This is a genomic window from Bacillus sp. Root920, assembly GCF_001429445.1.
GTDB classification, from domain to species: Bacteria; Bacillota; Bacilli; order Bacillales; family Bacillaceae; genus Bacillus; species Bacillus safensis.
In genome coordinates, this window is record NZ_LMJV01000001.1 from 1310515 (window position 1) to 1425857 (window position 115343).

At 41.5% G+C, this 115343-nt stretch carries 124 protein-coding genes, 1 tRNA gene, 3 riboswitches and 1 other annotated feature (2 of these 129 only partly in view); of the genes, 83 read left to right on the plus strand and 42 right to left on the minus strand.

Going from position 1 to position 115343, the window contains the following annotated elements; translation table 11 throughout:
* From ASE42_RS06285 to ASE42_RS06320, 8 genes are all read right to left on the minus strand, one after another.
* Nucleotides 1-5, minus strand: partial view of a spore germination protein gene (locus ASE42_RS06285; protein WP_003211468.1) — the beginning only. Its footprint begins 214 nt before the window's first position; only the first 5 of its 219 coding nucleotides appear in the window; its start codon is at nt 3-5; its stop codon lies beyond the left edge, outside the window.
* Between the two features lie 22 nt (nt 6-27).
* Nucleotides 28-459 carry a spore germination protein GerPE gene (locus tag ASE42_RS06290; RefSeq protein WP_024425504.1) on the minus strand — a complete coding sequence of 144 codons (432 nt, stop codon included), beginning with the start codon at nt 457-459 and terminating at the stop codon, nt 28-30.
* Complete coding sequence (locus ASE42_RS06295) at nt 459-635, minus strand: germination protein GerPD (protein WP_003210893.1); 177 nt, start codon at nt 633-635, stop codon at nt 459-461. The genes ASE42_RS06290 and ASE42_RS06295 overlap by 1 nt, the downstream gene beginning before the upstream one ends.
* The gene (locus tag ASE42_RS06300) at nt 632-1246 is read right to left on the minus strand and encodes a spore germination protein GerPC (protein WP_056766099.1); all 615 of its coding nucleotides are present in this window, start codon (nt 1244-1246) and stop codon (nt 632-634) included. Before ASE42_RS06300 ends, ASE42_RS06295 begins: the two co-directional genes overlap by 4 nt.
* 30 nt (nt 1247-1276) lie before the next feature.
* Nucleotides 1277-1510 carry a spore germination protein GerPB gene (locus ASE42_RS06305; protein WP_003210877.1) on the minus strand — a complete coding sequence of 78 codons (234 nt, stop codon included), beginning with the start codon at nt 1508-1510 and terminating at the stop codon, nt 1277-1279.
* A 14-nt stretch (nt 1511-1524) separates the two neighbouring features.
* Complete coding sequence (locus ASE42_RS06310) at nt 1525-1746, minus strand: spore germination protein (RefSeq protein ID WP_024425506.1); 222 nt, start codon at nt 1744-1746, stop codon at nt 1525-1527.
* A 125-nt stretch (nt 1747-1871) separates the two neighbouring features.
* Nucleotides 1872-2033, minus strand: a complete 162-nt coding sequence (locus ASE42_RS06315; protein WP_034621810.1) for an aspartyl-phosphate phosphatase Spo0E family protein — start codon at nt 2031-2033, stop codon at nt 1872-1874.
* Between the two features lie 122 nt (nt 2034-2155).
* Entirely contained in the window at nt 2156-3250 is a 1095-nt protein-coding gene (locus ASE42_RS06320) for a CotH kinase family protein (protein WP_056766101.1), read from the minus strand.
* A gap of 206 nt (nt 3251-3456) precedes the next feature.
* On the opposite strand from ASE42_RS06320, the gene cotG reads away from it, so the two are divergent.
* From cotG to ASE42_RS06340, 3 genes are all read left to right on the plus strand, one after another.
* Nucleotides 3457-4092 carry a spore coat protein CotG gene (gene cotG / locus ASE42_RS19485; protein ID WP_080652925.1) on the plus strand — a complete coding sequence of 212 codons (636 nt, stop codon included), beginning with the start codon at nt 3457-3459 and terminating at the stop codon, nt 4090-4092.
* A gap of 126 nt (nt 4093-4218) precedes the next feature.
* Nucleotides 4219-5124, plus strand: a complete 906-nt coding sequence (locus ASE42_RS06335) for a fumarylacetoacetate hydrolase family protein (protein WP_056766104.1) — start codon at nt 4219-4221, stop codon at nt 5122-5124.
* 92 nt (nt 5125-5216) lie between these two features.
* On the plus strand, nt 5217-5585 hold the full coding sequence (locus tag ASE42_RS06340) for a YisL family protein (RefSeq protein ID WP_024426524.1): 369 nt from the start codon (nt 5217-5219) through the stop codon (nt 5583-5585).
* Nucleotides 5586-5623: 38 nt separating this feature from the next.
* On the opposite strand, the gene ASE42_RS06345 is transcribed toward ASE42_RS06340, so the two are convergent.
* The gene (locus ASE42_RS06345; protein WP_024426523.1) at nt 5624-6151 is read right to left on the minus strand and encodes a DUF2777 family protein; all 528 of its coding nucleotides are present in this window, start codon (nt 6149-6151) and stop codon (nt 5624-5626) included.
* Between the two features lie 154 nt (nt 6152-6305).
* On the opposite strand from ASE42_RS06345, the gene asnB reads away from it, so the two are divergent.
* The 4 genes from asnB to ASE42_RS06365 all read left to right on the plus strand — a co-directional run bounded on the left by asnB (nt 6306) and on the right by ASE42_RS06365 (nt 12116).
* A complete protein-coding gene (gene asnB / locus ASE42_RS06350) occupies nt 6306-8147 on the plus strand; it encodes an asparagine synthase (glutamine-hydrolyzing) (RefSeq protein WP_024426522.1) in 1842 nt (613 codons plus the stop codon).
* A 147-nt stretch (nt 8148-8294) separates the two neighbouring features.
* Nucleotides 8295-9812 carry a phytoene desaturase family protein gene (locus tag ASE42_RS06355; RefSeq protein ID WP_056766105.1) on the plus strand — a complete coding sequence of 506 codons (1518 nt, stop codon included), beginning with the start codon at nt 8295-8297 and terminating at the stop codon, nt 9810-9812.
* A complete protein-coding gene (locus ASE42_RS06360) occupies nt 9809-11284 on the plus strand; it encodes a phytoene desaturase family protein (protein ID WP_056766107.1) in 1476 nt (491 codons plus the stop codon). The genes ASE42_RS06355 and ASE42_RS06360 overlap by 4 nt, the downstream gene beginning before the upstream one ends.
* The gene (locus tag ASE42_RS06365; RefSeq protein WP_056766108.1) at nt 11277-12116 is read left to right on the plus strand and encodes a phytoene/squalene synthase family protein; all 840 of its coding nucleotides are present in this window, start codon (nt 11277-11279) and stop codon (nt 12114-12116) included. The genes ASE42_RS06360 and ASE42_RS06365 overlap by 8 nt, the downstream gene beginning before the upstream one ends.
* Before the next feature lie 24 nt (nt 12117-12140).
* Here the strand turns inward: ASE42_RS06365 and ASE42_RS06370 are convergent, their stop codons facing one another.
* Complete coding sequence (locus tag ASE42_RS06370) at nt 12141-13517, minus strand: MATE family efflux transporter (RefSeq protein ID WP_056766110.1); 1377 nt, start codon at nt 13515-13517, stop codon at nt 12141-12143.
* A 113-nt stretch (nt 13518-13630) separates the two neighbouring features.
* Here ASE42_RS06370 and ASE42_RS06375 point away from each other — a divergent pair, with 113 nt between their 5' ends.
* The 4 genes from ASE42_RS06375 to ASE42_RS06390 all read left to right on the plus strand — a co-directional run bounded on the left by ASE42_RS06375 (nt 13631) and on the right by ASE42_RS06390 (nt 15697).
* Nucleotides 13631-14497 carry a helix-turn-helix transcriptional regulator gene (locus ASE42_RS06375; RefSeq protein WP_025093375.1) on the plus strand — a complete coding sequence of 289 codons (867 nt, stop codon included), beginning with the start codon at nt 13631-13633 and terminating at the stop codon, nt 14495-14497.
* 14 nt (nt 14498-14511) lie between these two features.
* Entirely contained in the window at nt 14512-15069 is a 558-nt protein-coding gene (locus ASE42_RS06380) for a GNAT family N-acetyltransferase (RefSeq protein WP_034621799.1), read from the plus strand.
* Between the two features lie 63 nt (nt 15070-15132).
* Nucleotides 15133-15408 (plus strand): hypothetical protein, encoded by a 276-nt coding sequence (locus ASE42_RS06385; protein ID WP_056766112.1) that lies wholly within the window; start codon nt 15133-15135, stop codon nt 15406-15408.
* A gap of 31 nt (nt 15409-15439) precedes the next feature.
* Nucleotides 15440-15697: a hypothetical protein gene (locus tag ASE42_RS06390; protein WP_029707533.1), complete on the plus strand. Its 258-nt coding sequence runs from the start codon at nt 15440-15442 to the stop codon at nt 15695-15697.
* Here the strand turns inward: ASE42_RS06390 and ASE42_RS06395 are convergent.
* Nucleotides 15692-16228 (minus strand): serine O-acetyltransferase, encoded by a 537-nt coding sequence (locus ASE42_RS06395; RefSeq protein ID WP_056766114.1) that lies wholly within the window; start codon nt 16226-16228, stop codon nt 15692-15694. The two genes, ASE42_RS06390 and ASE42_RS06395, sit on opposite strands and share 6 nt — an antisense overlap.
* A 384-nt stretch (nt 16229-16612) precedes the next feature.
* On the opposite strand from ASE42_RS06395, the gene ASE42_RS06400 reads away from it, so the two are divergent.
* From ASE42_RS06400 to ASE42_RS06425, 6 genes are read left to right on the plus strand one after another with little or no spacing between them, the layout of a single operon-like run.
* Nucleotides 16613-17959, plus strand: coding sequence for an aspartate aminotransferase family protein (locus tag ASE42_RS06400; RefSeq protein ID WP_024425084.1), 1347 nt, complete (start codon nt 16613-16615; stop codon nt 17957-17959).
* Nucleotides 17946-19433, plus strand: coding sequence for a pyridoxal phosphate-dependent decarboxylase family protein (locus ASE42_RS06405; RefSeq protein ID WP_056766115.1), 1488 nt, complete (start codon nt 17946-17948; stop codon nt 19431-19433). The genes ASE42_RS06400 and ASE42_RS06405 overlap by 14 nt, the downstream gene beginning before the upstream one ends.
* Nucleotides 19430-21211 carry an IucA/IucC family protein gene (locus tag ASE42_RS06410; RefSeq protein WP_056766117.1) on the plus strand — a complete coding sequence of 594 codons (1782 nt, stop codon included), beginning with the start codon at nt 19430-19432 and terminating at the stop codon, nt 21209-21211. Before ASE42_RS06405 ends, ASE42_RS06410 begins: the two co-directional genes overlap by 4 nt.
* Complete coding sequence (locus ASE42_RS06415; protein ID WP_024426511.1) at nt 21208-21762, plus strand: GNAT family N-acetyltransferase; 555 nt, start codon at nt 21208-21210, stop codon at nt 21760-21762. The genes ASE42_RS06410 and ASE42_RS06415 overlap by 4 nt, the downstream gene beginning before the upstream one ends.
* Nucleotides 21737-23086, plus strand: coding sequence for a lysine N(6)-hydroxylase/L-ornithine N(5)-oxygenase family protein (locus tag ASE42_RS06420; RefSeq protein WP_056766119.1), 1350 nt, complete (start codon nt 21737-21739; stop codon nt 23084-23086). The genes ASE42_RS06415 and ASE42_RS06420 overlap by 26 nt, the downstream gene beginning before the upstream one ends.
* 13 nt (nt 23087-23099) lie before the next feature.
* Nucleotides 23100-24914, plus strand: a complete 1815-nt coding sequence (locus tag ASE42_RS06425) for an IucA/IucC family protein (protein ID WP_056766121.1) — start codon at nt 23100-23102, stop codon at nt 24912-24914.
* Between the two features lie 43 nt (nt 24915-24957).
* On the opposite strand, the gene ASE42_RS06430 is transcribed toward ASE42_RS06425, so the two are convergent.
* The 4 genes from ASE42_RS06430 to ASE42_RS06445 all read right to left on the minus strand — a co-directional run bounded on the left by ASE42_RS06430 (nt 24958) and on the right by ASE42_RS06445 (nt 31974).
* Nucleotides 24958-25815 carry a GNAT family N-acetyltransferase gene (locus tag ASE42_RS06430; RefSeq protein ID WP_056766123.1) on the minus strand — a complete coding sequence of 286 codons (858 nt, stop codon included), beginning with the start codon at nt 25813-25815 and terminating at the stop codon, nt 24958-24960.
* Between the two features lie 135 nt (nt 25816-25950).
* A complete protein-coding gene (gene metH / locus ASE42_RS06435; protein WP_056766124.1) occupies nt 25951-29379 on the minus strand; it encodes a methionine synthase in 3429 nt (1142 codons plus the stop codon).
* Entirely contained in the window at nt 29363-31204 is a 1842-nt protein-coding gene (locus ASE42_RS06440; RefSeq protein ID WP_034621789.1) for a bifunctional homocysteine S-methyltransferase/methylenetetrahydrofolate reductase, read from the minus strand. Before ASE42_RS06440 ends, metH begins: the two co-directional genes overlap by 17 nt.
* 78 nt (nt 31205-31282) lie before the next feature.
* A riboswitch (SAM riboswitch) is annotated at nt 31283-31401 on the minus strand.
* Nucleotides 31402-31482: 81 nt separating this feature from the next.
* Complete coding sequence (locus ASE42_RS06445; RefSeq protein WP_012009527.1) at nt 31483-31974, minus strand: YajQ family cyclic di-GMP-binding protein; 492 nt, start codon at nt 31972-31974, stop codon at nt 31483-31485.
* A gap of 237 nt (nt 31975-32211) precedes the next feature.
* Between ASE42_RS06445 and ASE42_RS06450 the strand changes: the two genes are divergently transcribed.
* The 3 genes from ASE42_RS06450 to ASE42_RS06460 all read left to right on the plus strand — a co-directional run bounded on the left by ASE42_RS06450 (nt 32212) and on the right by ASE42_RS06460 (nt 35902).
* Complete coding sequence (locus ASE42_RS06450; RefSeq protein ID WP_056766126.1) at nt 32212-33060, plus strand: S1 RNA-binding domain-containing protein; 849 nt, start codon at nt 32212-32214, stop codon at nt 33058-33060.
* 218 nt (nt 33061-33278) lie between these two features.
* Nucleotides 33279-34256 carry a BMP family lipoprotein gene (locus ASE42_RS06455; protein WP_056766130.1) on the plus strand — a complete coding sequence of 326 codons (978 nt, stop codon included), beginning with the start codon at nt 33279-33281 and terminating at the stop codon, nt 34254-34256.
* Nucleotides 34253-35902, plus strand: coding sequence for a methyl-accepting chemotaxis protein (locus tag ASE42_RS06460; RefSeq protein WP_056766132.1), 1650 nt, complete (start codon nt 34253-34255; stop codon nt 35900-35902). The genes ASE42_RS06455 and ASE42_RS06460 overlap by 4 nt, the downstream gene beginning before the upstream one ends.
* Before the next feature lie 47 nt (nt 35903-35949).
* Here ASE42_RS06460 and ASE42_RS06465 read toward each other — a convergent pair whose 3' ends face one another.
* On the minus strand, nt 35950-36801 hold the full coding sequence (locus ASE42_RS06465) for a DegV family protein (RefSeq protein WP_056766134.1): 852 nt from the start codon (nt 36799-36801) through the stop codon (nt 35950-35952).
* 140 nt (nt 36802-36941) lie between these two features.
* On the opposite strand from ASE42_RS06465, the gene ASE42_RS06470 reads away from it, so the two are divergent.
* Nucleotides 36942-37784 carry a YitT family protein gene (locus ASE42_RS06470; RefSeq protein ID WP_056766136.1) on the plus strand — a complete coding sequence of 281 codons (843 nt, stop codon included), beginning with the start codon at nt 36942-36944 and terminating at the stop codon, nt 37782-37784.
* A gap of 14 nt (nt 37785-37798) precedes the next feature.
* Nucleotides 37799-38254: a BsuPI-related putative proteinase inhibitor gene (locus tag ASE42_RS06475; protein ID WP_048238454.1), complete on the plus strand. Its 456-nt coding sequence runs from the start codon at nt 37799-37801 to the stop codon at nt 38252-38254.
* Between the two features lie 51 nt (nt 38255-38305).
* On the opposite strand, the gene ASE42_RS06480 is transcribed toward ASE42_RS06475, so the two are convergent.
* The 3 genes from ASE42_RS06480 to ASE42_RS06490 all read right to left on the minus strand — a co-directional run bounded on the left by ASE42_RS06480 (nt 38306) and on the right by ASE42_RS06490 (nt 39544).
* A complete protein-coding gene (locus ASE42_RS06480) occupies nt 38306-38497 on the minus strand; it encodes a DUF3813 domain-containing protein (protein WP_024425070.1) in 192 nt (63 codons plus the stop codon).
* The gene (locus ASE42_RS06485) at nt 38494-38643 is read right to left on the minus strand and encodes a hypothetical protein (RefSeq protein WP_024425069.1); all 150 of its coding nucleotides are present in this window, start codon (nt 38641-38643) and stop codon (nt 38494-38496) included. Before ASE42_RS06485 ends, ASE42_RS06480 begins: the two co-directional genes overlap by 4 nt.
* 88 nt (nt 38644-38731) lie before the next feature.
* Entirely contained in the window at nt 38732-39544 is an 813-nt protein-coding gene (locus tag ASE42_RS06490) for a Cof-type HAD-IIB family hydrolase (RefSeq protein ID WP_048238455.1), read from the minus strand.
* 137 nt (nt 39545-39681) lie between these two features.
* On the opposite strand from ASE42_RS06490, the gene ASE42_RS06495 reads away from it, so the two are divergent.
* The 13 genes from ASE42_RS06495 to ASE42_RS06555 all read left to right on the plus strand — a co-directional run bounded on the left by ASE42_RS06495 (nt 39682) and on the right by ASE42_RS06555 (nt 54154).
* Nucleotides 39682-40467, plus strand: a complete 786-nt coding sequence (locus ASE42_RS06495) for an alpha/beta fold hydrolase (protein ID WP_024425067.1) — start codon at nt 39682-39684, stop codon at nt 40465-40467.
* Nucleotides 40468-40513: 46 nt separating this feature from the next.
* On the plus strand, nt 40514-40822 hold the full coding sequence (locus ASE42_RS06500) for a metal-sulfur cluster assembly factor (protein WP_024425066.1): 309 nt from the start codon (nt 40514-40516) through the stop codon (nt 40820-40822).
* Nucleotides 40823-40943: 121 nt separating this feature from the next.
* The gene (locus tag ASE42_RS06505; protein WP_056766137.1) at nt 40944-42389 is read left to right on the plus strand and encodes an FAD-binding oxidoreductase; all 1446 of its coding nucleotides are present in this window, start codon (nt 40944-40946) and stop codon (nt 42387-42389) included.
* Nucleotides 42386-42934 (plus strand): MFS transporter, encoded by a 549-nt coding sequence (locus ASE42_RS06510; RefSeq protein WP_056766139.1) that lies wholly within the window; start codon nt 42386-42388, stop codon nt 42932-42934. Before ASE42_RS06505 ends, ASE42_RS06510 begins: the two co-directional genes overlap by 4 nt.
* Nucleotides 42935-43071: 137 nt before the next feature.
* A complete protein-coding gene (gene argC / locus ASE42_RS06515) occupies nt 43072-44109 on the plus strand; it encodes an N-acetyl-gamma-glutamyl-phosphate reductase (protein WP_025093394.1) in 1038 nt (345 codons plus the stop codon).
* Between the two features lie 22 nt (nt 44110-44131).
* A complete protein-coding gene (gene argJ, locus ASE42_RS06520; protein WP_056766141.1) occupies nt 44132-45352 on the plus strand; it encodes a bifunctional ornithine acetyltransferase/N-acetylglutamate synthase in 1221 nt (406 codons plus the stop codon).
* 14 nt (nt 45353-45366) lie between these two features.
* Entirely contained in the window at nt 45367-46143 is a 777-nt protein-coding gene (argB, locus tag ASE42_RS06525) for an acetylglutamate kinase (protein WP_025093396.1), read from the plus strand.
* The gene (locus ASE42_RS06530; protein WP_056766142.1) at nt 46140-47291 is read left to right on the plus strand and encodes an acetylornithine transaminase; all 1152 of its coding nucleotides are present in this window, start codon (nt 46140-46142) and stop codon (nt 47289-47291) included. The genes argB and ASE42_RS06530 overlap by 4 nt, the downstream gene beginning before the upstream one ends.
* A gap of 70 nt (nt 47292-47361) precedes the next feature.
* Entirely contained in the window at nt 47362-48423 is a 1062-nt protein-coding gene (locus ASE42_RS06535) for a carbamoyl phosphate synthase small subunit (RefSeq protein WP_024425061.1), read from the plus strand.
* On the plus strand, nt 48416-51496 hold the full coding sequence (locus ASE42_RS06540; protein WP_056766143.1) for a carbamoyl phosphate synthase large subunit: 3081 nt from the start codon (nt 48416-48418) through the stop codon (nt 51494-51496). The genes ASE42_RS06535 and ASE42_RS06540 overlap by 8 nt, the downstream gene beginning before the upstream one ends.
* Nucleotides 51493-52443 (plus strand): ornithine carbamoyltransferase, encoded by a 951-nt coding sequence (gene argF, locus ASE42_RS06545; protein ID WP_056766145.1) that lies wholly within the window; start codon nt 51493-51495, stop codon nt 52441-52443. Before ASE42_RS06540 ends, argF begins: the two co-directional genes overlap by 4 nt.
* Nucleotides 52444-52545: 102 nt before the next feature.
* The gene (locus ASE42_RS06550) at nt 52546-52725 is read left to right on the plus strand and encodes a YjzC family protein (protein ID WP_056766147.1); all 180 of its coding nucleotides are present in this window, start codon (nt 52546-52548) and stop codon (nt 52723-52725) included.
* A gap of 163 nt (nt 52726-52888) precedes the next feature.
* Nucleotides 52889-54154, plus strand: a complete 1266-nt coding sequence (locus tag ASE42_RS06555; RefSeq protein ID WP_047201781.1) for an MFS transporter — start codon at nt 52889-52891, stop codon at nt 54152-54154.
* Between the two features lie 110 nt (nt 54155-54264).
* On the opposite strand, the gene ASE42_RS06560 is transcribed toward ASE42_RS06555, so the two are convergent.
* Complete coding sequence (locus tag ASE42_RS06560; protein WP_003211779.1) at nt 54265-54459, minus strand: YjzD family protein; 195 nt, start codon at nt 54457-54459, stop codon at nt 54265-54267.
* Nucleotides 54460-54671: 212 nt separating this feature from the next.
* Between ASE42_RS06560 and ASE42_RS06565 the strand changes: the two genes are divergently transcribed.
* The 4 genes from ASE42_RS06565 to ASE42_RS06580 all read left to right on the plus strand — a co-directional run bounded on the left by ASE42_RS06565 (nt 54672) and on the right by ASE42_RS06580 (nt 57325).
* Nucleotides 54672-55412, plus strand: coding sequence for a hypothetical protein (locus ASE42_RS06565; protein ID WP_056766149.1), 741 nt, complete (start codon nt 54672-54674; stop codon nt 55410-55412).
* Nucleotides 55413-55485: 73 nt separating this feature from the next.
* On the plus strand, nt 55486-56061 hold the full coding sequence (locus ASE42_RS06570) for a hypothetical protein (protein WP_056766151.1): 576 nt from the start codon (nt 55486-55488) through the stop codon (nt 56059-56061).
* Between the two features lie 91 nt (nt 56062-56152).
* A complete protein-coding gene (locus ASE42_RS06575) occupies nt 56153-57115 on the plus strand; it encodes a BMP family ABC transporter substrate-binding protein (protein WP_056766152.1) in 963 nt (320 codons plus the stop codon).
* A gap of 12 nt (nt 57116-57127) precedes the next feature.
* Nucleotides 57128-57325, plus strand: a complete 198-nt coding sequence (locus ASE42_RS06580) for a ComZ family protein (protein ID WP_024425054.1) — start codon at nt 57128-57130, stop codon at nt 57323-57325.
* 10 nt (nt 57326-57335) lie between these two features.
* Here the strand turns inward: ASE42_RS06580 and ASE42_RS06585 are convergent, their stop codons facing one another.
* Nucleotides 57336-57569 (minus strand): hypothetical protein, encoded by a 234-nt coding sequence (locus ASE42_RS06585; RefSeq protein ID WP_024426489.1) that lies wholly within the window; start codon nt 57567-57569, stop codon nt 57336-57338.
* Between the two features lie 171 nt (nt 57570-57740).
* On the opposite strand from ASE42_RS06585, the gene ASE42_RS06590 reads away from it, so the two are divergent.
* From ASE42_RS06590 to ASE42_RS06630, 9 genes are all read left to right on the plus strand, one after another.
* A complete protein-coding gene (locus ASE42_RS06590; protein WP_024425052.1) occupies nt 57741-58679 on the plus strand; it encodes a beta-ketoacyl-ACP synthase III in 939 nt (312 codons plus the stop codon).
* 21 nt (nt 58680-58700) lie between these two features.
* Nucleotides 58701-59942, plus strand: a complete 1242-nt coding sequence (gene fabF / locus ASE42_RS06595) for a beta-ketoacyl-ACP synthase II (RefSeq protein ID WP_024425051.1) — start codon at nt 58701-58703, stop codon at nt 59940-59942.
* Between the two features lie 77 nt (nt 59943-60019).
* Nucleotides 60020-60823 carry a DUF2268 domain-containing protein gene (locus ASE42_RS06600; RefSeq protein ID WP_024425050.1) on the plus strand — a complete coding sequence of 268 codons (804 nt, stop codon included), beginning with the start codon at nt 60020-60022 and terminating at the stop codon, nt 60821-60823.
* A gap of 149 nt (nt 60824-60972) precedes the next feature.
* Nucleotides 60973-61953 (plus strand): ABC transporter ATP-binding protein, encoded by a 981-nt coding sequence (locus tag ASE42_RS06605; RefSeq protein WP_025093401.1) that lies wholly within the window; start codon nt 60973-60975, stop codon nt 61951-61953.
* Nucleotides 61950-62972, plus strand: coding sequence for an ABC transporter ATP-binding protein (locus tag ASE42_RS06610; RefSeq protein WP_024426487.1), 1023 nt, complete (start codon nt 61950-61952; stop codon nt 62970-62972). Before ASE42_RS06605 ends, ASE42_RS06610 begins: the two co-directional genes overlap by 4 nt.
* An 80-nt stretch (nt 62973-63052) precedes the next feature.
* On the plus strand, nt 63053-64687 hold the full coding sequence (locus tag ASE42_RS06615; protein WP_056766154.1) for a peptide-binding protein: 1635 nt from the start codon (nt 63053-63055) through the stop codon (nt 64685-64687).
* A gap of 228 nt (nt 64688-64915) precedes the next feature.
* The gene (locus tag ASE42_RS06620) at nt 64916-65866 is read left to right on the plus strand and encodes an ABC transporter permease (RefSeq protein ID WP_024426486.1); all 951 of its coding nucleotides are present in this window, start codon (nt 64916-64918) and stop codon (nt 65864-65866) included.
* 33 nt (nt 65867-65899) lie between these two features.
* Nucleotides 65900-66799, plus strand: a complete 900-nt coding sequence (gene opp4C, locus ASE42_RS06625) for an oligopeptide ABC transporter permease (RefSeq protein ID WP_082580683.1) — start codon at nt 65900-65902, stop codon at nt 66797-66799.
* 155 nt (nt 66800-66954) lie between these two features.
* On the plus strand, nt 66955-67707 hold the full coding sequence (locus tag ASE42_RS06630) for a YjbA family protein (protein ID WP_024426484.1): 753 nt from the start codon (nt 66955-66957) through the stop codon (nt 67705-67707).
* A 35-nt stretch (nt 67708-67742) separates the two neighbouring features.
* Here ASE42_RS06630 and trpS read toward each other — a convergent pair whose 3' ends face one another.
* Nucleotides 67743-68738 (minus strand): tryptophan--tRNA ligase, encoded by a 996-nt coding sequence (gene trpS, locus ASE42_RS06635; protein WP_024425046.1) that lies wholly within the window; start codon nt 68736-68738, stop codon nt 67743-67745.
* 53 nt (nt 68739-68791) lie between these two features.
* Nucleotides 68792-69012 (minus strand) — a binding site (T-box leader).
* A gap of 482 nt (nt 69013-69494) precedes the next feature.
* Here trpS and ASE42_RS06640 point away from each other — a divergent pair.
* The 8 genes from ASE42_RS06640 to spxA all read left to right on the plus strand — a co-directional run bounded on the left by ASE42_RS06640 (nt 69495) and on the right by spxA (nt 76825).
* Nucleotides 69495-71132 carry a peptide ABC transporter substrate-binding protein gene (locus ASE42_RS06640; protein WP_024425045.1) on the plus strand — a complete coding sequence of 546 codons (1638 nt, stop codon included), beginning with the start codon at nt 69495-69497 and terminating at the stop codon, nt 71130-71132.
* A 116-nt stretch (nt 71133-71248) separates the two neighbouring features.
* Entirely contained in the window at nt 71249-72193 is a 945-nt protein-coding gene (locus ASE42_RS06645; protein ID WP_024426481.1) for an ABC transporter permease, read from the plus strand.
* A 3-nt stretch (nt 72194-72196) separates the two neighbouring features.
* On the plus strand, nt 72197-73114 hold the full coding sequence (locus tag ASE42_RS06650; protein WP_056766156.1) for an ABC transporter permease: 918 nt from the start codon (nt 72197-72199) through the stop codon (nt 73112-73114).
* Nucleotides 73115-73126: 12 nt separating this feature from the next.
* Nucleotides 73127-74206 (plus strand): ABC transporter ATP-binding protein, encoded by a 1080-nt coding sequence (locus ASE42_RS06655; RefSeq protein ID WP_025093404.1) that lies wholly within the window; start codon nt 73127-73129, stop codon nt 74204-74206.
* A gap of 1 nt (nt 74207) precedes the next feature.
* Nucleotides 74208-75128, plus strand: coding sequence for an ABC transporter ATP-binding protein (locus tag ASE42_RS06660; RefSeq protein ID WP_024425041.1), 921 nt, complete (start codon nt 74208-74210; stop codon nt 75126-75128).
* A gap of 104 nt (nt 75129-75232) precedes the next feature.
* Complete coding sequence (locus tag ASE42_RS06665) at nt 75233-75520, plus strand: hypothetical protein (RefSeq protein WP_044334753.1); 288 nt, start codon at nt 75233-75235, stop codon at nt 75518-75520.
* Between the two features lie 137 nt (nt 75521-75657).
* Nucleotides 75658-76236: a GNAT family N-acetyltransferase gene (locus ASE42_RS06670; RefSeq protein ID WP_024425040.1), complete on the plus strand. Its 579-nt coding sequence runs from the start codon at nt 75658-75660 to the stop codon at nt 76234-76236.
* Between the two features lie 193 nt (nt 76237-76429).
* Nucleotides 76430-76825, plus strand: coding sequence for a transcriptional regulator SpxA (gene spxA, locus ASE42_RS06675; RefSeq protein WP_003211421.1), 396 nt, complete (start codon nt 76430-76432; stop codon nt 76823-76825).
* A 39-nt stretch (nt 76826-76864) separates the two neighbouring features.
* Here the strand turns inward: spxA and ASE42_RS06680 are convergent, their stop codons facing one another.
* On the minus strand, nt 76865-77530 hold the full coding sequence (locus ASE42_RS06680; protein WP_024426476.1) for a TerC family protein: 666 nt from the start codon (nt 77528-77530) through the stop codon (nt 76865-76867).
* Between the two features lie 264 nt (nt 77531-77794).
* Between ASE42_RS06680 and mecA the strand changes: the two genes are divergently transcribed.
* From mecA to pepF, 4 genes are all read left to right on the plus strand, one after another.
* Nucleotides 77795-78460, plus strand: coding sequence for an adaptor protein MecA (gene mecA, locus ASE42_RS06685; protein WP_024425038.1), 666 nt, complete (start codon nt 77795-77797; stop codon nt 78458-78460).
* A gap of 86 nt (nt 78461-78546) precedes the next feature.
* On the plus strand, nt 78547-80067 hold the full coding sequence (cls, locus tag ASE42_RS06690) for a cardiolipin synthase (protein ID WP_024426475.1): 1521 nt from the start codon (nt 78547-78549) through the stop codon (nt 80065-80067).
* Nucleotides 80068-80229: 162 nt separating this feature from the next.
* Nucleotides 80230-81390 (plus strand): competence protein CoiA, encoded by a 1161-nt coding sequence (locus ASE42_RS06695; protein WP_056766158.1) that lies wholly within the window; start codon nt 80230-80232, stop codon nt 81388-81390.
* A 214-nt stretch (nt 81391-81604) separates the two neighbouring features.
* Nucleotides 81605-83431: an oligoendopeptidase F gene (gene pepF / locus ASE42_RS06700; RefSeq protein WP_281733681.1), complete on the plus strand. Its 1827-nt coding sequence runs from the start codon at nt 81605-81607 to the stop codon at nt 83429-83431.
* 109 nt (nt 83432-83540) lie between these two features.
* Here pepF and ASE42_RS19050 read toward each other — a convergent pair whose 3' ends face one another.
* From ASE42_RS19050 to ASE42_RS06720, 5 genes are all read right to left on the minus strand, one after another.
* On the minus strand, nt 83541-83714 hold the full coding sequence (locus ASE42_RS19050) for a hypothetical protein (RefSeq protein WP_200956587.1): 174 nt from the start codon (nt 83712-83714) through the stop codon (nt 83541-83543).
* Between the two features lie 295 nt (nt 83715-84009).
* On the minus strand, nt 84010-84921 hold the full coding sequence (locus ASE42_RS06705) for a ClpXP adapter SpxH family protein (RefSeq protein WP_024425033.1): 912 nt from the start codon (nt 84919-84921) through the stop codon (nt 84010-84012).
* Nucleotides 84918-85316: a thiol management oxidoreductase gene (locus tag ASE42_RS06710; protein ID WP_008355333.1), complete on the minus strand. Its 399-nt coding sequence runs from the start codon at nt 85314-85316 to the stop codon at nt 84918-84920. The genes ASE42_RS06705 and ASE42_RS06710 overlap by 4 nt, the downstream gene beginning before the upstream one ends.
* A gap of 275 nt (nt 85317-85591) precedes the next feature.
* A complete protein-coding gene (locus tag ASE42_RS06715) occupies nt 85592-86359 on the minus strand; it encodes a lytic transglycosylase domain-containing protein (protein ID WP_056766161.1) in 768 nt (255 codons plus the stop codon).
* Nucleotides 86360-86380: 21 nt separating this feature from the next.
* Entirely contained in the window at nt 86381-86959 is a 579-nt protein-coding gene (locus ASE42_RS06720; RefSeq protein ID WP_034621763.1) for a CYTH domain-containing protein, read from the minus strand.
* Nucleotides 86960-87196: 237 nt separating this feature from the next.
* Between ASE42_RS06720 and ASE42_RS06725 the strand changes: the two genes are divergently transcribed.
* The 4 genes from ASE42_RS06725 (at nt 87197) to ASE42_RS06740 (ending at nt 90000) form a co-directional block, all read left to right on the plus strand.
* Nucleotides 87197-87562, plus strand: coding sequence for a hypothetical protein (locus tag ASE42_RS06725; RefSeq protein WP_024425029.1), 366 nt, complete (start codon nt 87197-87199; stop codon nt 87560-87562).
* A 33-nt stretch (nt 87563-87595) separates the two neighbouring features.
* Nucleotides 87596-88225: a GTP pyrophosphokinase family protein gene (locus tag ASE42_RS06730; RefSeq protein ID WP_024425028.1), complete on the plus strand. Its 630-nt coding sequence runs from the start codon at nt 87596-87598 to the stop codon at nt 88223-88225.
* 63 nt (nt 88226-88288) lie between these two features.
* On the plus strand, nt 88289-89089 hold the full coding sequence (locus ASE42_RS06735; RefSeq protein ID WP_003211364.1) for an NAD kinase: 801 nt from the start codon (nt 88289-88291) through the stop codon (nt 89087-89089).
* Nucleotides 89090-89097: 8 nt separating this feature from the next.
* Nucleotides 89098-90000: an RluA family pseudouridine synthase gene (locus ASE42_RS06740; protein ID WP_025093412.1), complete on the plus strand. Its 903-nt coding sequence runs from the start codon at nt 89098-89100 to the stop codon at nt 89998-90000.
* Nucleotides 90001-90041: 41 nt separating this feature from the next.
* Here ASE42_RS06740 and prpE read toward each other — a convergent pair whose 3' ends face one another.
* On the minus strand, nt 90042-90785 hold the full coding sequence (gene prpE / locus ASE42_RS06745) for a bis(5'-nucleosyl)-tetraphosphatase PrpE (protein ID WP_056766163.1): 744 nt from the start codon (nt 90783-90785) through the stop codon (nt 90042-90044).
* Between the two features lie 161 nt (nt 90786-90946).
* On the opposite strand from prpE, the gene ASE42_RS06750 reads away from it, so the two are divergent.
* The 10 genes from ASE42_RS06750 to ASE42_RS06795 all read left to right on the plus strand — a co-directional run bounded on the left by ASE42_RS06750 (nt 90947) and on the right by ASE42_RS06795 (nt 99967).
* Nucleotides 90947-92788 carry a monovalent cation:proton antiporter family protein gene (locus ASE42_RS06750; RefSeq protein ID WP_056766165.1) on the plus strand — a complete coding sequence of 614 codons (1842 nt, stop codon included), beginning with the start codon at nt 90947-90949 and terminating at the stop codon, nt 92786-92788.
* A 59-nt stretch (nt 92789-92847) separates the two neighbouring features.
* Nucleotides 92848-92957: riboswitch (TPP riboswitch) on the plus strand.
* A 78-nt stretch (nt 92958-93035) separates the two neighbouring features.
* A complete protein-coding gene (tenA, locus tag ASE42_RS06755) occupies nt 93036-93746 on the plus strand; it encodes a thiaminase II (RefSeq protein WP_024425024.1) in 711 nt (236 codons plus the stop codon).
* Nucleotides 93721-94338: a thiazole tautomerase TenI gene (gene tenI, locus ASE42_RS06760; RefSeq protein ID WP_025093426.1), complete on the plus strand. Its 618-nt coding sequence runs from the start codon at nt 93721-93723 to the stop codon at nt 94336-94338. Before tenA ends, tenI begins: the two co-directional genes overlap by 26 nt.
* Nucleotides 94322-95434, plus strand: coding sequence for a glycine oxidase ThiO (gene thiO, locus ASE42_RS06765; RefSeq protein WP_056766167.1), 1113 nt, complete (start codon nt 94322-94324; stop codon nt 95432-95434). Before tenI ends, thiO begins: the two co-directional genes overlap by 17 nt.
* The gene (gene thiS / locus ASE42_RS06770) at nt 95431-95634 is read left to right on the plus strand and encodes a sulfur carrier protein ThiS (RefSeq protein WP_024426466.1); all 204 of its coding nucleotides are present in this window, start codon (nt 95431-95433) and stop codon (nt 95632-95634) included. The genes thiO and thiS overlap by 4 nt, the downstream gene beginning before the upstream one ends.
* Nucleotides 95635-95638: 4 nt before the next feature.
* On the plus strand, nt 95639-96406 hold the full coding sequence (locus tag ASE42_RS06775; RefSeq protein ID WP_056766169.1) for a thiazole synthase: 768 nt from the start codon (nt 95639-95641) through the stop codon (nt 96404-96406).
* Nucleotides 96403-97416 (plus strand): thiazole biosynthesis adenylyltransferase ThiF, encoded by a 1014-nt coding sequence (locus ASE42_RS06780; protein ID WP_056766171.1) that lies wholly within the window; start codon nt 96403-96405, stop codon nt 97414-97416. Before ASE42_RS06775 ends, ASE42_RS06780 begins: the two co-directional genes overlap by 4 nt.
* Nucleotides 97417-97432: 16 nt before the next feature.
* Nucleotides 97433-98236, plus strand: a complete 804-nt coding sequence (thiD, locus tag ASE42_RS06785; RefSeq protein WP_056766173.1) for a bifunctional hydroxymethylpyrimidine kinase/phosphomethylpyrimidine kinase — start codon at nt 97433-97435, stop codon at nt 98234-98236.
* Nucleotides 98237-98389: 153 nt separating this feature from the next.
* Entirely contained in the window at nt 98390-99166 is a 777-nt protein-coding gene (fabI, locus tag ASE42_RS06790; RefSeq protein WP_024425017.1) for an enoyl-ACP reductase FabI, read from the plus strand.
* Between the two features lie 114 nt (nt 99167-99280).
* Entirely contained in the window at nt 99281-99967 is a 687-nt protein-coding gene (locus tag ASE42_RS06795) for a CotO family spore coat protein (RefSeq protein WP_056766175.1), read from the plus strand.
* Between the two features lie 34 nt (nt 99968-100001).
* Here ASE42_RS06795 and ASE42_RS06800 read toward each other — a convergent pair whose 3' ends face one another.
* The 5 genes from ASE42_RS06800 to ASE42_RS06820 form a co-directional block, all read right to left on the minus strand.
* On the minus strand, nt 100002-100445 hold the full coding sequence (locus tag ASE42_RS06800; protein ID WP_024425015.1) for a CotY/CotZ family spore coat protein: 444 nt from the start codon (nt 100443-100445) through the stop codon (nt 100002-100004).
* Nucleotides 100446-100648: 203 nt separating this feature from the next.
* On the minus strand, nt 100649-101140 hold the full coding sequence (locus tag ASE42_RS06805) for a CotY/CotZ family spore coat protein (RefSeq protein WP_003211658.1): 492 nt from the start codon (nt 101138-101140) through the stop codon (nt 100649-100651).
* Between the two features lie 146 nt (nt 101141-101286).
* On the minus strand, nt 101287-101781 hold the full coding sequence (locus tag ASE42_RS06810) for a spore coat protein (protein ID WP_025093420.1): 495 nt from the start codon (nt 101779-101781) through the stop codon (nt 101287-101289).
* Nucleotides 101782-101869: 88 nt separating this feature from the next.
* Entirely contained in the window at nt 101870-102205 is a 336-nt protein-coding gene (locus tag ASE42_RS06815; protein WP_024425013.1) for a hypothetical protein, read from the minus strand.
* A gap of 42 nt (nt 102206-102247) precedes the next feature.
* The gene (locus tag ASE42_RS06820; protein ID WP_231506869.1) at nt 102248-102643 is read right to left on the minus strand and encodes a spore coat protein; all 396 of its coding nucleotides are present in this window, start codon (nt 102641-102643) and stop codon (nt 102248-102250) included.
* Nucleotides 102644-102811: 168 nt separating this feature from the next.
* Between ASE42_RS06820 and ASE42_RS06825 the strand changes: the two genes are divergently transcribed.
* From ASE42_RS06825 to ASE42_RS06835, 5 genes are all read left to right on the plus strand, one after another.
* Entirely contained in the window at nt 102812-103162 is a 351-nt protein-coding gene (locus ASE42_RS06825) for a DUF1360 domain-containing protein (protein WP_034621823.1), read from the plus strand.
* 71 nt (nt 103163-103233) lie between these two features.
* Entirely contained in the window at nt 103234-103362 is a 129-nt protein-coding gene (locus ASE42_RS19340) for a hypothetical protein (RefSeq protein WP_268414937.1), read from the plus strand.
* Between the two features lie 90 nt (nt 103363-103452).
* Nucleotides 103453-103674 (plus strand): hypothetical protein, encoded by a 222-nt coding sequence (locus ASE42_RS06830; RefSeq protein ID WP_024426458.1) that lies wholly within the window; start codon nt 103453-103455, stop codon nt 103672-103674.
* Nucleotides 103675-103758: 84 nt separating this feature from the next.
* Nucleotides 103759-103896: a YjcZ family sporulation protein gene (locus ASE42_RS18535; RefSeq protein ID WP_024426457.1), complete on the plus strand. Its 138-nt coding sequence runs from the start codon at nt 103759-103761 to the stop codon at nt 103894-103896.
* Nucleotides 103897-104034: 138 nt separating this feature from the next.
* Nucleotides 104035-104292 (plus strand): stage VI sporulation protein F, encoded by a 258-nt coding sequence (locus ASE42_RS06835; protein WP_008348417.1) that lies wholly within the window; start codon nt 104035-104037, stop codon nt 104290-104292.
* A 16-nt stretch (nt 104293-104308) separates the two neighbouring features.
* On the opposite strand, the gene ASE42_RS06840 is transcribed toward ASE42_RS06835, so the two are convergent.
* The gene (locus tag ASE42_RS06840; protein ID WP_056766177.1) at nt 104309-106621 is read right to left on the minus strand and encodes a UvrD-helicase domain-containing protein; all 2313 of its coding nucleotides are present in this window, start codon (nt 106619-106621) and stop codon (nt 104309-104311) included.
* A 126-nt stretch (nt 106622-106747) separates the two neighbouring features.
* On the opposite strand from ASE42_RS06840, the gene ASE42_RS06845 reads away from it, so the two are divergent.
* The gene (locus tag ASE42_RS06845; RefSeq protein ID WP_024425007.1) at nt 106748-107005 is read left to right on the plus strand and encodes a hypothetical protein; all 258 of its coding nucleotides are present in this window, start codon (nt 106748-106750) and stop codon (nt 107003-107005) included.
* 82 nt (nt 107006-107087) lie between these two features.
* On the opposite strand, the gene ASE42_RS06850 is transcribed toward ASE42_RS06845, so the two are convergent.
* The 3 genes from ASE42_RS06850 to ASE42_RS06860 are packed head-to-tail and all read right to left on the minus strand — an operon-like array spanning nt 107088 to nt 108837.
* The gene (locus tag ASE42_RS06850) at nt 107088-107522 is read right to left on the minus strand and encodes a GNAT family N-acetyltransferase (protein ID WP_024426455.1); all 435 of its coding nucleotides are present in this window, start codon (nt 107520-107522) and stop codon (nt 107088-107090) included.
* A 6-nt stretch (nt 107523-107528) separates the two neighbouring features.
* Nucleotides 107529-108044, minus strand: coding sequence for a YjcG family protein (locus ASE42_RS06855; RefSeq protein WP_039177859.1), 516 nt, complete (start codon nt 108042-108044; stop codon nt 107529-107531).
* Nucleotides 108045-108096: 52 nt separating this feature from the next.
* Nucleotides 108097-108837 carry an alpha/beta hydrolase gene (locus ASE42_RS06860; RefSeq protein ID WP_056766180.1) on the minus strand — a complete coding sequence of 247 codons (741 nt, stop codon included), beginning with the start codon at nt 108835-108837 and terminating at the stop codon, nt 108097-108099.
* A gap of 221 nt (nt 108838-109058) precedes the next feature.
* Nucleotides 109059-109180, plus strand: a riboswitch (SAM riboswitch).
* A gap of 78 nt (nt 109181-109258) precedes the next feature.
* On the opposite strand from ASE42_RS06860, the gene ASE42_RS06865 reads away from it, so the two are divergent.
* The 3 genes from ASE42_RS06865 (at nt 109259) to ASE42_RS06875 (ending at nt 111757) form a co-directional block, all read left to right on the plus strand.
* On the plus strand, nt 109259-110377 hold the full coding sequence (locus ASE42_RS06865; RefSeq protein ID WP_056766182.1) for a methionine biosynthesis PLP-dependent protein: 1119 nt from the start codon (nt 109259-109261) through the stop codon (nt 110375-110377).
* Nucleotides 110374-111552: a cystathionine beta-lyase gene (gene metC / locus ASE42_RS06870; protein WP_056766183.1), complete on the plus strand. Its 1179-nt coding sequence runs from the start codon at nt 110374-110376 to the stop codon at nt 111550-111552. Before ASE42_RS06865 ends, metC begins: the two co-directional genes overlap by 4 nt.
* Before the next feature lie 132 nt (nt 111553-111684).
* A tRNA-Val gene (locus ASE42_RS06875) sits at nt 111685-111757 on the plus strand.
* A 61-nt stretch (nt 111758-111818) separates the two neighbouring features.
* Here the strand turns inward: ASE42_RS06875 and ASE42_RS06880 are convergent.
* The 4 genes from ASE42_RS06880 to ASE42_RS06895 all read right to left on the minus strand — a co-directional run.
* Nucleotides 111819-112295: a hypothetical protein gene (locus ASE42_RS06880; protein WP_056766186.1), complete on the minus strand. Its 477-nt coding sequence runs from the start codon at nt 112293-112295 to the stop codon at nt 111819-111821.
* A 23-nt stretch (nt 112296-112318) separates the two neighbouring features.
* Nucleotides 112319-112981, minus strand: coding sequence for a TetR/AcrR family transcriptional regulator (locus tag ASE42_RS06885; RefSeq protein WP_056766188.1), 663 nt, complete (start codon nt 112979-112981; stop codon nt 112319-112321).
* A 73-nt stretch (nt 112982-113054) separates the two neighbouring features.
* Nucleotides 113055-113873, minus strand: a complete 819-nt coding sequence (locus tag ASE42_RS06890; protein ID WP_056766189.1) for an oxidoreductase — start codon at nt 113871-113873, stop codon at nt 113055-113057.
* Between the two features lie 657 nt (nt 113874-114530).
* Nucleotides 114531-115343, minus strand: the 3' portion of a protein-coding gene (locus ASE42_RS06895) for an acetyl-CoA carboxylase carboxyltransferase subunit alpha (RefSeq protein ID WP_056766191.1). 132 nt of this gene lie beyond the right edge of the window; the window shows 813 of its 945 coding nt (coding positions 133-945); the start codon falls outside the window, past its right edge; its stop codon occupies nt 114531-114533.

The following is a 115343-nucleotide window of genomic DNA, read 5'->3' on the forward strand; positions in this document are numbered from 1 at the left end:
GGCATAATCGACATCCTTTATTCGAAGTCATATCACCATCATATGCGCAGGTAGGTCCATTTGTGAGTTTTGCGGACTTTCATCATTGCTAAACAGCTCTCTAATATGCTTCACTCGCGCAACGCCATTCATTCTACAAGTAGAGCCGATTTGATAGACAGAGGACGATGATACCCCTTCTACATGGATTGAAGACACTTTAATCACAGGCTTTTCATGGTAAAATGCTGTTCTCACTGATCGCTCTGGCAGCATCAAAGGAATGGGCTCATAATACACTTCAAATTCTTTCGCATCTAAATTTTCTGCTTCATAGCCATAAAACAAACTAATGGTTCGTTGAACAGCTAATACCTTGACTTTCGGGCATAGCTCCTGAGTATCACCAATTTGAACCACACTCGAAATCCCGACAGAATTCACCTTTGAGAACTTTACTTGAGATGTGCGCTTGATCATTATCGAGGCGCCAGAGGAACAAACGGGCCAATAATCAGTGATTCTGGCGGAGTATCGAAAATCGAGGATAATTGTACATGGTCTGTGTCCCCGATGATAAATAGGGAAGAAGACGATACCCCGACTACTTTAATGCTTCCAGTCTCGATGTTGCGGTTGACAACTGTGAAATTCATCCGTTTTCCTCTCCTTTCGTTTCACTTGGAATATGGGCTAAAAAGTGCTCAATCGCCCGCTTTACATCATGCTTCACATATTCAGCAATTTGCTGTGAACGCTGCAGCGGTGTCATATCTTCCCGGTGTGGCAGCTGTCCCGCATAGTATTTGATCCTGCTGTCAATTTGCTTGCGAATATCCTCAATGATATGGTGTTTGTTGCTTTCATCGAGAGACCCTTCGTATCGCTGTTCTAGTTCTTCAAGAAGTTCTGGTGCTTCTTCATTTAAAAATGCATCGACAAGCTGCCGTGTTTGATTGAAAAATTGACCAGCCATTTCTTGCTGCATCATTCCAATTCCCGGGGTTGTTGTTTGGCCCACTTCAAAGTTTTGAACACTGTTTGGATCAGATGGATTGAGGCCGATATTCAGCGTTCCTTCCAGCCGTTCGATTTTCAGTTGATCAAATTGATAATCAATCCGTTCAATATTCGTTGTCGGTTTATCTTTGATCATTTGTATTTCCTGCTGAAGCTCGTTAAGCCTTTTTTCAAGCATCATGATTTGTTGCGAGTGTTTTTGAATGATGCCATATACTTGTGAAGCGTTGCTCTGATAATCATACATTTACATACACCTCCGGGGATTGCAGATGGCTTAAGTTGTTGGTGACTGAAGCGGTACAAAAGGTGCTGTGCTTGCGCCTTGAGATTCTTCAATTCCTTGTGTACCTGCTGCGGCAGGCGCTGCTTCTACATAGCTTCCCGTGTTATACAGGTTGGAAAGGGCCTTGATGGATCCAGCACTCCCAATTTGCAGAACAGAGGAGTTACTCACAGACTCTACACGTAAATAATTAATTTGTATCGCTTGATTAATATAGAAGTTCAACGGATCCTCACTCCTTACAAGTTACCAACAAGCGGTTGATCAATGACATCACTGTCGTACGTATTTGTCACACTTTTGTAGTTGCTAATTTGTAATTGATCACCTGTATTAAAACTGCCTGCGCCAGCAAACGTTTTAACCTGACTATTTGGAGAAATGGTGATGCAGTCTCCAACATGAACGACTCCGCTCGTTCCGACGGCATTTACTTTAAAGGCTCCCACAATAGCCGGCATAGCGGTGCACATCCTTTATAAAATTAGGGCACTTGTTTTGGGCGTTTCACCATAGCTTATGATGGGTCTTTTAATGTGTGATTGTCTTTTTGAAAGCTTTTGATGAGAGGAATTAGATGTATGGCTTACGCTTTTTTTGAGCAATCTTTAGAGGTGGATTTGATGCCTTTATTTAAGAGTGTGTCAAGCTCTTGACTGCACCTGATCGTTTCTTCGGCATTCATCCCGAATTTTTTCGCAGTCTCAATTAAATGTAATCTTTTTTGTTCAATTTCATAATTGATCATAACGGACGCCAACTCTCACATTTTTTATCAAATAGAAGGATATGGTTAGTATACCCTATTTTTCTATAAAAAAAGCTGTTTCGTCAATATGAGTAATAAAGTGACAAAATTCGAAAGTGTTCTTACGTACCAAATATCTCTTTTTTGATCTCAGTCTGTAAATAGCGTCGTCTTTTGTTGATATACTGCCGAATTAAGTCTCTTTCAGACTGCAAGATGTCTTTTCGATCTTTCGTATATGGATCATCTCCAATTCGATCCTCAATCGATTCATGCCATTTCTCGATGATTGGGCAGAGCCGGTCTTCTACAAAATGTGTATCGAGTACATGCTGGAAAAGTGTGTAATAGGCTCTTTTAAACGAAGGAATATCTAGCAATCTAGCAGTTAATGTATTAAATCCGTTTACTGGGATATAATCAAACGGCATTTCTTCTCCATGAATGTCACGACCCCATGTTGCATCATAATCCCAAGGAAGTACTTGAAACCTCCCTTGTTCATTTACATAAAGAGCGTAGTTATGAACAAAACCATCAAAGTTTTGTGTGCATACCACACCGATGAGCCAGCGGAAATATTGTGTCACATCTAGGTATTGTTCAATTTTTTCTGCAAAAGTGTCATCTTTCGCTGTGTTGAGAAAGTAAATAAATTCACTCAGCTGCTGATCATGTTGAGAAGTCCCCGTTTTTTTCTCGTATCCGAGAAGAAGGTGCTTTTTTGGTTTTTTATCAAAAGAACTCAAAAGGGAGAAGTTCGCGTCATCATCAACCGCATAATAAATGCCGCCTCCTGAAAGCTGCCGTTTTTGAAGAAAGAACTCATCGACGGATTCTATTTTCAAATAAATCCCTTCTTTTCTTCCATTTATGGTGAGAAACACATGAGAAGCAGCGGGGCTATGCACCCCCATCTGCTCAAAGAAATAAAAGGACAGCCTGTTTCGGATAAATGAAGGATCATTGTACTCTGCATTTAAATGAAAGATCGATTCGCTCTGTCTTTGTTTCGGCTTTCGATATTCAATTTGATAGGACTTTTTCTTAAGCTTTCTAATGTGTGATCCGCGGTATGAAGCATAAATATGTGATTTGGTTTGGCCTGTTTTTAGAATAGCTTCAACAGGTTCATCGTTCCAAATGTCTTTTTTTAATTCAATCAAGTCCTTTGGATGAATCCACATATCAAGTTGTTTTAAAGGTTCTGTGTTCATACGTTCATCAGCCTCCTATATGCTCTTCTTTACAATATGAAAGTGAAGGAATGTCCTGTACCGGCTGGTAGGTATTCATGGAGTTTTCAAGGAAAGAGGCATTCGTCACGAACACTTGTCTACCGAGTCTCGTAACATAAAGCAGAGAAGATAAACAGCTTTGTCTGTTTGTTTTGTCGAAGCATAGACTGGGAGGGGAATTGTTCGTGAGTACATTTGATCATTCACACATTGAACATGCAGTGGCTTCACTTCGAAGTGAGGGACGTGATCATCACTTAGATCGTGAACCAGAATCGAGACGTTCGCACAAGTCAGCTCGTTCTCGTCATTCAAGTCGCGGTCATTGGTTCTTTGGCGGTGGTGGACACCGTAAATCACGCCGCAGTAAAAAAAGCTACAGAAGCTATCGTTCAAAGAAAAGTTATCGCTCTAAGAAAAGCTATCGTTCGAAGAAAAGCTATCGTTCGAAGAAAAGCATGAAGAGCAAAAAGTCATGTAAAAGCAAAAAATCTTACAGAAGCAAAAAGAGTGAACCGAAAAAGTCACACCGCAGCAAATGCAGATCCCATCATAAGAAAAGCTGCCGCAAATCACACCGCAGCAAATGCAGATCTCATCATAAGAAGAGCTGCCGCAAGTCACATCGCAGCAAATACAGATCCCACAATAAGAAGAGCCGCAAATCTCGCCGCAGCCATCGATCTAAACGTTCTCATCACCATAAACGCAGCCGATCTTGCCGAAGATGTGGAAAGAAAACGCATCGTTCCCGAAATAGAGGAAATGTTGAGCGTAAATGGGATCAAGGGAATATGTGGGAATACCGCCGTTTCCGCTAGGCATTCAATCATCATTTTTGAAACCCTTTTTAAAAGAGAGTATGATAAAAAAGGGTTTTTTTTATTTCATAGAGAAATAAAATGAGACATCATAACTTAGCGAAATGAAGATTGTGAGGGGAAGACATGAAGTTTTTTACAGGTGAGATACATAGCAGCATGTTTATTGGGGTAGTCATTGATGATGAATGGGTAATGGACGTCAAAAAGGCAGAAGCCAAATTATTTGAGCTTGAGACACTGCCAAACTCTTTATCTGAGTGTATTAAAATGGGGGACAAGTTTGTTGAACATGTCGGGCAGCTTCTTGATTGGGCTGAGAAAAAAGAAGAAGACCGCGGTTCTTATGTATATCCGCTTTCGGACGTGAAACTCCATGCCCCGATTCCAAAGCCGTCTAAAAACATCATGTGTGTCGGAAAGAATTATCAAGATCATGTGATGGAGATGGGAAGTGCGGCGGATATTCCTAAAGACGTGATGATTTTTACAAAGGCACCTACTTCTGTCATTGGACACGAAGCGGACATTCTCCTTCATGAAGATGTGACAAGTGAATTGGATTATGAAGGAGAGCTTGCCATCGTGATGGGCAAATCAGGGAAAAACATTGCTCCTGAAGAGGTCCAAGATTATATATTCGGTTACACCATTTTAAATGATGTGACGGCAAGAGATTTGCAGAAAAAACATAAACAATTTTTCATTGGCAAAAGCTTAGATACAACCTGCCCGATAGGACCTTATATCGTTCATAAGTCAATGATCGAGGATCATGGTGCGCTCCATGTGGAAACAAAGGTAAACGGAGAGGTTCGTCAGTCTGCTAGTACGGAATTAATGATCTTCACAGTTGAGGACATTGTCTCCACTCTTTCAAAAGGGATGACATTAGAAGCGGGTGACATCATTGCAACAGGTACACCATCTGGGGTAGGGAAGGGCTTTGAACCGCCTAAGTTTTTAGCTTCTGGAGATCGAATTGACATCACGATTGAACCGATTGGAACGCTGACAAATCACGTCAAATAAAGCGCGTGATGACACAGGATTGTCGCTTTGTGTTCGACTTATTTCGTGGTACGATGAGAAGGTACTTGTTCTGATAAAGGGGGAAATCACAAATGGGAACACATTTACATATCACAGCATGGGTGCTGGGGATTATTTTATTCTTCGTAGCCTTTGCTCTAGCAGGTAAAAATGACAAAGGCGCTAAAATTGTGCATATGATCGTTCGTTTATTCTACTTGATCATCATTGCAACAGGCGTAGAGCTGTATGTTCGCACAGGAATGAAAATTCCAGGTTACGGGGGCGAGTATATTGGAAAAATGATTCTTGGTATCCTCGTGATCGGTTTCATGGAAATGGTCCTAGTGCGCAAGAAAAAAGGAAAATCGGTGACTGGTGTGTTGATTGGTTTTATCGTATTTGCGATTGTGACCATTCTTCTCGGTTTACGTCTGCCGATCGGTTTCCATATCTTTTAATATAAAAAGGACATTGCTTATACGAAGCAGTGTCCTTTTTATGTGGCATCAAATTGTGAAACGATCCGTTGTCCGTCTGAAGTGGTCCATTCAAAACGAATGTGACTGGCGGCTGGCTCATGGTGACATTGAAGTGCAAGTGATTGCGTATCTGTCGAAAACTGAAAGAAAGAGACGCGCTGCAATGAATGAAAGGAAGAGAAAACACAATCATAGACGGAAAAACCAAGCTGCTCTATCTGGTCAAGGATGTGATCAAAAACGTTTTCCGGTACGAACATGAGAAGATCAAGCCAGCCTTTGGCAAGAGACGCCGTATATTGAATGTTTTCTCCTCCCTGTACTTCTATTAGCTGCCCGTTTTCATGAAGAATCATAGAACCGAGCAATTCCCCTTTTGTCCATTGGTCATTTTCCTTCAAACAGATCATTGTGCTTTGAAGACTTTCTGGCAGCATGATCTCTCCTTCATCATCTTCAATCAGGCAATGCCCGTTTTCAATGAGCAAATACCCATTACACCATCTTCTGCTGCAGCGTTCAAGCTGCCTCATTCGATTCTCCATTTGCAAAAGCTCCTTTCCTCTTTCTTTTCTTACCAAATCAAGCTTGTCCTATACGCCGGGAAAAAAGGACAAATCAACTATCAAGGAGACGATGCATAAACTAAGAAAGGCTGAATGAGAACACTTGAGGAAAAACGGATGGGAGCTGATGATGATGTGTGGAATTACAGGCTGGGCAGACTTTAAAAAGCAGCTCATCCAACAGGATCATGTAATCAATCAAATGACAGATACATTATCTAAAAGAGGGCCAGATGATACAAATACATGGAAAAGTGAGCATGTTCTTTTCGGGCATAAAAGGTTAGCGGTGGTAGATGTAGAAGGCGGAAAGCAGCCGATGACATATACACATCAAAACCATGCTTATACGATTGTATACAATGGAGAGCTCTATAACACGGAGGATATAAGAAAAGAATTGTTAAAAAGGGGGCACCGCTTTCTTGGGCATTCTGATACAGAAGTTCTTCTTCATGCCTATACAGAATGGAAGGAAGAGTGTGTCTCTCATTTTAATGGCATTTTTGCATTTGTGATCTGGGATAGTGAGCGTGAATTGTTATTTGCAGGGAGAGACCGGCTAGGCGTCAAGCCATTTTTCTATACAGAACGTCATCATTCCTTCTTATTTGGTTCAGAAATCAAAGCACTTCTTGCTCACCCTGATATCAAAGCAAAAGTCGATCATGAAGGACTGTCGGAGATCTTTGGCTTAGGACCGTCAAGAACACCAGGTCAAGGCGTGTTTAAAGGGATAAAAGAGCTGAGACCTGCACATGCCTTGACCTTTTCAAAAGACGGTCTGCGCGTATGGAGATACTGGAATGTTAAAAGCAAGAAACATACTGATTCACTTGATGACACCGCACAGCACATTAAGCATCTCTTTACAGATGCCGTGACAAGACAGCTCGTCTCTGATGTGCCTGTATGTACATTTTTATCTGGGGGCGTCGATTCTAGTGCCATTACTGCCATTGCCGCTAAGCACTTTGAGAAAATAGGGAAAGCACCGCTTCATACGTATTCCATTGACTACGAAGGAAACGATCAATTCTTTGAGGCAAATCAATTCCAGCCGAATGCTGACGGTCCTTGGATTGATCAAATGACCAAAGCGTTTCAAACGAATCATCACAGCTGTATCATTGGACAAAAAGAGCTCGCTTCCTATCTGAAGGAAGCCGTTGAGGTTCGAGACTTACCGGGTATGGCAGATATTGATTCTTCCTTGCTTTGGTTTTGCCGAGAAATTAAAAAGGACTTCGTTGTTGGCTTATCAGGTGAATGTGCGGATGAAATCTTTGGCGGCTATCCGTGGTTCCATATGGAAAATGAAACGAATGGTTTTCCGTGGATGAGATCGACTGAAGCTAGAACTCAGCTCCTGCAAGACTCATGGCAAAAAAAGCTGTCACTTAAGGAATACGCGCAAAGCAAATATGAAGAAACGGTGGCAGAAACGCCTCTTTTAGATGGAGAAACCGGCGTCGATAAAGCCCGGAGAGAACTTTTTTACTTAAATATGATCTGGTTTATGACAACATTGCTTGACCGAAAAGATCGAATGAGTATGGGCGCTAGTCTTGAGGTACGGGTGCCATTTGCAGATCATCGCCTTGTCGAATATGTGTGGAATATTCCTTGGGAAATGAAAATGCATGGAAATCGTGAAAAAGGGGTTTTACGAAAAGCATTAGAGGGAATTTTACCGAATGAAGTGCTTTATCGAAAGAAGAGTCCTTACCCGAAAACACATCATCCAGCGTATACTCAGGCTGTGAAAGAGATGCTCACAGACTGCCTCGCGCAAAAAGACTCTGTACTTCACGAATTTTTAGATCCACATCAATTAAAGCAGCTGATTGAAACGGAAGGGGCTTCCTTTCATGTGCCATGGTATGGCCAGCTCATGAAGGGCCCGCAGTTGATTGCCCATCTAGCACAGATTCATCATTGGTTTGAAACGTATCGAATTGATATAGAAGCGTAATAAAGAGTCGGCTTTCTTGCACATGTTGAAAGGAAGCCGGCTTTTTTGATACATAACATGAGGCTTTTTGAGCACATCAAAAGTTGATGTAATCTTTTCAATTTGTATAATTAACTTAAAGTGAATTAATTTGGAGGAAAAAGGATAATGAAAATCATTGTGATTGGAGCGGGACCAGGGGGCCTTGCAGCAGCTATGATGCTTCAAAGCAAAGGACATGACGTTCATGTATACGAAAAGCAGCCCTTTATCGGCGGGCGTAACGCTAAGTTTCAGCTTGGTGATTTCACGTTTGATACAGGTCCTACCTTTCTCAGCATGATTCATATTGCAGAGGAGCTGTTCACCTTTGCTGGTAAAAATCTTTATGACTATATTGATGTGATTGAATTAAAAGAGATGTATAGATTAATATTTCAAGACAATCAGCTGGATATGATCCGGGATCGCGATGAAATGTACAAACGATTAGAAGCCTTTGCATCTGGTGAGGGCGAAGGGTATTTACGATTTATGAATGATACAAAGTGCAAAATGGATCGTCTGACACCAATTTTACAAAGTAAAATGGACCGCTTTCATCATTACCTTCGCCTGAAGGTGATCAAAGCACTTCCACAGCTTTCACTAAATAAAAGTTTGTATGATGTGCTGTCAAACTATTTTTCGAATGAATCAGTGAAATATGCTTTTACATTTCAATCAAAGTACTTAGGAATGTCGCCGTGGGAATGCCCTGGTGCGTTCTCGATCCTTTCGTTTATGGAACATGACACAGGTGTATTTCATCCGAAGGGCGGTGTCAATCAGCTGTCAGAAGCGATGGCAAAGGCGGCGCTTGAAGCTGGAGCGGAGATTCATCTGTCAGCAGGCGTTGAAAAGCTGCTCACGGAGGGAAGGAAAGTAAAAGGCATTCGTTTAGAATCTGGGGAAGAAATACAAGCGGATGAGGTTGTCGTCAATGGAGACTTTGCACATGTAATGACAAAGCTTGTCGAACCAGGACTCTTAAAGAAATACAGCGAGAAAAAATTAAAAAAGAAAAAATTCTCATGCTCTACCTTTATGCTTTATTTAGGACTGGATACCATGTATGATGAGCCGCATCATACCATCGTTTTTTCCGATGATTATGCTAGATTTGTCAAAGGCATTACGAAAACATATGAGCTGCCAGACGATCCGTCTATTTATATTCAAAATGCAAGTGTAACCGATGACTCTCTTGCTCCAAAAGGAAAATCAGCTCTTTATGTGCTGGCTCCAGTTGCCAATAACCAAAGCGGTATTGACTGGGAAGCGCATCAAGATGAATTTAGAGAGCTTGTGCTGGATACATTGGAGCGGAAAACCGGCTTTCAAGATGTGAGACAGCATATAGAAGTCGAGCGGATGATCACACCGAAGCAATGGGAGGAAGACCTTTACGTATATGACGGAGCTACATTTAACCTCGGCCACCAGCTGACGCAGATGATGGTCCTAAGGCCGCACAATGAATTTGATGAATTAAAGAACTGCTGGCTTGTTGGAGGAGGAACACATCCAGGAAGTGGACTGCCAACCATTTTAGAATCAGCACGTATCACGACAAATGCCATTCTTAAAAAAGAGAAACATTCACACAAAACAATGCCGCATCAAGAAAAGGGGAGCGCCTCATGAAACAACATATATTGATTGCAGGAGGCGGTATTGGCGGAATGATCTCAGCGCTTTATTTAAAAAAAGCGGGACATGATGTCACCCTTGTCGAAAAAAATGAACGGCTTGGCGGGAGACTTGCTTTTGTACGTGAGAAAGGATATAAAGTAGATGAAGGTCCGACCATTGTCCTACTTCCTGACATGTTAAAAGGCATTTTACATGAGGTAGGAATTGACGAATCATCTCTTGATCTTGTGCAGCTTGATCCGCTGTATACAATTCAATATCAAGATGGAACCTCCTATACGAAATACTCTGATGCACGTCGTCAGCTAGATGAAATCAGACGTGTATTTCCAAAGGAAGATCAAGGGTTCCAGAGGTTTATGGAAGAAATGACGGATCGGTTTCAAGAAGGGCAGCAAGCTTTTCTAGAAAAATCATTTCACGAAAAACGTACATTTTTTACAAAAGCCAATATGAAGATTTTAATGAAATTAAAGGCGTATCGAACGGTGCAAAGCGCTCTGAAAAAATATTTCTCAGACGAACGCCTGCGAGATGCATACGCACTTCAAACCCTCTATGTTGGGGGAAACCCGTATGAAGCATCGGCTATTTATTCGCTTGTGTCCTATAGTGAGCACGCACATGGAATCTACTATTTAAAAGGCGGCTATGCGAGTTTAGTAGATATATTGGAAGGGCAGCTTATCAACATGGGTGTGCATGTAAGAAAAAATGAAGAAGTCACCCAATTGGTGTTTGAGGGAAAACGGGCAGTCAAAGCAAAAGTAAATGATGAACATGTAGCTGCTGATGCATTTGTGATCAATGGAGATTATCCAGCTGCGTTAAAACAGCTTGGCTTAGAAGAACAAGATCGCCGGAAATACGTGCCATCCTCTGGTTGTGTGATGGTGTATCTCGGGTTAAACAAGATGTATCATGAAGCACCTGTTCATCAATTTTTTATGGGAGAACACTTTGATCAGCATATGAAAGAGGTTTTTCAAACGAAAACGATTCCTCAAGACCCGTCATTTTATACATTTAATCCATCGATCATTGATCCATCTCTTGCCCCAGATGGCTGCAGTGTTCTATACATGCTGATTCCGGTTCCTTCAGGTGATCATATCAACTGGGAAGAGGAGACAGATTTCGCAGAGAACATGGTGGATCGCCTTGAGAAAAGAGGCTTTCCGAGATTGCGAGAGTCGATTGTCTGGAAAAAGGTCAGAACACCAAATGATTCCTTGCGAGAAGGATTGTTTGAAGGCGGCAGCTTTGGACTTGCCCCTAATTTGTTTCAATCAGGTGTCTTCCGCCCGCAAGTGAAGGTCAGTGAGACAGATAATCTTTATGCGGCAGGTGCTTCCACCCATCCGGGCGGCGGGGTGCCAATCGTGATGCAAAGTGCGAAGCTCATGGCTTCTGTACTACTAAAAGATCTGAATGATAGAAAGGAAGTGAAGCTAAGTGGTTGATGTACAAACAGCATTGAAAGTGTGTGAGGACACCATTCAAACCCATTCTAAAACGTTTTACCGGGCCTTTTCCATGCTGCCTAAAAAGAAAAGACAGGCCGTCTGGGCCGTATATTCCTTTTGCCGTAGAGCAGATGACATTGTAGATGAGTCCCCTTCGCCAAAAGAGGACCTTGCATCCTTTCGAGAGACGTTTGATCGATTTTTACAAGGTGAGGTAGACCGGAATGATCCAATATGGGTGGCGCTAGAGCATACATTTCAAGAGTTTCGGATGGATGAAGCCCCGTTCCGTGACCTGCTCCAAGGACAAGAGATGGATATAGAGCAGCAGCGATACGAAACATTAGATGAACTGCTCATCTATTCCTATCATGTTGCTAGTACCGTTGGACTCATGCTCCTTCCCATTATTGCACCGCGTAAAAAAGAGCAGCTAAAAGAAGCAGCCATTTCGTTAGGGATTGCTATGCAGCTCACTAACATCCTTCGAGATATTGGGGAAGATCAGGCTGAAAGAGACCGCATTTATTTGCCAAAGCAGGTGATGGATCAATTCGGGTACACAGAGCAAGAATTGCAGGAAGGGGTTGTGAATCAAGCCTTCCAGCACGTCTGGGAGTACATTGCCTTTGAGGCAGAGGCATACTACGAGGAGTTTTTTGACCATCTTCATGAATTCCCGCTGTATTCACGAATACCGGTGAAAGCAGCAGCTCACTTTTATAAAGCCATTTTAGATAAAACGAGAGAAAACGAATACCGCGTCTTTACAGAGCGGGCATTTATTTCAAAACAGGAAAAAGCACTTATTTTAGAAGATATTACGTAAAAAAGGACTGCACCCAGTCCTTTTTTATGTGGAAGAAAAGCGATACTCCGTCCATACTCTGGAACGCCAGCGCCTATACATGAAGATGCCTCTGACCCATTCATCCACGATAAAAGAAATCCAAACCCCAATGAGACCCATTTCAAGCTGAATGCCTAACAAGTAAGCGATCGGAAGCCCGATTCCCCACATTGATATCATCGCCATATACACTGGAAACTTCGCGTCACCAGCCGCCCGCAATGAATTAATAATGACCATATTAAAAGAGCGTCCCGGCTCTAATATGATCGTCAATAGGAGAAGTGTGGCGGCGATATGAATGATTTCACGATTGCTAGTGAAAAAGGTAAGCAAATGCGTCGATGATAAAGATAAGGCAGTGGAAGAAAGAAGAGAGATCCCAATGGCCCAGTATAAACTTTTCATACATCTTCGGTAGGCAGCATCGAATTCTCTCGCCCCAATATGGCGTCCGATTAAAATCTGTGTCCCTTGGCTAATCGCTGCACCAAACAACATAATGAACATCATCAAATTTTGAGTGTAGACCTTTGCTGCTAAAGCCTGCGTCCCCATAAATGTAATAAACAGTGTAATGATCATTTGAGAGCCGTTATATGAAAGCTGCTCCCCAGCAGAAGGAGTGCCAATTTTCAGCAGCTTTTTTAAATGTGTCCGCTGAATGTGAAACATTCTTTTCAGCGAAAAGCGCAATCCAATTCGGCGGCGGACAATGAGGATCATCGCCATCAATCCGATCAACCGAGCGAGCGAGGTTGAAAAGGCAACACCCATGACACCTAATACCGGAAAGCCAAACGGACCAAAAATGACCAAATAATTCCCGGCAACGTTGAGCAAATTCATTCCGATGGTGACATACATCGTGTCTCTTGTATATCCGTAGCTTTTTAAAATAGCACTATACGTCATAATGAGTGCTTGAATAAAAGAAAGCAGGCCGACAATTTGTAAAAAGACCGCCGCATCCGGCATGAGTTCACTTGATAAGCCCATCATGTGCAGGATTGGAACAGCTAACACAAACATAAGGAGACTAATGACAAAGCTGATTAAGAAGTTGGTTCCTAGTGAGACATAGGCGACTTGAGTCGTTTCCTGCTTGCGGTCAGCTCCTAAAAGCTGCGCAATCACAATGGTCGTTCCTGTTGTAATGAAGCTGAACATGACAATTAATAAATTCAGGAGCTGGTTGCTTACACCTACTGCGGCCACACTGTTATCGGAGTATTGGCTGAGCATGAGTGTATCAGCGCTCCCCATGAGCATATATAAAGAGATTTCGATAAAAATAGGCCAAGTTAATGCAAATAATGAAGGGTGTGTTTTCTCATCTTTTGCTTGAACCTTTTCATATGACAGGGTTTGAGATTTCATCACATAGCCCCCTTTCGTATAAATCCGATTTATAGTGTACCGTGCATCGACTATAATAAGAAGAGACGAAACCGAAACTTATTGGAGAAATCCGACTTCATAAGGGGATGAATATGGATCGATTTATTACATTTACTGTACCGCCGTTTCCTACTTATATTGCATCAGGTAAAGGAGTATTTCATCAAGGAGAAAGACATATCTCAAGAACCTTCACTGTATTTGATCTGCTCTATGTCACAAAAGGTGAACTATGGATGACAGAGGGCGAGGAGGCTTTTCATGTAACAGAAGGTGAATATACGATTCTCTCACCGGGCCTGTCTCATGGTGGACATCTGCCATGTGAAGAGGAAACCCACTATGAGTGGCTGCATTTCTCAATTGACCGATTTGAGCTGACGAACCGGCTGAGAGAACACTGGATTGATATGAAACAAAATCAAGCTACCTTCGAAAAGCCGGCAACCTATGAATTTAGTCTGCCCCGTTTAGGAAAAGTGAAAGGACGAAGTGTGTTAGAAAAACACCTTTCAGCGATGAGAGCACTAAATCATGGTGCATCTGAACTTCCGCTGAAAAAACAGCTTCTATTTGAGGAACTGCTCATTCACCTGCAAAAGGAAGCATTCCATATTCCAAGTGCAAAGGAGACCGTCGCATCAGAAGTGGTTCATTATCTTGAGCATCATTTTATGGAGAAATTACACATGGAGCAGCTTGCAGAGAAACTGCACTATCATCCTGACTACATGACAAGATGTATGCAGACGGTATATGGATTGACGCCAAACCAGTACAGCCATCGTCTCAAAATCGAAAAAGCCAAAAGCATGCTGGCCTCAACGAATGAAAAAATCGCTGCTATTGCAGATCATGTAGGGATTGACGACCCTACTTATTTTTCTAAGCTGTTTCGGCAAAATGAAGGCATGACGCCGATCGAGTACCGTCATTTAGCAAAAAGAACGACAAAGTAAAGGAACGTGAACAGATGAAAAGTGAAAAGGAAGAGCTTGTGAACATACGTCCATTAACCGAAACGGACTTAGAGACGGTGTGGCATTTAAAATTTAAAGCATCAGACCAGTCCTATCGAAAATGGAATGCCCCTTATTTTTATGAACACGAAATCCCGCTTGCTGCATTTAAGAAACGTTACTTACAGGAAGAATCCATTCCTCAAAAGCTATATGGCATTGAAATAGATGGTGATATCAAAGGCACCGTCTCATATTATTGGGAGAATGAACGTACGAGGTGGCTTGAATGCGGCATTATCATTTATGACTCACGTTTTTGGAGCGGGGGTATTGGGACAAAGGCATTAAATCTATGGATTGATGTGTTATTTACGCATATTGATATCCCTCGAATTGGTTTAACAACTTGGTCAGGGAATGAACGGATGATGCGGTGCGCAGAGAAATGCGGATTTGTCCTTGAGGGGAGACTGAGAAAGGTCCGTTATTATCAAGGGGTTTATTATGATTCAATGCGCTACGGAATGTTGAGAGAAGAATGGCGAAGCCTTCCACGCAATATCCTTTGAATCATGATTTTTTTAGGATAAAAGTATCATATAATGGAATAAACTGAAGAAGAAGGGTGGCAGATGAATGTGGGCTGGATAACTGGATGGTTTGTTTCTATTTTAGTCGCAATCTATCTATTGATAGATGCACCAAAACATGGGAAAAATAAATGGTTATGGTCTATTTTAGGTCTTTTATTCGGGCTCTTTGCATTTGGGTTATACCTCATCAAAACAGGAAGAAAAGGATTGGGCTGGACAGTTCTGATCGTGTCCATCATCATCTATTCTATTGTTATACTAGTCTTTGTCTTTTACTTCCTGTTGCTGATCTTCGGATACTCAAACGCATCATAGAGAGCGCGTATACATAAGGGGGAGTTTAATCTTGAGAATAACGGGTCTATTCGTTTCACTTGCTGTTGCCATCTATTTATGGTTTGATGCGCCAAAGCATAACAAAGACAAATGGCTGTGGGCCATTTTAGGCGTGCTATTTAGTACCATCGTACTCGGTATTTATTTGATCAAGACAGAGAGGAAGGGGCTGGGCTGGACGATCTTGATTTTAACCATCTTGTTTTATCTCATGCTGCTCATCTCTGTTTTGATCGGTGTTATTCTTTTTTATCAGGCGCCTTCATGAAGAAGGGCCTTTTTCTTTTACCTTTTGAGCCGGTACACCAGCAATGACGATCTGCTCTTCATGAAAGGAACGATTCACCACGGCATTTGCTCCGATTGAAATATGATTTGCAATATAAATGTCTCCAAACAGCTTAGCCCCAGGGCCAATCCATACGTGATCTCCAATGGTTGGGACATCCTTTTCGGAATGGTTTTGGCCAATATTCACCCCTTGATGAATATCACAAAATGCCCCAATTTTTGCGTGCTTATTCACAATTAAGAGACCACTATGATTGATTCTAAGGCCTGGGCCAAAGACGCCAATCGGAATATCAAAGCCAAGCTGCATGCCTTTCTTTTTATGTAAATAGCGATAAAACCATTTGCGCAGTAGAGCGCCGCTATTAGAATAGTATTCATATTTTCGTAAATACCTTTGATATTTCCATATATCGTCTCCAAACCACTTTGGTCTTCTGCGCGTAATCGCTAATGCTTTCTTATCCTGCGTTAAGTAATGGTGAAGATCATGCTTTGTAAAAATCATCAAATTCCCCTCCATTCCTTTATGTTTCAGAGAAATTATACCATCCAAACCATTTATATCAAGGAAAAATGATGTTACTTCTTCAATTTTCTACCTTCATTTCATCCAAATTTCTTCATAAAATGAGCGCTTTGAGTTGAATAGAACAAAAGAACCAAGAAGAATGATTTGTAATTTTTTTCAATATCAAATCGTCTCATGCGTTCCATCTCCTTATGGCAGTAAGGTTTGTAAAAATTACTCGAAAATACTCATTAAAAAGAGAATATTGCATTCATATGCTTTTTGAATCATCTTTTTGAATACAATTGACTTTCCTATCTCACATCCTCTAGGCTAATAAATGAAAATGATAATCTTTATCAATTGGAGGAGTGTTTTATTATGTCCATCAAAACCGTTTCTAAAAATCAGCAATTTTTAGAGCAGCAAAGTCAAAGAGAATCTAATGCAAGGTCTTACCCGAGACGGTTCCCATTAGCCATGCAAAAAGCCGAGGGTATGATCGTGACAGATGCAGATGGCAGAGAGTTTTATGACTGTCTGGCAGGCGCAGGAACACTTGCACTTGGTCACAATCATCCGGTTGTTATAGAAGCTATTGAACGTATGCTTCATGAAAAAAGACCATTGCATACGTTGGACATAACCTCAGAAATTAAAGAAGAGTTTGTGAATGAAATTTTTTCTCACCTGCCAGAAGAGTTTGCAAAGAGAGCAAAAATTCAATTTTGTGGACCAACTGGCGGTGATGCCATAGAAGCTGCGATTAAATTAGTCAAGACAGCGACAGGTAATCGTTCCATTCTTTCTTTCCACGGTGCTTATCACGGTGCGACACATGGCACGATGTCATTAAGCGGAAATTTGTCTCCAAAGGAAAGAGTGCAAGGGTTAATTCCAGATGTGCATTTCATGCCTTATCCATATGAATATCGCTGCCCATTTGGCATTGGCGGGAAAGATTCACACCGTATTTCCAGTTCTTATATTGAGCGTGTATTAAATGATCCTGAAAGTGGTATTCTTCCGCCAGCAGGTATGATCTTTGAAGCTGTGCAAGGTGAGGGAGGCTCAATTCCAGCATCTATTGAATGGATAAAAGAAATGAGAAGAATCACAAAAGAAAAAGGCATTCCGCTCATTATCGATGAGGTTCAATCAGGCATTGGCCGAACAGGTAAGATGTTTGCCTTTGAACATGCAGGAATTGTGCCAGACGTTATTGTATTATCTAAAGCCATTGGTGGAAGCCTGCCGCTTTCAGTTGTGATTTATGATCAAGATTTGGATCAATGGAATCCAGGGGCACACATTGGCACATTTAGAGGAAATCAAATGGCGATGGCTGCAGGAACTGCTACGCTTAAATTTATAAAAGAAACCAATCTGCTTGATCATGTAGACCAGTTAGGGAATCGCATGCAGGCTTATTTAAAAGACATTCAAAAAAATGTACCTGCTATCGGTGATGTTCGAGGAAGAGGATTAATGATTGGTGCTGAAATTGTCAATCCAAATGAAAAGCAGGATGTGGATGGAAGTTATCCAGCAAATCCTGAGCTAGCAAGTCTCATTCAAAAGAATTGCTTCGACAAAGGCTTAATTGTAGAGACAGGAGGCCGTTTCGGTAGCGTCATTCGATTCTTACCGCCATTGATCATGACAGAAGAACAGCTTGAACAAGTCATCGCCATTTTCAAAGAGGCCGTTTACGATGCAATCAACTAAAGCTTCTGTGGATTCATTATTTATCAATCAAAGCCAGCTTGGAAGAGAGTCCTTCCGAGCGGCTCTTCATACATCTATCGACAGCTTACTGGATCAGTGGCAAAAAGACCAAGGACCATACAGCGGAATATTGCCTGGGAAATTAGCGGCTAGTGTCGAATCCTTATTTCAGTTTCAACCGTCTGGCGAATCAATGGAATCTGTCTTTCAAGATATAAAGCAGCATCTTTTGCCGCATCTCGTTGATGTATCGCATCCTAAATGCTTGGCACATTTGCATTGCCCGCCGCTTATACCTGCTCTTGCCGCAGAGGTGATGGTAAGCTCCTTTAACCAATCAATGGATTCCTTCGATCAAAGCGGTATTGCATCTTTGGTGGAGGAGGAAATTTTAAAGTGGCTATGTGCGAAGTTTTCTTATGGAAATCTAGCAGATGGGACATTTACGAGCGGTGGCACCCAATCTAACTACATGGGACTGCTGCTTGCAAGAGATGCATTTTGTGAAAAAACATGGCAATGGAATGTTCAGCAGAAAGGCTTGCCGAGTGAGGCTCACCGCATGAGAATTCTTTGCTCTAAGAATGCTCACTTCACTGTGAAAAAATCTGCATCACAGCTAGGCTTAGGGGAGCAGGCAGTTGTTCTAGTAGAGACAGATGAGCATCACCGCATGGACCTCAACGATTTGAAGAAGAAACTTGTTGAATTAAAGGAACAGGATCTCCTGCCTTTTGCGGTAGTGGCGACTTGCGGGACAACTGATTTTGGCAGTATTGACCCGGTTCGAGAGGTGTATGACATCGTCAAGCCATACGGTCTATGGATTCACGCAGATGCTGCTTACGGAGGTGCGCTTATATTAAGCGAAACCTACAGGTGTAAATTAGAAGGTATTGAGCTTGCTGATTCCATCACGATTGACTTTCATAAACAATTTTATCAGCCGATCTCTTGCGGGGCATTTTTGCTGAAGGATAAGAGACATTTCGGCTTGATCAATTATCATGCAGATTATCTTAATCCAAAAGAAGATGAACTGGATGGAATACTACATCTTGTCCATAAATCTGTCCAAACGACGCGCCGGTTCGACGCACTGAAATTGCTTCTTTCTCTTCGCCTGATTGGGGAGGAAGGGTTTGGTGACATTATTGACCATACCATTGATTTTGCGAAGGATGTGGCTGCGCTTATCGAGAGAAATGATCACCTTGAAGTGATCAATCCTGAACCAGAAATCAATGCAGTTGTGTTTCGATTTAAGGGGGCGGATGACATCAATAAAATCATCCATCGAACGTTATTCAAATCAGGAACTGCTGTCATTGCGAAAACAGTGGTGGATGGTCAAACGTGCTTAAAATTCACTTTGTTAAATCCGAGAACGACAATCACACATATTGAGGAAATCCTTTCTGACATCGTTGATATCGGGATCGCTCATATTCAATCCGGGAGGGTACTACGTTGAGTCAATATAAACAAATGGCTGAAAATGCAACTATGCAAAGCTTTTTAAACTGTTTTTTACGTGAAACAGGAATCGATCGATCTGCAAAAAAAGAGACGAAAGCAGATGGTTCGCTTGTATTCGTGGCAAAACTAGCAAAGCAAGACCTTGAGCTTGTGATTCCGATCCGATATTTTTCATCTGTAGGCCGCCATCTCTTTGATTTTCCGATTCGCTTTCGTCCAAGTGGAAGCGAAAAAGAGGGAACGGTCGTCGATTACACGACACTTGTTGCTTTATGTTCAAAGGAGCTTCTCATTGCATATGGCCGCACAGATGCAGAGGATGAATTCATGCTTCGCATCATTTTAAGCTGCCGAAATATTGAACGATTTTTACGGGAGAGAGAAAGTGATCAAGCTGCTTTATCTCAAGCTGATTTTGAGTACATCGAGGCTGAGCAGTCACTTCTCCTTGGCCATTTAACACATCCTACACCAAAAAGCAGACAAGGAATGACAGAAGAGGAGGAAGCCGTCTATTCTCCTGAGCTGAAAGGAGCTTTCCAGCTTCATTACTTTAAAGCGCACCATTCGATTGTGCTTCAGGATTCGTCTATTTCACAATCTGCGGCAAGCCTCATGTTAGAAGAGATTTCGCGTCAGGTGCCAGAAGAAACAGAGAGGCTGAATAGGTTAACAGAAAACGGAGAATATGTGCTCATTCCGATTCATCCGCTGCAAGTCAAAGTGGTCATGGAGAAGGCATTCGTGAAGCGTTATATAGAGGAGGGGAAACTGACTTATTTAGGACCGCTCGGGTCTGAATACACAGCGACCTCATCCTTTAGAACGGTCTATCAAAAGGATTCTGCTTACATGCTCAAATTCTCTGTTCCTGTGAAAATTACAAACTCGTTACGCATCAATAAACAAAAGGAACTGGATCGAGGAGTAGAGATGTCCCGCATCTTAAAAACAGAATTAGGCGTTTCTTTATATGAAAAATTCTCTGGATTCCGGGTCATTGAAGATCCTGCATATCTCTCTATTCGAGGAGATGAAGCGGAATCTGGCTTTGAAGTGGTCATTCGTCAAAATCCATTTTTGCATCGTGAAAAAGGCGCAAGCTTAATTGCTGGGCTGTGTCAGGATCATGCGTACGGAGGAAAATCGAGATTAGCAGGAATTATTCATAAACTTGCAGACGCAGAAGGTAGGTCAACAGAAGCGGTCAGCCAAGATTGGTTTAAACAATATTTGACTATTTCGTTAAAGCCGATGCTCTGGCTGTTTGAAACGTATGGTCTTGCACTCGAGGCCCATCAGCAAAATGCTGTTGTGCAAATGAAGGATGGTTATCCAGAGACCTTCTATTACCGTGACAACCAAGGCTACTATTATAGTGAATCGAAAAAGGATAAGCTCGCGAATCTAGTTCAAAACTTGAGCGTAAGAAGTGAAACCATTTGTTCGGATGATGTAGCCGTTGAGAGACTTCGTTATTATTTCTTCTTTAATCATCTATTTGGTCTCATTAATGGCTTTGGCACGGAAGGCCTTGCAAAGGAAGAAGATTTGCTGGCACTTGTGAGAGATACATTACTCGCTCATGAGGAGACGTACGGAGCATCTGATCTGACTAACAGCCTTCTCCGCTCAAAAGAACTTCCTTCAAAAGCGAATTTGCTGACACGATTTGAAGATATGGATGAGCTGACAGGATCTCTGGAAACACAGTCTCGTTACACGGCTGTCTTGAATCCGCTCTTTTTACATAAGGAGGCGCTGATTGGATGAGGCATCGTATTAGGTTTATTCGCGCTGAATATGAAAGAGACGTTCAGCTTGTCCATAAGTGGATGCAAGAAGAGTACGTTCACCCATTTTGGCATTTGAATATTCCGTTTCCTGCTTTTGAAAAGCATTTTTATCAGGCGATACATGATCCGCATCAAACCCTTTATTTAGGCACGATTGATGGGACACCAATGAGTTATTTTGAGGCTTATAACGTCAAAGGGGATATCATTGAATCCTACTATGAGCCTTCTCCGCATGATCAAGGCATCCACCTGTTAATAGGGGAGCCGGATTATGTGGGGAAAGGATTTGCTGCGCCGCTCCTTCAGGCAATGACAGCATTTCAATTTGAGCAGAACAAACGAACAGAAAAAATCGTTGCTGAGCCGGATATTCGCAATGAAAAAATGATTCATGTATTTGAAAAATGCGGCTTCGAACGTGTAAAACCAGTTACTTTACCCGACAAAACAGGTCTTTTGATGTTTTGTGATCGAGAACGATTCGAAAGGAAGTATAACCATGACGCGGTTCAACAAGCAAAATAATATAGTGGATGTAATTGGGATCGGCATTGGCCCGTTTAACCTGGGGCTTGCCGCATTATCTGAAGAGGTAAATGAAATCAACGCTTTGTTTTTTGAAAGAAGTGAAGCCTTTCACTGGCACCCAGGGATGCTCATTGAAGGGACGACACTGCAAGTCCCATTTTTAGCGGACCTTGTCAGCATGGCAGATGTGAAAAGCAAATATAGCTTTCTCAACTATTTGCAGGAACAAAACCGTTTGTATTCATTTTACTTTCTAGAGGACTTCCATATCCCGCGCAAGGAATACAGTCATTATTGCCGCTGGGTCGCTGACCAGTTAGACTCTTGCCGATTTGGCATGAACGTCGAATCTGTCTCACTGATTGAAAAGGCAGGGGAAAAGCGGTATGAAGTGCATGTCCGTCATGTAAAGGACCAAACTGTAGAGGTGTTTGAAAGCAAACATCTCGTCTTAGGAATTGGCACGCAGCCGGCGATACCCGCATCGCTCCAGCCAGCTTTAGGAGAGAAGGTTTTTCACTCAGCTGACTATTTAAAACGAAAAAAAGAAGGCTGTTTCAAAGGGAAATCTGTAACAGTTATCGGCTCTGGTCAAAGTGCGGCAGAAGTGTTTTATGACATTTTATCAGATGATGAGGCAAAGGATATTCACTGGTTTACACGATCAAAAGGATTTTTCCCAATGGAATATTCAAACCTTGGACTTGAGTATTTCTCCCCTGACTATATTGATTTCTTTTATGAGCTTCCGCAAGCCAAAAAGGATGCGTTATTAAAACAGCAAGACTTGCTGTATAAAGGTATCAGTTCGGCGATGATTCGTGATATTTATCATTTGCTTTATGAACGTTCTGCCTGCGGAAACCAGCTGAACACAGTGCTTCAAGCCATGACAGAGGTCAACTTGATTGAGGAAACAGCGGGCGGGTTATCACTTTCATGCACGCAATGGGTCAAGGAAGAATCCTTTACACATGAGACGGATATTGTCGTATTGGCGACTGGCTACCAATCCGTTCTGCCGCCATTTATCAACCCTATTTCTCATCACATTCAATGGGATGATCAAGGGAGATTCCAAGTTGAACGTGAATATCGTTTGAAAACAAATACGATGGGTGAAAATGATATTTTTGTACAAAATGCAGAGCTTCATACACATGGGGTCGGCGCTCCAGATTTGGGGCTGGGGGCTTATCGAAACAGTGTGATCATCAATGAACTTGCTCGTCAAACTGTGTATCCACTTTATCAAAAGCACGTCTTCCAGACATTTGGTACACACAAGAACGCACACACATTTGAAGAAATCAAAGGATAAGGAGGATGAAGCGATGAGTGTACAAGATGAATTGAAAAAAGCGGTGAATCCTGCTGCTTGGAAAAAGGCAAACCAGCGAATGGTGGCAAAAATGCTGTCTGAATACATGTATGAGGACATGCTTCATCCTATAGAACTGGATTGTAAGGATGGCATCGCGCAGTATGAATTAATCATTCACGAACATAAGAAATATCGTTATCTGGCAAAACCTCGGTTGTTTGATAGTTTTGATACAATCGCTGAATCAATTGAGTACTGTCAAGATGGAAAATGGTCAAAGGATGTCAGTGCCATTGTGTTTTTACTAGACATTCAGCCGATCATTCCAATGTCTTCTGACACAACAGGCCATCTTATCAAAGAGCTTCACCATACTTTGTTAGCCGATGTCCATTTGCTGTCGAAAAAAGCACTTCGTGCGGATGAACTGACAGATACGGATTATGCATGGATTGAAGGAGAAATGACAGGCCATCCTTGGATTGTGTATAACAAAGGACGTATAGGATTCAGCTACGATGATTACTTAGCCTATGCACCAGAACGGCAGGAATGTGTGCAGCTGTCTTGGATTGCTGTACATAGAGAGCTTGCGACATTCCATGCAGTCGATCATGAAAACTATGAGCAGGTGATCGCTAAAGAATTAGATGAAGTCACGATTCGTCAATTTCAGCGTGTGTTAAAGGATGAAGGACTGAATGCAGCTGACTATTATATGATGCCTGTCCATAAGTGGCAGTGGACGCATATGATTATTCAGCATTTCCCTGAAGATTTGGCCTTGCGCCGGATTGTGTATTTGGGAGAGGGGCTGGATCAATATATCCCGCAGCAGTCGATCAGAACCTTTACAAATATCTCAAATAAAGACAAGCATCATATTAAACTGCCAATGAGTATTTTAAATACGCTCGTGTACCGTGGACTCCCATCAGAACGTACGGTCATTGCCCCGCGCATTACAGCGCATATTAAAGGGATTGCCGATCAAGACTCATTTTTATCTGATGTGTGCCGCGTCATTTTACCAGGTGAGAATGCAAGTATCAATGTCGATCATCCATACTACAGCAAACTGCCTGGTGCGCCGTATCAATATCTTGAGATGCTCGGTGTCATTTTTAGAGAAAGCATTTATACGTACTTAGAAGAAGGGGAGAGCCCTGTTACACTTGCGGCACTTACTTACGAGGATCATGAAGGTGAGCCGTATATCAAGCAGCTGATTGAAAAATCAGGTCTCTCAGCAAAAGAATGGATGACGAAGTTCTTCCATGTCGTGATGCCGCCGCTGCTGCACTTTATGTATCAATACGGCACAGTCTTTTCACCGCATGGGCAAAATACAATTCTTGTGTTAAAAAATCATCAGCCGCATCGTTTGGCGATCAAAGATTTCGTTGATGATGTGAATATAAGTGACCAGCCGCTGCCTGAATTAGCTTCACTAGAAGAAGATTTAAAAGAAGTGCTGCGCAGTGAGCCGCCAGAAGGTCTAGTACAATTTATCTTTACAGGATTATTTATTTGCAATCTGCGTTATGTATCCAACGTATTAGACAATCACAATCTGTTAGATGAAACGACTCTTTGGCGTTTGCTTGCGGAAGAAATTCAGCAGTATCAAAAGCAATTTCCGCAGCTAAAAGACCGTTTTGAATTATTTGATCTATTCCAGCCGAAGCTGACAAAGCTTTGCTTAAATCGTAATCGAATGATTGATTATGGCTATGGAGATGGTGATGACCGCCCGCATGCATCAGAGCATGGGAAGGTCACAAATGCACTCGCTCATGTTCTTTCGTCAGTTGGGGAGAAGTAATAGAAAAGCTGTAGACATTAAGTGTCTACAGCTTGTTTGTTTTTTAAGAAAATGCTTGAGAGGCAAGAAAATAGAAAAGGGCGGGATCATTTAGTTTTTCTTTCCCGCGAATCATCATAAAATGGGCTACGTTTGTTTTCGTAAATCCTGCTTCAACAAGTGTTTCATGCAGGCGTTCAGCAGTTTCTTCCTGCATATCTAAACGAATTGCCCCTGAATAAGACGAGATGAGTGATTGGATGAGCGAGAGAGCGGTTTGATCATCGTTTGCTGTAAGCGGTCCAATCATTAGATTAGCAGGGGTTTCGATGCCAAATGCAAATCCAGTTGTTTCATGATGCTCATTCTTTGCGATCAGCCGGAACGATGCTCGTTCCATTCGCTTTCTTATAAAGCTTGATCGATTGGTGCCTGCACCTTTTTCGTCAAGTGCTTCAATAGACGGAAGGTCCGCTTCATCAGCAGGAGAGAGGTGAATCCCGCCTGACACACGAAAAGCCGATGGATTCGTGGTCTGTGCTTTGTATGTATGAATATAGCCGGCTGTTTGAAATCCGATTTTTTCGTAAACGGGCTGTCCTTGTACAGTAGCAGTTAAAACGACAGGAACACTTTGATCGCTCCGGCGAAGCAGGGTGTCAATCATTTTCCGCGCAAGGCCTAAGCCGCGATGCGTCTCAGATACAATAACGGCACCAATTGATGCAGCTTTATCATATTGGAAAAGTCCCGCACATGAGATCACTTGTCCATCTGTTGTTGAAAAACCTGTAAAATATCCGTTTGTTAAAAGAGATGTAAGCTCATCCTCATTGTAATCAGGCCAGTCGACCTCTTTTGACAATGCGATAAGATCGGGTATGTCATCAAGTGTTAAAGTTCGTTGTACAACGTTTTCCAATACAATGCAACTCCTTCTTAGCTGATTTCATCTATATGTATCGTACCATATGAAGGCATAAGAAAAAGGAAAAGGAAGATCCTTTTCCTCTCAGCGTGTATCAAATAAGAACCCCCAATGACGGAGGTTCTAGTCTTAATGAACATTAAAATATCGAGCTTCAGGGTGGGAAACGACGATCGCTGAAACAGATGCTTCCGGTTCCATCATGAATCCTTCTGTCAGATGGATGCCGATTTTTTCAGGCTGAAGCAGCTTGAACAGCTTTTCCTGATCCTCAAGATTTGGACACGCTGGATAACCAAAGGAATAGCGCTGCCCTTGATATTTCGCTTGGAATCGCTTTTCCATTGTAAAATCGACTGGGTCAGGGAATCCCCATTTGTCACGAATCACTTGGTGGGTTCTTTCAGCTAATCCTTCTGCAAGCTCAAGTGCCAGAGCTTGGACAGCATGCATTTTTAAATAATCTCCTTCCTGCTTAAATTGCTGCGCGACTTCACGTATACGCGCGCCGGCTGTGACGGCGAATAAGGCAATATAATCTTTCTCGTTTTCATCACTTTTCCGTACATAATCAGAAATAGAGCGGTACGGGAGCTTCTCCTGCCTTGGAAATTGGAACGTTTCAATGATGCGGTCAGGTTCTTCGGGATCATAAATATGCAAATCATTCCCGTCTGAACTGGCAGGGAAGAATTGATACACAAATGCTGGCGCAAACCAGTTTTTCTCTCTGCCTTCGTTTAGAAGATCTGTGACAAGCTGTTTTAATTCCAATGCTTTTGGGTGCTGTTCAGATAATAAGGTTTTGACCTTTCCCTTTAAACCGAGATGATGACCAATGAGCATTTGTTCATTCACATATGGCATAATATGATGCAAATCGATGTCCCTCACATAATGGCGTGTGGTATTTTCTGGTGTAAATACCGGTGCCTGCGGGAGAGATGCGCGTTTTTCTAGTAATTCAATGACAGCTTTCGGCTGCTTTCCTTCTTTCTCCTTGATAGGTGCCGCTGGCTCTTCTGGCGGCTTTGTTTGAAATTGCAGTGGATTTGCTTTTAACTCATTGGCTAATGACAGTCCGTCCATAGCATCTTTTGCGTAAAGAACAGGCCCATCATAATGAGGCGAAATTTTCATTTTTGTAAATTTACGAGAAAGGGCAGCACCGCCGACCAAAATAGGAACAGAAATGTTTGCTTTTTGTAAATCCTGAGCGGTTAGTACCATTTGCTGTGCGGACTTTACAAGTAAGCCTGATAACCCAATCATATCTGGTTTTTCCTTTTGCACAGCTTCAATCAATGTTTGAGGTGTCACCTTGATGCCGAGGTCGACCACTTGAAAGCCATTATTGCTCAAAATGATGTCGACAAGGTTTTTCCCGATATCATGGACATCTCCTTTTACAGTCGCAAGAAGAATCTTTCCTTTCCCGCTTGCATGCTGCTTTTCCATATATTGCTCAAGAAACGAAACAGATGCTTTCATGACCTCTGCCGATTGGAGTACCTCGGCTACGATCAGTTCGTTTTGATTAAAAAGACGACCAACTTCAGCCATTCCCTGCATTAACGGGCCATTGATGATATGAAGCGGCGATTCATAATGCTCCAAAGCAAGGGCTAGATCATCGATGAGACCTTCTTTCGTTCCCTCGACGACGTAGAGCGCCAGCCTTTCATCAAGTGATAAGGAGATCTTTGGTTTTTTCTCCGTTTTCTTTTTGCCGCGGTAAAATTTGGTGAATTCAGCCAGTGTTTGATCATTTGTTTCATAAAGCAAGGTTTCAGCTAGTTTGATTTCTTCCTTTGGAATGGAAGCGAAGCGTTCAAGCTTTTCTGTATTGACAATGGCATAGTCAAGCCCTGCTTGCACGCAGTGATACAAATAGACGGCATTTAAGATTTCTCTGCCAACAGGCGGAAGTCCGAAAGATACGTTGCTAATGCCTAAAATGGTGAGGCACTCAGGCAGGGTTTCCTTGATCATTTTAATGCCTTTGATCGTTTCTTCAGCGGCGCCAATATATTGCTCGTCTCCAGTGCCTACGGGAAAGACAAGCGGATCAAAAATGATATCACTTGCGGGAATTCCATATTTCTTCGTTAGCAAATCGTGAGAACGTACAGCAATTTCAAGCTTTCGTTCTGCTGTCACGGCCATTCCTATTTCATCAATCGTGCCAACAACAAGTGCACCGCCATATAGCTTCACAAGAGGAAGAATCTCTTCAAAGCGTTCCTCGCCATCCTCAAGGTTGATGGAATTGATGATGGCTTTCCCTTGAGAATAGGTGAGTGCCTTTTCAATCACGTGTTTATCCGTTGAATCAATGACAAAAGGAGCTTTCACCTTTTTCATGGCTTCTTGTAAAAAGCCTTTCATGTCTGCTGCCTCATCACGGTCTGGATCAGCCAGACACACATCAACGACGTGAGCGCCATTTTTCACCTGAGCACGAGCAATTTCTGCTGCTTCTTCAAACTTTTGTTCCGCAATGAGCCGTTTGAATTTGCGAGAACCAATGACATTGGTCCGTTCGCCTACAAAAAGAGGACGCATTGAATCCTCATAAATAAGGGGCTCAATTCCTGATACGGTATGCTGCGGTGATTCTCGAGTGATATGACGCGGCTGAATCGTGCGTACTTCATCTGACAATGCTTGAATATGCGAAGGTGTAGTCCCACAGCAGCCGCCGACGATATTTAACCAGCCTTCCTTTGCAAAGGCGGCGATTTTCTTCGCAAGAGAGGCAGGGGATTCATGATATTGGCCTTCTTCATCTGGGAGACCAGCATTCGGATAGCAGCTCACCGCTGACTTTGCGATGGAGGAGAGCGTGCGGATATGGTCTGTCATAAATTCTGGACCAGTCGCACAGTTAAGGCCCACACTGATGGGTTTCATATGCTCAAGAGAGATATAAAAGGCTTCAATATCCTGACCAGCAAGGGTGGTGCCCATCGGTTCAATCGTTCCTGATACCATGAGTGGTAATTGAATGCCCGTCTGCTGAAAGGCTTCCTGAATCCCTTTGAATCCAGCTTTTACATTCAGCATATCTTGGCTTGTTTCTAAAAGAAGGGCATCACATTTTCCGTCAATCAGAGCGCGGGCCTGCTCTTCATAGTTTCTGACGAGCTCACTGAAGGTTGTGCCGCCTGTCACAGATAATGTTTTCGTTGTCGGGCCCATTGCGCCTACAACAAAACGAGGCTGCTCCGGTGTAGAGAAACGATCTGCTTCAGCCTTAGCCAGCTGCGCAGCTCGAACATTGAGTTCATAGGCAAGATGGCCAAGCCCATATTCATCAAGGACGAGCTCTGTCGCGCCGAACGTATTTGTTTCAATGAGGTCAGCATTTGCTTCGAGGTACTCCCTATGGATCTTAGAGATGATGTGAGGGGCTGTCACATTCAAATACTCGTTACAGCCCTCATACTCTTCTCCGCCAAAGTCCTCTGCTGTCAGGCTGGCGTTTTGAATCATTGTGCCCATTGCCCCATCAAGGACGAGGATGCGTTTTTTGAGCTGTTCAGTGATAGTTGACATGGACGTTAGACTCCTTTTCTTTCTGATGGATGTAGGTGGTCAGTTCTGCTGTTAAATCTGATCGAAGGAAAGGAGTAATTAAATAAATGCCATTAAACAATTCGCAGGCTGTATCTAATAAAGAGCGGGCAATCGCTAAGCCTTCTGCTCGCTGCTTTTCTTTATCCTCGCCAGCTTTGGCCATAATGTCACGAATAGAATCAGATAATTTGATGCCTGGAATTTCGTGATGAATAAACTCGGCGTTTCGGCTGCTTGTTAACGGCATAATGCCGATGTAAATCGGTTTATCCAAGTGGCGGCTTTCCTCATGAATTTTCACAAGCTGTTCCTCAGAATAAACAGGCTGTGAAATAAAATAATCAGCCCCGTATTCGATTTTTTTCTCAAGACGTTTGACTGCTTTATCAATATGACGCACATTTGGGTTAAACGCGCCAGCCACTGAAAAATTGGTCTTTTTGCCAAGGGGTTTTCCTGAGAAAGAAAGGCCTTCATTAAATTGCTTGATGAGACGAATCAAATCAAAGGAGGTTAAATCATAGACAGATGTTGCACCTGGGAAGTCTCCAATTTTAGATGGATCGCCTGTGATCGCTAAAATATCGGTTAATCCAAGGGTGTCGAGCCCCATTAAATGAGATTGAAGGCCAATCAAATTACGGTCGCGGCATGTGATATGAACAAGAGAACGCATATCGAGCTGCTGCTTTAATAATGCGCCGCAAGCGACATTGCTAATGCGCGGAGTCGCAAGAGAATTATCGGCTAACGTCAATGCATCAATGCCAGCATCCTTTAATTCATTTGCAGCAACGAGAAATTTTTCGAAGTTCAGCTTCTTTGGCGGATCAAGCTCTACGATAATCGAACGTTTTTTCACAGCCAGCTCATCAAGACCTGGTTCAGTGCGCTGATCTTGGATGGAAATGATTTCTTCTTTTAACACCTTCACTTCTTTTTCAGTGATCGGTGCTAAATCTTTGACCGCTTCAGCCATTGCGCTAATATGCTGAGGTGTTGTTCCGCAGCAGCCTCCGATAATACGTGCGCCCTGATTTCTAAATTCAAGTGCACTTTTTCGGAAATAATCGTTATCGGTATCATAGACGAGTCTGCCTGCTTCAAGAGAGGGGAGACTGCTGTTAGGATAGACAGATAAATGCGAATTTTCCAAAAGTGGAACGCCTTCTAGTGCCTGAATCATGTGATAAGGGCCCAGCCGGCAGTTGATGCCGACAACATCTGCACCAAGAGATGATAACTCAGATAAACCATCCTTCAGCGGGGTACCATCCTGCAAAACGCCTTGTTCATGCATAGAGACGTTCATGACAATCGGAAGAGTCGTTTCTTTGCGGGCAATTTGGAGAACAGCCTTTGCTTCTTCTATGTCATAATACGTTTCAAGCAACAATCCGTCAGGTTCTTCATTTAATAGGATGTACAGCTGCTCTCTAAAGCTTCGTTTGATTTCTTCTATAGAGTAGGCATTTTTGTTAAACGTCCGAATGCCGCCAATTGTTCCGAGTACATAAGCAGAGCCTGCGGCTGCTTTTGCAATTTGTACCGCTTTTGTATTGATGCGTTTCGTTTCTTCCTCTAAGCCGTAGCGGGATAGTTTAATATAATTCGCACCGTATGTGTTCGTTTGGATGATGTCAGCGCCTGCCTGCACATATGCTTCGTGCACGCGTTTCACTTCATCCTCTTTCGATAAATTTAATTCTTCAAAGCAGCGGTCAATGCCGTAAGAGTATAAAAGTGTTCCCATCGCTCCGTCAGCTATCAGTACGCGGTTTTGTAAGTCTTGTAATAGGCCCATTGTATTCCTCCTTATTTCTATGTAACAAAAAAAGCCTTCTGATAAGAAGAAGACTTTTTGGCTGTATCGTAATTCTTCTCCTTATCTTCCAAGCAGTTGCTTGCTGGATTTAGCACCTTGGTCATAGAAAATAAATTTCTACTACACCGGTTGCTGAGGCTTCACAGGGCCAGTCCCTCTGCCTCTCTTGATAAGAAAGCAATATGAACATGTCAATGAATTGAACTTCCATCAACTGTAACGAAAAATGCAGAAATAATCAATGGAAAATTTGAAATTTATCGAAAATTTATAAATTGGACATCAATCGGCAAATCAGCCTTGCGCATAAGAGAAATCACCTCTTGTAAATCATCTTTATTTTTCCCTGTCACACGCACTTGGTCATCCTGAAATTGTGATTTCACTTTGATGCCAGACTGTTTGATAAGCGCGTTGATCTTTTTGGCGTTGTCTTGATCAATCCCGCTGATGAGCTTCGCACGCTGGCGCACTGTACCGCCTAGGGCATGCTCAGTTTTTCCATAATCGATATTTTTAGTTGGAACATTTCGTTTGATCAGCTTTGTCACAAGCACATCTTTTAGCTGCTCAAGTTTGAAGTCATCATCAGAGATGAGAACGAGCTCTTCTTTTTCGAGAGAAATATCACTTTTACTTCCTTTAAAATCATAACGGTTTTTAATTTCTTTCAGTGCTGCTTGAACAGCGTTTTGCACTTCAGGCAGTTCAACCTTCGATACAATGTCAAATGAGCTTTCTTTTGCCATAGCACATGACCTCCAAGTATTGATATTGCGTCTATTTTATCATGCGAATAGGAGAAGAAGAAACTTTATCGAAAAGATGAGCCAAAGAGTTCAGCCGGCTGCGGTATAAATCGTTTCCAGTTTGTCCACTTTAGCTAACAGAACTAGAGATGTTCATGCGGGGAGAAGTATAGTAGAATAGAGTGAATCAAAAGATGAACGAACGCTCTTTTATGGGCAGATAGGAAGGAAGAGAACATGAGACCAGGTGAGCAACTGACCTTGCAAATAGAGAACGAAATGGAATACGGCTACTTTTTGACAGACGGTGAAGATTCGGTCCTCTTACATCGCAGTGAAATGACAGAAGATATTGGTGACCGAGATGAAGTGGAGGTCTACTTATATGTAGATCATGAAGAAAGACTCGCTGCCACGATGAAAATACCTACAATTAACGCGCATACATACGGCTGGGTAGAAGTCGTAGACGTGGTAGAAGACATGGGCGCATTTGTTGATGTTGGACTGTCAAAGGATGCACTTGTGGCAACAGAACACCTCCCGCCATTTGAGGAAGCATGGCCGAAAAAAGGAGACAAACTCTACTGTATGCTGAAAGTCACAAGCTACGGCAGAATGTTCGCAAAGCCAGCCACAGAAGATGTGATCAGTGAATTGTTTACTGAGGCACCAGAAACCTTAATGAACAAAGAAATCACTGGAACCATTTATCGCTTAATTGCGACAGGTTCTTTTATGCTGACAGATACAGGCGTGCGTGGGTTTATCCACCGCACGGAACGAAAGGAAGAGCCAAGATTAGGATCGACCGTTACAGGACGCGTCATTGCAGTGAAAGAGGATGGAACCGTAAACGTTTCTCTGCTTCCTAGAAAACAGGAGGCATTATCTGTCGATGCAGAAGAAATTTTAACCTATATGAGAACAAGAAACGGCGCAATGCCGTATGGGGACAAAAGTGATCCAGAGGATATCCGTGAAAGATTTCAAATGAGCAAAGCAGCCTTTAAACGAGCACTAGGTCATCTCATGAAAAATGGTCTAGTTTACCAAAAAGAAGGCTGGACATACGAGAAAAAGTGAGCAACTGAAGGCAAACCCGGCTTCGTCCGCAGACTTGTGCGCTAGACTTCAAAGGGTTTTCAAATCACGCTGAAAAGAAGAAAAAGGGATAAAATCATGATGATTTTATCCTTTTTTCTATGAAAAAAGTCATGAAAAACCTTCACTATACCATTGAAACAACGCCCCTCAAATCCGATAAAAAAGGAGTAAGGATGATAAAAGGAGTGTGTTTTTGGATGAAAGTGAAGATTTCAATACTTCTGATGGCAGCCATGCTTATGGTGCTCGCCGCATGCGGTAATCAACAGGAGGGGGCGCCAAAATCAACTGCGAAGCATATTGGCGTTATGCTCACAGATGATGGTCTTGGTGATCAATCATTTAACGATTCATCATTTAAAGGATTAGAAAAAGCACGTGATGAGCTTGGCATTGAATTTGATTATAGAGAAATTGCAGAAACTGATACATATGAAAAAGGGCTGACAGAGCTCGTCAAAGAGGGCAATGATCTCATCATCGGTGTAGGTTTCAGTATGCAAGAAGACCTAGAAAAAGTCGCAAAGAAATATCCGAATAAGCAGTTCCTGCTCATTGATGCCGTATCTGAGCTTAAAAATGTGACCTCTGTGACATTTAAAGAAGAGCAAGGCAGCTATTTAGCAGGTGCACTTGCTGCGATGACAACGAAAAGCGATGTTATTGGATTTGTTGGCGGTGTTGATGCAGATGTCATCCATCGTTTTGAAAAAGGATTTCAAAAAGGCGCCAAATCAGTCAATCCGAAAATCAAGATCTTATCCACCTATGCCGGTACATTTAGTGATGCAGGCAAGGGCGGTAAAATAGCCAAAGACATGATCAAAAAGAAAGCAGACGTTTTATATGCCGCAGCTGGCTATTCAGGTGTCGGCGTATTAAAAGAAGCGCAATCACAGGGCAAATATGCCATTGGTGTAGACAGCGATCAGTACTATACTGCTGAAAAAGCGGTCATTTCGTCTATGGTGAAAAAAGTCGATGAAGTGGTCTATCAATTCAGCGAACAGCTCGTGAAGAACAATGAAATGAAAAGCGGGCATGTTGTCTATGATTTAAGCAATGATGGAATCGATATGGCAAAAATTCGGGTTTTGAAAAATGCTGAGACATTGACTAAAAAATTAAATGGGCTGAAACAGACGCTTCTAAAAGAAGAGGGAGGCGCATCATGAGCTTACGCGTCAAGATTTTACTCAATTCACTTATCTCACTTCTTTTAGCAGTTGGCGTCATCGCCTTTATCATTGTCAGCATGACAAAGATCCAATCATCAAATGAGACAGATGTCCAAACCTTATTAAACGTACAAAAAACGAAGGCAGGCTTTGAAAGTGTCGAGCAAGCTATGACCAATTATTCGATGACACTCTCAGATGAACAGCTAGAGATCGTTCAAAACGATATTTCTACAGCAAAAAAACAGCTGCAAACGTTAAACAAACATGCAGGAAATATGAACAAAGAGGCATTAACAAGGTTAAATTCAAAATATGACACGTGGATCAAAGAAGCAAACAATTCCATTGGTGAAAAAAACGCCTCGGATGCAAGACGTGTGGCAGCAAGAATTGATGGCGTTTTAAATGATGTGCATACGATGAATAAAAGAGCAGAAGAAGCGTATAAACAAAATCTAGAGAATGCAGCAGACAATGTGCAATGGATTATTACAAGTGCACTCGTCTCAGCCCTCACACTGATTGTCATTGCCGTCTTTTTAAATATTGGACTAACGCGATCCATCGTGACCCCCATCAAATCATTATCCTACAGAGCAAAGCAGATCGCAGAAGGCAATCTTGCTGTGGAGCGGATGGATATTCAGCGTAAGGATGAAATCGGCGGCTTGAATGAATCCTTTAATCAAATGACCGATCAGCTGATTAGTCTGATTAAAGAAATCAGCCATGTCTCAGGTCGAGTAGAGACATTTTCATTCCATCTAGATGAAGAAAATAAAAAGATGATGGAGTCTGCGAATCAAGTATCTGTTTCGACGGACGAAATGGCCAATGGGTCACAAGCGATTTCAGAAGATCTCCAGCACGGCGTCAGCTTGATTGAGAAAATGGACCAGCATGGACATAAAAATTCTGAACGCTCACAAACGGTCATCCGCAGTACAGAGGATGCCATCGAAGCCGTAGAAAGCGGAAAGCACACGTTAACAGAAACAAAAAAAGCGATTGAAAAAAATACACATGCCACGAGACAAATCGAAGAGTCAGCAGGAGAATTCACGCAATACGCCAGCGGAATCTCGGCCATGGCCAAAACCGTATCTGACATTGCGGACCAAACAAACCTGCTGTCCTTAAACGCAGCCATTGAAGCGGCAAGAGCCGGCGAAGCTGGAAAAGGCTTTGCCGTTGTAGCAGATGAAATTCGCAAGCTTGCCGATGAATCGTCAAATGCAACAAGACAAATTTTTGACATGGTCAGTCATATTGAAAGAGGGATTCAATCCATTAGTCAAACGGTTCAAGAAGGGGTCAAGCTTTCACTTCAGCAGCAGGATGCGATGGACAAAACCTCACACTCCTTTGAAGATATAGAAACAAAAGCGCAGCATATTAAACAAGAAATGGCGGTCTTAAATGACCAAATTATGCAATCAACAGAACTTGGCGGACAAGTGCTGCACTCGATTGAAAATATTAGTGCAGTTGTAGAAGAAACAGCAGCTGGCAGCGAAGAAATTTCTGCCTCAGCCAATGAACAGCTGCAATCGTTCCATCAAATGAACAAACAGGTCGAAGAATTGATGAGTATGACGGCAAGGTTAAATGAAACCGTCCAGCGATTTAAACTTTCATAAGAAAAGCACCCTTCCCGTGTTGTGTCAGGGAAGGGTGCTTTTTATGATCATTTGCCTGTAAAAAAGATCGCAAGCGTGCTAGGTCCAGAATGGGACCCAACAGCGGCACCGATGATCTGAATATCAATTTCCTTTGGATGAAATTCGGCTTCGATCAGTTGTTTCATGTCTTCCGCCAGTGCAGGATCATCACCATGACTAATGCCAACCGTTTGGTTCGACCAATCCGTTCCGCGTTCTTTCATCAGTTCAATAATGCGTTTCAGCAGTTTTTTACGTCCACGGATTTTTTCTAGCGGGATGAGTTTTCCATCTTCGACATGCAAAATGGGCTTAATGCTTAACAAACTGCCAACAAATGCGGACGCTTTACTGATTCTTCCGCCTCTTGCTAAATACGATAAATCGTCTACAGTAAAAATATGTTGTAAAGATTCACAAAAATGCTTTACAGACGTTTCAATTTCTTGTATTGTATTTCCGTCAATGGCAAGTGATTGAGCGTGTTTGACAGCAAGCCCATAGCCGAGTGAAGCGCATTTAGAATCAATGATTCGTAAATCAAAATCAGGGTATTCTTCCTTCACTTCGTTTGCCATCATCACAGCTGTTTGGTATGTACCTGAAAGCTCTGATGAAAAAGCGACATAGATGGCAGATGTATGGGTTTGAGCGGCAGAAACAAACGTTTCCTTGATTCGGTTTGGTGAAGCCTGTGATGTTTTTGGACTGGCTCCTTGTCTCATCGCATCAAATACTTGTTTTGGTTCAATGGTGATCAAATCCTCAAATTCCTGCTCGCCAAGCAATACGCGAAGCGGAATGAGCGTTATGTTATGTTCATCATAATAAGAAAGAGGCAGATCAGCAGCACTGTCTGCTATGATATGAACAGTCATATAAATCCCTTCTTTCTAAAAAAATAAGCCATATTTTACATCTTTTTAGCCTAACTATATCATAGATATCATCTTTTCGTGTTCAAATTCTAAATTTTAGGGAAAACCATAGAGAGAATGGTAAGTGGAGGAATGACAACATGTTCATTGGAGAAGCAAAAAAACTCATTGTCGTCGTTATTGGTGCATTACTCAATGCGATCGGACTAAATTTATTCTTAATCCCAGCTGACGTATATGCGAGCGGTTTTACAGGGGTAGCCCAGCTGTTATCTAGCTTAATCGATCAATATGCGCCATTTTATGTATCAACAGGGATTCTATTATTTATTTTAAACATTCCAGTCGGCATTTTAGGCTGGATGAAAGTTGGCCGTTCCTTTACTTTGTACAGCATCATCAGTGTTGCGCTGACGACCATTTTCCTTGGTATTTTACCAGAAACGAGCGTTTCCCACGATATTTTATTAAATGCTGTGTTTGGCGGTGTCATATCCGCAGTAGGGATTGGGATCACGCTCAAATACGGGGCTTCGACAGGCGGACTTGACATTGTAGCTATGGTTTTAGCGAAGTGGAAGGATAAACCAGTTGGCACGTATTTCTTCATATTAAATGGAATCATCATTTTTACAGCAGGATTATTACAAGGTTGGGAGAAAGCATTATATACCCTTGTCACATTATATGTGACCACACGGGTCATTGATGCCATCCATACAAGACATGAGAAGCTGACAGCGATGATTGTCACGAAGAAAGCAGATGAAATCAAAGAGGCCATTTATGGAAAAATGGTCAGAGGCATTACAACTGTACCTGCAAAAGGCGCATTCACCAACGAGCCAAAGGAAATGATGGTGATCGTTATTACAAGGTATGAGTTGTATGAACTTGAACAAATTATTAAAGAAGTCGATCCAAAAGCCTTTACAAATATTGTGCAGACAACCAATATTCTTGGATTTTTCAGACGAGACTAAAAGGTGGGTAGCAGATGAAAAAAGGGTTGGTGCTTCTTCTCATTCTATTGGTTTTAGCCGCTTGTGGACAACAAAAAAAGGATGAACCAGACAAGGAGGTATCCGGTCAAATGGGAGAAAAAACGGTTGAGCTCACAGTAGACCCCGTCCAGAAAGGTTCTTCAGTTCAATTTAACATGTCACTGAAAAATGAATCAGATCGAGATATTGAATTTACTTTTAACACAAGCCAAAAATTCGAACTTAGTGTGTATGACGAAAACGGAAATGAACAATACCGCTATTCGAAAGACCGTATGTTCACACAGGCCATCCAATCTTTTGTACTGAAAAAAGGCGAGGCCTATGATTTTCAAGATACGTGGTCAAACGGTGTAAAGCCCGGAACGTACGAAGCAGTCGTTACGTTTAAAGGAAAAGCAGAAGGACTGAAACAAATCACGGAGAAGAAAACGTTCCAAGTCAAATAAGTGCAGGAATCAGAAAAAGCTGTCCATCTATATGTGGACAGCTTTTTTATGTTAGAGATCATCAAGCAAGTCTTGGAAGGTATGCAGCTGGTTTCTTTCTGCATCTGTCGAATTGGCAAATGCAGAGGATACGGCATTTTTCGCTCGCTTGACTGCCTGTTGACGCTCTAACCCAGATGAAAATGAAGAAGTAAGAGCTTCTTCAGTAAACGATTTGGCTTGATCAAAAAGTTCGTTTCTCACAATGAACCTCCAGAAGCATCAGTCTTCATATTCCCTCTGTCTGACGCTTCTTCAAGTGTCGAACGATAAGGAAAGCGTGCGTCATGAAGACTGACTGAATCTTTACCTTGTTGTATAAAGCGTTTCGATTTGCTTCTTTTACCCATTCGGAATCCGCCCCTTTACACAAGCTGACAGGACAACCTGTCTAACGCTAGTATGCCCGCTTCCATCTGCTATGTATGAATGGAAAATTTAAAGCGAGAAGTAATTCGTTAGAAACTTCGCAATCCCGTCTTGTTCATTTGTATCAGTGACTTCATTTGAGACACGTTTCACGGCATCAATGCCGTTGCCCATTGCTACACCGCAACCAGCAAATTCAAGCATTTCTAAATCATTGTCTTCATCTCCGAATGCCACAATCCGCTCCTTAGGAACACCGTAATAATCACTGATCTTTTGCAGTCCAACGGCTTTGTTCATGCCTGTTTTAATGATTTCAATCACGTGCCACGGGGCAGCCCAGCGCCTGTGATCAATCACTTCTGCATGGACATCTGATAAATAGCTTCGAATAGCTCCAACGTCCTCTTCTTTTGCATGGATTAACACGCTCGTCACATTCTCTCCAAGGTTGTCCCTAAGGTCTCCAACAGTAACTTTGTTTGCATTCATATTAAAGATATCAATGAGTTTTTCATCATGATAATGGAAATACAAATCGTCTAACACTTCAGCCAACACATTGTGCACTTTATACTCTTCACTAATGTCTACAAGCTGTTTGACCACTTGAAGATCAAGTGACGTATGAAATCTGCCCCATTTTTCATCAAGAGGATGATGGACAAACGCTCCGTTAAAATTCACAATGGGTGAATCAAGCTGTAATTGCTGATAATAAGGAGAGCTGGATCGAAATGGCCGGCCTGTTGATATACAGACATGATGCCCGCTGTCTCTCACTTTTCGAATGACGTCAAGTGTATGCGCAGAAATGGTTTTATCATCTTTTAATAATGTGCCATCCAGGTCAAGTGCGATTAGATAAGGTTTAGTCTCCATAAAATCTCCTTTGATCTGTAAGTGATAGGAGGCAATTCATGTTAACGCCTCTATCTATAGTGTATCTTTATCACATCTTTGTTGTCTACATGTTAAAATAAACAAAGACGGGAATGATAAAGGAGGATTCATAGGCTGTGATCACCATTGATGAGCAAATTACGCGCGATATTCCATTTTTACATATCGTAAAAGCTGAAAATAAAGACAAACCGCTGCCGCTTGTATTTTTTATTCATGGATTTACAAGTGCACGCGAGCATAATTTACACTTCGCCTTCCATTTGGCGGAAAAAGGCATGAGAGTCATTTTGCCTGACTGTGCTTATCATGGTGTAAGGTCAGAAAACCTCAGCTTAGAGGAACTGGCATCAAAGTTCTGGGAAATTGTGCTGAACGAAATTCGTGAAATCGATATACTTAAAACATACTTTCAAGAAAAACAATTGATTGAAGCCGATCTGATAGGCGTTGCGGGTACATCCATGGGCGGCATCACCACCTTTGGTGCACTTGCCAAGCATGATTGGATCAAAGCCGCTGTCAGCTTGATGGGAAGTCCAAACTATACGACGTTTCTAAAAGCACAAATCATGGACATGCGTCACAAAGGGTTAATGAAAGACATTACAGACGAAGAGGTTCATCTGCAATTAGACGCCCTGCGCCCATATGATTTAACGCTGCAAACGGATCGATTAAATAAAAGACCGCTCTTATTCTGGCATGCAGAAAATGATCCTGTCGTCCCTTACCGGCACGCAAAATCCCTATATGATGAGTTAGCGGCCACACAATATAAGCAGGATCCGCATCTGATTCGCTTTATTACTGATGGACAAGCAGGCCATAAAGTCTCAAGACAAGCGATGTTTGAAACGATTGACTGGTTTGTGACACATCTGAAAAGCACAAACGTTTAGTCAGAAGAAAAAGTACGTTATACTAATGGAAAAAGGAGTGGATATCATGGATGAAGCATTGAAAGAAAATATTTTAGGCGCCCTAGAACAGGTGATTGACCCTGAGCTGAATGTCGACATTGTCAACCTTGGACTTGTCTATGATGTCGATCTTGATGAGAATGGAAAAGCGGATATCACCATGACCTTAACATCAATGGGTTGTCCTCTTGCACCAATTATCGTGGATGAAGTCAAAAAAGCATTAAGTGATCTTCCAGAAGTAAAAGAAACAGAAGTTCACATCGTATGGAATCCGCCTTGGACACGAGACAAAATGTCAAGATACGCAAAAATTGCGCTCGGTATTCAATAAGCAAAATGAAAAATGCCTGGTATGAGTTGAACTCATGCCAGGTTTTTTTATGAAAAATTAAGATGGAGGAAGAGTGTAGCTTGATATAATGGATGTAATTTTATAGAACGGAGTACCTATCATGAAACGAAAATGGCTATGGATCGTTCTTTTGATCGTATATGCTGCTGCATTTTGTGCATCAATCACCATACGAGAAGGCAAGGCACACAAAAAACAGGACCTTGAGGCTTTTACAGATGTCAGTCATCTCATGCCTGTCAAAATCAAAAAAGTTGTTCAAGGAAAAGAAATAGACACGTTAAAAGAAGTATTAAAAGAAGCAAAAGCAAAAAACTTGCCAATTTCAATTGCCGGAAAACAGCATAGCATGGGCGGCCACACTTATTATGAAAACGGCATCGTGCTCGATATGACGGAATACCGCCAGATTTTAGCGTTTGATCCAAAGAAGAAAACGATTCGGGTTCAAAGCGGCGCTACATGGGATGATATACAAAAATATGTGAATCCATACGGTCTTGCTGTGAAGGTAATGCAATCGCAAAATATCTTTACAATTGGCGGATCTTTAAGTGCAAACGCACATGGACGTGACATTCGCTACGGGTCACTCATTGATACAGTACGTTCCTTTAGGCTGTTAAAAGCAGACGGAGAGATTATCACGGTGAAACCAGGCGATGATTTATTTACTGCTGTCATTGGGGGATACGGGTTGTTCGGTGTCATTTTAGATGCTGAGCTATCTTTAACAAAAGATGAACTATATAAAATGGAGACAACCTCTCTGGGTTACGATGAGTATACGGAATATTTTCAAAAGCATGTCAACCACAATAAAGAAGTACGCATGCATCTTGCCAGAATCTCCACAGCAAAAACAAACTTTTTGAAAGAGATGTATGTGACGAATTATTCTCTCACTTCAGATCAAGAAATCGAATCATATCAAGAGCTTAAGGAAGATCAACTCGTCATGCCATTAAAATTTATGCTCGGCCTTTCAAGAAGATTTGATATGGGGAAAGATCTGCTCTGGAATTTGCAAAAGAAGTATTTCCTAAGTCAAAATGATCAGCTGATCACAAGAAACAATGTGATGCGGTCTGATTCAGCCTTTTTAGAATATGAAAATGAGTCAGACACGGATGTGCTGCAGGAATATTTCGTCCCAGTTGACCGTTTTCGTGCGTACATCGATGACATGAGAGCCTTTTTACAACAGGAAGATTTGAATCTAATGAATATCACAATACGCTATGTTCAAAAAAATGAAAAAGCGGATCTCTCATATGCGAAACAAGATATGTTTGCCCTCGTGCTTTTAGTGAATTACGGGTTTGAAAAAGGAGAGAAAGCGGAAGCAGAGCGGATCATTCGAAAAATGACAGATATCACGCTGCGGCACGATGGAAGCTATTACTTACCGTACATGCCTTATCAAACGAAGGCGCAAATGAAGAGGGCTTACCCTAAAACTGATGTATTTTTCCAAAAGAAAAAACAAGCAGATCCAGATGGTACGTTTACCAACTACTTTTATGAGAGGTACAATACACAATGAATGCAAAAGCAATGAAATGGTTTGTCTACTCACAAAGTCTGCTGTTTTTCGCCAGCAGTTTGATATTTCCTTTTTACATTCTTTTTATTAAAAATGTTGGATCAAGCTATTCACAGTTTGGACTCGCCTATGGTCTGTTTGGTTTAAGCGGTGCGTTTATTCATTTACTATTAGGGAAACTACCAGAAACCACCGACAGGAGGATCTTTTTAATCATTCATTCGTTTGGTATGGCGTTTCTTTTACTGCTTTTTCCGCATATAACAGAAGTGGGGCAAGTGTATATAATCCAGCTTGCACTTGGTGCACTTGGCGGCTTTCAAAAACACGGGGAGAAATTGCTTGTTACTGATCTCACAACAGAGAACAAACGAATGAAAGAAGTCGGTCACTATCATTTTTGTACAGCCCTATTTTCATCCATTGCCATTATGCTTGGCGGCCTGTTTGCTGATTTCTTTACCGTTTACTTCATTTTTTATGCAAGCTCCATATTATATTTATGCAGTGCACTCATGGTCCTCTATATCAAAAACGAAAGATAAATCCGCATGTCTCATGAAGATATGCGGTTTTTTTGTTGAAAAAAAATGAAAACAAATATTAAATATACAATTGAATTAATTTTTATACATGTTATAATGTTAAATAATTTCACAAAGATCAAGAGGGTGTATTGACGTTGAAAATAGGTATTATAGGTGCTACAGGGTACGGTGGTGCGGAATTGGTTCGTATCTTCAAGCATCACCCGCATGTGGAGGAATGTATATTGTATTCATCAAGTGGTGATGGGCAATCATACAGTCAATCTTATCCGCATCTGACAACGATTACTGACCAAACATTAAAAGCCATTGACCCGGCTGCCATTGTGCGAGAGACAGATGCTGTGTTTTTAGCGACACCAGCAGGCGTATCAAGTGAACTGACGCCAAAGCTTATGAATCAAGGAGTGCCGATCATTGATTTATCAGGTGATTTGCGCATTCAAGATGGAGCAACCTATGAAGCATGGTATAAACGAAGGGCAGCGGATACAGCATCTGTTCAACAAGCGGTGTACGGTTTATCCGAACTGAATCGTGACAAAATTCAACAGGCTGAAGTGATTGCCAATCCGGGCTGCTTTCCTACCGCAGTTCTTCTCGGTTTAGCACCGCTCATCAAACAGAATGTCATCGATGAATCCATGATTATAATAGATGCAAAAACAGGGGTGTCCGGTGCCGGACGATCTGCCTCACTTGGCACGCATTTTTCAGAACTAAACGATAACTTTAAAATTTATAAGGTGAATGAGCATCAGCATACGCCGGAAATAGAGCAAATATTAAGAGAATGGAATCCGCAGACGGCGAACGTCACATTTTCTACGCATCTTGTCCCGATGACAAGAGGGATTATGGCGACGATGTATACACAATTAAAAACAGATGTCACAAAAGAAGAATTGATGAAGCGAATGAAAGACTTTTATGAAGATTCCTATTTTGTCAGAGTGAGAGATCACGGCGTTTATCCACAAACGAAAGAAGTATACGGCAGTAACTTCTGTGATATTGGCTTTCATTTAGATGAGCGAACAGGGAGACTGACAATCGTGTCGGTCATAGACAATCTCATGAAAGGTGCGGCCGGTCAAGCGGTTCAAAACTTCAACATCATCAAAGGCTTACATGAAGAGGCGGGCCTCACAATGACACCTCTTTATCCATAAGAGAACAGGGGAGACAACAAACATGATCGAATTGAATGAAAAAAGCATTGTCAAAATAGATGGTGACGTATCATCACCAAAAGGCTTTGAAGCAAAGGGGATTCACATTGGCTTGCGCTATTCAAAAAAAGACCTTGGCCTCATCGTCAGCGAAGTACCAGCAGTAAGTGCAGCGGTCTACACACAAAGTCACTTTCAAGCTGCGCCTCTCAAAGTCACACAACAAAGCTTAAAAAAGACAGGACAATTAAAAGGTGTCATTGTCAATAGTGCCATCGCCAATGCATGTACTGGTGAGCAGGGATTAAAAGACGCATACGACATGCAGGCAGCCTGTGCAGATATGTTAGGTGTAGCACCTGATTATATTGCTGTTTCTTCTACAGGTGTCATTGGGGAATGTCTTGAGATGGATAAAATCAAAAAGGGCATCGTCGAGTTAAAAGAAGCAAAAGCCGAAAAAGGCCATTTTGAAGAAGCGATCTTAACGACAGATACTGTCATTAAAAATACAGCATACACCCTTACGATAGACGGAAAAGAGATCATCATTTCAGGCGCAGCAAAAGGCTCTGGCATGATTCACCCGAACATGGCGACAATGCTTGGCTTTGTCACAACAGATGCAAATGTCGAACAGGAAGCCTTACAGCAAGCGCTTCGTGACATTACGGATGTGACCTTTAATCAAATTACCGTCGATGGAGAAACATCGACAAACGATATGGTGCTTGTGATGGCAAATGGAATGGCACAAAACGATGCACTCAATGAAGAGCATCCAGAGTGGCCATTGTTTAAAGAAGGATTAAAACTAGCTTGCGAGGATTTAGCCAAAGAGATTGCAAGAGATGGAGAAGGCGCAACCAAATTAATTGAAGCAAAAGTCGCTGGTGCTAAAAATAACTTGGAAGCCGGCATCATTGCAAAAAAAATCGTTGGTTCAAGTCTTGTTAAAACCGCCGTATATGGTACGGATGCCAACTGGGGACGAATTGTCGGAGCCATTGGTCATAGCGCAGCTTCCGTCACACCGGAAGAGGTAGAAGTCTATTTAGGCGGACAATGTTTGTTCAAACACAATGAACCGCAGCCATTCTCAGAAGAGAAAGCAAAAACATATCTAGAGCAGAATGAGATTACGATTTTCATTCAAATGAGTGAGGGGAATGGTGAAGCTGCAGCATGGGGCTGTGATCTTACCTATGATTATGTGAAAATTAACGCGAGCTATCGCACATAAAGAAGGAGATAGACATGAATAAAACGATCGTGTTCAAGTGTGGAGGCAGTGTCATTCGAGAACTTTCAGATACCTTTTATGAAAATGTCCGCTCACTTCAAGCTGCTGGATTTAAGCTGGCTATCGTGCATGGCGGAGGACCTGAAATCACCGACATGCTGCAAAAATTAGAAGTGAAAACAGAATTTGTTGACGGTCAGCGTAAAACAACGAAGCCTGTGTTAGAGGTAGCCGAAATGGTTCTCTCGGGAACAGTCAATAAATACTTTGTGTCAGAGCTCGCAAAGCATGATATATCATCTGTCGGCGTATCCGGTAAAGATGGGCAGATGCTTGTCGCCGATTTCCTTGATCAAGACGTTTACGGGTACGTTGGTGAAATCAAAGAAGTTCATCCAGAAATGGCAGAAGCACTCATGGAGAAACAATTCATTCCTGTGATTGCGCCGCTGTCTATGACGGAAGAATGCCAAACCTTAAATGTGAATGCTGATTTAGCTGCATCAGCTGTCGCAGGAGCGATGAAAGCTGATAAGCTCATGTTTGTCACAGATGTTGAAGGTATTTTAAAAAATGGTGAACTATTAGATGTCGTCACAGAACAAGAAGCCCTTTCACTCATTGATGAAGGCATTATTTCCGGGGGAATGATTCCAAAAGTACAATCCGCTTTGAGTGCTTTATCAGGTGATGTAGATGAAGTGATGATCGTAAATGGCAAAGGCAGTATCTTTACAGGAGAAACCTTTAAAGGAACAAGAATCGTGAAACAAAAGGAGGCGGTCCTGTGAGTCATCTTTTTCAAAACTATGGACGGTGGAATGTTGAAATTAAAGAGGCAGCAGGTTCTTGGGCAATCGATACAAATGGAAAAAAATATTTAGACTTTATACAAGGCATTGCTGTTACAAATTTAGGCCACAATCACCCAAAGGTCAATGAGGCCATTAAGGAGCAGCTTGACCACGTCTGGCATGTATCGAATCTATTTGAAAATGGACTGCAAGAAAAAGCAGCAGAAAAGCTGGCAGCAAACAGTTCAGGGGATCTCGTGTTTTTCTGTAATAGCGGGGCAGAGGCAAATGAAGGTGCCATTAAATTAGCACGTAAAGCGACAGGGAAAACAAATATCGTCACATTTTTGCACTCTTTCCATGGGCGCACGTATGCTGGTATGGCTGCCACAGGCCAAGATAAAATCAAAACTGGCTTTGGCCCTATGCTAGAAGGCTTTCACTACGTACCGTTTAATGATCCAGACGCTATGTCAGCCTGTGCAGTCGATGATGTGGCAGCGGTGATGCTGGAGGTTGTGCAAGGTGAAGGTGGAGTGAATCCAGCGACACCAGCATTCCTTGAAGCCGTTCAAGCATTTTGCAAAAAGCATGAAGCACTGCTGATTGTAGATGAAATTCAAACGGGCATCGGTCGTACAGGAACAGCATTTGCGTACGAAGAGACGTGTCTTGACCCTGATATTATCTCAGCAGCAAAAGGGTTAGGAAACGGCTTTCCAGTTGGTGCAGTCATAGGGAAAAAAGCTCTAGGAGATGCATTCTCTCCAGGTTCACATGGTACAACATTTGGTGGGAATATGCTCGCCATGGCCGCTGTGAATGCGACACTCGATGTCATTTTCAAAGAAGAGTTTCTTTCAGAAGTGAAAGAAAAGGGTGATTACCTGTTAGAAAAGCTGCAAAAAGTCAAACAGCTGAATATTGTAAAAGAAGTGCGGGGAAAAGGATTGATGGCAGGTATTGAATGTGATCAGCCAGTCGCCGGCTATATCACAGCTCTTAGAGAACAAGGTTTGCTTGTGCTTCCAGCTGGTCCGAATGTCATTCGTTTATTACCTCCGCTGAATGTGAAGAAAACAGAGCTGGATCAGGCGATCGAAGCAATTGTTCAAGTATTAGCCAATAAAACAGTTTCGGTGTAAATTTTTTTACAAACGAACGTATAAAAATACATTTGTATCATTAATTATTCAATTTTGGGGTGACATAAGCATGAAAGGTTATTTAAATTTAGAAGATGGAGCCTCTTTTGAAGGAGATCTGACAGGAGAAGCTGGCATCACAGGTGAAGTGGTCTTTTTTACAGGTATGACAGGTTATCAAGAGGTGCTCACAGATCCTTCCTATAAAGGTCAGATCATTGTTTTCACATATCCGCTGATCGGAAATTACGGCATTAACCATGAAGACTTTGAGAGCAAGAAGCCTCAAGTAAAAGCGGTGGTTGTGTACGAGGCAGCAGAGCATTTTTCACATCATCTTGCAGCGGTCAGCTTAAAAGATTATTTACAAAAGTGGAATATCCCGCTTCTGACACATACAGATACGCGCGCAGTCGTGCAAAACATCCGGGCAAATGGAACGATGAACGCTGTGCTCAGTGTAGACGAAAACGAAACACCGCCTGCAATGAAACAAGACAATGTCGTCGCACAGGTGACAGATAGTGAGATTTACACACAAGGCAGCGGTGAGGAACATGTGGCGCTCATTGATTTTGGCTTTAAAAAATCAATTGCAGATTCGCTTGCAGCACGCGGCTGTAAAGTAACCGTCATTCCATATAAACAAATGGAAAAGGTATTTGAGATCAAGCCGGATGCGATCCTCTTGTCAAACGGACCTGGAGACCCGAAAACCATGACACCGTATTTAAAAACAATTCATGACATCATGATGTCATTTCCGACACTTGGGATCTGCCTAGGTCACCAATTAATCGCTCTTGCACTTGGCGGAGATACGTATAAGCTGCCATTTGGCCACAGAGGAGCGAATCATCCTGTCCAGGATACAGAATCCAAACGTGTCTTTATGACAAGTCAGAACCACAGCTATGTTGTGAATGAAAAAAGCATGAATGACAAAGAAGTGGATGTGAAATTCCTTCATGTCAATGATGGATCTGTAGAAGGATTCATTCATAAAGAAAAGCTGATTATGTCAGTTCAATTTCATCCAGAAGCACACCCAGGGCCTGCTGAAAGTGAATGGGTATTCGATGATTTTATTGAGAAAGTGAAACAAGCAAGGAGAGAAGTCGCACATGCCTAAAGATCAAAGCATACAAACCATTCTAGTCATCGGGTCTGGTCCAATCATCATTGGTCAGGCAGCAGAATTTGATTACTCAGGAACACAAGGATGTATGGCCTTAAAAGAAGAAGGCTACAAAGTCATCTTAGTGAATAATAACCCAGCAACCATTATGACAGACGAGTCATTTGCTGATGAAATCTATTTTGAACCGCTTTCAGTTGATTCAGTGACAAGAATCATTGAAAAGGAAAAACCAGATGGTCTTTTAGCCAACCTTGGCGGACAGACGGCTTTAAACCTTGCTGTCGAGCTGGAAAAAGCCGGTGTGCTGAAAAAGCATGGGGTGACCCTGCTCGGAACGTCAGTTGAAACCATTGAAAACGGTGAAGATCGAGAGAAATTCCGTGCTCTCATGAAGCATTTGAACGAACCTGTGCCAGATAGTGAAATTGTGGATAATGCGGAAGATGCTCTTCAATTTGCAAAAGAAGTCGGATTCCCAGTTATCCTAAGACCAGCATACACACTTGGCGGTAAAGGCGGCGGAATCGCTCTAACAGAAGAGGCGTTTAAGCCGCTCATTGAAGGAGCTCTTTTAGCGAGTCCAATTCACCAGTGTTTAGTTGAAAAAAGCATAGCTGGCTTTAAAGAAGTCGAATATGAGGTCATGAGAGACCGTCAAAATACGTGTATCACGGTATGCAACATGGAAAATATCGATCCAGTTGGTGTGCATACAGGAGACTCGATTGTCGTTGCACCTTCCCAAACATTAACAGATCAGGATTACCAAATGCTCCGTTCTGCAAGCCTGAAAATCATTTCAGCGCTGGATGTAGTCGGCGGCTGCAACATTCAATTTGCCCTTGATCCACTCAGTAAAGAATACTTTGTCATTGAGGTGAATCCTCGGGTCAGCCGTTCTTCCGCTCTTGCATCAAAAGCAACAGGCTATCCGATTGCGAAAATGGCAGCTAAGCTTGCGGTGGGTTATACGCTAGACGAATTGAAAAACCCGCTCACAGGCACAACCTATGCTAGTTTTGAGCCGGCACTCGATTATGTTGTCGTGAAATTCCCGCGCTGGCCGTTTGATAAATTTAAACAGGCAGACCGTCAATTAGGCACAAAAATGAAGGCCACTGGCGAAGTCATGGCGATTGATCGTAATTTAGAGTCAGCCATTCAAAAAGCAGTTGCATCACTTGAAATTAAAACGAAGGGCTTCCACCTGCCAGAACTAAAAGAGCAATCGACAGAACAATTATTTGAACTCATCAAAACACCAGACGATCGCCGGTTTTTCGCTGTTATGGAGCTTCTTTCAAGACAAGAAACGGTTGAAACGATTCATCAAACGACGAAAATTGATCGATTCTTCTTACATGTGTTCCAGAATATGATTACGCTCGAACAAGAATTGAAAGATCATAAGGGGACGCTATCAAAAGATACCTTGAAAAAGGTAAAGGAAAAGGGTTTCCTTGATGAAACGATTGCTCTTCTTACGGGTCACACGGAAGAGTCAATCAGGCAGCTTCGTCAAGAATACGGCATTGCTGCTTCATTTAAAATTGTCGACACATGTGCGGCGGAATTTGATGCAAAAACGAATTACTTCTATTCCACCTACTTCGGCAAAAGCGATGGTGAACATCAAGAAAAAACAAAGCAGCGTGTACTCATCATTGGTTCTGGTCCGATTCGAATCGGGCAGGGGGTCGAGTTTGATTACAGTGCCGTTCATGGCGTTCTGACCTTGCAAAAGCTTGGATTTGAAACCATCATGATGAACAACAATCCAGAAACAGTCAGTACTGATTATGAGATTGCAGATCGTTTATATTTTGAGCCGATTACATTAGAGCACATCCTAAACGTTGTGGAAGCAGAACAGATTGATTTTGTCATTGTCCAATTTGGTGGACAGACTGCGATTAACGTCGCAGAAGGCTTGGAAAAAGCCGGTGTCACGTTGTTAGGTACGTCCTTTGATACGCTGGATGCACTTGAAGACCGTGATTTATTCTATCAGCTTCTTGATGAACTGAATCTTCCTCACGCAAAAGGAGATACGGCTCATTCAAAAGAAGAAGCACTCGTACATGCGAAAAGCATCGGTTACCCTGTATTAATTCGCCCATCGTATGTCATTGGCGGAATGGGAATGATCGTTGTTCAGTCAGAAGCACATTTGGCGTCACTGCTTGATCAGCCAGATCATTTGCCATACCCAATCTTAATTGATGAGTACGTCACTGGAAAAGAAATTGAAGTCGATCTTATTTCTGACGGAAAAAAGGCGTTCATTCCAACCATCGTAGAACATATTGAGAAAGCGGGCGTGCACTCAGGTGACAGCTTTGCCATTTTACCAAGTATTTCAATCAGTGAAGACATCAAACAGCAGGTGCATACCGCGTCTGAACAAATAGCGAAGAAATTAGCGTTCAAGGGCATTATGAATATCCAATTTGTCATCAAAGGGGATCAGGCGCTTGTATTAGAAGTGAATCCGCGGGCAAGCCGGACTGTACCAGTCGTCAGTAAGGTAATGGGCATTGATATGATCCCAATGGCCACTCAATTATTAGCTGGTGCATCGCTTGAAGAACTAAACCCTGCAACGAAAAACAAAGGGGGGACAGCGGTCAAATTCCCAGTGTTCTCATCACATGCCATTCAAGATATCGACCTCAAGCTGACACCTGAAATGAAAGCGACAGGAGAAGGAATGTGTGTAGGCAAGAACGCCGAAAGCGCCTTGAAAAAAGTGTTTGCGCCGATCTGGAAGCAAAAAGGAAGCCTTTTTATACAAGGCAGCGAGCAATTGATAGATGAAGCGAAGCATGCAGGCTTTGACGTCTGGACTGGCAGCTTTGAATCTTGGCTGCAGAATGAAGACAAATCCCTTCATATTCATTTAGGAGAAGATGAAGAGGCAAAAGAGCAGCGTGTAAAAGCACTCACACACGGCGTTCAAGTCCTAACCGAATATGAAACAGTTCAAGCATTCCTGCAAGGAAAAAATGGAGATGTATCACCAGTATCGCTCCATGAATTATATAAAAAGGAAGTGACGGTATGAGTCAAGTCGACGTGCAACCGGCATTATACGGAAAAGACTTTTTATCATTAAAAGATTTCTCAATCCATGAGATTGCTTATTTAATTGAAAAAGCGGAAGAAATGAAACAAAACCCATATCAAGATTTATTCAAAGGAAAAACGTTAGCGATGATCTTTGAAAAATCTTCAACTAGAACCCGTGTCTCGTTTGAAGCGGGGATGACGCAGCTAGGAGGACATGCGCTCTTCCTCAGCTCAAATGATTTGCAAATTGGCAGAGGAGAAACCATCAGTGATACAGCGCAGGTGCTCTCTGGTTATGTCGACGGTATTATGATTCGAACCTTTGAACATGAGAAGGTTGAAGAGCTTGCACAATACGCGTCAATTCCAGTCATTAATGGATTAACTGACTACTCACATCCATGTCAGGCGCTTGCTGATTTATTAACCATTAAAGAAACAAAAGGTACTTTAAAAGGAATCAAAGTGGCCTATATCGGTGACGGAAATAACGTGGCGCACTCCTTAATGGTCGGCTGTGCGCAGCTAGGCTGTGACATTGCGGTTGCATCACCAAAAGGCTATGAACCGCTTCAAGAAGTAACAGACACTGCCCGTGAGTTTGCAAAACAATCAGGCGCAGAAGTGACTGTGACAACAGATCCTGTTGCAGCTGTAAAAGATGCAAATGTTATTTATTCAGATGTGTTTACAAGCATGGGGCAGGAAGCAGAAACAGAGAAACGTCTTGCTGAATTTAAAGAATATCAAGTCAATGACGAACTGATGAGTCATGCAGCAAAGGACTATATTTTCCTTCATTGTCTCCCGGCACATCGCGGGGAAGAAGTGACGGCAGATATTATTGACGGGCCACACTCAAAAGTATTTCAACAGGCAGAAAACCGCCTGCATGTGCAAAAAGCGTTAATGAAAGAACTTATGTATCAACCATCCAAATAAATCCAAGTGTCCCTGACTCGTATGAGCAGGGACTTTTTGCATAAAGGATTGGAGAGGCAAGGGACGGGACATAATAACATCAATCGAGAAAGGAGGATGAAAATGGGTCAGCAGCATCAGTTTAAATCAGGGAATAAAGCACCGAATAATGGTGTGTATATCGAGATCGGCGAAACTGGAAGTATGGTGAAAGATCCTTTAAAGATTAAGCTTAAAGCAGGCGATGTCTTTCCTAATAACTCGAACCATAATCGCGTTTGGACCTACCAAAGAAAGCCGTAAGCAATTGACTAAGAGTCAGCAGGAATAAGACTTTAGAGGCATGTGTCATGCCTCTTTTTTCTTTATAATAAAAAACAATTAAGTTCAAATTTTCAAATAAATAGTATGAAAAAAAGAGAACCTAAGGTAAAATATGTAATATATTGTTGAAAGGATTTGTGTGATGGAAAAGATGAATCTCAGTGAAAGTGTTTGGAATAAACGCTTCACCTCATTATTCATATCAAGACTCATTAAAAACACAGGGGAAAGTTTTGCTTTTACATCCGTCCTTTGGCTATTGATTTTAAGAGGGGATGGAGCGCTCGGTACAGGACTTCTTCTAGCAGTAACTGTTCTCCCTTCATCTTTGTTAGCCCCAATATTAGGACCTCTTATGAAAAAGCACCATTTGTCTAAATGGATGTTCGCTTCAGATGTTGTTCGAGCAACAATTGTACTCATTATTCCACTTCTGCACTTTTCGCATCTATTGCCTCTATGGTTATTGATTTCATTAATGGTTATTCAATCGGCAACAGGTGCAGCTTATAATCCAGCTTCGGTGGCGATCTTACCGCAGATTGTTCCAAAGCATCTCATTCAAAAAGCAAATGCTATCCTGCAATCTTCTTTTGAGATTGTTGCACTTGCAGCAGTCATGGTGGCAGGTCTTTTGGTTAAATTAATTGGACCTGCAGATACTCTGCTGATTACCACTGCTTTATTTGTGATTTCTGGTCTGTTTATTATCGGGGTCAAACTAAAGAAAACCGATGAAGAAAAAGCAGCGGGCATTAAACAAGCGAAGAATACATATTTGTATAACTTAAAAAGAGGTTTTCTCGTTGTCAAAAACCATCACATTTTATTTGCGCTCACGCTGTATTGTATCTTAATGAATGTCGCAGCAGCTCCGTGGCAGGCACTGTCAGCGGTATACGTAGCAGAAGCGCTGCAAAGCGACTCCATGGTGTATTCCATTTTAAGAGGTGTTGCCGCAGTTGGCGCGTTTATGATGGGCTTTGCTCTGGCAAAAGTGAAAATTAAGAGATTTGGTTTGTTCTTTATTGTCGCTGGCATGATTGAAGGGGCTGCATTCTTTATGACAGGGATGAGTACATGGCTGCCGGTTGTTCTGCTTGCTTCCTTTATTTTCGGAGCTGCTGTCAGTGCGATCAATGTGCCGGAAATGGTCATTATTCAAACATCTGTTGACCAAGAGGATCAGCCGCAAGTATATGCTGTGATCAATGCCTCATCAAATGTCTTTCTCCCGCTTGCAGCTGTCGTATCAGGCGTCCTGGCAGAAAGATTTGGAGCGGGACCTGTCATTGCTGGCGGAGGAATCCTTGAAATTTTATCAGGTATCGCGATCTTCCTGTTTACAGGGCTTGCGAAAAGCCATTTGACAGCGGACAAACAGAAGTCCGAAACCGTCGAGGTATAAACAATAAAAACCCCCTGTATGTTTAAGGCAGGGGGTTTTAGCGTGCCGCAATCACTCTGCAAAAAGAAAAAAGAGCTAAACATCAATTTAGCTCTTTTTCACAAGTCATATTAAGAATGTTTTGTTGAACTTTCCGTTTCTTTCATTGGACTTACTTCAGCAAAGATGAATAAAATAACCGTAAACACAACTGCAAGAATGGAAGTGAGCGTAAAATCATAAGCAGCTCCATTCATAGAGGCAACGATGTAACCAGCCATATGTGTCAGCAGAAAAGTCCAAATGAGGGTGATAATATAATGCATAATCCCACCGTCCTTTATGTAACAATCTATTGATTATCATACCATAGATGCAAGTGAAGGGAAAAGACTGTTTTCCGCCTTTATGTGACCATTTTGAGACCTTCTGCTATAAAAATAAAAAGAATTCTTCTGTCTTTAGGGGATTTCCTTATTCCTACAAGAGTTGTTGTTCATATCATAGAAAGCAGAATCACTGAAAGGAGGCTGGCCATATGGGTGTAAGCGAACGTTTTTTCCAGCTTGGTTCCCAGTGGAACATCATTCACCTTCCTCAAAAACCAAATGGCTTTGGCATTCTAATCCTCGGTGACCGAAATCACTTTGTGCAGGAAAATACATCATTCTGGCTTCAGCATTATGGAAGAAACCAGCTTTTAACTGCCTTAAAGGATGAAGGATATACATTGTTTAATAGTCATCTTCATGGGAATCACTGGGGATGCGAAGATGCTGTTTTTAGCGCCAAGCAGCTCGTGCATCACACACTAAAACAAGAAATATTAAACTGGGAAATTCATGTGCTCGCAGAGGGAATGGGGGCACTTGTTGCCATGAGCCTTGCTGAGGAGATGCCTGAAGTACTAAGGTCCATTGCGATGGTGAATCCATGTCTGAATCTGGATGCACAACGAGAAAGAGAAAAGGAACACAAATTCTTTTATAAGCAGCTGCTCAAAGAGTTAGCAGAGAGCTATGGCTGTTCTGAAAAGGAAGCTGAAACGTATCCACTGCCTTCTTGTCCTGTTCATTCTGCTCATGTGCCGATTCATATATGGCAAAGGCTAAACGGCGCACCTTATGCATATGAACTTCACGCAAAGCCTTTTATTGATCAGCATATGAAAAATCCAGAACATTGTCAGGTCGATCTCACGCTGCATATGTTTGATCATCCGAGAAGAATCTTTCAATCCATTCACAAGTTTTATAAATCGCATGAAAGAGAATTGTGATGAATAGGATGATAACAGCCCTTCATAGAAAGGGCTCTTCTTTTTATTCGATATTAAAAAAGGGGACGTGAACATGGAAACAGGACTGATCATAGGGGCAGATGAGTTTTTTGGCCTGACACTTTGTGAATATATGATGAAAGAGGGCATTCAAGTGGATATCACGCGTCCTCATGATCTTAAAGAAGAACAAAAGGCTCTGTTAGAAGAGCGGATGATGTGGCTGGGCAGAAATGATCTCGTTCGTGTCATTGACCTTCAGGATAGCAAGGACACGTATGACCTCATTTTTATTCAATCAGAGGAACCGCATAACAGGCAGAAAGACATCAAAGCAGAGCATGGCATGTACCAGGTTCTTTATGAAAAACCTGAAAACGAATCAGCGAAACAGAATGTGCCGGCAGTTATTCTTCCTCGCATGTTCGGACCATGGACACTCAATGAAGATCAAACAAAGCGTGCAGATTTACTTTTTGTAGAAGATGTGGCAAAGGAATTGTTACAATGGGCATCGGACACAGGTCAAAGACAGGACATGACGTATGAATTGAAGGTAGAAAGCCAAACAGATGACAAACAAGCAGAAGACATGATTGCAGAATGGAAAAGACAAAACTCAACATTTTTCGACAAAAAGCAAGAATGATCTTCCATCTTATCTTTTTTCAGTATAAAATAAACCTATATTTAACATACAGGTTCATCACTGCATGTTGTAAAAGGGAGTTGAACATGGCATGAAGTACCAGCGGCTTGTCATGATCTTTTCGTTCCTTCTTCTATTATCTGCCTGCTCGCAGGCGCCTTTAAAAGGAAAAATTGAGAAGGTGGGTTTACTCGTCCCCGATACGATCAATGATCAAGTTTGGGGAACGAAAGGTTATAAAGGCTTATTAAGTATCCAATCAACATTTGGTGTAGATGTTTATTATAAGGAAGGAATGGTCGACAAGGAGAAAATCGTTGATGCCATTGAAGAATTCCATAAAAAAGGAGTCAATTTGATTATTGGCCATGGCAATGAATACAGTGAAATTTTTAACTTGATCAGTGAAGATTATCCAAACATACAATTTATTACGGTCAATGGAAACAAGCCTCAGGCGGGCAATGTCACAAACGTGACGTTTAAAGGTGAAGCGATGGGCTTTTTCGGAGGCATGACAGCTGCACATATGTCAAAAACAAAAAAGATTGGTATTCTTGCTACATATGATTGGCAAAGTGAAGTAGACGGCTTTATCAAAGGAGCAAAATATCAAGATGAACATGTACAAGTATTAGCAGAGTTTGTCGAAAACTGGGATGATGCTGACAAAGCGGTGGAGCTCTATCAAAAATTAAAAAAGCAGGGCGTTGATGTTGTGTATCCAGCAGGTGATGGTTATAATATCCCTGTCATTGAACAAATCAAAGCCGATAATTTATCAGCGATCGGGTACGTCACCGATCAATCCAACCTCGGCAGCCATACAGTTTTAACGAGCACTGTACAGCATGTTGATAAAGCGTATAGTATCATTGCAAAGAAGTTTAATGAAGGCAAGCTAAATGAACAAGATGAGTACTCCTTTGATTTTAAAGAAGGAGTGGTCGAGATGGGGAAATTTAGTTCCACCATTGACGACGCTTTTGTGAAAGACATTGAAAGTGATATTGTGTCATACAAAAAAACAGGTAAACTGCCAAATGAAAAGTGAGGAGACGACGACATGCAGCATGAAAAATCGATGGAGTTTTTACAAATTGCCATGAAGTATTTTCCGCAGGCGAAGGAAGAGTTAGATAAAGCAGGGATTCAGCTTGAGCCTGAAGCACTTCAGCCGCTTCTAACATTATTTACATCTGTCATGCAAGAAGCATATGAGCTTGGAAAAGCAGATGCAGAATCAGAAAAAGCCACAGAATAGTGGCTTTTTTTTATGATAATTTTTTCTTGAAGGCACTAATCATAGGACCAACATCTTTAAACACAGGCTTCAGCTCATCGATGGAGTTCATAATGTTCCCAATTTGATTCATGACATGCATGTAGTCAATTGAGTCCTCACTTGAAGATGTCTCCGCACGTTCCTCCTTTGCCTCTGTCTTGCTTTTCTCCTTTTCAAGCGGCTGTCCAAACATCATTGCTGAGAAAATATCTTTTTGCGCCATATCACATGTTCCTTTCTACTATTGGTATATATCATTAATCTATGAAAAAAGTGAGAGGAAAGGTTAGACGTTTGTATTGCCAAGAAGAAAAAAATAAGGTAAAATTAGTACCAGATACTAATATAAGATCACAATATCACATGCTCGTATGAGTAAAAGGAGTCTTATTCAATGAATGCTGGAATTATTGGCCTTGGCCGCTATATACCTGAAAAAGTATTAACAAATCATGATTTAGAAAAAATGGTTGAAACTTCTGACGAGTGGATTCGTACTAGAACAGGTATAGAAGAAAGAAGAATTGCATCTGATGATGTCAATACATCTCATATGGCGCTTGCTGCTGCAAAAAAAGCATTAGCTGACGCAGATGTGGCTGCAGAAGATATCGATATGATTCTTGTGGCGACAGTCACGCCAGATCAAGCATTTCCGACAGTTGCTTGTATGATTCAAGAGCAGCTCGGTGCACATAAAGCATGTGCAATGGATATTAGCGCTGCGTGTGCTGGCTTTATGTATGGGCTTGTTACTGGAAAACAATTTATCGAATCAGGAACTTACAAACACGTGCTTGTCGTCGGTGTTGAAAAGCTTTCTCGCATTACCGACTGGGATGACCGCAATACAGCTGTTTTGTTTGGAGATGGAGCTGGAGCTGCTGTGCTGGGAGAAGTCAGCGAAGGTAAAGGAATTCTATCATTTGAACTTGGAGCAGATGGAAGCGGCGGGAAGCACTTGTACTTAGATGAAAAAGATCATACAATCATGAATGGACGAGAAGTATTTAAATTTGCTGTAAGACAAATGGGCGAGTCAAGTGTAAATGTCATTGAAAAAGCTGGACTATCAAAAGAAGACGTTGATTTCTTGATCCCGCATCAAGCAAATATTCGCATTATGGAAGCAGCACGCGAACGCTTAGAGCTTCCAGTTGAAAAAATGTCGAAGACTGTCCATAAATATGGAAACACATCAGCAGCATCCATTCCAATTTCACTATGTGAAGAAATCGAAGCCGGAAAAATTCATGACGGCGATGTGATTGTAATGGTTGGTTTTGGTGGCGGATTAACTTGGGGCGCAATCGCTATGCGATGGGGCCGATAAAAGAGTGGGGTGCACAAATTAATGGATAAAAAACGAGTAGTTGTTACAGGATTAGGTGCTTTGACACCACTTGGCAACGATGTAGAGTCAACATGGAAAAATGCTTTAGCGGGTGTATCAGGGGTTGGACCGATTACACGTGTCGATTCAAGTGAATATACCGCAAAAGTAGCGGCAGAACTAAAAGATTTTAACATTGAAGATTACATGGAGAAAAAAGAAGCGCGAAAAATGGCACGCTTCACGCAATATGCAGTCGTTGCTGCTCAAAAAGCGCTGGAAGATTCACGTCTTGAAATCACAGATGAAATCGCACCGCGTGTTGGTGTATGGGTTGGGTCTGGTATTGGCGGACTTGAAACATTTGAAGAGCAGTTCGAAGTGTATTCAAATAAAGGGGCAAGACGCGTCAGTCCATTCTTCGTCCCAATGATGATTCCTGATATGGCGACAGGCCAAATCTCTATTGCACTTGGCGCAAAAGGGGTTAACTCTTGTACAGTGACAGCATGTGCAACAGGAACAAACTCAATTGGTGATGCATTTAAAGTTATTCAGCGCGGCGATGCAGATGCGATGATCACAGGCGGAACAGAAGCGCCATTAACAAAAATGTCGTTTGCAGGTTTCTGTGCGAACAAAGCCCTTTCGACAAATCCTGATCCAAAGACAGCAAGCCGTCCATTCGACAAAAACCGTGACGGATTTGTCATGGGTGAGGGTGCAGGGATTATTGTTCTTGAAGAACTTGAGCATGCCTTAAAACGTGGTGCGACCATTTATGCAGAAATCGTTGGTTATGGTTCAACTGGAGATGCCTACCATATAACAGCACCAGCTCCAAATGGAGAAGGCGGCGTCCGTGCAATGAAAGAAGCGATTCGAGATGCAGGTTTGTCTGTGGAAGACATTGATTATATCAATGCCCACGGTACAAGCACACCTTACAATGATAAATTTGAAACAATGGCGATTAAAGAAGTGTTCGGAGAGCATGCGAACAAGCTTGCGATCAGTTCGACAAAATCAATGACAGGTCACTTACTTGGCGCAGCAGGCGGAGTAGAAGCCATTTTCTCTGTTCTTGCGATTAAAGACAGCGTCCTTCCTCCAACCATTAATCTTGAAACACCGGATGAAGAATGTGATCTTGATTATGTAGCAAATGAAGCACGTTCAAAAGAAGTACAAGTGGCTTTAAGTAACTCACTTGGTTTTGGCGGGCATAATGCGACAATTATTTTCAAAAAATACGAAGCATAATACTTTCTGAGAAAGCGGCGGTCGATAAACAGATCGCCGCTTTTTTGCATATGATGAAAATGGAGGTGTTCAGCGGTATGGGTCTGATCAATACACAATATCTCATTCATCAATCATCATCATTTCAGGAGCTTGCAGCGCGCTTTGTTCCTTATTTTAAAGGGGCCGAGGAAAAAGAATGGTCGTCTATCCTCGCTCACCTGCAGCATCACGGGATGGTTCGGTCTTGGAGCTCGTGCAAAAACATGATCGACAAGCTCAAGGAAAAAGGGTACTTCAAGCTTGTCATGAAAGAATATCAAACGCTTCAAAAGCAGTGGGAAGGTCCAGACATTCCTGTGTTTATTTTACCTGTCAATGAGAGCAGCAGAGAAATCAGAGAGCAATTTTATTATCAATCCGGCATGGCATTTGATGACAAGGTCTTTCTTTTTTTGTCTCCAAATACCCCGAAGGAGCGTATCGGTACATTGCTGACTCATGAATATCACCATGTATGCAGGCTGCATTTTCTCTCAAAAGAAGAAAAAGACTTTACATTCCTCGATACAATCATGATGGAGGGGCTCGCTGAATATGCTGTGTATCATAGATATGGAGAAAACTATACAGCGAAATGGACCACCTTCTATAGCGAAGAACAGCTTCAGCGTATGTACAAGAAATGGGTATCCAGTCATCTTGATCAAAGAGTCCAGGACGACGAAAGGCTGATACAGAATCTTCTTTATGGAAAAGGGAACTACCCTAAAATGCTTGGTTACGCTACCGGGTTTTATATCGTGAAAAAATATTTCAATGAGCACCGAATCAGCGAGGAATCTATGATTGCAGAGCCAGCAGAAACCTTTTTAAAGGCAATAGAATCACAAAGTGAATAATTCACATAAAAAGCGACATATTACAAATTTACTAAATACTTCTTGATTTCGTCATAACGATGTAATAATATACAAATAATTCTTTTTATTTTTAAAATACAGAATATTCAGGTTCTATTCTATTGATCTAAGGAGAAAGGGGCGAATGAATGAGCACGCTGCTTGAAGTGCAAAACTTAAAAACATATTTTTTTCGAAAAAAGGAACCGATACCTGCTGTGGATGGCGTTGATTTCAGCATCAACAGAGGAGAAACTGTCGCATTAGTCGGTGAGTCTGGGTCTGGCAAAAGCATTACGTCCTTATCCATTATGGGTCTGATTCATGGCACGGGCGGGAAAATTATGGACGGTTCCATCAAACTTGATGGAAAGGACCTTGTTACATATAGTGAAAAGGAATTATGCAGTATCCGTGGTAATGATGTATCTATGATCTTTCAGGAACCCATGACCTCACTTAATCCCGTCTTAACCATCGGAGAACAAATAACAGAAATCCTCATCTATCACAAAAAACTTTCAAAAAAAGAAGCGGTCAAAAAAGCGGTTGATCTGCTGAAGCTTGTTGGTTTTTCCCGCCCGGAGCAAATCATGAAAGATTATCCGCATCGTTTATCAGGCGGCATGCGGCAAAGAGTGATGATTGCCATAGCGCTAAGCTGTGATCCGAAGCTTCTCATTGCAGATGAACCGACAACTGCTCTGGATGTGACCATTCAAGCACAGGTACTCACTTTAATGAAAGATTTATGCTCTACCTTTGGTACATCTATTCTTCTTATCACACATGATTTAGGTGTCGTGTCTGAAGTGGCAGATCGAGTGATTGTCATGTACTGCGGACAGGTTGTTGAAAATGGGACTGTCGAAGAGTTGTTTGAACAGCCGCTTCATCCTTACACAGAAGGGCTGCTTGAATCGATTCCTGTCATTGACGGAGACATACAGCCGTTAACAGCCATCAAAGGAAATGTTCCTGCGCCAGATCAGCTTCCAGCCGGCTGTCGCTTTGCTCCTAGATGTCCGCAAGTGAAGGAACGCTGCCTTGGAGAACTGCCTAAGCTGAGAACATTTGAAGATGGCAGAAGCGTCAGATGTTTCTTATATGAGGAGGCAGACCACACATGACACTTGCTCAAAATCAAACACAAATAACAGACTTACCAGAGAAAGAAACGATCCTTGAACTGAAACAGATTCGAAAACATTTTCCGATTAAAGCGGGCGTCTTTCAGAAGAAAGTCGGTGCAGTGAAAGCTGTTGACGGCATAGACTTGAAGATTTATAAAGGTGAAACGTTAGGTATTGTCGGGGAGTCAGGATGCGGGAAATCCACACTAGGCCGGACAATGATTCGCCTATACGAACCAACCGACGGTCAAATCTTTTTTAAAGGGCAAGACATCACGCGCGTATCAGAATCAAAGCTAAGACAATCTACACGAAAAAACATCCAAATGGTTTTTCAAGATCCCTTTGCATCACTCAACCCTAGAAAAACACTTCGAAGCATCATCAAAGAACCCTACAAAACACATCACTTATATTCCTTAAAAGAAAGAAATGAAAAAGTAGAACAGCTTTTATCAAAGGTAGGTCTTCATCCAAGCTTTGCGAACCGCTATCCCCATGAATTTTCAGGCGGGCAGAGGCAGCGGATCGGCATCGCTCGTGCGCTTGCCATGAATCCCGACATGATCATCGCAGATGAGCCTGTATCAGCACTTGATGTATCTATTCAGGCGCAGGTTATTAATCTGATGGAGGAGCTTCAGGAGGAATTTGACCTTACCTATCTATTTATCTCTCACGATTTAAGTGTGGTCAGACATATTAGCGATAGAGTCGGCGTCATGTATCTCGGCAAAATGATGGAGCTTGCCGATAAGCACAGTCTGTACGATGAACCGCTCCATCCGTATACACAGGCTCTGCTTTCTTCCGTTCCTGTCACCCGTAAAAAAGGGCAGGTGAAAAGAGAACGCATTATGCTGCAAGGCGATTTGCCGAGTCCTGCAAATCCGCCAAAAGGCTGCGTATTTCATACAAGATGCCCGCATGCGAAAGAAATCTGTAAAGAAAAAGTACCAGCATTTCAAGAATTAAAAACGAACCACTTTGTTGCCTGCCACCTCTACAACGCTTGATCAAGTGTATGATCTCATCTTTGAGAGGGGGGATGAAACAGGATTCGGTCATTTTTAAAAAAGAATAGGGGGAATTGTCTATGAAAGGTAGAAATAGAAAGTCCATTCTGGTCAGTTTACTGCTGATTTTTACATTAATCCTTGCTGCTTGTTCTGGTGGAAATAAAACGTCTGGAGACAGTGAAAAGAAATCCACAGGTAAACCGGTACAAGGCGGCGATCTTGTCATCGGTTCAATTGCAGAGCCAACATTATTTAACTCGCTGTATTCTACAGATGTGGCAAGCTCTGATATTGAGGAAAGAATCTACAGCTTCTTACTTCAAACAGACGGAAAGCTCAACCCTCAGCTATCGCTGGCAGAGGATATTAAAGAATCGGATGACGGCAAGCAGTTTGATGTCACCATTAAAAAAGGTGTGAAGTTTCATGATGGTGAAGAACTGACTGCTGATGATGTTGTGTTTACATACAGCATACCAATCAATAAGGACTACAACGGGGAGCGCGGATCAGGCTTTGAAGTTTTAGAGTCTGTTAAAAAGACAGGGGACTACTCGATTGAATTCAAGCTCAATAAAAAAGATCCTTATTTTTATAATGTCACACTAGGAAGCTACGGTATTTTACCTAAGCATATTTTAGGTGATGTGCCTATAAAAGATCTCGGTGAAAACGAATTTAACCGAAAAAAACCAATCGGTTCAGGTCCATTTAAATTCGCAGAATGGAAAGAAGGAGACTACGTCAAACTAGAAGCCTTTGACGATTATTGGGATGGACGTCCTTACCTTGATACTGTCACCATTAAAACCATTCCTGATCAGAATGCAGCGATTGCCCAGCTGTCAGCAGGAGATATTGATTTCTTTGCTGTACCAGGATCCGAGCTGCAAACAGCTGAAAAAGTGAGCAACATTAAAATCGAATCTGATCTAGGACTCAATTATTCATACATTGGCTGGAACCAGAAAAATGAACTCTTTAAAAGTAAAAAGGTCCGCCAAGCACTGACACATGCCATTGATCGTCAAACGATTGTTGACCAAGTGCTAGATGGAGACGGCAAAGTAGCCAATATTCCAGAAAGTCCGCTGTCCTGGAACTATCCAAAGGATGAAAATGTTCCAGTGTTTGAGTTTGATCAAGAAAAAGCGAAAAAGTTGCTGAAAGAAGAGGGCTGGGAGGATACAGATGGAGACGGCTATCTTGATAAAGATGGCAAGAAATTCTCCTTTGTCATAAAGACCAACCAAGGAAATAAAGTTCGTGAAGATATCGCTGTCGTTGTCCAGCAACAGCTCAAAGAAATCGGTGTGGAAGCGAAGCCGCAAATTGTGGAATTCAGTGCACTCATTGAGCAGACGACACCGCCTAAGTGGGATTATGATGCGCTGCTGCTCGGCTGGAGCCTTGCGACATTCCCTGATCAATTCAGCATATTCCACTCAAGCCAGTCAGAAAAAGGTTTAAATAACATCTGGTATAAAAATAAAGAGGTCGATAAGCTGTTAGTTGATGCTAAAAACTTAAGCGATCGAAAAGATTATTCAAAGGCATATGAAAAAATTTATAAATTGATCGCAGAGGATCAGCCGTACACGTTCCTTTACTATGCTAACTCACATCGTGCTATGCCATCTAATCTCCAAGGCTACTCTTACCACCCGAAAGATGAATATTACAAAATCGAAAAATGGTGGCTTGAACAGTAGGCTGATAGTGAAGAAGGGGGGGATTCTCCCCTTTCACCGTGAGAACAATCCCTTGCATTCGGTGTCAGTTCTCTGCGTGGGTGCTAAAAAGATCACTTCGTTCGCTCCGCATCAGCACGAGAATTCAAGGGTTTTCAGATCACGCTGAAAAGCAGACAAAGGGCTAAAATCCATCATTTTGGCCTTTTTTTTACAGATTGGCGATCCGATGAAAAAGGAGTTGTGCATATGGTTACATATATCATTAGAAGGACATTACTCTCCATTCCCATTTTATTAGGGATTACCATCTTGTCCTTTGCCATTATGAAAGCAGCACCAGGCGATCCGATGTCACTCATGATGGACCCTACCATTAGTGCGGCAGACCGGGAAGCCTTTATTGATAAGTACGGCTTGAACGATCCTGAATATGTCCAATATATGAAATGGCTTGGCAATATGCTTCAAGGTGACTTTGGCACATCCATTGTCAAAAAGGGAACACCCGTGGCTGATTTGATTTTTGCCCGGCTGCCAAATACCCTCATCCTCATGATCTTTTCTACATTAGTTGCCCTGCTGATCGCCATTCCATTTGGTGTCCTTTCAGCAAAACGTCCTTATACAAAGCTTGACTATGGCATTACGGTTACATCTTTTATCGGACTGGCTATTCCAAACTTTTGGTTTGGTCTCATCCTCATTATGGTTTTATCCGTGAACTTAGGGTGGTTTCCAACTGGCGGAGTATCTACCTTGAATGCCGATTTTAATGTGTTAGACCGGCTCCATCATATCATTTTACCTGCCTTTGTTTTAGCAACGGCTGATATGGCAGGGCTGACCCGGTACACAAGGTCGAGTATGCTTGATGTGATGAGGCAGGATTACATTCGCACAGCAAGAGCGAAAGGCTTTAGAGAAAACAAAGTCATTTTTAAGCATGGTTTAAGAAACGGTCTTATGCCTGTCATAACGATTTTCGGATTAATGATACCATCTTTTATTGGCGGCGCAGTCGTGGTGGAACAAATCTTCACCTGGCCTGGACTTGGAAAGCTGTTCATTGATTCTGCCTTTTCGAGAGATTATCCGGTCATTATGGCAATGACCGTTATTTCCGCAGTGCTTGTGGTGGTTGGAAATTTAATAGCGGATATTTTATATGCGATCGTTGATCCGCGTATTGAATATTAGAAGGGAGCTGAAGCACAATTGGCACAGCCTAATATGGGAACACCTCCTGTTGATATCAAATTAAAGGAGGGCCTTCCGCCAAAGCCTGAGACGATGCTGCGTTTATTTTGTGAGAAATTTTTCAAAAATAAATTGGCGGTTGCCGGCTCCGTGATCTTATTGGTCATTATCTTTTCAGCCATTTTCGCTCCAGTGATCGCTCCATATACACCAGAGCATCAAGATTTATTGAAGCGGCTCCAGCCGCCAAGTGCTGAGCATTTTATGGGCACAGACAAGTTTGGCCGTGATATTTTCTCAAGGGTGCTATATGGCGCGCGCGTTTCTTTATTGGTTGGTTTCGTCTCAGTGGTCGGTGCAATCACCATTGGCACTGTCGTTGGCGCGGTCGCGGGGTATTTCAAAGGGTTTGTTGATTCCTTGTTAATGAGATTTGTGGATGTCGTGTTGTCGATTCCAGACATTTTCCTATTGATCACGCTCGTCACCATTTTCAAACCGGGCATTGATAAATTGATCCTAATCTTTGCTTTGACAGGCTGGACAACAACCGCCAGGCTCATACGCAGTGAATTCTTATCACTTCGAACAAGAGAATTCGTCCTCGCGGCGAGAACCATTGGAACGAAAAATCATGTCATCATCTTTTCGCATATTTTACCGAACTGTATCGGTCCTATTATTGTATCAGCTACATTAAAAGTAGGCTCCGTCATTTTAGCTGAATCAACGCTCAGCTACCTTGGCTTTGGTATTCAGCCGCCAACAGCAAGCTGGGGCAACATGCTGCAAGATGCACAAAATTTCTCGATTATGGTGCAAGCGTGGTGGTACCCGCTTTTCCCAGGTTTACTCATTTTGCTGACTGTTTTATGCTTTAATTTTTTAGGAGATGGGCTGAGAGATGCGCTTGATCCTAAAAAGCTGAAGTAGGTTCGTCCTTCATGACAAGGTGAAAGGGACTCTGCGAGACGCTCTTTGTTTCCTGCCATCATTCGCTCAGCTTGAAGTTTTGATAAAGTTGGAATAATTTCTCTATCCCTTGCCCATACTGTGGACAACAGTTTTTATAAAGTGAGGGATTGGTTATGTTATTTCTTCATGACGTATGGGTGAATTGGTTTGAAGGGGAAGAAAATGGCTACAATGTGTGTCATTTTCATGAGTGGCGTAAGGAGGACAGCGTTGAACTGTTAGATCAAGTGCCTTTACTTAAGGTGCAGAGCCCTTTGTTTGATTACATAGAGAATGATCTTTCAGAGCTGCCGAAGACACTGCTAGAGTCTGTATTTGAGAAATCCTATATTCGAAAAAATCATGAACGCCGTAAATTAGAGTATTGCTTTGTGGTCACAGACGGCATTCGAATTATTGCTGTAGATACGATTGGGTATTCCATACCTGTGAGAAAGAGCCGCTTGATCCCAAGGCAGGAGCAATTGGTCTATGAAATGGTGAAAGATGTGAAGGCAGAGGAATATGAATTTTCTAAAGACAGCCTTGAATCGACGAAAGAGTATCACATTCTATCACTGCCGCCGCAGCATATCAGCGGATTAACGAGAAAAGAAAGACAGCTGAAACAGCTGATGTTTATGGCGCTCGATCAATTAAAAGGGCTCAAAAACAGGGCGGAGATTGCGTATTGGTATACGGAATGGAACCCGCGCATGTACAACCAAATCAAACGAATGTCTTTCGAAGAGATTTGGAACATGCTTTACAATGAAACGATTGATGGGTGGTCAGAGAATCATTTAGCCTTCTGTGAAAAAATGATTAAAGGACAGCCTTTTTTCGAAAAGCTTTGGGAAATGGAAAACGAATCAAAAGTAAATTAGAAAAAGCTTGCAGCGAGTCGTGCTGCAAGCTTTTTTTATTTGCGTTTTCTGCCAAGACCCATCGCATTCTCCATTTTTTTCAGCATTTTGTTTGCTGCGCGGTTTGCTTTTTCAGCACCTTCGTCTAGAATACGGTCAAGCTCGTCTGATTCAATGAGTTCATAGTATCGATCTTGAATTGGTTTTAAAGCATCAACGACAACGTTCGCAAGATCTCCTTTAAACTCACCATATCCTTTGCCTTCGTACTTTTGCTCCAGCTCTGCAATGGATATGTTGCCTAATACAGAGTAAATCGTCAGCAAGTTGGCAATACCAGGCTTGTTCTCTTTGTCATACTTGACGATGCCTTCTGAATCCGTCACAGCACTTTTAATTTTCTTTTCAAGCTGCTTTGGTTCATCTAATAAGGTAATGAAAGATTTTTGGTTCGGATCGGATTTGCTCATTTTTTTCGTTGGATCTGTTAAAGACATAATCCGCGCGCCTTCTTTTGGAATTTTCACTTCAGGCACAGTGAAGATGTCATTGTACTTTCGGTTAAAGCGTTCAGCGAGCGTTCTAGTCAATTCAAGATGCTGCTTTTGGTCTTCTCCAACAGGGACTAAATCAGTACCATATAATAAGATATCGCCAGCCATTAATGGGGGATACGTTAATAGGCCTGAAACAACTGCTTCTTTACCAGCGGATTTGTCCTTAAATTGGGTCATTCTTTCTAATTCCCCAATATAAGCAACACATTGAAGCATCCATCCTGCCTGGGCGTGAGCAGGTACCTCTGATTGGATAAACAATGTCGCTTTCTCTGGATCAAGACCAACAGCTAAATAAAGAGCTGCTAAGCTTCTAATATTTTGACGGAGAGCTAATCGGTCCTGACTCACTGTAATCGCATGTTGATCGACAACACAAAAATAGCCATTATAGTCATGCTGCAAATCGACAAATTGCTTCATTGCTCCAATATAGTTCCCTAATGTGACAGAACCGCTCGGCTGAATGCCTGAAAAAATTGTCTTCTTTGTCATACTAAAACCTCTTTTCTTCAATATAAAAAGGCCCACCCATCACTTTTCAACAGAAAAGGGACGAATGAACCGTGGTACCACCCTTGTTATTTCACATAGAAATCACTCAAGACGTTGATAACGGAGACTGCTCCGTCTAAGCCTACTCACTTTTTTAGAAGTGTTCGGTTAGCTGCTCCAAAGCCCATTCCATACATGCCATTATCTGCTCACACCGGCCGCAGACTCTCTGTAAATGGTGAATATATGTACTCTTCTTTTTCATCGCAACAATATGTCTATCTATTATAAAGGATGACCATGAAAAAGTCACGAAGCCATTATGTGACCTTCTCATCATGCCTATTGACACTTAAAATTTTAGATAAAATACCAAATATCTGTCAGAATTTTTTAAAAAAGGATGATTAATTATATGTATAAAACATTATTCCTGCTGAATTTGTTAAATTATTTTAATCAATTTACGCTTTAATTTGTTGAAGTGATTGAGACTTTAGTTTATAAAAATCCCTCTTTATCCCCATTTACGTTTTTAAAAAATATATGAAATTGATATTGCAATAAATTATTCTATTCATTATAATGAATTTGTTCACACGTTTGTGCTAGGCTCTTTACATAGTGAAAATTCAGAAAAAACAAAAGAAATAGAAAGTAAGCTATTTAGGGACTTTTTTACGCTATTTCTTAAATCTGAATCTCATCTTCTATCGAGACCTTTGAACTAAAAACATATTATAAGGGGGAATACAGTTGAAAAAGCGTTGGTCTGTTGTTACTTTAATGCTTATTTTCACACTTGTATTAAGCGCTTGTGGTTTCAGCGGAAACAAATCAGGCGACAGCACGAGCAGTTCTGGAGAGGCTAAAACAACATTAAATGTGAATATCTCCACTGAGCCTTTTTCTCTACATCCGGGATTGGCAAATGATTCAACTTCAGGTAGTGTCATCCGTCAGACTTTTGAGGGATTAACAAGAATTAACGCTGAAGGAAAGCCAGAAAATGCAATGGCTTCTGATATCAAAACAAGTGCTGATGGTAAAACTTATACATTCACACTTCGTGATGCAAAATGGTCTAATGGTGACCCTGTAAAAGCAGAAGATTTTGAATATGCTTGGAAATGGGCATTAGATCCTAAAAATGAATCTCAATATGCTTATCAGCTTTACTATATTAAAGGTGCTGAAGCAGCAAACAAAGGGAAAGCGAAAGTTGCTGATGTTGGCATTAAAGCTAAAGACGACAAAACGCTTGTAGTTGAGCTAGAGAACCCAACACCGTTCTTTACTGAACTAACTGCATTCTATACTTATATGCCAGTCAACAAAAAAGTGGCTGAAAAGAATAAAAACTGGTACACAAATGCTGGTGAAAACTACGTATCTAACGGACCATTCGTTCTTTCTAAATGGAAACATGGCGGTTCTATCACGCTTGAAAAGAACAATGAATACTGGGATAAAGATACTGTAAAATTGAAAAAAATCAACATGTCTATGATCAAAGATACAAACACTGAACTTAGCATGTTCAAAAAAGGTGAGCTTGACTGGGCTGGTTCTCCGACTGGAAGCCTTCCAACTGAGTCTTTAAAAACATTGAAAAAAGAGGGCGGTCTGAAAATCCAGACGATCGCTGGTATCTATAACTACAAATTCAACACAGAAGTAAAACCTTTAAACAATGCAAACATCCGTAAGGCCCTTGCATACTCAATCAACCGTCAAGCGATCGTTGACAAAATTACGCAAGGTGAACAAGTTCCAGCAATGGCAATCGTTCCACCAACAATGGAAGGATTCACTGATAACAAAACTGGCTACTTCAAAGATCATGATGTAGATACAGCTAAAAAGCTTCTTGAAAAAGGTGCGAAAGAATTAGGTTATAAGTCTGTTTCTGATCTTCCAACATTGAAACTTTCTTACAACACAGATGAAGGCCACCAAAAGATTGCACAAGCAATTCAAGAAATGTGGAAAAAAGATTTAGGTGTGAAAGTTGAACTTGATAACTCTGAGTGGAACGTATACATCGACAAAATCCACAGCGGAGACTACCAAATCGGACGTATGGGCTGGTTAGGTGACTTCAACGATCCAGTGAACTTCCTTGAGCTTTACAAAGATAAAGACGGTGGAAACAACGACACTGGATGGGAAAGCAAAGAGTACAAACAATTGTTGAATGATTCTGCAAAAGAAACAGATAAAACGAAGCGTGAAGAAATGCTGAAAAAAGCAGAAGAAATCATCATCAACGATATGCCTGTAGCACCAATTTACTTCTACACTCAGCTTTGGGTACAAGATCCAAAACTTAAAGGTGTAGTTGTATCTGGACTAGGTGATGTTCAATACAAATGGGCACATTTCGAAAAGTAAGAGTAATAGTGTAAGAGATCTACGGCAAGGATCTTAAGGTATATGGAGGATGTCTCTCCATATACCTTTCTTGCTGATTAGAGAAATTGTTGTAAAATCATGGAGGTGCAATTCCGTTGCTTAAATATATCGGTAAGCGATTAATATATATTTTAATCACACTGTTTGTTATTGTAACTGCAACTTTCTTTCTCATGCAGGCAGCACCTGGTGGTCCATTCTCTGGAGAGAAGAAACTTCCTGCTGAAATTGAAGCAAACCTAAACGAGCACTACGGATTGGACAAGCCCTTATTTGTTCAATATGTAAGCTACCTAGGTTCAGTTGCAACATTAGATTTTGGTCCCTCATTTAAATATAAAGGACAAACTGTAAATGACTTAATCAGTTCTGGATTCCCCGTTTCCTTTACCCTCGGAATTGAGGCAATTCTCCTCGCATTAGCATTTGGTGTATTGTTTGGGGTCCTTGCAGCGCTCTATCATAACAAGTGGCAAGACTATACGATTGCCATTTTAACGATCTTTGGAATTTCAGTTCCAAGTTTCATTTTAGCGGCGCTACTACAATATGTATTTGCATCTGAGGCAAGTATTATAGCGATCTTCCCAGTTGCAGGATGGGAGTCTTGGGCAAGCACCGTACTACCTTCTATTGCACTTTCCTTCATGCCAATGGCATTTATCGCTAGACTTGCACGGTCAAGTATGCTTGAAGTACTAAATAGTGACTACATTAGAACGGCTAGAGCGAAAGGCTTAACAAAATCAGCTGTGACGATCAAACACGCCATCCGAAACGCATTGTTACCTGTTATCACATACATGGGACCAATGGCTGCTTCAGTTTTAACAGGTAGTTTTGTCGTTGAGAAGATTTTTGGTATCCCTGGATTAGGCTCTCACTTTGTCACAAGCATTACAAACCGTGATTACACCGTCATCATGGGTGTTACAGTCTTCTACAGTATTATTCTATTAATCAGTATTCTAGTCGTTGACGTCCTCTACGGTATTATCGATCCTAGAATTAAACTGACGAAGGCGAAGAAAGGGGTCTAACACATGGAAGAGATGAGAAAAGATTTATTTGTGCCTGCGACAGCTGACGCAGCAGAATCTGAAAAAATTTCTAAACCTAGTCTATCTTTATGGAAGGATGCCATGCTTCGCTTCCGTGCCAATAAACTTGCAATGGTTGGACTTACAATCATTTTTATTATTGTGATGCTGGCCATCTTTGTTCCGGTGTTTTCTAAATATGATTACTCCACGACCGATTTGCTGAATGCTGACCAGCCGCCTTCAAAAGAGCACTGGTTTGGTACAGATGATTTAGGACGTGACATGTTTGTCCGTACATGGGTCGGGGCAAGAATTTCGATCTTCATCGGTCTTGCTGCAGCGGTTCTTGACGTGATCATCGGTATTATCTGGGGAAGTATTGCTGCGTTCAAAGGCGGCCGTACAGATGAAGTGATGATGCGTATCGCAGACGTTTTATGGGCAATTCCAACACTATTAATGGTTATCTTAATGATGGTTGTTCTGCCAAAAGGATTATTAACGATTATCCTCGCCATGACAGTCGTAGGCTGGATTAACATGGCACGTATTGTTCGGGGACAGGTTTTACAATTAAAGAGTCAAGAATACGTTCTTGCAGCACAAACATTAGGTGCGAAAACATCTAGACTTTTATTTAAACACTTAATTCCAAACTCAATGGGACCAATTCTTGTGACGATGACATTAACGATTCCTTCTGCTATCTTCACAGAGGCATTCCTAAGCTACCTAGGGCTTGGCGTACCGGCTCCGTTAGCGAGCTGGGGAACAATGGCGTCTGATGGAATTCCAGCCATGACGTACTACCCTTGGAGATTATGGTTCCCAGCCGCATTTATCTGTATTACAATGTTTGGTTTTAACGTGGTTGGAGACGGACTAAGAGACGCTTTAGATCCGAAGTTGCGTAAATAAGGAGTGATTAGGATGGAACGTGAACGTATTCTAGAGGTGAAAGACCTTGCAATCTCATTTAAAACATATGGTGGAGAGGTTCAAGCCATTCGTGGTGTGAACTTCCACTTAAATAAAGGCGAGACACTTGCTATTGTAGGTGAATCTGGCTCTGGTAAAAGTGTGACATCACAAGCGATCATGAGATTAATTCCGATGCCGCCGGGTTATTTCAAGCGCGGACAGATCCTGTTTGATGGCCAAGATATTGTCAAGAAAACTGAGAAACAAATGCAAACCATTCGAGGAAAAGATATCTCAATGATCTTCCAAGATCCGATGACATCTTTGAATCCAACGATGAAAGTCGGGAAACAAATTACAGAAGTGCTGTTCAAGCATGAACAAATTTCAAAAGAAGCGGCTGAAAAAAGAGCCATTGAACTATTGGAGCTCGTTGGAATTCCAATGCCTGAAAAAAGAATTAAACAATATCCGCACGAATTTAGTGGCGGGATGAGACAAAGGGTTGTCATCGCCATGGCGCTTGCAGCAGATCCAAAGCTGCTGATTGCCGATGAGCCAACGACTGCACTTGATGTAACAATTCAAGCACAAATTTTAGAATTAATGAAAGAAATTCAGCAAAAGGTTGACACTTCGATTATCTTTATTACGCATGATCTAGGTGTTGTTGCCAACGTCGCTGATCGTGTAGCTGTTATGTATGCAGGACAGATTGTGGAGACAGGGACTGTCGATGAAATTTTCTACAATCCTAAGCATCCGTATACATGGGGACTTTTAGCCTCCATGCCGAGTCTTGACACAGATGGCGGAGAGGAAGGAAAGCTGACTGCCATTCCAGGAACACCGCCAGATCTGACAAACCCGCCGAAAGGAGATGCATTTGCACTCCGCAGCGATTATGCAATGAAAATTGACTTTGAACAAGAACCGCCAATGTTCAAAGTATCAGATACGCATTATGTGAAATCATGGCTACTTCATCCGAATGCACCTAAAGTTGAACCGCCTGCTTCTGTAAAGGCGAGAATGCGTGAACTAGAAGGTAGCTACGAAAAACCTGTATTAGTAAAAGAGGGTGAATAGCATGGCAGAAAAACTGTTAGAAATCAAAAATTTGAAACAGCATTTCCATACAGCAAGAGGAACTGTGAAAGCAGTTGATGGGGTTTCATTTGATATTTACAAAGGTGAAACGCTTGGTCTTGTAGGTGAGTCTGGTTGTGGTAAATCCACTACGGGCCGTTCGATCATTAGACTTTATGATGCGACAGATGGTGAAGTTCTTTATAAGGGTGAAAATGTACACGGGAAGAAATCAAGACAAAAAATGCTTGAGTTCAACCGTCAAATGCAGATGATCTTCCAAGATCCATATGCTTCACTCAACCCTAGAATGACAGTGCTTGATATCATTGCAGAGGGCATCGACATTCATGGCCTTGCAAAAACAAAACAGGCGCGAAAAGAGCGTGTGTACCAATTACTTGAAACTGTTGGCTTGAACAAAGAGCATGCGAACAGATACCCGCATGAATTCTCAGGCGGTCAAAGGCAGCGTATCGGAATTGCACGTGCATTAGCAGTAGAGCCGGATTTCATCATCGCCGATGAACCAATCTCTGCATTAGACGTGTCGATCCAAGCGCAGGTCGTCAATTTATTGAAAGAGCTTCAAGAGGAAAAAGGTTTAACGTACTTATTCATTGCCCATGACTTGTCCATGGTAAAATACATCAGCGATCGTATCGGCGTGATGTATTTCGGAAAATTGGTTGAACTGGCACCAGCGAATGAATTATACGAAAACCCGCTTCATCCATATACAAAATCATTGCTGTCTGCGATTCCGCTTCCAGATCCTGATTATGAGCGTAACCGCAAACGAATCAAGTATGATCCATCTGTTCACAAAGGAACAAACACCGAGTTCCGTGAAGTGAAGCCAGGTCACTTTGTGAGCTGCACAGAGGAAGAATTCAAAGAGCTACAGGCGAAACAATCATAAGAAGGAAGAAGCACTGCTAAGTCAGTGCTTCTTTTTTTATTTTACAAAAAAACAAGATGATGGTAATTTTTAGTTAAGTACAAGCAGATACCGGAGGAAATCAAATGTTAAATTGGAAAACCTTTCGTTATTCATTGCTTCATGTTCTCATTGTATTCATGCTTTTTTCAACCTCTTTTTTCAGAAAACCAAACGGAGGAAAGTGGATGCTCGCGTTTATGGTGCTCATTGGGATTGTGTCTTTTTCAGTCGAATATATGCTTAACCGAAAGACAAGCGGTCAGAAGCAAGAAGCACGGCGTGTAAAATATCTTTATTTCATCATGCTTCAAATTGCCATGACACTTATCCTGTTTGTCTGCATTCAACTCGTCATGAATCGTTCGTTATAAAACTTTTTTTGCGTTAATTGAAAAAAAGTGAAACTACTTTAGACTTTGCTGCGTCTTACTAGTACAGGCGTTTAAATAGCAGGAAATCGGGAATATCTAAGGAAGTGGTTCTTAACTATAGCATAAGGAGCAGATCCATGAATTGGTATGAAAAGCTCAGTGAATATTTCCCGATAGAAGAAATGAAGTCAAAAGAGCATATGGAAGCTTTATTAAAGGAAAGAAGTGATATTTATCATAAGGAGGAAGGACCTCATCATGTGATGATGTACGCCGAATTTGATTCTTTCATCTTTATTGATTATTTATTTGTTTCCAAAGATGCAAGAGGTGAAGGCCTCGGGTCAAAGCTTATTCATAAGCTGAAGGAAAAAAAGAAACCGATCTTGCTTGAGGTCGAGCCTGTAGATGAAGATGATGCAGATACTGCAAAACGCCTAAAGTTTTACCAAAGAGAGCACTTCAAGCATGCAGAATCAATCGGTTATAAACGCAGGTCACTTGCAACAAATGAAGTGAACCGCATGGAAATTCTTTATTGGTCGCCTCTTACAAATCATGAGGAAGAGATCATGGAAGCCATGAGGAAGACCTATGAACGAATCCATACGTATAAAGATGAAGAATGGTATGGACAATCGTATGAGGATGTTGATGATGTATTGAAGATCATTGAAAATAGAAAGCAAAAAAATATTTTCGATCATCTCGACTAAATGAGAATGTTCTGACATCCAGCAGCACCACAAAATGAATGAAATTGTCTAGTTTTTGTCACAAAAATTGCAAGAAAATCTGTTCACACTTACTTTTTTATAGTATAATCACTATAAAGATTACTTATTTAGAACAATTTTAATTTAAGAATACAGATCAATATTCATTCTACAAATTGAGGAGTGAAGATTTATGGTAACATTATACACATCACCAAGCTGTACATCATGTAGAAAAGCAAGAGCGTGGTTAGAAGAGCACAATATCCCATATCAAGAGAGAAACATTTTTTCTGAGCCTCTTTCAATCGATGAAATCAAGGAAATTCTTCGAATGACAGAAGACGGTACAGACGAAATTATCTCAACACGTTCAAAAGTATTCCAAAAACTAAATGTCAATGTTGAGACAATGCCGCTTCAACAATTGTATAAACTAATCAATGAGCATCCAGGTCTTTTGCGTCGTCCAATTATCTTGGATGAAAAAAGATTACAAGTTGGGTACAATGAAGATGAAATTAGACGTTTCTTACCAAGAACGGTTCGTACATTCCAACTAAGAGAAGCTCAGCGACTTGCTAACTAATAAAAACACGAAAAGCTGCCGATCATTTGGCAGCTTTTTTTATTTGTTTTCAGCCGTTTGTTCGTAAAAGAGGCTTGCTAATATGACCGTAATGACGGTTAAAAACGGAAGCATCAATTCAAGCGTGGCATGCTGTGACATAAATTCAGTCAATTTCACATCACGCACAATCATTTCTCCGCCAGTAAAGGCCAAAAGCGCACTTCCTCCGTATAAAAGAAACGGAAATTTAGTTAAAGCTGCATGAATCAGCTTGCTTCCCCAAATAATAATCGGTACAGAAATCATGAGGCCAAAAGCGGTCAGAATCATGTTGCCTTTTGCCGCACCTGCAACTGCGATGACATTATCAAGTGACATAAAGAGGTCTGCAATCACAATGGTTTGAACCGCACGCCAAAGGGAGCCGCTGCTCTTTATCCGAATCGATTCCTTCTTTTGTTCAATTAACAGATTGTATCCTATATAAAGGAGAAAAAGACCGCCAATAAACTGCAAATAAGGGATAGTCAATAAATATACTGCGGCACCAGTCATTGTAATTCTCATCAGAACGGCCAAAAGAGTGCCGATCCAAATGGCTTTATTGCGTTTGTCATGTGATAAACTTCGACTGGCCATCGCAATGATGAGCGCATTATCTCCGCCTAAAATCAGGTCTATGCCAATAATCATCAGTAAGGATACGATCCACTCTGTTTCCATCCATTTCACCTCTTGTCCTAATAGAAGCTCGTACAACCAATATATGAAGACAATTCAAATATATGTTTCTGCAAGTTTTCTCTGCAAAAAATGCGTTTTTATTTCTTTTATTCATGTTTTATCATAAAATAGACAGTACGAAGCAATACCTCAATTCTTTAAACGGTTAACATGTAGACGGAACGGGTAAAGTGTAGTAAAGTACTATTAATTGGGAGCTTGTATGTCCCTTCAACATCTTATATAGAAGGGAAGGTTGGCAAAATGGAAATCGAAAGAATAAATGAACATACAGTAAAATTTTATATTTCCTACGGTGATATTGAAGATCGCGGATTTGACCGTGAAGAGATTTGGTATAATCGTGAGCGCAGTGAAGAGCTGTTTTGGGAAGTAATGGACGAAGTGCACGAAGAAGAAGAATTTGCAGTAGAGGGGCCGCTTTGGATTCAAGTACAGGCACTTGATAAAGGTCTTGAAATTGTCGTGACAAAAGCCCAACTTTCTAAAGATGGACAAAAGCTCGAATTGCCGATTCCAGAAGATAAAAAAGATCAAACAGATGAAGAAAGCTTAGACGCACTGCTTGATGATTTTCATAAAGAAGAGCAAGATCAAGAAGACCATAATGAGAAGGACAAAAAACTTCAACTTCAATTCGTGTTGAAAATGGATGACTTTGAAGATTTGATTGCACTTTCTCAATTAAATATGCAGGATTTTACCACAAGTTTATATTCGTTTGAAAACCGTTATTATCTATATGTTGACTTCCACGAGGATTTGTCAGATGAGCAAGTGGAGAATAAGCTCAGCATTTTGCTTGAATATGCTCATGAATCAGTGGTCAGCATCTACAGACTGAAAGAATACGGTCAGCTGATTATCGAAGGGAATGCCCTTGAAACGATTCAACAGCACTTCTCGTAACTCACAAAAAGTCGATTTCTATAGAGGAATCGGCTTTTTTATCTGAATGAATAGGTAAATAAAGAGATCGGCAAGGAGAAAAATAAATGAGAAATGTAGTCAAAGTTCTATTTTTTCTAATCATTACGATAGGTGCTTATTTAATCATCCAATTGATTGTCGGTGATTTAGCGGTAAGTGTATTAAGTTCTGTCAGTGTTCTATTTACTTTATCGATTATTTTCATCGGATTTGTTATTTTCTTGGAGAACCGGAATCCGTCTCAAACGATTACATGGCTTGTCCTGCTTGGCAGCTTTCCGTTATTCGGCTTTTTGTTCTACATTTTCTTTGGACGCAATATTAAAAAGCGCCGGCTGTTTGAAAAGAAGGCGGTATTGGACGAGAAGTTAATCCAGGAAGATGAAAGTATCCATAGAGAAGCAATTGAAAAAATGACGCATATGGGTGATCATCAGCAGCTCTTATTTAAGCTGGCCCACAGACTTGGACATACTCCTATTACATATCGCACGTCCTCTAAAGTCTTAACCAATGGTGAAGAAACATTCTCTCATATTTTTGAAGAGATTAAAAAAGCAACACATCACATTCATTTAGAATATTACATTCTCCGCCACGATGACCTTGGCCAAGAATTAAAGGACATTCTCATTGAAAAAGCGAAAAATGGCGTGATTGTCCGCTTTTTATATGACGATGTAGGAAGCTTAAATCTCTCCCGTCAATATATTGCTGACCTAGAAAAGGCTGGCGTTCAGATCGTTCCGTTTTTACCAGTAAGGCTTCCCCTTTTAAATAATAAAATCAACTTCCGAAATCATAGAAAAATTGTCGTAATTGATGGGGAAGTGGGATTTGTCGGCGGGCTTAACATTGGAGACGAATACATGGGCAGAAGCAGACAATATGGATTCTGGCGTGATACTCATTTGATGATTAAGGGCGAAGCTGTTCGTGACCTCCAGCAGATTTTCATGCAGGATTGGTATTATATGACGAATGAAAGATGCTCTGGTGTGGACTATTTCAAAGATTTCAGCCACCTTGAGAGTACAACAGAAGGCGTACAAATGATTGCTGGCGGGCCTGACAAGCAGTGGGAGGTCATTAAAAATCTCTTTTTCTCCATGATCATCTCCGCCAAAAAGTCCATCTGGATCGCTTCACCGTATTTTGTGCCGGATGATGATATTTTGTCCGCATTGAAAATTGCCGCATTGAGCGGAGTAGATGTACGGATTATTGCTCCAAAGAATCCAGATAAACGGATTGTTTTCCATGCGTCTCGTTCATACTTCCCGGAGCTTCTTGACGCAGGGGCAAAGGTGTACGAGTATGATCAAGGCTTTATGCATAGTAAATTTATTATTGTGGATAGCGAGCTGGCTTCGATAGGAACGGCAAACATGGATATGAGAAGCTTTCATTTGAACTTTGAAGTGAATGCCTTCCTCTATAAAACAAAAAGCACCGAGAAGCTCGTCAACGATTTCTTAGGTGATTTAGAGCAGTCACATGAAATTGTTCCTGAAGAGTTTGCAAAGAGACCTTTGGGGGTCAGACTGTTTGAATCAACAGCAAGATTATTATCACCACTTTTATAAAGATTGTATTTTCCCCCTTTTCTATAAGGGGGATTTTTAATTTTCCTGAAGAGATGATCATTAAAATCATCTTTTGACACGGTAAAAATTCATTTTACCTTTTCGCTTCCTTATAGACGAACAAGCTATAATACGGTCATCAAAGAGCGAGGGGCGAACTGAATGAATACAGCAATGATGGATAACGGTAAGCTTATCCGAATGACACATCATTTATCGAAAAGCCGTCTGGAGCACGTAAGAACGACGTGCAAATTTTATTGTCCTGAGTGCAGGGAGGAGGTGCAATTAAAGCTAGGGGAGCATCGTGTCTATCATTTTGCGCATAAACAGCTGACAGCATGTCCGTTAGCCTCTGGCGAAACGGCTTATCATCAGGCGGGAAAGGAAGCTATTATGAATTGGCTGAAGGGGCTTGGACATAAACCGGCGCTGGAAAAGTATATGTCAAAGATTCATCAGCGTCCTGATGTGACCGTCTCTATAGGAAATGAAACCTATGCAATCGAATTTCAATGTGCAAATATTTCCCGGCAAGAGCTTCGCAGAAGAACAGCAGGTCTCCGCGAGGCAGGGCTCTTTCCCATATGGATGATAGGGGCAAATCGTTTAAACCGAAAATCTGCCCAGCTTTTTTCTTTCTCCTCCATTCATTGGGGAATTTTAAGGGAATCAGAGGAAAGGCGGTTGATTTTTTTCTGCCCGATCCAGAATAGGTTCATCCATCTTGATCAATTCCTTGTGTTTCAATCAACGAAAATATGTGCGGCAATGACTGTCAGACCACCTTCAGCATACCGCGAAATTCCGGCACTTCTATCTCCGCCTTCAAGCAAGCGTCAAGTAAACCAACAATGGATTAAATGTATACAGCAATTTAGGTTGCGTCCTCCTCGCATTTTATCAAATGAAAGCAAACGTTTGAGAGATATTTTTTATGAGCATCATCAAACAGCATTCCCTTTTTTGCCAACTGAATTATTTATTCCAGTGCAAGAAGCGTATATTTTTACAAGTCCCGTGTATGTTTGGCAGGGGTGTCTCTATGATTGGATGATGAGGAAAAAAGGAAGCGGAAGAGTGACAATTCAGCAGCTAATGATGGAAATCAATCGATGTGTGCAAATGAAAGAAGTGAAACTCCGATATGGCGATGTTTCAAGAGAAGAAATAAAAGAGGTGGTCACTGCATATGTAAATGCGCTTGTAAGACAAGGGTTTTTACATATGACGAAAGAGGGTAATTATGAAGTATCGTCGAATCAAATGCCTATACGAACACTAGATGAAGTGTTAAAACGAGATGCTTTCTTATTTCATTAGCATGTTTCATAACCACTTTGATCATGATAAGAAAAAGGTGGTGCTGCTATTGAATCAAAAGAAACGCTTTTTTCTCATTTTTTTAGTCTGTTTGGTATTTATTTCTGCATATGATTTGACAAATATAGTTCAAAACAAAGAAGATAAATACAACACCAATTTCTTTCACTTTCCGAAAGGTTGGTTCAACACAACTCAAGCAAGGGGGATTCATATGACTTCACAAAACAAAAACAATCATCTACCAGACAGAAGCGAAGTAAAAGAAGAAAACAAATGGCGTCTTGAAGATATTTTTGAAAGCGTCGATGCATGGAACAAGGAATTCGAAGCGGTCAAAAAAGAAATTCCGAAGCTGGCTCAGTTTAAAGGCAAGCTTGCCCATTCTGCTGATGTCCTGTATGAAGCCCTAACCTTTCAGGATCAACTTTCTGAAAAGCTTGGCAAGCTTTATACATATGCGCACATGAAATACGATGAAGATACAACGAACTCATCATTTCAGGCGTTAAATGATAAGGCATCAAATCTATTTACACAGCTGTCTAGTACATCTGCTTATATTGTTCCAGAGATTTTATCGATTCAAGAAGATAAATTGCAGCAATTCATACTAGAAAAAGAAGAATTAAAACTGTACTCACATGCTCTCGAAGAAATTAATAAAGAGCGTCCACATATTTTAAGTGAGGAGCAAGAAGCTTTATTAGCTGAGGCCTCTGAACCACTTTCATCTTCATCTACTACTTTTAGTATGTTTAACAACGCCGACATTTCTTTTCCTTCTGTAAAGGATGAGAATGGAGAGGAAAAGAAGATTACCCACGGCAACTTCATCACATTTTTAAATAGTGATGATCGTGAAGTGAGAAAGAATGCCTTTAAAGCTGTGTATAAAACGTATGATCAGTATAAGAATACACTTGCTTCTACACTGAGCGGTTCAATTAAGAAGGATAATTTTTATGCAAAAGTACGAAATTACAAATCGGCAAGAGAAGCAGCATTATCACGAAACAGCATCCCGGAAGAAGTGTATGACAATCTAATTGATACAGTTCATCAATATTTACCGTTATTACACCGTTATATTGAATTACGTAAAAAGGTATTAAAGCTTGATGAAGTGCACAATTACGACTTGTACACACCACTTGTGAAAGATGCTGGCATGAAGCTCACCTACGATGAAGCAAAGGATTATATGCTGAAAGGGTTAGCCCCATTAGGAGAAGAATATGTGTCCGTGTTAAAAGAAGGACTCGAAAATCGCTGGGTAGACGTTTATGAGAATAAAGGGAAACGAAGCGGTGCTTATTCATCTGGGAGTTATGGTACAAATCCATATATCCTCATGAACTGGCAAAATAATATTGATAATTTGTTTACACTGGCTCATGAATTTGGGCATTCTGTACACAGCTACTATACAAGAAAGCACCAGCCATATCCGTATGGAAACTATAGTATCTTTGTAGCTGAAGTGGCTTCCACTACAAATGAGGCGTTACTAGGTGAATACCTGCTTAATCATTTAGACGATAAAAAACAGCGTTTGTATGTATTAAACCACTTGTTAGAAGGATTTAGAGGAACGGTATTTAGACAAACGATGTTTGCTGAGTTTGAGCATCTTATTCATGTGAAAGCACAAGAAGGAGAGGCTTTAACGCCAGAATTTATGACGAACCTTTATTATGACCTGAACAAGAAGTACTTTGGTGACGGTATGGTGGTTGATAAGGAAATCGGATTAGAGTGGACGAGAATCCCTCATTTCTATTACAACTATTATGTGTATCAATACGCGACAGGCTATAGTGCGGCGCAGGCATTAAGCAAGCAAATATTACAAGAAGGAAAACCAGCGGTAGAGCGCTACACCGATTTCCTTAAAGCAGGAAGCTCTGATTATCCAATCAATGTGCTGAAAAAGGCAGGGGTTGATATGGCTTCTAAAGAACCAATCGAAGCAGCATGTCAATTGTTCGAAGAAAAACTAAAAGAAATGGAAGAGCTCATCTCCAAAACAGGTGAGTAATGAAAAGACTTCTGTCAGACGTGTGAGTGTGCTATCTCATCTTTTGACAGGAGTTTTTTTCTCATAAAAAAAGACCTCTTCAGATGTCGAGGCCGTTCCATGTCAATCATCAACCTTTAAAACCTCTAAAGGTCTTACGGTGATTCATTCGATAAAGCGTAAAAAGAATCGAAGCAAATAAGAGTGGAGACGTCAAATAAAGAGGAAACATCTTCATTAAGCCTAATATATTTAAAAAGAAACATAAGCCAATGGCAACAAGTCCAATAGTTGTGCTGCGCATGCAGATCCCCCCATTTTTTTGTTACTTTTACTATATGAAAGTGACAACCCTCTTATGTTTTGTGACAAAAATATGAACATATAGTATATCTGTTGTCATAAGTCGACAAAATTTGATATACTACAGATGTGAAATTAATCACATACAAACATTACCCCTTTGTTTGACCGTGAAAAATTTCTCCCATCCCCTTTGTTGTCGTTAAGACATAGTGAAACCGCGCTTATCCCGGCGCGGTTTCTTCGTATTTATAAACAGAACGAATGTTCCTGGTGAAGGTAAAGAAAAACATGGGTCAGCACCCATGTTCATTTTCACAGCGATAGACATCAAGATCTGTATGGTGGTCATTCTCTTTATAGCGCCAAAACATTTCTTGCTGCACTTGGACACGTTCTACCTTTTGAGCGAAAGCCAGCTTCTTCATTTCTCGTTCAACTTCTTCAAGCGTCAAGTCATAGACAACGGCTATCTCTTTTGCGGAAGCAAATTGAAAGTAAGCAATAAACCATTCAATTGGAGGCCGTTCTGATGGTGTTGGTTTTTCACCAATCATTTCAAAAAGGATTTCTTCGTAAATATCATAAGAGTAGGCACCTGAAATTTTTAATCCTTCGTCTCCATTTACGGTATTAAAAAAGGCGAAGGTCGGAAGCTCAGATACGTCCATTTCTGCTGCAATTTTCATATCACATTGCAGTGCTTTCACAGCACTTTGAGAATGAATGTCGCGCTGGAATTCCTCGATGTCCAGTCCAGCACTTTTTGCATTTTCTATCAGCACCTGCTCACTTGTGACATCTTGCTGATGGCAAAAAAGTGATTCTTGAATGAGACGCAAAAACTTCATTCCGCATTTTCTGCCTTGAAGCTCCGCTGCTTTTAGTGCGAGTGAGGCGAGGTAGGGTGATGTCACAATTTGTTCAGACAGCATTTGTTCTTTTTTGGTCTGCGTTTTAGTGGCAAATTTCCCCCATGCTTCAGTCAGTAAATGTTTCTTTCTTTTCCGATTCAAAGCATTAATACTAGAACTTGTTACCGTTCGTAAAGTGAAAAAACGGCCATATTTCATTTTCAACTTTTTAATGGACGGCTCTAATAACCAGCAGTCTGGGCTTAGAGGATCAATGAATACATAGATTTCAATCGGCTTTTGAGGATGTCCGTGACAGTGTGAGAAATATTGATCGTGCGTATTGCAGCTCAAGATCGTCCATCCTTTTCAGGTGTTTGGTTGACCATATGACGAGCCGTCAGAGAAAGCCGTTCAAATAAAAAGTCACGAATATCGCCGGTTAGTCCTACTTGATCCATTGCATCCTCCATGCATTCAAGCCATGCGTCAGCCCGCTCCTCAGTAATCGGAAAAGGGAGATGTCTCGCCCGCAGCATTGGGTGGCCATGCTCTTCTGTATAAAGTGGTGGTCCGCCTAAATATTGCGTTAAAAACTGTTTTTGTTTTCTTGCTGTTTCTTTTAAGTCATCCGGGAAAATAGGATGAAGCAAAGGATGACACTTTACATTTTCATAAAAAGTATCAACAAGTTGCGATAGAAGTTCCTCTCCAACCGCTTCGTAAGGTGCGTTAAACGATTGTACCATGTTGACTACTCCTTTTACTCGTAGTTAATAGGATGACTCACCCTATTGCGCATTTCATTTATTTCAAAAGTGATATTCAGTTTGTTCTATTTTATTGTTTCTATTCTTGTACTTATTTTAACAACCTCATCTCAATTCCACAAACAAACCGCTTTGGTCTGCTCGAAATAAAGAGAGAATCGGGTTCTGTGATCAATTGACCATATCATAACACATTCAGTCAAAAAAGGGGGAAAAGCGACATACAAAAAACCGAAGAGGTTATTCTCTTCGGTTTAAGCGAAATATTGAGCTGTGATTTTTTTTACATAATTTTGTGTTTCTTTAAATGGAGGAATGCCTCCGTATTTATCAACATTTCCTGAGCCTGCATTATAGGCAGCTAAGGCGAGTGAGATATTTCCATTATATTTATTGAGCATTTGTTTTAAATACTTCGTTCCGCCTTCAATGTTTTGGGATGCATCAAAAGCATTGTTGACGCCAAGTGATTTAGCAGTAGATGGCATGAGCTGCATGAGTCCAAGCGCACCTGCATGGCTGACAGCATTTGTGCGGTAGCCGGATTCCTGCTTGATGACCGCGTGAATCAGCTTTTCGGGAACGCCATGCTTTTGAGCCATTTGTGACACGATTTGATTAATCTCTTTTGATGAAGAGCCGCTGGAGACAGCCTTTTGAAGCGGCGGCGTGTAGCTGTTGTTTAAGACATTTCCAATGCCATTCGCTGTATTTAATTGGTTGTCATTTGCATACAAAGATTGGGCCTCAAGCTGATCACTGCCGGAAGTGGCAGATAAATATGGGTTTGTACGCGCATATTGCGTGTTCGGAGCCGTTGATGGGTCCGTGCCCATAAAAGCAGAGATGGAAAGCGGGAGACGTGATAATTCTGATCCGCCTAAAAAATCTTGCAGCAGCGACTGAAATGAAGCTTGGGCATTTGATTCTTGACCTGCAGACTTTTGCGTTTGTGCTGGATCTGTTTGTAACGTTTTAAGCGCTTGAAGCTGCATAAAGGATTGAAGTTGATTGACGTTCATCATGTTCCTCCTTCAAGGAATTCATCTATTCTGTGTTTTCATTTTTTCTTCATAAAAACGAACGACTTTGTTTTTCGTGTTTCGTACTGGAATATGAAATTTGCGGAGCAATGCGGAGAAAGCGGCTTGTCCGATTTCCAGGTCGCTCACTTCAAATTCAAGTTCATAGTCCTCTACTGTTAAATATCGGCTGTGATCCAAAACAATTAAGCCTTCTTGAATCATTTTTTCTGCTCTTGACGTTTCAAGTGAACCAAAGTACACAATTTGATCCTTTTGAATGTTCAGGTGGTCTAATCTTTCCGCAACTTCACCATCTGGCAGCTCAAAATCGTCAAGTTGAGATGGGGGAGCGATCGTTTGGTGGGTTTCGAGCAAGCCTATTTCGTGAGGTTCCTTTAATGTGAGCACCCATTGACCGTTTTTTTCTCTCATTCTTAATGCAGCCAATTGAGATTTTATATTAAATTGAGGTGTATCAAAATAATAGTTGGTTTGCGTGTGGAAATCCGCATCCTTCAATTGAAAATGCTGTTTCAGCTGTTCAAATTCTTCTTTCATTAATAATTGCTTTAGTTCGATTTCAATTTCCTGTGCCATTTTGACATCAACCTTTCATTAGAGGAAATATGATTATTGTACATGAAGTGTGTTCACCATGTAAAAGACTGTTTTTTTCACTCTATTTTCAATTTAGGTATGGACCAAAATGAATGAAGAATCTTGGGAAAGGATCATTTAAAAGAGAAAAACAGGATTTTCTCAAAAAGTTCGGTTTATCAATATTGAACTTGATATGATAAAATAAAGCTGTACTTTGTTGTAAAGGAGATCATGATGCAAAACAGAATTGAAATCACAGAAGCAACTTTAAAAGAAGACAGGCTGATTTTGACAATCCAGTCAGAAGAGCAAATTCAAAAAGCAAAAGCATCAGGACAAATGCTTGTTGATTCTGATCACTTTGCGTTCGTTTACATACTTGAAACCGAGGAGTCCTTTTCGTATCTTATTTTAGGGGAACATACATGGGCTCCATTAAAAGAAGCAATGAATCGTGACATCCCTGTCTATTTGGCATCGGATGAATATTCGCTGGAACTCATTCAGCTTCAACAGGAATTACATTATTTAATCGACAATATTAAAGACAATGCCAATTACGGAGATATGGAAGAGAAAGTGAAAAGCACATTCCTCTGAAATAATTAGGTATATGGAATTGGGGGAAGTTTCATGGACAAAAAACAATGGGATCAATTCCTCGCACCGTATAAACAAGCAGTCGAAGAATTAAAAGTGAAACTAAAAGGCATTCGAAAGCTGTATGAATTCGAGGATGACCATTCACCAGTAGAATTTGTCACAGGCCGAGTGAAACCCGTTGCCAGCATATTAGAAAAGGCAAAGCGTAAAAACATCCCGATGCATGAGATTGAAACGATGCAGGATATTGCTGGGCTTCGCATTATGTGCCAGTTTGTAGAAGATATACAAGTCGTGAAAAAAATGCTCCAGTCACGTAAAGATTTTGTGGTTGTAGATAAACGCGACTATATTGCAGAACATAAAGAAAGCGGATACCGCTCTTACCACCTTGTTGTGTTATATCCGCTGCAAACCGTAAGTGGAGAGAAACAGCTCCTCGTCGAAATCCAAATTCGTACGCTTGCGATGAACTTTTGGGCGACCATTGAGCATTCTCTGAATTATAAATATAGCGGGAATATCCCGGAGAAGGTCAAGCTGCGCCTTCAAAGAGCATCTGAGGCAGCATCTCGTCTCGATGAAGAAATGTCCGAAATCAGAGGGGAAATTCAAGAAGCACAAGTAGCATTTTCCCGGAAAAAGAAAAACGACAGCTGAGCCAGTTTGATCAAATATGATGCTGCCCTCTCATAGCAGCAAGGTGAAAAAGGAGAAGAATTCATGAAATTTGCAGTTTCTTCAAAAGGGAATTCTGTATCTGACACGCTCAAAAGTAAAATTCAGACCTACTTATTGGATTTTGGGATGGAACTAAATGAAGAGGAACCGGATCTTGTCATTACGGTTGGTGGAGACGGCACCCTTCTTTATGCGTTTCACCGTTATAGCGACCGTCTAAATGAAACAGCTTTTGTCGGTGTTCATACAGGTCATCTTGGCTTCTATGCTGACTGGGTGCCGAGTGAAATTGAAAAACTCGTCTTAGCCATTGCGAAAACGCCTTATCATATTGTGGAATATCCGATCTTAGAAGTCATTGTCAGATACAACGACGGCGGCAGAGAAGAGAAATATTTAGCAATGAATGAATGTACGATTAAAAGCATGGAAGGGACACTTGTAGCAGATGTTGAAATTAGAGGCCAGCTGTTTGAAACATTCAGAGGTGACGGCCTTTGTCTGTCTACACCATCTGGCAGTACGGCCTATAATAAGGCACTGGGTGGCGCCATTATTCATCCTTCCATTAGAGCCATTCAGCTGGCAGAAATGGCTTCAATCAACAACCGAGTGTTTCGGACGGTCGGTTCACCGCTTATTTTGCCTGACCATCATACTTGTGTGATTAAACCGAGGAATGATGTCGATTTTCAGGTGACCATTGATCATTTGACACTGCTTCATAAAGACGTCAAATCCATTCAATGCCGGGTGGCAGACGAGAATGTCCGTTTTGCCAGATTTAGACCGTTTCCGTTTTGGAAAAGGGTGCAAGATTCCTTTATCGGAAAAGGAGAATAAGAAAGAGGTTGTTCCCGCTGGAATACTTTACGTTAAACAAAACCATAACAGCCAAAGAAGAAGGGCTGCTTTTAAAGGAATATTTAATTGATCTTGGCATTTCGAAAAGAATGTTGACGGATATTAAGTTTGATGGCGGTGACCTCCTCATTAATGGAGAGCATGTTACCGTGAAGTGCGAGCTGCATGAAGGGGACAGACTCACCATTTTATTTCCCGAGGAAAAAGTGAGTGAAGGGCTGAAGCCTGCACCGATTCCACTTGATATTATATTTGAGGACGAGCATGTCCTTGTGCTGAATAAAAGGCCGTATATTCCTTCGATCCCTTCTCGGGAGCACCCTGAGCACAGTATTGCGAATGGATTACTGCATCATTATGCCAAGCAGTCTGTTCGGCATACGGTTCATTTGGTGAACCGTCTTGATCGTGATACATCTGGTGTCATGCTTGTGGCGAAGCATCGCTTTGCCCATAGCCTTTTATCAAAGGCGCAAAAAAGTGGAGCGGTTAAACGAACATACAGAGCCTTTACACATGGCATGATCACAGAAAAACATGGAACGATCGCTGCAAAAATTGCCCGAAAAGGGGATAGTATTATCGAGCGGATGGTTGATGATGCTGGGCAGGAGGCAGTAACGCATTATTCCGTGCGAGCGGTAATCGCTGAGTTGAACATGTCGGATGTGTCTCTCTCACTTGAAACCGGGAGAACACATCAAATTCGTGTGCATATGCAATTTCTTGGGCATCCGCTCATCGGAGATACGCTGTATGGCGGAACGACCGAGCGGATAGACCGGCAGGCACTGCATAGTGAAACCCTTGTGTTTCCTCATCCGATGACAGGTGAGCAAATGACATTTTCAGCCCCGCTTCCTGATGATATGAAATCATTGCTTTTTTAAATAGAGAAACCCGGTCACCTGGAGCGCAGGGCCGGGTTTTTTTATGATGTGAAATGCTGAAATCTAGAATCGTCATAAGGCATGGATGAAGGAACGGAGACCGTTTTAAGCTCAGGGTATGTGAGGGCAGACAGCTTGTTGCCAAATACGCAGCCTGTATCAATATTGACCGTTCTGCCAACGAATCGAGGTTCTTTTACTGGTGTATGGCCATACACAATCCACGGTTTTCCGTGATATTCCTTTGCCCAGTCCTTGCGAACAGGCCGTCCATCTGGCCATGTTTCTCCTGTGACGGCACCAAATAATAAATAGGACCGCATTTGTTTATTCGGCTTTTTTCCAATATCCTTTTCCTTCATCGCTGCGTGTGCAATGATCAGCTCATCAGGAATGAGTACATCATAAAGCGGAGCCTTCTCGAATAACTGCTTAAATTCATGTGACAATTTGTTTTGTTCATGGATTGGCAGTTTTTTTATTTCGTTCACTGTTGTTTCGATGCCATGAAGCAATTTGACGGGATTTCCTTTTAAGTAGCGATAAAGCTTAAAGCAGTGGTTGCCAGGTACATAACGGATTGCGCCGTGTGAATAGGCATGAATGACAAATCGCATGACGTCTACTGACTGAGGTCCACGATCTGTTAGATCACCAACAAGGGCCAGCGTTCTCTTATCAGGATGGACGGGTAATCCATGTTTGAGTTCGTATCCTAGTTTGTGTATGAGAGTAAGCAGCTCTTCGTAGCAGCCGTGGATATCGCCAATGATATCGAATTTCATAAGGTTTCCTCCTGATTTTTTCATCCATTCATCGGTTATAAAGAAGTTTGAATTTTAGAAAATATAACGAATGGCTTTCATTTCATTTGGGCAATTGTTAGAATCAATGCTTTAACGTAAAACTTAAAAAATTAAACATGAATGTTAGGAGGCTTTAGCCAATGGAGCATACATCTGTTTCATCACTCGTTGTCGTTATTATTGTCGCCTTTTTCACCCCTATTTTATTGCACCGATTTAAGCTGACCATTCCGGTCGTTGTAGCTGAAATCATCATGGGGCTCATCATTGGGAAAAGCGGCCTTCAACTGGTTGTCGAACATGATGCGTGGTTAGATACATTATCCATGCTCGGTTTTATTTTTCTGATGTTTTTAAGTGGACTTGAAATAGATTTTTCTTCTTTTGAGTCAAAGAAGAAAGCACGAGAACTTCCAAATGGTTTAAAAGAACCAAATACATTTAAAGCAGCCACCATTATTTTTCTTGGGGTATTTTGTATGTCCTTTATCCTGTCCTATGCGTTTGTACTCGCAGGGTTTATTCAAAATGCCTTTTTAATGACGCTCATTATCTCTACCATCTCATTAGGCGTAGTGGTTCCAACCTTAAAAGAGGAAAAGTTGATGCAGACGAATATCGGTCAAATCATTCTGCTTGTAGCTGTCATTGCCGATTTGGTCACGATGATTTTGCTTGCTGTGTTTTCCTCCATTTATGGAGATGGAACAGGGAACATGTGGCTCCTGCTCTTATTATTTGCTGCAGGCATTCTTCTTTATTTATTTGGCCGCGTATTTAAGACAAAGTCAATTTTTCAGTCGATGTCTAAAGGAACCGTGCAAATTGGGACAAGGGCAATCTTTACTCTCATTATAGTCTTAGTTGCCTTATCTGAATCACTCGGGGCTGAAAATATTCTTGGGGCGTTTTTAGCTGGTGTGCTTGTGTCCCTTCTTTCGCCAAATAAAGAACTCGTTCAGCAGCTGGACTCATTTGGCTACGGATTTTTAATCCCGATCTTTTTTGTGATGGTCGGAGTGGATCTGAATATATGGGCACTGTTTAAGGACCCCACAATTATGATCATGATTCCGCTTCTGTTTATTGCGCTGCTTATAAGTAAGCTCGTCCCGATTCTTTATTTGAAAAAATGGTATGACATGAAAAAGGTCATTGGCTCCGGCTTTTTATTAACTTCAACTTTATCTCTCGTCATTGCAGCTGCGACGATTGGTGAGCGGCTCGGTGTCATTGATCATAAAATGTCAGGAGCGCTGATTTTAGTTGCGGTGCTAACGAGTATTTTAACACCTGTTTGGTTTAAAGCGCTGTTTAAAAAAGAACAAGCGGCAAGCCATAAGAAGCGTGTGACCTTTATTGGTGCAAATCAGCTGACCTTACCTGTCACACTTGATTTACATCAGGATGAATATGACATTCGAATTTTGCATGTGTTTCAAGAAAATAAGGAAGCACTGCTGGCAGACTCTATCTTTGAAGTCGAATCAATTGAACAATACGACGATGAGACGCTGAGAAAGGCAGGCGTCGGCCAAGAGGATGTCCTTGTCGTCGCAACAGGCAGTGAGACGAAAAATAAGGAAATTGCTTTATTTGCAAAAGAAGAAGGTTCAAAACAAGTCATTGCAAGTGTCAACAAAGCAGAGGCAGAGCTGACATTGAAGGAAGCGGGAATTGATACGTTTTCTACTTTCCTGTCATCTAAAACGGTGCTAAGAGCTTTGATTGAAGCACCTGATGCGATTCGATTGCTAACAAATGAGGATTCTTCTTTGTATCAAATTCAAATGAACAATCATCGTTATCATAATGTCATGCTGAGAGAATTTCCTTTCACCGGTGATTTGGTATTTGTCCGCATTTTTAGAGGGGTAGACAGCTTAGTACCGCATGGAGATACGACACTTAGAAGCGGCGACCGTGTGCTTGTATCGGGCTCCAGGGAGTATGTGGCAGGACTAAGAGCCCAATTAGAATGACAATGAACCCTTGACCAATGGACAATTCCTGATTAAGATAGAGGTACAACATCATATATTTGATCCACTAGGGGAGTCCTTTAAAAGGGCTGAGATAAAAGTGTCGACTTTTAGACCCTCATTACCTGAACAGGTTCATACCTGCGTAGGGAAGTGGTGCGGTTTTTGACTATGCTTTTTACAAATTCCAAGCCACTTTCCACGCGGAAAGTGGCTTTTTTATATGGAAAAACAGGAGGAGAGGAACATGACGTTTTCAACAGAATGTAAAGAGGCTGCAGCAACATGGTGGAATGGAAGCTTTACACATCCTTTTGTCAAAGGGATTGGAGATGGCACACTTTCACTCGATCGTTTCACCTATTACGTGATGCAGGATTCTTATTATTTAACTCATTTTGCAAAGGTGCAGGCATATGGAGCGGCGATCAGTGAGGACTTACATACGACGGGCAGAATGGCGTATCATGCCCAGGGCACGTATGAAGCAGAGCTGTCGCTGCATCGGAAATTTACAGAGCTTCTGCAAATTTCTGATGAAGCCATTGAGAACTTTAAGCCTTCTCCCACTGCTTATGCGTATACCTCTCATATGTACCGATCTGTAAAAAGCGGACGGTTTGAAGAGATTTTAGCCGCGCTATTACCGTGTTACTGGCTCTATTATGAGGTAGGTGAAAAGCTGAAACAAACAACACCTGACCATCCAATTTACCAAGAATGGATTTTGACATACGGAGGCGATTGGTTTAAGGAACTCGTCTTTGAACAAGTGAATCGCTTTGATGAACTAGCAGAAAAAGCACCAGACCATGTACGGGCCAATATGAAAGAAAATTTTGTGATTTCAAGCTATTACGAATATCACTTTTGGGAGATGGCGTATCAAAAAGAAATGTGGCAAACAGCATGCTTAGATGGGGTTGGTGCAAATGGAACTCCACGCAGTGACAAATGATTCCATTCCTGCGGGTGAACTGATCAAACAAATAAAAGCCATAGCGTCTGAAGTGGATTTTATTCATATTCGGGAACGGTCTAAAACAGCAAGTGAGCTTGTTGATCTCGTGAAGAATCTCCTTTTAGAAGGTGTACCGAAAGAAAAGCTCGTAATCAATGACCGCGTAGACGTTGCACTGCTTACCAATATTCACAGGGTGCATCTCCCGGGCCACAGCTTTTCGCCAAAAGAACTGCGAAAAAAATTTCCTCACCTTCATGCGGGAGTATCTGTCCATTCGATAGAAGAAGCGAAAGCAGCAGAGAAAAATGGAGCAGAGTATGTCATGTTTGGGCACATATATGCTACCTCTTGTAAACCAGGACTTCAGGCAAGAGGTGTACATCTTGTGAAAGAACTGACTTCTGCACTAACGATTCCAGTGGTGGCCATCGGCGGGGTGACCCCAGAACGAGTTCCAGAATTGAAACAAGCAAATGTGAAAGGAATTGCTGTCATGTCTGGGATTTTTGCTCATCATCAGCCGCGTATGATGGCACAAGCATTTTCTGAAAAGGTAAAGGAGAATCCTTATGAAAAAGCATTATGACGTTGCAATCATTGGTGGTGGAATCATAGGGGTCTCCATCGCCTATCACCTTGCAAAAGCAGGAAAACAGGTGGTCTTATTTGAAGCGAATGAGATAGGGAAGCAAACGACAAGTGCGGCTGCCGGGATGCTCGGTGCACATGCTGAAGGAGAAGGTCATGAGGATGTTTTCTTTAAGGCAGGCAGAGCAAGCCAGGCATTGTACGAAAAATTAAAAGTCGATCTTCTGCATGAATCAGGCATTGATATTCGAACTTCAGCGGGCGGTATCATGAAGGTCGCCTTTACAGAAGAAGAGAAACAAGCCCTTTGCCGGATGCAGCATTTGTCTACATTTAAATGGCTTGACGCAAGCAGCGTAAAAAAATGCATGCCTCAAGTTACAGATCACATGCTGGGAGCAGGTTTGATTGAAGAGGATGTGCATGTGGAACCTTACGCTGTATGCAGGGCTTTATGGCAGGCGGCTGTCCGGTACGGGGCAGATGTGAAAGAGTGTACACCTGTGATCGAAGTGAAGCGGGACAAAGAAGCGTTAACTGTCAGAACAACGAAGGGCACATTCACATGTGATGACCTGACAGTCGCAAGTGGTGTATGGTCTGGCCGTTTTTTTGAAGAACTCGGATTATCTCATTCTCTTTATCCAGTAAAAGGGGAATGTGTGTCTGTATGGAATAATGGTCCGGCGCTCGCACACACCATTTATCATGATCATTGTTATATCGTTCAGCGAGATAGCGGAAAGCTTGTTATCGGCGCAACAATGAAGGCAAACGAGTGGCAGGCTGTTCCAACGCTTGGCGGCATGGAAGCTGTGATTCAAAAGGCGTCTCAGCTTATGCCTTCTATTAAGGAGATGCCGATTGAAGAGTGCTGGGCAGGCCTTCGTCCGGCGACAAACGACCGGCATCCTTATATCGGAAGACATCCAGAAGACAAGCGTATTCTTTTTGCTGCAGGGCATTACAGGAATGGCATTTTACTTGCGCCGATTACTGGAGAAATCATTCGTGACCTGATATTAGACGAACCGGTCAAAGAGGAATGGCTTCACGCGTTTCGTATTGGACGAAAGGAGGCACTATTCGTATGAAGATTCAATTGAATGGCAGAATCGTTGATTTCGATCAAGAGAATGGAACGATTTATGATCTGCTATCAGCCTATCAGCTTGAAAACCGTGTGGTGATCGTTGAAAAGAACCATGAAATCATTGATAAAGAAGCGTTTCAACAAGTAGAAATTCAACCAAATGACACGATTGAAATCGTTCATTTCGTAGGAGGAGGATGATCCAATGCTGCACATTGGCGGAAAAACATTCACATCAAGACTATTACTCGGAACAGGAAAGTACCCATCATTTGAGGTTCAAAAAGAAGCGGTGAACGTATCGGAAGCCGAAATTTTAACCTTTGCCGTCAGAAGAATGAACATATTCGAAGCATCTCAGCCTAATTTTTTGGAGCAGCTTGATTTATCAAAATATACGCTGCTTCCGAATACAGCTGGAGCAAGTACAGCAGAAGAGGCAGTGCGTATTGCCCGTTTAGCAAAGGCTTCTGGGCTTTGTGACATGATCAAGGTAGAAGTCATTGGCTGTTCAAGGTCTCTTCTGCCAGATCCAGTTGAAACATTAAAAGCATCTGAAATGCTGCTCGAAGAAGGATTTATCGTGCTGCCATATACATCTGATGATGTGGTGCTGGCAAGAAAATTAGAAGAACTCGGTGTCCATGCTATCATGCCTGGTGCTTCACCGATTGGTTCAGGCCAAGGCTTACTAAATCCTTTGAATCTCTCATTTATTATTGAGCAGGCGAAGGTGCCGGTCATTATTGATGCTGGCGTAGGTTCTCCAAAAGATGCAGCTTATGCGATGGAGCTTGGAGCAGACGCTGTATTACTAAATACCGCTGTCTCTGGTGCAAAGGATCCTGTGAAAATGGCAAAAGCAATGAAACTCGCGATTGAATCAGGAAGACTAGGCTATGAGGCAGGACGTATTCCGCTGAAAAGCTATGGGACAGCGAGCAGTCCACAGGAAGGAATGCCGACATTTTGAGCACTCGTTATTCACGCCAAGAGCTTTTTCAGCCAATTGGAACAGAGGGACAAAAGCGGCTAAATGACTCAAAGGCGGTCATTATTGGAGCGGGGGCACTTGGAACCGCCAGTGCTGAAATGCTCGTTCGTGCCGGCGTTGGTTCTGTCACCATTTTGGACCGAGATTATATTGAATGGAGCAACCTTCAGCGTCAGCAGCTTTACACGGAGCAAGACGTGAAGGATCGGCTGCCAAAAGCTGTGGCGGCTGAAAAAAGACTCAAGCAAGTAAACAGTGACGTGCACATCAAAGGAATCGTGATCGATGTGACTGCTCACAATATTGACGAACTTGTCAGTGAGGCTTCAATCATTGTCGATGCAGCGGATAACTTTGAGGTAAGAATGATAGCAAATGATGCCGCTGTCAAACATCAAATACCGTTCCTTTATGGGGCCTGTGTCGCCAGTTATGGCATTCAATTCACAGTGATCCCTGGTGAGACGCCGTGTTTACACTGTCTGCTTGAACATTTGCCCGCCCAAGGCATGACATGTGATACAGCAGGTATCATTAGTCCAGTTGTGCAGCAGGTAGCCGCATATCAAGTGGCAGATGCACTTAAATATTTAACAGGACATCAAGTGACGCCAATTTTAAAATCCTTCGATTTATGGAAAAATGAACGCTCTGACATTCGGTCGGCCGCGTCTTTAAAGAAGAAGCAATGTCCAAGCTGTGGACTGAAGACCTATCCATTTCTTTCATATGACAGGAGAGCGAAGGCAGATGTACTATGCGGCCGCAATACGGTACAAATCCGCAGTGCAGCAGAAACACCGCCGCCTTTACATGAAGTAGCTCTTCGGTTAAAGAAAGCAGGAATGGATGTGCTTGAAAATCCATATTTGCTTTCGTGTCAAAAGGATGAGTTTAAGCTTGTCTTATTTAAAGATGGCAGAGCGCTTGTTCATGGTACGAATGATATTGCCAAAGCAAGAACCATTTATCATCAATGGATTGGCTAATGAGAGGTGTGAAGAAATGACGATCAAAAAAGCATTCACAATCGCGGGTTCTGATTCTGGCGGCGGAGCAGGTATTCAGGCAGATTTGAAAACTTTTCAGGAGCTCGGTGTGTACGGAATGTCTGCGATCACAGCGATTACTGCGCAAAACACACTAGGTGTTCACGGGATATACCCGCTTTCAATTGAGGCGTTAGAGCGTCAAATAGATGCAGTGGCAGAAGACTTACCGCCAGATGCCGTCAAAACAGGGATGCTGTGGAGTGCAGACATGATCAAGATTGTAGCTGAAAAAACGGTTCAATATGATATGAAGCTGATTGTAGATCCAGTCATGATCGCAAAAGGAGGGGCCTCTTTATTAAATGAAGATGCGGTCGCTGCGATGAAAACACACTTGCTGCCTGTCAGCTATGCTGTAACGCCGAATCTTCCTGAGGCAGAAGTACTGACAGGGATACAAATTCAGACGAAAAAGGACCGTTATGTGGCAGCGGAGCACCTTTATGAGCTAGGTACGAAACATGTCGTGATTAAAGGCGGCCATGGTCCATCTGATGGGATGATTACAGACCTGCTGTATGATGGAAAAGGCTTTATTGAAGTCACAAATGAACATATTGATACACCGCATACACATGGCACAGGCTGCACGTTTGCAGCAGCATTAACAGCTGAAATTGCGAAAGGATATTCGATGCAGGAAGCCTTTGAAACAGCAGAAACCTTTGTTCATGAAGCCATTAAATTCCCTTTGCGTATTGGATCTGGACACGGACCTACGAACCATTTTGCTTATCAGCAAAACAGAATCAAATGATAAAGGAATCGAACCGTCTTCACTTATGAAGACGGTTTTTTCGCGAAAATGAAACTTTCTTTCAGCGGAAATTGTCATTCTCTTATGATCTGTGATAATATTATGATCAGGTACTAATACTATGTCTTGAAAAAATAGGAGGCTTTATTACATATGAACTTTTCTTTAGAAGGCCGTAATATCGTGGTTATGGGTGTTGCCAATAAACGAAGCATCGCTTGGGGAATTGCCCGCTCACTTCATGAAGCTGGAGCTCGTTTGATTTTTACTTATGTTGGAGATCGTCTTGCTGAATCGGTAAAAGAGCTGGCAAGCACACTTGAGCGTGATGATTCAATTATTCTTCCATGTGACGTGACAAGTGACGAAGAAATCGAAAAATGTTTCGCTGCAATTAAAGAAAAAGTACAAGTCATTCATGGCGTTGCGCATGCCATTGCATTTGCAAACAAGGAAGAGCTTGTTGGCGAATACTTGAACACGAACCGTGAAGGTTTCCTTTTGGCGCACAACATTAGTGCATACTCATTAACTGCTGTAGCCAAAGCAGCACGTCCATTGATGACAGAGGGTGGAAGCATTGTGACGCTTACATACCTAGGCGGAGAGCGTGTTGTATCAAACTACAACGTAATGGGTGTAGCGAAAGCATCACTTGAAGCAAGTGTGAAATATTTAGCAGCTGATTTAGGCGCAGAAGGTATCCGCGTGAATAGTATTTCTGCTGGTCCTATTCGTACGTTATCTGCAAAGGGCATCAGCGGCTTTAATACCATTCTGAAGGATATTGAAGAGCGTGCACCGCTCCGCCGTACAACAACTCCTGAAGAAGTTGGCGATACAGCTCTATTCTTATTCAGTGATCTATCTCGCGGCATGACAGGTGAGAATCTGCATGTTGATTCCGGCTTCCATATCATTGCCCGCTAAACGAATACATGACTTGCAGCATACCGATGAAGGGTATGCTGTTTTTTTATTTTTCTTCTGATTTGAGGCCTCCGTTCATATATATAAGGAATGAATCATTCGGGAGGGATTAGTATGTCAAATAAAGGTGATGAGAATCAAAAGCCGCTGATGTATATTGTTCAGCCGAGCTATCAAGAATCAAAGCCGGCCATGCAAAATATTGTGAGAAAGCGAAAGAAATCAGAAAAACAGCCAGAAAGTGAGACCAATGCAAAAGATGTGATCAAAGAAAGCACGCAGGAGGAACCTGCCGCTCAAGAAATAGAGCATAAAAAAGAAGCCGAGCCGCCTAAACTTCAACAAGAACGAGATATGACAAACGAATCTGAGTTTACAGAAGAACAAGAGATCACACAAGAAGCAGAGGCTACACAGGAACAAGAGGATACACAAGAAGCCGAACGTACACAGGAACAAGAAATCACACAAGAACCAGAGCTCATACAAAAGCGAGAGCCTCAAGAAGAAGAGGGAAATCAGCCAGAAGGTGTCTTTCATGAAACAAAAGAAGAACCAAGAAGAAAACGAGTGAAAAAGCCTTTAAGTCAGATGAGTATTGATGAAAAAGTCGATTTTCTCACAAGACTGCCTCATAATATGCCAAGAGCTCTTTGTCTGATTGAAGCTGATGGTAAAACATATAGAGGAATCATCATGGATCGAAAAGATGATACTGTGATCATTCGTACAGCAGGTGGGGGAAATCCAGTCGAATTAGCGATTGCTGAGATTACTTCCATCCATCCGCTAGGTTTTTAACTAATAAAAAAAGTCCCTTATAGGGACTTTTTTGTTAGCAGTTACGATTGATGAGTCGTGGGTTTAGGCACTCGATTGCGCAGAAGCAGTCAAGGTCTACTTCAATGCAATATTTCGATTTTTCTAATCGGAACACATCACATAAGGAATCTTTATCTGTAAAATCTAAAATATGACGGTCTTTGTCAAATGCGATAAGCAAGCTGAGTGTTGCACAGTGATCACAGATATGTTCGACTCTGAAAAATGCAGTGCTGAAGCAAGGGCCTGGATCTACTTCTCCGACGTTTCCGAATGCGACGAATGGTTTTGATTTGGATGTAAAGAGAACAAACGGGACAGTGTCACCTAATGAATGTGATGGAGAAAGGAGATTGCTGTAACAGCTTGTCGGGCACTCTTCTTTGACAGCATTTTGCAAGTCGCTAATGTTTTCAACAGCCTCTGTTACACAGCTCCATGAATGGTTGCGGCTCATATTCAACCCTCCTATACTAGGAAATTTGTTTGAGTGTTTGAGCACTGTCATCATCTACAAGCTATCTTTGCCGGCTCGTGCATCTACTTTTAACCAATGCGGAAGCGGCCGCTTCTTATGCTGACTGCTCCGCATGATTGGCTGTCATTCGTGAGGAAGGGGATGCTTTGACTTATGACAAGTTAGATCAGCGGCCTGTTGATTTAGCCGTGGTGATGATGCTTTTTATCTTTCGATGGCATGACTCTGTCGACAAGCTCTGGGTTTAAGCATTGGATTGCGCAGAAGCAGTTTAAATCAACCTCAATACAAAAGTCCGTTTTTTCTAGACCAAAGAAGTCAGGGTCACAAGGGTGACACACGCTCAGCGTATGTCCGTGTACATCAACAGGTCTTAATACAGATAACGTAGCACAGCAGTCGTGTAATTTTTCAACCCGGAAGAAAATAGATTCGAAGCATTGGCAATCGTCAACGAATCCTCCAATGTTTCCGAAAGTAGAGAACAACCCGCCCTTTTTATCAAAAAGTAAAAACGGAATCGTATCTTTTCCAGAAACTGTTGGGCTTAATAAATTACTGTAGCAGCTCGTAGGACATTTATCTTCTACAGCTTCCTGCTCTGCTAAAATCTTATCAACCGCATCGCATACACAGTTTTCATCATGTCGGCCATGGTGTTTTCCGCAGCTCATGGATTTCAGCTCCTTTAACAAGGTATTTGACTTTAGTCCTTAACAACATATGTATGCGCCCTCTAGTTGGTGTGGGTAAATGACCATTTATATTTGTTGTATTTTTATAAAAGGAAAAGCAGAGCTTTTCGCTCTGCTTTTGGACATTAGAGGATACCGATTGCAACGATTGTCGCAACAAGTGTTTGTGTAAGTGTTTGGATTGCGATAGAGATGTCCGCATCGATTGTAGAGACTGTAACGTTTCTTGAATTTTCGATGACAAGTTTTTGGCGGTTTGTTTGTTTGTGAGTAGCTGCTTGTAAGAGATCCTGCGTGACGCGGTCTGCCAAATCACCGTCTGCGATTGAGATATTTGTAATGGTGATGATCGCTGTTTGAATCGCTACTTGGATAGATGCTGCAACCTGTGCATCGACAGAAGATACGTTAATGTCACAAGAGTCTCTGACGATAATGACTTCCTCAGATGTCTGCTTTGTGAAGCTTACTTGATCCAAGTCTTGTAAGACATCTTCATCATCATAATAGTCGTCACAAAGTGCTTTTCTTTCATAATTGCAATCGTCGTGGTGTCTGTGGTGTCCGTGGTGTGTACAGTTACGATCTAGAGCGACCCAAGAATATGGTTTAGAATCCATTTCTATTCCTCCTTCCGTTTACTTTATTAAATGCTGGAATGCGTGGTTTTGTCTCGGGCATTTACCCTAGCAGGCAACCCATTTTTATTTAATCGTTATTACGCTGCGCATTACGACGCTGCTGAATACGATTTCGAAGTGAGTTTCGATTTGGACGTACTTTTGGTTCAGGCACTACTTCTTCCGGCTGTTTTGCTGCCTCAGCCTGCCTTTTTTTCTCCTGCTGCTGTTCTACGAAATCATTTGCTTTCTTTTGTAAGTCCTCGACTAATTTCAAAATCATTCTTCTTTGATCGTCTGAAATTTTTGCTTTCTGATCATCAGTGATATTGTTTTTGTTTAACACATCACTGACAAGAAGACTTGTTAATGGGTCAATATCAGTATTGATTTGAAACTCCTTTTTTTCGTTCTCTTCAGCCACGATGATTTCACCTCTTTCATACGTCATTAGAAAAAGAAAGGGTCAAAGAATGCCGGCTTCAACTAAGAGCACATTCAATGTTTGAGTGAGAATTTGGACGGAGTTCATAATGGATGCATCTGATAATGTAATCGTAATGTTATAGCAGTTGATGATTTGAATCACAGTTTTCTTTTGGACTTCCACTTGTTGTGTGGATAAAAGCTGGTCTGTGATGTCAGCAGCCAATTCATCGTCTGGTACAAGAATTTGGATTAAAAGAGTAATGATTGTCGTTACGGTCGCTTGAAGGGAGAGTGCGGCTGTTACATCTGTTTTATGAATTGTGACATTTTCGGAATCTTTGATCTCAATGAAATCATCATAATTGCTGATTAATTCGTTTAACAGTTGTGTATATAATGTTTCAGCACTTTCTTCAATAGACAATACTTTCACTCCTTTCTTATCTATACATTATTTAATGCAACAAGGACGCAAGGTGGAATCGGAAAGTGTGAAAAAGTACAACCCAATTTTATTTCCGCTCGATTCATCATGACGGTCTTTTTTCTTGCATATATAAAGAAAGGACGGAAAAAGAAGAAAGAAGGAGGTGGAGGCTCCCTGAGCGGTGCTTTGTCATTTGTCGTGTTTGCCCTCGCATCCTTTAGACTGACGAGACTGATTGTGTTTGATACCATTACTGCGCCATTCCGCCGTCTATTTCATGAAGAACAGGAAGAGGTAAACGAACAAGGTGAGGTCGAAACATATATCATCATTAAAGGGGAAGGACTGCGGTCTTGGGTTGGAGAACTGTTAAGCTGTTATTGGTGTACTGGCATATGGTGCACTGCTGCCTTGCTTCTGATATACATACTTTTTCCTGTCATCAGCATGTGGCTTAATTTACTATTAGCGATTGCCGCAGCAGCAGGCATCATTGAAGCGATCGTCTCGAAGCTTGTGAAATAAACAGGCATTCTGATCAGACACGCTTTCAATAAATGCATATACTATCATGGAATAGGAAAGGAAGGGTTGCGATGAAACCAACTGAAACACCGTCACATATGCTTCAAGGTTATCCAGCGCAGTCAAATCAACAATCTATATATACGAAGAAAATCAAGAAAAATGGCTGCGGCTGTGGAAACAAAAAGAAACCTCAATAATAGAAGAGAAAAACAAAAGCCGGATTTATCCGGTTTTTTTGTTGCCCTTTTTTTGAGTGGTGCATATGTAAGAGAGAAGGGGTGACCAGAATGGATGCATTCGAACAATTAATCGGTTCCTTGTTCACTAAACCCCATGATGGGAAAGAACAAGCGCACGAAAAGGCTGAAATGGATCTAACGGATAAAGCGAATGATCTTGAGGAGCACTTAAAAGCATTTGGCGTGAAGATGGAGGCTTTTGCGAAAGAAACAGAAGCATTCATGGTGCGTCATAGAGAGGCAGATTACATCTTTAAACAGCAGAAATAAAAATTCCGCACTTTTTTATGTGATCGTCCAAACCATTTCTTGCATTTTTCATACTTTGTAAGGGAGAAGAGGAGGTGCTTAAATATGAGTTACGGTTACGGTGGCGGTTCTTGCGGCGGCTACGGTGGAGGCTACGGCGGCGGATATGGATCAACATTTGTTCTTGTTGTCGTGCTTTTCATCCTTTTAATCATCGTTGGTGCTTCTTTCTTTAACTACTAAACAGTAAGAAGGTGAGGGAAGCAAGGGGGAAGCCTTTTGCTTTCCTTTCTCTTTGGTCAATCAAGGCTTTAGGATAGGCACATATCCCGCCTATTTTCATATAGTAAAGTGATTACTCCACAAAGAGGAGGCAAATGAATGGATAATAAATTCTTTAAAAGCGTAGAAAACAAAACCGGTGTGAATATGAATGATGTGTTTAAACTTGCAGGCTCTTTGCAAAATGCCAACTTTAAAGATGAGAATACCGTTCGAGGTGTCATTAAAAAAGTAGCGCAGCTTGCGAACAAACGTGTACCTAAAGAAATGGAAGACAAAATCGTTCAATCGATTACAAGTGGAAAAGAAAAGCTTGATTTCAATACAATCGCTAAAATGATGAACAACAAAAAATAAACAACAGGCTCTCCGTTCAAAGGGGGGCCTGTTGTTTTTGCGTAAATAATTCACGGTTTTTCTTTAGAAGAGGATACAAAAAGCGAGAACGATGAGCCGTTTTTCCTCGTCTAAATGATGGAACAGACAGATAAAGAGACTGTTCTGCTCTTGTCATGGCCACGTATAATAAACGGCGCTCTTCTTCCAGTGCTTCTTCATGGCCGTTTCTGAGTTCATCCAGTGAGAAATCATGAGGGAGTGCTCCGTCGACCACACAAGTGATGTATACGGTCTGGAATTCAAGTCCCTTTGCACGGTGGATCGTCATGAGCTGAACACCGGATTCAGCTGTTTTTTCCTTTTCGGCAGACTTCATATGTTCGGCATGTGCAAGAAAGGCTTCAATCGTTTCAAAGCGTTTGGCGGCTGTTTTCACATCACGTACATCATCCGCTCCTTTTTCAAGTACATTCGTATCGTTCACCCGTTTTTTTAAATAATCCCCGAGTCCCATCTTTTGTTCAATAAATGTCACCGCGTCCGATGGCTTTAACGTCCGTAACGTTCGGAACAAAGGAACGATTGATTGTAGCTTTTTCCGTTGAAACGGCTGTATATCTGTCAGTTTTCCGAGCGCTTCTACCATTGAGCAATCTTCTGTGATGGTCAGTGCCTTTAGTGTATTCAGGGTTTGCTGCTTTAAAAAGAAAACCGGCAGCAGCTGTTTTATGGCGGCCACATCATCTGCATCCTGACTTAAGGAAAGAAAGGCGAGAAGAACCCGAACCATTCGTCTGCTGTAGAAGGCTTTGACGCCAGCATCCGTCTCATATGGAATCGCCGATTGATGCAGCCGTTCATAAATCGCACGGCCGCCTGTATTCGTTCGAAACAGCACGCAGAAGTCATTCGGCTTTGCACCATTTTTAATTTTCTCCTGAATATCTGCGACAATCATGGTCGCTTCCTCTTCTTCGTCATATGGATAGAAGAGCGTCGGAGGAATTTTCTCCGCGCGCACGGCTTTTAACGTCTTCTCATAACGATGCTGATTTTTCTTAATAATCGCATCAGCACTTGCGACAATCGTATGGTGAGACCGGTAATTCGCATGTAAATGGACGATCTGAGCCGAAGGATAGTCCTGTTTGAATTCAAGAATGAAAGCAGGATTGCTCCCTCTAAAAGCGTAAATGGCTTGATCATCATCGCCTACACAAAATAACTGCTCTGATTCTCCGGCTAAAAGCTGAATTAATTGATATTGCACTGGATTAATATCCTGAAATTCATCCACTAAAATATATTGGAATCGTTCTTGATACCGTTTTAGCAGTTCTGGCTGTTCTGTGAGCATATGTAAGCAGGCAATCGCCATATCATCAAAGTCAAATTGCTGATGATCTCGTTTTTGCTGTTCATATGATTGATAGATCGTCCACATGTGTTTTTCCTTTTCATCTTTCAAATCAGGAAGTTCACCTGGTAAAAAGGCATTTTTCCAATAGCCGATCGATTGCAGTACTTGATCGGTAGGATAGTCTTTCTCATCAAGTCCTTCATTCATAATGGCTTTTCGAATGTATTGCTCCTTTTGCCAGTCAAACTTGATCAGATGCTGGCCGTTCCATTTGTTTGCGTCATCGTGAAGCAGCATTTTATAAAAAAGACTGTGGAAGGTGCCTGTCACTACTTGGCTGGCTTGTGAAGGATGAAGCTGGTATTGCTTGCGCAGTCTTTCTTTCATCTCATTGCTCGCTTTTGTGGTGAAAGTTACGAGTAAAATATGGTGAGCAGGAATATGATGATGGGACATGAGATAAGCCGCTCTAGCCGTCAGGACTCTTGTTTTCCCGCTGCCGGCACCAGCCAGCACAAGCATCGGACCATCTAAATGTGTGACAGCTTGAAGCTGCGGTGTGCTAAAGGTGATATGCGGGAAGAGGTCGATCGTATGAACTTCTTCATTCTCTTCTAAATGTAAGGCGTCGCTAAATTGAATCGACCTTGGTTCCTGCCAGTCATATGATTCGCTCGTTTGCGAGATGATCTGTTTGCCGGTTGGAAAACGGAAGCCGCCAAGTTCTTTATAGGAAGCCTTTTCCTCTTGTTCAGCCGTTTGATGATGATCTGCTTGTTCTTCAGCTTTTTCACAAATCTCTTGCTGAGATATGTGCTTATGAATAAAGGCAGGTTCATCATGTATATTTAATCTAAAAAAGACCGGTTGTCCGCAATATGGGCAGAATAATTGTCCTTTTTTTCCCTCGTCATGGAGGAATTGATAGTGTTCTCTCGAATACGTATGTAATGAGATCGTTCGATCATGTCGTCGTGCGCATTTCAAAGCTAGTCCTCCAATAGTCAATCAATCTTAAAACGAAACACATCTAATCATATCAAATGAGGCGTGTTTCAAACAGTCATAATTAGGGAATAGTAGAATAGAAGAGAAGCAAAGGAGGCGTTCTTGATGGGATATATAGCCCCGATTCAGCCGGATCTGTATTTTCAATATATCAATCGTCCAGCTCCTCAAGATAAAGAAGACTATGCGAAAGTAACAAAGGTTACTCGCACCTTTCATGACAAGATATACAGAGAGCTGGAGAAAAAAGAGGACTTAGTGACAGAAGCGGAAACGAAAGTACAGCAAAAAAAGCGGGAACGCTTTGTACGAGATATGTTTATGGAGGAAGGCAAGGGCATTCATATCAATACGTATATATAAATGATTGCGCTTTCTTCCTGTGGCGAACGATAATGAAAAAGAAAAAGCCAGAGCATCTTGAATGCTCTGGCTTTTCTTTTGATCAAACAGACAGCGTTTTTGTCATTTTGACATGTGTGATCCCTGCTTCTTCAAACGGTTCAGAAACCGCTTTGTAGCCTTTCTTTTCGTAGAAAGGAAGAGCTTGGACTTGGGCATGCATCACCGCTTCTTTTGCTCCATTTGCAATCGCTTCTGTTTCTAGCGCCTCTAATAGTTTGTGGCCAAGGCCGAAAGAGCGCGCCTCTTTTAACACACAAATGCGTTCAAGCTTTGCCTTTGATCCCTCAATGATCCGCAGTCTAGCGGCCGCCTGAGGTTTTTTGTCATCATTGTAAATGACAAAATGGGTGGCTTTGTCCTCTAGTTCATCTATTTCTATCTCTACTGGAACTTCTTGTTCTTTTACGAATACTTCTTTTCGAACGTAGTATGCATCTTCTCGTTGTGTTTGTTCTGTTGCGATGACTGTTTTCAAATGTCTTTAACCCTCTTCTCCTAAAATAAATGTTTCGTAGACGGTCCAAGATCCGTTTTCTAATTGATATAAAAGGTGGAAGCGATCCACTGTTTCTTCATGGTCAATCTTTCTCAGCTTTAATGTACCAAGTACGTCTGAATGCTCATCATCTGATAGTTTTTGAGCCACTGTCACATGCGGAACGAAGGCATATTCAGGTGTACCAGCAAGTGGCTCTGCGTACAATCTTTCATTGAGCGCCATGATGTCCTCGTTCGGTTCTACTTTCATATAAATGACGTTGTTTACAGGAGCGAATGAACTGAATTTTTTAATACGTAACGTAATAGGAGAAGCATTTTTTGCATAATCTCTTAACGTTGAGACGACCTCAGCCGCTTCTAGATCCGTTAATTCAAAAGGTGTTCTTAATGTTAAATGAGGCGGTATGAGTGCATAGTTCGGATCATAACGCTTCCGGTAAGAGTTCGCAATATCTTGCAATTTTTTTGATGGAAATATAACAACTCCGTATTTCATCATGTTCCCTCCTGAATAAGAAAGTATTTATTATTGTTTATTATAACAAAATTCAGTTGATTAACGAATATGGGAGCATTCTTTTTAACGAAGGCGCAATAAGCGGCTGCCAAAACGTCCATTTATGATCCCCTTCGAATGTCTCAAATAAATAATCCGCACCAGTTTGTTCAAGAAGGGCCTTTAAATCTTCGTTCGGCTGAACAAAATCAAGCACCTGGCCATCTGTTGTTTTCACAGCGGTTTCCTCAAGCCCAATTTGATGGATAATGGCATAATGAGAAAGGGCTGTCGACTGTTTGACGGCTTCTAGAACCGACTCGTCAACGTAAGGGGACTGCAAAATCAGCCCGCCGAATAAAGAAGGATAATCAATGGCTGTCATAAGGGAAATCGTCGCACCAAGTGAATCACCAATAAACGTACGTCCTGATCCAATTTGATAGGTTGGAAAGTGTTTATCAATATAAGGAACCAGTTCATTTGCTAAAAAGCGTTTATACGCTTCAAACTTTGTACCGTCTGGATGATACGTGTTCCGTCTTTCCGTGACATTTTCATAAGGAACACCAATGATAATCGAGCGTTCCATTTCTTTGTTTTGCATCAATTCTTCTGCCTGTCTGCCTATTTTACCTAGGCGGAAATAATCATGACCATCCTGGGCAATGATGACATGATATGTATAAAGGGGGGAGTAATTGACTGGCAAATAGATCAAAATGGTCATGTCCGCCCCAAGTTCTTTTGAGTGTAAGGTTTCTTCTTGAATGATTCCTGTTTTCTTCACCATAATCCATTCCTCCAGCTAACCAAATTCATCATAAAGTGAAACGTTTCCATTCATTGTAACATGAAAAACAGCGTTGTTCCTATATGCTAACATGCAATCAAACCGTATAACATCGATTCTGTTATAAAATACAGAAAATTTTAATTAATCATGACATTTCCCCTTGAAAAATGAGATTTAATGGGTTACAGTATTAAGAATTAGAACAGACAGACAACACATTCTTATCGTGAGAGGTGGAGGGACTGGCCCTTTGAAACCTCAGCAACCGGTATGCATCACTTCATGTGATGTACCAAGGTGCTAAATCCAGCAAGCAGCTTTTTTGCTTGGAAGATAAGAGGAAGCGATTAAACCCCTTCTTCTTATGAAGAAGGGGTTTTCTGTTTTGAAATCAGATTTTTACTTAGGATGGTGTCAAATGACAGAACATGTGGAAACGAAATTAGCGCAGATTGGAAACCGTAGCGAAGAGGTGACTGGCACTGTCAGTCCTCCCGTTTATCTTTCGACAGCATATAGACATAGAGGCATAGGGGAATCTACAGGATTTGATTACATTCGAACGAAAAACCCAACAAGACAGCTTGTAGAGGATGCAATTGCTTCACTCGAAGAAGGGACGGCCGGTTTTGCCTTCAGTTCGGGAATGGCGGCAATCCAAACGATCATGGCTCTATTTGAAAGCGGAGATGAACTCATCGTCTCATCAGACCTATATGGCGGTACATACCGTTTGTTTGAAAACGAATGGAAAAAGTACGGCTTACGTTTTCTTTATGATGATTTTTCAGATGAAGACTGTTTACGCTCTAAAATCACGCCAAACACAAAAGCGGTCTTTATTGAAACACCGACAAATCCACTGATGCAGGAAGCAGATATTCAAAAAATAGCGAAGATTGCCAAAGAGCATGGCGCTTTGGTGATTGTCGATAACACCTTTTACACACCAGTCTTGCAAAAGCCGATTACGCTAGGAGCGGACATTGTCATTCATAGCGCAACCAAATATTTAGGCGGACATAATGACGTTCTTGCCGGGCTTGTGGTGACAAAAGGAGAGCAGCTGTCTGAAGACATGTTCCAGCATCAAAACGCGATTGGAGCGGTTCTATCACCATTTGACTCATGGCTTTTAATGAGAGGAATGAAAACACTGGCTCTTAGAATGCGCCAGCACGAGGGAAATGCGAAGGAGCTGGCACAGTTTTTAGAGAAACAGCCAGAAATTCAAGATGTCCTTTATCCAGGAAAGGGAGGCATGCTGTCATTCCGAGTAGCCAAAGAGGACTGGGTCAATCCATTTTTGAAGCAGCTGAAAACGATTTGTTTTGCTGAAAGCCTTGGCGGAGTCGAAAGCTTCATTACGTATCCTGCAACACAAACGCACATGGATATTCCAGAAGAGATTCGCATTGCAAACGGTGTATGTAACAAGCTGCTCCGTTTCTCTGTTGGCATCGAGCATGTAGATGATCTGAAAGCAGACTTGAAACAGGCACTATCACAAGTAAAAGAGGAGGTACACGCCAAATGACCACACACGATTGGACACTCGAAACACAACTCGTTCATAATGCGTTTAAAACAGACCGTTCAACAGGTGCAGTCAGTGTACCGATTCAGCATGCATCCACATTTCATCAAAGCAGCTTCGATGAATTCGGCCAATATGACTACTCCAGATCGGGAACTCCGACACGTCAAGCATTAGAGGATACGATTGCAGCGCTGGAAGGTGGAACGAGAGGGCTTGCCTTTGCATCAGGCATGGCTGCTATTTCAACCGCTTTTCTTCTATTGTCAAAGGGAGATCACGTCCTTGTCACAAGAGATGTGTACGGCGGGACTTTCCGAATGATCACCCAAGTTCTTTCAAGGTTTGGAATTGAGCATACCTTCGTGGATATGACCGATTTGAATGAAGTCAAAAGAGGCATTCAATCGAATACAAAGGTCATTTACATGGAAACACCGTCAAATCCAACACTAGGGATTACAGATATTGAAGGTGTTGTCCAGCTTGCAAAAGAGCATGACTGTCTGACTTTCTTAGATAATACGTTTTTAACACCTGCGCTTCAGCGTCCGCTTGACCTTGGTGTGGATGTTGTTCTGCACAGCGCAACGAAATTTTTAAGCGGCCACAGTGATGTGCTGTCAGGCTTAGCCGTGGTAAAAGATGAGAAGCTGGGAGAGGAACTTTATTCGCTGCAAAACTCCTTCGGTGCGGTCCTTGGTGTGCAGGACTGCTGGCTTGTGTTAAGGGGGTTAAAAACCCTTCAGGTGAGGTTAGAAAAAGCCAGCCAAACGGCTTTCGAACTAGCTTCATTTCTAAAAGAACATCCTGCGGTGAAAAAAGTATACTATCCAGGCTTAGACGATCATCCTGGGGCACACATTCAGCGCAAGCAAGCAAGCGGAGCAGGAGCCGTTCTCTCATTTGAACTAGAAAACCAAGCGGCTGTCAAAGAATTGGTGGATGCCGTCACATTACCTGTATTCGCCGTCAGCCTCGGCGCCGTTGAATCCATTCTGTCGTATCCAGCTAAAATGTCACATGCGGCTATGCCAAAAGAAGAAAGAGAAAAAAGAGGGATTACAGATGGGCTGCTTCGTTTAAGTGTCGGAGTTGAAAACGGAGAAGACCTCAAACGCGACTTCAAACAAGCACTCGATCAACTAAAGCACGTCCTTGTGAACCAATCATAAAGAAGGAGAGAAAAAAGCCGGCACAGCCGCCGGCTTTTTGACCTTTTTTGAACAAAACCATTGACGGCTTAATATGATGGTTATATAATAGAGACTGTCAGTAACAGAAAGCCCAGAACTGATACATAACCCGATTCCGTAGCTCAGCTGGGAGAGCGCTACCTTGACAGGGTAGAGGTCGCTGGTTCGAGCCCAGTCGGAATCATCGTTGAAACCCTTGCTTAGCAAGGGTTTTTTGTTTTTTTGACAACGAATATTTGTTCTGTTTATTTTGATTGGGGACGAATTTCGGCAACTCCCTTGATAACATCAATAATTTTACTGATTTCCTCTGCTCTGATTTTTAATTCATCTACAGCTTGTTTAAGATTTGAAGTTTCTATCATATTATTATTAAACGAATAGTCTAATGTTTGAATATGTTTGATGCCTTCTTCATTTAGCACCCTCACACTAATTGCCTTTTGATTTATCTGGTTAATTAATTGTTTTGAGTTTTCAATCATATTCGAGAAGTGGAGTGCTTTATGTGCAATATGTTTGTTAGTTATTTTATGTTCTCTACTACTATCTGCAACTAATTCTACAGATGCACCGATATCAATCTGTGAAGCTAAGTTGTCTTTAAAACTATTAGCAAATTCATGATTAATGTGGTCCATTTTTTCAGCGATCGTTTTATTTGTGACTATTAATGCTTCTAAATTTCCTAATAGCTTAAGTGATTTTTCAGTTTCTTTCAATAAAGAATGAGCCTCAAAAATAACTATTTTTGAGGCTCGAGTGTTTGTAAATAACCATCAAGATAAAAAGACATTGTACTCATCACATCTGTTTTAAAATCCCTTTTGAATTCTTGCATATTATGATTTTCAAGAATATTAATGACTTCATCAGGTAAGGTGGCAGTGAGTTTGCATCCTGTGATAATTGCTGCTTCAGCTTGAAAAATATCCATCACTTGCGCCTCATTGATCACATCATTTTGACAAAGTAAGTCTGTCATTTCTGTTAGTTTTTCAAATAACATCATTTTTGATTGAAGCATGGTGTCAGAGTCTACGTTTCTTTCCAACACAGAAGTTCGAATTGCTTCTAATCTGATGTACATAGGATTTTTATCAATGATTTCTTCCAGTTCCTTCAGAAAAAGATGTTTGATATCTTGAAGGTTTTTAATTTGTGTTTCAGAAATAATTTCAATGAATCGCTCTAGTCTCTTTACATATTCCCGGCATAATAGCTGGAAGAACAGAGCTTCTTTTGTTTTGAAATAAACAAACAATATGCCTTTAGACAGCTTCGTTTCTTTGGCGATATCTGACATTTTAATTTGGTTATATTCGTTTGTCTCAAAAAGCTCTGCTGCTTTATCTAAAATCGCTTGAGCTCTTAGAGCCTTTGCTTCATCTGTCATCGCTCTTTTCATTATGTTTCAACCTCCATTTCAAAGGTAATCTTGATTTGGAGTCAGACAAAGTGATATATAAGGAAGCAAGTGATTAGCTGAATCTTTTAATGATCTTGTCAAACGTACGATCACCAAGAAGATTCTTCATAAACACCATAGGTTTAGCACCAAACCCAACCAAATAGCGCGTTTTAGGTTTCGTTACAGTGACAGCTTTCACAATTGTATTTGCAATGACTTCTGGTTTTGTTAAATTACTTCCTGAATAAGTCTTTACCATGTTGTCTGCAGATTTGTTGGCAGCTTCTTTATAAGCTCCTTTTGTAGAAGCAGTTCTAAGTTTTTCTGCTGCAATGACTCCCCAGTCGGTTGCAATACCGCCAGGTTCCACAACAATGACATCAATACCAAATGGTTCAACTTCTAATCGTAAGCAATCAGAAAAACCTTCAACTGCAAATTTTGTAGCGTGATACCATGCACCAAACGATGTCCACACTTTACCACCCATAGAAGAAATATTGACGATCTTTCCATAATTGTTTTTTCTCATACTAGGCAGAACAAGCTGTGTCATTCTGGCAAGTCCAAACAAGTTCACTTCTACTTGTCTTCGAGCTTCTTCCATAGATACATCTTCCACTGCACCATATGAGCCGTAGCCCGCATTATTGACAAGCACATCAATTCTTCCTTCTTTGTCCAAAATCTCACGTACACAGTTTACCATAGACTCTTCATCAGTGACATCAAGAGAAATGGTGCTAATTCCTTGAGAGATGAGGTCTTCCATCATTTCTTTTCGACGAGCAGCACCATAAACAATGAAACCTTTCTTATTTAATTCAATTGCTGTGGACTTTCCAATACCTGCTGATGCACCTGTGATAAGAGCAACTTTTTTACTCATTTGTCATTCCTCCTTGTTTTTGACCGAAGGTCACTTATTGATGACTTGTGGTCAATTATAATTGACTTTAAGTCAATTGTAAAGGAAAAATATTAATATGTTTTATAATTTGTTTGATTTTATGTGTTCTCTGAAAAATTTTATAAAGTTATGATTTTTTGGTGTGTAATTAAAATAGTTTTCTTTATGAAGCGAGAAAAATTTATGTAGCAGTATCTTTGTGGAAATGAGAAGGAGGTCAAAATTATTGAAGAGCAGAATGCTGATGCAAATGTTAATGATTCTTCCTTAAAAAAGGTAGAGTAATCCTATCTGAGGGTGTTTTAGCACTAGCATGTCCAGCTCTTTTTTGAATAGTATTTAAGGAGTGCGACCATTTTGAATCGTGGTTGTTGAAATAGGTAATTTTGATGTGAAAGAGTCACTAGACAATAAAAGAACCAGAAACAAAGTATAGGGATATATGACGGCTTGGCCTGCCATCTCGTAGGGGGATAACGACGTTTCAAAGTATTGATGGAAGATAATCCGTTGAACAAATTTTCCTTTCCATACTAATCACACATCTTTTAATAGTATCAGCATATCCAGTTTAAGAGGATTCTTACAAAATATTTAGTATTTTTTGCGAGAATCCTCCTAAATGTAATAATATTTTCATTTATAATTCTCTATTTGTCTATACTTTTCATATCGCTGTTGTATAAGCTCTTCCGAGGATAATGGTATCAATTGTTTTAGAGATGATTCGATGACAGATTCAATCATTTTCGCCTGTGATTTTATATCATTTTGTGCTCCACCTTTTATTTCAGGAATGATTTCATCAATAATTCCTAACTGTTTTAAATCTTTTGCTGAAATTTTCATATGTTCAGCAGCTTCTGGAGCATACTTAGCATCCTTCCATAGGATAGATGCTGCTCCTTCTGGCGAAATGACCGAGTACCATGAATACTCTAACATATGGATATGGTTACCGACACTAATGCCAAGAGCTCCACCACTTGATGCCTCTCCAATTACAATACAAACAATTGGCACTTTAAGCGTAGCCATTTCAAATAGATTTCGAGCTATCGCTTCAGAAATTCCACGTTCTTCAGACCCTTTCCCTGGATAGGCACCTATTGTATCAATAAATGTAATAATAGGGCGATTAAATTTATCAGCTTGTTTCATAAGTCTTAGCGCTTTTCTATATCCTTCTGGATGAGCCATTCCAAAATTTCTTTCTATATTTTCCTTTGTACTTCTACCTCTTTGATGACCAATAACCGTAACGGGCATTCCTTTAAATTTTGCAATACCACCTATCATTGCTTTATCATCACCATATAATCGATCACCATGAAGTTCGAAAAAGTTTGTAAACAATAAAGGTATATAATCCAATGTCGTGGGCCGGTTACGTAGTCTTGCAATTTGAACTCGTTGAAAAGCTGTAAGATTAGAATAAATTTCATCTTG

Coding starts and splice junctions, on each gene's coding strand:
- ASE42_RS06290 (WP_024425504.1), bottom strand. CDS start 459: ATGATCAAGCGCACATCTCAAGTAAAGTTCTCAAAGGTGAATTCTGTC.
- ASE42_RS06295 (WP_003210893.1), bottom strand. CDS start 635: ATGAATTTCACAGTTGTCAACCGCAACATCGAGACTGGAAGCATTAAA.
- ASE42_RS06300 (WP_056766099.1), bottom strand. CDS start 1,246: ATGTATGATTATCAGAGCAACGCTTCACAAGTATATGGCATCATTCAA.
- ASE42_RS06310 (WP_024425506.1), bottom strand. CDS start 1,746: ATGCCGGCTATTGTGGGAGCCTTTAAAGTAAATGCCGTCGGAACGAGC.
- ASE42_RS06315 (WP_034621810.1), bottom strand. CDS start 2,033: ATGATCAATTATGAAATTGAACAAAAAAGATTACATTTAATTGAGACT.
- ASE42_RS06320 (WP_056766101.1), bottom strand. CDS start 3,250: ATGAACACAGAACCTTTAAAACAACTTGATATGTGGATTCATCCAAAG.
- ASE42_RS06335 (WP_056766104.1), top strand. CDS start 4,219: ATGAAGTTTTTTACAGGTGAGATACATAGCAGCATGTTTATTGGGGTA.
- ASE42_RS06340 (WP_024426524.1), top strand. CDS start 5,217: ATGGGAACACATTTACATATCACAGCATGGGTGCTGGGGATTATTTTA.
- ASE42_RS06345 (WP_024426523.1), bottom strand. CDS start 6,151: ATGGAGAATCGAATGAGGCAGCTTGAACGCTGCAGCAGAAGATGGTGT.
- asnB (WP_024426522.1), top strand. CDS start 6,306: ATGTGTGGAATTACAGGCTGGGCAGACTTTAAAAAGCAGCTCATCCAA.
- ASE42_RS06355 (WP_056766105.1), top strand. CDS start 8,295: ATGAAAATCATTGTGATTGGAGCGGGACCAGGGGGCCTTGCAGCAGCT.
- ASE42_RS06360 (WP_056766107.1), top strand. CDS start 9,809: ATGAAACAACATATATTGATTGCAGGAGGCGGTATTGGCGGAATGATC.
- ASE42_RS06370 (WP_056766110.1), bottom strand. CDS start 13,517: ATGAAATCTCAAACCCTGTCATATGAAAAGGTTCAAGCAAAAGATGAG.
- ASE42_RS06375 (WP_025093375.1), top strand. CDS start 13,631: ATGGATCGATTTATTACATTTACTGTACCGCCGTTTCCTACTTATATT.
- ASE42_RS06380 (WP_034621799.1), top strand. CDS start 14,512: ATGAAAAGTGAAAAGGAAGAGCTTGTGAACATACGTCCATTAACCGAA.
- ASE42_RS06385 (WP_056766112.1), top strand. CDS start 15,133: ATGAATGTGGGCTGGATAACTGGATGGTTTGTTTCTATTTTAGTCGCA.
- ASE42_RS06395 (WP_056766114.1), bottom strand. CDS start 16,228: ATGATTTTTACAAAGCATGATCTTCACCATTACTTAACGCAGGATAAG.
- ASE42_RS06400 (WP_024425084.1), top strand. CDS start 16,613: ATGTCCATCAAAACCGTTTCTAAAAATCAGCAATTTTTAGAGCAGCAA.
- ASE42_RS06405 (WP_056766115.1), top strand. CDS start 17,946: ATGCAATCAACTAAAGCTTCTGTGGATTCATTATTTATCAATCAAAGC.
- ASE42_RS06415 (WP_024426511.1), top strand. CDS start 21,208: ATGAGGCATCGTATTAGGTTTATTCGCGCTGAATATGAAAGAGACGTT.
- ASE42_RS06420 (WP_056766119.1), top strand. CDS start 21,737: ATGACGCGGTTCAACAAGCAAAATAATATAGTGGATGTAATTGGGATC.
- ASE42_RS06425 (WP_056766121.1), top strand. CDS start 23,100: ATGAGTGTACAAGATGAATTGAAAAAAGCGGTGAATCCTGCTGCTTGG.
- metH (WP_056766124.1), bottom strand. CDS start 29,379: ATGTCAACTATCACTGAACAGCTCAAAAAACGCATCCTCGTCCTTGAT.
- ASE42_RS06440 (WP_034621789.1), bottom strand. CDS start 31,204: ATGGGCCTATTACAAGACTTACAAAACCGCGTACTGATAGCTGACGGA.
- ASE42_RS06445 (WP_012009527.1), bottom strand. CDS start 31,974: ATGGCAAAAGAAAGCTCATTTGACATTGTATCGAAGGTTGAACTGCCT.
- ASE42_RS06450 (WP_056766126.1), top strand. CDS start 32,212: ATGAGACCAGGTGAGCAACTGACCTTGCAAATAGAGAACGAAATGGAA.
- ASE42_RS06455 (WP_056766130.1), top strand. CDS start 33,279: ATGAAAGTGAAGATTTCAATACTTCTGATGGCAGCCATGCTTATGGTG.
- ASE42_RS06460 (WP_056766132.1), top strand. CDS start 34,253: ATGAGCTTACGCGTCAAGATTTTACTCAATTCACTTATCTCACTTCTT.
- ASE42_RS06465 (WP_056766134.1), bottom strand. CDS start 36,801: ATGACTGTTCATATCATAGCAGACAGTGCTGCTGATCTGCCTCTTTCT.
- ASE42_RS06470 (WP_056766136.1), top strand. CDS start 36,942: ATGTTCATTGGAGAAGCAAAAAAACTCATTGTCGTCGTTATTGGTGCA.
- ASE42_RS06475 (WP_048238454.1), top strand. CDS start 37,799: ATGAAAAAAGGGTTGGTGCTTCTTCTCATTCTATTGGTTTTAGCCGCT.
- ASE42_RS06485 (WP_024425069.1), bottom strand. CDS start 38,643: ATGGGTAAAAGAAGCAAATCGAAACGCTTTATACAACAAGGTAAAGAT.
- ASE42_RS06490 (WP_048238455.1), bottom strand. CDS start 39,544: ATGGAGACTAAACCTTATCTAATCGCACTTGACCTGGATGGCACATTA.
- ASE42_RS06500 (WP_024425066.1), top strand. CDS start 40,514: ATGGATGAAGCATTGAAAGAAAATATTTTAGGCGCCCTAGAACAGGTG.
- ASE42_RS06505 (WP_056766137.1), top strand. CDS start 40,944: ATGAAACGAAAATGGCTATGGATCGTTCTTTTGATCGTATATGCTGCT.
- ASE42_RS06510 (WP_056766139.1), top strand. CDS start 42,386: ATGAATGCAAAAGCAATGAAATGGTTTGTCTACTCACAAAGTCTGCTG.
- argJ (WP_056766141.1), top strand. CDS start 44,132: ATGATCGAATTGAATGAAAAAAGCATTGTCAAAATAGATGGTGACGTA.
- argB (WP_025093396.1), top strand. CDS start 45,367: ATGAATAAAACGATCGTGTTCAAGTGTGGAGGCAGTGTCATTCGAGAA.
- ASE42_RS06535 (WP_024425061.1), top strand. CDS start 47,362: ATGAAAGGTTATTTAAATTTAGAAGATGGAGCCTCTTTTGAAGGAGAT.
- ASE42_RS06540 (WP_056766143.1), top strand. CDS start 48,416: ATGCCTAAAGATCAAAGCATACAAACCATTCTAGTCATCGGGTCTGGT.
- argF (WP_056766145.1), top strand. CDS start 51,493: ATGAGTCAAGTCGACGTGCAACCGGCATTATACGGAAAAGACTTTTTA.
- ASE42_RS06550 (WP_056766147.1), top strand. CDS start 52,546: ATGGGTCAGCAGCATCAGTTTAAATCAGGGAATAAAGCACCGAATAAT.
- ASE42_RS06555 (WP_047201781.1), top strand. CDS start 52,889: ATGGAAAAGATGAATCTCAGTGAAAGTGTTTGGAATAAACGCTTCACC.
- ASE42_RS06560 (WP_003211779.1), bottom strand. CDS start 54,459: ATGCATTATATTATCACCCTCATTTGGACTTTTCTGCTGACACATATG.
- ASE42_RS06565 (WP_056766149.1), top strand. CDS start 54,672: ATGGGTGTAAGCGAACGTTTTTTCCAGCTTGGTTCCCAGTGGAACATC.
- ASE42_RS06570 (WP_056766151.1), top strand. CDS start 55,486: ATGGAAACAGGACTGATCATAGGGGCAGATGAGTTTTTTGGCCTGACA.
- ASE42_RS06575 (WP_056766152.1), top strand. CDS start 56,153: ATGAAGTACCAGCGGCTTGTCATGATCTTTTCGTTCCTTCTTCTATTA.
- ASE42_RS06580 (WP_024425054.1), top strand. CDS start 57,128: ATGCAGCATGAAAAATCGATGGAGTTTTTACAAATTGCCATGAAGTAT.
- ASE42_RS06585 (WP_024426489.1), bottom strand. CDS start 57,569: ATGGCGCAAAAAGATATTTTCTCAGCAATGATGTTTGGACAGCCGCTT.
- ASE42_RS06590 (WP_024425052.1), top strand. CDS start 57,741: ATGAATGCTGGAATTATTGGCCTTGGCCGCTATATACCTGAAAAAGTA.
- fabF (WP_024425051.1), top strand. CDS start 58,701: ATGGATAAAAAACGAGTAGTTGTTACAGGATTAGGTGCTTTGACACCA.
- ASE42_RS06600 (WP_024425050.1), top strand. CDS start 60,020: ATGGGTCTGATCAATACACAATATCTCATTCATCAATCATCATCATTT.
- ASE42_RS06605 (WP_025093401.1), top strand. CDS start 60,973: ATGAGCACGCTGCTTGAAGTGCAAAACTTAAAAACATATTTTTTTCGA.
- ASE42_RS06610 (WP_024426487.1), top strand. CDS start 61,950: ATGACACTTGCTCAAAATCAAACACAAATAACAGACTTACCAGAGAAA.
- ASE42_RS06615 (WP_056766154.1), top strand. CDS start 63,053: ATGAAAGGTAGAAATAGAAAGTCCATTCTGGTCAGTTTACTGCTGATT.
- ASE42_RS06620 (WP_024426486.1), top strand. CDS start 64,916: ATGGTTACATATATCATTAGAAGGACATTACTCTCCATTCCCATTTTA.
- opp4C (WP_082580683.1), top strand. CDS start 65,900: ATGGGAACACCTCCTGTTGATATCAAATTAAAGGAGGGCCTTCCGCCA.
- ASE42_RS06630 (WP_024426484.1), top strand. CDS start 66,955: ATGTTATTTCTTCATGACGTATGGGTGAATTGGTTTGAAGGGGAAGAA.
- trpS (WP_024425046.1), bottom strand. CDS start 68,738: ATGACAAAGAAGACAATTTTTTCAGGCATTCAGCCGAGCGGTTCTGTC.
- ASE42_RS06650 (WP_056766156.1), top strand. CDS start 72,197: ATGGAAGAGATGAGAAAAGATTTATTTGTGCCTGCGACAGCTGACGCA.
- ASE42_RS06655 (WP_025093404.1), top strand. CDS start 73,127: ATGGAACGTGAACGTATTCTAGAGGTGAAAGACCTTGCAATCTCATTT.
- ASE42_RS06660 (WP_024425041.1), top strand. CDS start 74,208: ATGGCAGAAAAACTGTTAGAAATCAAAAATTTGAAACAGCATTTCCAT.
- ASE42_RS06665 (WP_044334753.1), top strand. CDS start 75,233: ATGTTAAATTGGAAAACCTTTCGTTATTCATTGCTTCATGTTCTCATT.
- ASE42_RS06670 (WP_024425040.1), top strand. CDS start 75,658: ATGAATTGGTATGAAAAGCTCAGTGAATATTTCCCGATAGAAGAAATG.
- spxA (WP_003211421.1), top strand. CDS start 76,430: ATGGTAACATTATACACATCACCAAGCTGTACATCATGTAGAAAAGCA.
- ASE42_RS06680 (WP_024426476.1), bottom strand. CDS start 77,530: ATGGAAACAGAGTGGATCGTATCCTTACTGATGATTATTGGCATAGAC.
- mecA (WP_024425038.1), top strand. CDS start 77,795: ATGGAAATCGAAAGAATAAATGAACATACAGTAAAATTTTATATTTCC.
- cls (WP_024426475.1), top strand. CDS start 78,547: ATGAGAAATGTAGTCAAAGTTCTATTTTTTCTAATCATTACGATAGGT.
- ASE42_RS06695 (WP_056766158.1), top strand. CDS start 80,230: ATGAATACAGCAATGATGGATAACGGTAAGCTTATCCGAATGACACAT.
- pepF (WP_281733681.1), top strand. CDS start 81,605: ATGACTTCACAAAACAAAAACAATCATCTACCAGACAGAAGCGAAGTA.
- ASE42_RS19050 (WP_200956587.1), bottom strand. CDS start 83,714: ATGCGCAGCACAACTATTGGACTTGTTGCCATTGGCTTATGTTTCTTT.
- ASE42_RS06710 (WP_008355333.1), bottom strand. CDS start 85,316: ATGGTACAATCGTTTAACGCACCTTACGAAGCGGTTGGAGAGGAACTT.
- ASE42_RS06715 (WP_056766161.1), bottom strand. CDS start 86,359: ATGAACGTCAATCAACTTCAATCCTTTATGCAGCTTCAAGCGCTTAAA.
- ASE42_RS06720 (WP_034621763.1), bottom strand. CDS start 86,959: ATGGCACAGGAAATTGAAATCGAACTAAAGCAATTATTAATGAAAGAA.
- ASE42_RS06725 (WP_024425029.1), top strand. CDS start 87,197: ATGCAAAACAGAATTGAAATCACAGAAGCAACTTTAAAAGAAGACAGG.
- ASE42_RS06730 (WP_024425028.1), top strand. CDS start 87,596: ATGGACAAAAAACAATGGGATCAATTCCTCGCACCGTATAAACAAGCA.
- ASE42_RS06735 (WP_003211364.1), top strand. CDS start 88,289: ATGAAATTTGCAGTTTCTTCAAAAGGGAATTCTGTATCTGACACGCTC.
- prpE (WP_056766163.1), bottom strand. CDS start 90,785: ATGAAATTCGATATCATTGGCGATATCCACGGCTGCTACGAAGAGCTG.
- ASE42_RS06750 (WP_056766165.1), top strand. CDS start 90,947: ATGGAGCATACATCTGTTTCATCACTCGTTGTCGTTATTATTGTCGCC.
- tenA (WP_024425024.1), top strand. CDS start 93,036: ATGACGTTTTCAACAGAATGTAAAGAGGCTGCAGCAACATGGTGGAAT.
- tenI (WP_025093426.1), top strand. CDS start 93,721: ATGGAACTCCACGCAGTGACAAATGATTCCATTCCTGCGGGTGAACTG.
- thiO (WP_056766167.1), top strand. CDS start 94,322: ATGAAAAAGCATTATGACGTTGCAATCATTGGTGGTGGAATCATAGGG.
- thiS (WP_024426466.1), top strand. CDS start 95,431: ATGAAGATTCAATTGAATGGCAGAATCGTTGATTTCGATCAAGAGAAT.
- ASE42_RS06775 (WP_056766169.1), top strand. CDS start 95,639: ATGCTGCACATTGGCGGAAAAACATTCACATCAAGACTATTACTCGGA.
- thiD (WP_056766173.1), top strand. CDS start 97,433: ATGACGATCAAAAAAGCATTCACAATCGCGGGTTCTGATTCTGGCGGC.
- fabI (WP_024425017.1), top strand. CDS start 98,390: ATGAACTTTTCTTTAGAAGGCCGTAATATCGTGGTTATGGGTGTTGCC.
- ASE42_RS06795 (WP_056766175.1), top strand. CDS start 99,281: ATGTCAAATAAAGGTGATGAGAATCAAAAGCCGCTGATGTATATTGTT.
- ASE42_RS06800 (WP_024425015.1), bottom strand. CDS start 100,445: ATGAGCCGCAACCATTCATGGAGCTGTGTAACAGAGGCTGTTGAAAAC.
- ASE42_RS06805 (WP_003211658.1), bottom strand. CDS start 101,140: ATGAGCTGCGGAAAACACCATGGCCGACATGATGAAAACTGTGTATGC.
- ASE42_RS06810 (WP_025093420.1), bottom strand. CDS start 101,781: ATGGATTCTAAACCATATTCTTGGGTCGCTCTAGATCGTAACTGTACA.
- ASE42_RS19340 (WP_268414937.1), top strand. CDS start 103,234: ATGAAACCAACTGAAACACCGTCACATATGCTTCAAGGTTATCCAGCG.
- ASE42_RS06830 (WP_024426458.1), top strand. CDS start 103,453: ATGGATGCATTCGAACAATTAATCGGTTCCTTGTTCACTAAACCCCAT.
- ASE42_RS18535 (WP_024426457.1), top strand. CDS start 103,759: ATGAGTTACGGTTACGGTGGCGGTTCTTGCGGCGGCTACGGTGGAGGC.
- ASE42_RS06835 (WP_008348417.1), top strand. CDS start 104,035: ATGGATAATAAATTCTTTAAAAGCGTAGAAAACAAAACCGGTGTGAAT.
- ASE42_RS06845 (WP_024425007.1), top strand. CDS start 106,748: ATGGGATATATAGCCCCGATTCAGCCGGATCTGTATTTTCAATATATC.
- ASE42_RS06855 (WP_039177859.1), bottom strand. CDS start 108,044: ATGAAATACGGAGTTGTTATATTTCCATCAAAAAAATTGCAAGATATT.
- ASE42_RS06860 (WP_056766180.1), bottom strand. CDS start 108,837: ATGGTGAAGAAAACAGGAATCATTCAAGAAGAAACCTTACACTCAAAA.
- ASE42_RS06865 (WP_056766182.1), top strand. CDS start 109,259: ATGACAGAACATGTGGAAACGAAATTAGCGCAGATTGGAAACCGTAGC.
- metC (WP_056766183.1), top strand. CDS start 110,374: ATGACCACACACGATTGGACACTCGAAACACAACTCGTTCATAATGCG.
- ASE42_RS06885 (WP_056766188.1), bottom strand. CDS start 112,981: ATGAAAAGAGCGATGACAGATGAAGCAAAGGCTCTAAGAGCTCAAGCG.
- ASE42_RS06890 (WP_056766189.1), bottom strand. CDS start 113,873: ATGAGTAAAAAAGTTGCTCTTATCACAGGTGCATCAGCAGGTATTGGA.